General features: G+C 26.4%; 109 protein-coding genes. 98 read left to right on the top strand and 11 right to left on the bottom strand.

Annotated features, from left to right (window positions below; translation table 11 throughout):
- Window positions 1–213 precede the first annotated feature (213 nt).
- Genes NG904_RS01120 through NG904_RS01095 form a run of 6 tightly spaced genes read left to right on the top strand, consistent with a single transcriptional unit; the run spans window position 214 to window position 6,811 of the window.
- Window positions 214–927 (top strand): WecB/TagA/CpsF family glycosyltransferase, encoded by a 714-nt coding sequence (locus tag NG904_RS01120; protein ID WP_252229218.1) that lies wholly within the window; start codon window positions 214–216, stop codon window positions 925–927.
- Window positions 928–932: 5 nt separating this feature from the next.
- Window positions 933–2,465, top strand: a complete 1,533-nt coding sequence (gene murJ, locus NG904_RS01115; protein ID WP_252229216.1) for a murein biosynthesis integral membrane protein MurJ — start codon at window positions 933–935, stop codon at window positions 2,463–2,465.
- Window positions 2,466–2,476: 11 nt separating this feature from the next.
- Window positions 2,477–3,760 (top strand): glycosyltransferase family protein, encoded by a 1,284-nt coding sequence (locus NG904_RS01110; protein WP_252229214.1) that lies wholly within the window; start codon window positions 2,477–2,479, stop codon window positions 3,758–3,760.
- Window positions 3,761–3,765: 5 nt separating this feature from the next.
- Window positions 3,766–4,929, top strand: a complete 1,164-nt coding sequence (locus NG904_RS01105) for a glycosyltransferase (RefSeq protein WP_252229212.1) — start codon at window positions 3,766–3,768, stop codon at window positions 4,927–4,929.
- Window positions 4,910–6,148, top strand: a complete 1,239-nt coding sequence (locus tag NG904_RS01100; protein WP_252229210.1) for an O-antigen ligase family protein — start codon at window positions 4,910–4,912, stop codon at window positions 6,146–6,148. Before NG904_RS01105 ends, NG904_RS01100 begins: the two co-directional genes overlap by 20 nt.
- A 12-nt stretch (window positions 6,149–6,160) precedes the next feature.
- Window positions 6,161–6,811 (top strand): cyclodeaminase/cyclohydrolase family protein, encoded by a 651-nt coding sequence (locus tag NG904_RS01095; RefSeq protein ID WP_252229208.1) that lies wholly within the window; start codon window positions 6,161–6,163, stop codon window positions 6,809–6,811.
- Window positions 6,812–6,957: 146 nt separating this feature from the next.
- On the opposite strand, the gene pdaA is transcribed toward NG904_RS01095, so the two are convergent.
- Entirely contained in the window at window positions 6,958–7,881 is a 924-nt protein-coding gene (gene pdaA, locus NG904_RS01090) for a delta-lactam-biosynthetic de-N-acetylase (RefSeq protein WP_252229206.1), read from the bottom strand.
- Between the two features lie 363 nt (window positions 7,882–8,244).
- Between pdaA and ychF the strand changes: the two genes are divergently transcribed.
- The 3 genes from ychF to NG904_RS01075 all read left to right on the top strand — a co-directional run bounded on the left by ychF (window position 8,245) and on the right by NG904_RS01075 (window position 11,820).
- Window positions 8,245–9,342 (top strand): redox-regulated ATPase YchF, encoded by a 1,098-nt coding sequence (gene ychF / locus NG904_RS01085; protein WP_252229204.1) that lies wholly within the window; start codon window positions 8,245–8,247, stop codon window positions 9,340–9,342.
- A 151-nt stretch (window positions 9,343–9,493) separates the two neighbouring features.
- The gene (locus NG904_RS01080; RefSeq protein WP_252229202.1) at window positions 9,494–10,330 is read left to right on the top strand and encodes a TerC/Alx family metal homeostasis membrane protein; all 837 of its coding nucleotides are present in this window, start codon (window positions 9,494–9,496) and stop codon (window positions 10,328–10,330) included.
- A 152-nt stretch (window positions 10,331–10,482) separates the two neighbouring features.
- Window positions 10,483–11,820: an FAD-dependent oxidoreductase gene (locus NG904_RS01075; protein ID WP_252229200.1), complete on the top strand. Its 1,338-nt coding sequence runs from the start codon at window positions 10,483–10,485 to the stop codon at window positions 11,818–11,820.
- Window positions 11,821–11,938: 118 nt separating this feature from the next.
- Here NG904_RS01075 and NG904_RS01070 read toward each other — a convergent pair whose 3' ends face one another.
- Both NG904_RS01070 and NG904_RS01065 read right to left on the bottom strand, forming a co-directional pair.
- A complete protein-coding gene (locus NG904_RS01070; protein WP_252213244.1) occupies window positions 11,939–12,238 on the bottom strand; it encodes an AzlD domain-containing protein in 300 nt (99 codons plus the stop codon).
- Window positions 12,239–12,985 carry an AzlC family ABC transporter permease gene (locus NG904_RS01065; RefSeq protein WP_252229198.1) on the bottom strand — a complete coding sequence of 249 codons (747 nt, stop codon included), beginning with the start codon at window positions 12,983–12,985 and terminating at the stop codon, window positions 12,239–12,241. It abuts the gene before it with no gap.
- Between the two features lie 194 nt (window positions 12,986–13,179).
- Here NG904_RS01065 and NG904_RS01060 point away from each other — a divergent pair, with 194 nt between their 5' ends.
- From NG904_RS01060 to NG904_RS00960, 21 genes are all read left to right on the top strand, one after another.
- On the top strand, window positions 13,180–13,461 hold the full coding sequence (locus NG904_RS01060) for a hypothetical protein (RefSeq protein ID WP_252229196.1): 282 nt from the start codon (window positions 13,180–13,182) through the stop codon (window positions 13,459–13,461).
- Window positions 13,462–13,630: 169 nt separating this feature from the next.
- Window positions 13,631–14,059, top strand: coding sequence for a division/cell wall cluster transcriptional repressor MraZ (gene mraZ / locus NG904_RS01055; protein ID WP_252229194.1), 429 nt, complete (start codon window positions 13,631–13,633; stop codon window positions 14,057–14,059).
- 12 nt (window positions 14,060–14,071) lie between these two features.
- Complete coding sequence (gene rsmH, locus NG904_RS01050; RefSeq protein ID WP_252229192.1) at window positions 14,072–15,004, top strand: 16S rRNA (cytosine(1402)-N(4))-methyltransferase RsmH; 933 nt, start codon at window positions 14,072–14,074, stop codon at window positions 15,002–15,004.
- A gap of 37 nt (window positions 15,005–15,041) precedes the next feature.
- Complete coding sequence (locus NG904_RS01045) at window positions 15,042–15,554, top strand: cell division protein FtsL (RefSeq protein ID WP_252226048.1); 513 nt, start codon at window positions 15,042–15,044, stop codon at window positions 15,552–15,554.
- Between the two features lie 165 nt (window positions 15,555–15,719).
- Window positions 15,720–17,978, top strand: a complete 2,259-nt coding sequence (locus NG904_RS01040; protein ID WP_252213262.1) for a stage V sporulation protein D — start codon at window positions 15,720–15,722, stop codon at window positions 17,976–17,978.
- A gap of 123 nt (window positions 17,979–18,101) precedes the next feature.
- On the top strand, window positions 18,102–19,556 hold the full coding sequence (locus NG904_RS01035; protein ID WP_252229190.1) for a UDP-N-acetylmuramoyl-L-alanyl-D-glutamate--2,6-diaminopimelate ligase: 1,455 nt from the start codon (window positions 18,102–18,104) through the stop codon (window positions 19,554–19,556).
- Between the two features lie 19 nt (window positions 19,557–19,575).
- On the top strand, window positions 19,576–20,937 hold the full coding sequence (locus NG904_RS01030; protein ID WP_252229188.1) for a UDP-N-acetylmuramoyl-tripeptide--D-alanyl-D-alanine ligase: 1,362 nt from the start codon (window positions 19,576–19,578) through the stop codon (window positions 20,935–20,937).
- A 40-nt stretch (window positions 20,938–20,977) separates the two neighbouring features.
- A complete protein-coding gene (gene mraY / locus NG904_RS01025) occupies window positions 20,978–21,952 on the top strand; it encodes a phospho-N-acetylmuramoyl-pentapeptide-transferase (protein WP_252229186.1) in 975 nt (324 codons plus the stop codon).
- A gap of 142 nt (window positions 21,953–22,094) precedes the next feature.
- The gene (gene spoVE / locus NG904_RS01020; RefSeq protein WP_252226042.1) at window positions 22,095–23,219 is read left to right on the top strand and encodes a stage V sporulation protein E; all 1,125 of its coding nucleotides are present in this window, start codon (window positions 22,095–22,097) and stop codon (window positions 23,217–23,219) included.
- 439 nt (window positions 23,220–23,658) lie between these two features.
- Entirely contained in the window at window positions 23,659–24,324 is a 666-nt protein-coding gene (locus NG904_RS01015) for a cell division protein FtsQ/DivIB (protein WP_252229184.1), read from the top strand.
- A 15-nt stretch (window positions 24,325–24,339) separates the two neighbouring features.
- Entirely contained in the window at window positions 24,340–25,068 is a 729-nt protein-coding gene (locus tag NG904_RS01010; protein WP_252229182.1) for a DUF881 domain-containing protein, read from the top strand.
- A gap of 20 nt (window positions 25,069–25,088) precedes the next feature.
- Entirely contained in the window at window positions 25,089–25,427 is a 339-nt protein-coding gene (locus NG904_RS01005) for a small basic family protein (RefSeq protein ID WP_003371191.1), read from the top strand.
- Window positions 25,428–25,440: 13 nt separating this feature from the next.
- Window positions 25,441–26,172 (top strand): DUF881 domain-containing protein, encoded by a 732-nt coding sequence (locus tag NG904_RS01000; RefSeq protein ID WP_252213283.1) that lies wholly within the window; start codon window positions 25,441–25,443, stop codon window positions 26,170–26,172.
- Between the two features lie 104 nt (window positions 26,173–26,276).
- Window positions 26,277–26,951: a YggS family pyridoxal phosphate-dependent enzyme gene (locus NG904_RS00995; protein ID WP_252213286.1), complete on the top strand. Its 675-nt coding sequence runs from the start codon at window positions 26,277–26,279 to the stop codon at window positions 26,949–26,951.
- Entirely contained in the window at window positions 26,951–27,412 is a 462-nt protein-coding gene (locus tag NG904_RS00990) for a cell division protein SepF (RefSeq protein ID WP_252213289.1), read from the top strand. The genes NG904_RS00995 and NG904_RS00990 overlap by 1 nt, the downstream gene beginning before the upstream one ends.
- Before the next feature lie 8 nt (window positions 27,413–27,420).
- On the top strand, window positions 27,421–27,687 hold the full coding sequence (locus tag NG904_RS00985; RefSeq protein ID WP_252213292.1) for a YggT family protein: 267 nt from the start codon (window positions 27,421–27,423) through the stop codon (window positions 27,685–27,687).
- Window positions 27,688–27,689: 2 nt separating this feature from the next.
- The gene (locus tag NG904_RS00980; RefSeq protein ID WP_252229180.1) at window positions 27,690–28,454 is read left to right on the top strand and encodes a YlmH family RNA-binding protein; all 765 of its coding nucleotides are present in this window, start codon (window positions 27,690–27,692) and stop codon (window positions 28,452–28,454) included.
- A 13-nt stretch (window positions 28,455–28,467) separates the two neighbouring features.
- Window positions 28,468–29,088, top strand: a complete 621-nt coding sequence (locus NG904_RS00975) for a DivIVA domain-containing protein (RefSeq protein ID WP_252229178.1) — start codon at window positions 28,468–28,470, stop codon at window positions 29,086–29,088.
- 278 nt (window positions 29,089–29,366) lie between these two features.
- Window positions 29,367–30,275 carry an RluA family pseudouridine synthase gene (locus NG904_RS00970; protein WP_252226036.1) on the top strand — a complete coding sequence of 303 codons (909 nt, stop codon included), beginning with the start codon at window positions 29,367–29,369 and terminating at the stop codon, window positions 30,273–30,275.
- A gap of 28 nt (window positions 30,276–30,303) precedes the next feature.
- Window positions 30,304–30,846 (top strand): bifunctional pyr operon transcriptional regulator/uracil phosphoribosyltransferase PyrR, encoded by a 543-nt coding sequence (gene pyrR, locus NG904_RS00965; RefSeq protein WP_252213304.1) that lies wholly within the window; start codon window positions 30,304–30,306, stop codon window positions 30,844–30,846.
- Between the two features lie 33 nt (window positions 30,847–30,879).
- Window positions 30,880–32,040, top strand: a complete 1,161-nt coding sequence (locus tag NG904_RS00960) for a THUMP domain-containing class I SAM-dependent RNA methyltransferase (protein WP_252213307.1) — start codon at window positions 30,880–30,882, stop codon at window positions 32,038–32,040.
- A 454-nt stretch (window positions 32,041–32,494) separates the two neighbouring features.
- Here the strand turns inward: NG904_RS00960 and NG904_RS00955 are convergent, their stop codons facing one another.
- Window positions 32,495–34,228: an Rqc2 family fibronectin-binding protein gene (locus NG904_RS00955; RefSeq protein ID WP_252229176.1), complete on the bottom strand. Its 1,734-nt coding sequence runs from the start codon at window positions 34,226–34,228 to the stop codon at window positions 32,495–32,497.
- Between the two features lie 263 nt (window positions 34,229–34,491).
- On the opposite strand from NG904_RS00955, the gene dapF reads away from it, so the two are divergent.
- The 39 genes from dapF (at window position 34,492) to NG904_RS17215 (ending at window position 63,526) form a co-directional block, all read left to right on the top strand.
- Window positions 34,492–35,313: a diaminopimelate epimerase gene (gene dapF, locus NG904_RS00950; RefSeq protein WP_252229174.1), complete on the top strand. Its 822-nt coding sequence runs from the start codon at window positions 34,492–34,494 to the stop codon at window positions 35,311–35,313.
- Between the two features lie 25 nt (window positions 35,314–35,338).
- Entirely contained in the window at window positions 35,339–36,343 is a 1,005-nt protein-coding gene (locus NG904_RS00945; protein ID WP_252229172.1) for a hypothetical protein, read from the top strand.
- 95 nt (window positions 36,344–36,438) lie between these two features.
- The gene (locus NG904_RS00940) at window positions 36,439–37,815 is read left to right on the top strand and encodes a GspE/PulE family protein (RefSeq protein WP_252229170.1); all 1,377 of its coding nucleotides are present in this window, start codon (window positions 36,439–36,441) and stop codon (window positions 37,813–37,815) included.
- The gene (locus NG904_RS00935) at window positions 37,802–38,878 is read left to right on the top strand and encodes a type II secretion system F family protein (protein ID WP_252229168.1); all 1,077 of its coding nucleotides are present in this window, start codon (window positions 37,802–37,804) and stop codon (window positions 38,876–38,878) included. Before NG904_RS00940 ends, NG904_RS00935 begins: the two co-directional genes overlap by 14 nt.
- Window positions 38,875–39,312, top strand: a complete 438-nt coding sequence (locus tag NG904_RS00930; protein WP_252229166.1) for a prepilin-type N-terminal cleavage/methylation domain-containing protein — start codon at window positions 38,875–38,877, stop codon at window positions 39,310–39,312. Before NG904_RS00935 ends, NG904_RS00930 begins: the two co-directional genes overlap by 4 nt.
- 31 nt (window positions 39,313–39,343) lie before the next feature.
- A complete protein-coding gene (locus NG904_RS00925) occupies window positions 39,344–39,772 on the top strand; it encodes a hypothetical protein (RefSeq protein WP_252229165.1) in 429 nt (142 codons plus the stop codon).
- Window positions 39,765–40,220 carry a competence type IV pilus minor pilin ComGF gene (locus NG904_RS00920; protein ID WP_252213331.1) on the top strand — a complete coding sequence of 152 codons (456 nt, stop codon included), beginning with the start codon at window positions 39,765–39,767 and terminating at the stop codon, window positions 40,218–40,220. The genes NG904_RS00925 and NG904_RS00920 overlap by 8 nt, the downstream gene beginning before the upstream one ends.
- Entirely contained in the window at window positions 40,211–40,609 is a 399-nt protein-coding gene (locus NG904_RS00915) for a hypothetical protein (RefSeq protein ID WP_252229163.1), read from the top strand. Before NG904_RS00920 ends, NG904_RS00915 begins: the two co-directional genes overlap by 10 nt.
- A 47-nt stretch (window positions 40,610–40,656) precedes the next feature.
- On the top strand, window positions 40,657–41,358 hold the full coding sequence (locus NG904_RS00910) for a hypothetical protein (RefSeq protein WP_252229161.1): 702 nt from the start codon (window positions 40,657–40,659) through the stop codon (window positions 41,356–41,358).
- A complete protein-coding gene (locus NG904_RS00905; RefSeq protein WP_252229159.1) occupies window positions 41,309–41,737 on the top strand; it encodes a hypothetical protein in 429 nt (142 codons plus the stop codon). Before NG904_RS00910 ends, NG904_RS00905 begins: the two co-directional genes overlap by 50 nt.
- Window positions 41,724–42,104, top strand: a complete 381-nt coding sequence (locus tag NG904_RS00900) for a hypothetical protein (protein ID WP_252213343.1) — start codon at window positions 41,724–41,726, stop codon at window positions 42,102–42,104. The genes NG904_RS00905 and NG904_RS00900 overlap by 14 nt, the downstream gene beginning before the upstream one ends.
- Window positions 42,105–42,295: 191 nt before the next feature.
- Entirely contained in the window at window positions 42,296–42,853 is a 558-nt protein-coding gene (gene efp, locus NG904_RS00895) for an elongation factor P (protein ID WP_252213346.1), read from the top strand.
- An 86-nt stretch (window positions 42,854–42,939) separates the two neighbouring features.
- A complete protein-coding gene (locus NG904_RS00890) occupies window positions 42,940–43,305 on the top strand; it encodes a CD1247 N-terminal domain-containing protein (protein WP_252213349.1) in 366 nt (121 codons plus the stop codon).
- A 343-nt stretch (window positions 43,306–43,648) separates the two neighbouring features.
- On the top strand, window positions 43,649–44,569 hold the full coding sequence (spoIIIAA, locus tag NG904_RS00885) for a stage III sporulation protein AA (protein ID WP_252213351.1): 921 nt from the start codon (window positions 43,649–43,651) through the stop codon (window positions 44,567–44,569).
- Complete coding sequence (gene spoIIIAB, locus NG904_RS00880) at window positions 44,557–45,075, top strand: stage III sporulation protein SpoIIIAB (RefSeq protein ID WP_252229156.1); 519 nt, start codon at window positions 44,557–44,559, stop codon at window positions 45,073–45,075. The genes spoIIIAA and spoIIIAB overlap by 13 nt, the downstream gene beginning before the upstream one ends.
- 14 nt (window positions 45,076–45,089) lie before the next feature.
- Window positions 45,090–45,287: a stage III sporulation protein AC gene (gene spoIIIAC, locus NG904_RS00875; protein WP_003374374.1), complete on the top strand. Its 198-nt coding sequence runs from the start codon at window positions 45,090–45,092 to the stop codon at window positions 45,285–45,287.
- An 8-nt stretch (window positions 45,288–45,295) separates the two neighbouring features.
- Window positions 45,296–45,679, top strand: coding sequence for a stage III sporulation protein AD (gene spoIIIAD / locus NG904_RS00870; protein ID WP_252213357.1), 384 nt, complete (start codon window positions 45,296–45,298; stop codon window positions 45,677–45,679).
- An 11-nt stretch (window positions 45,680–45,690) separates the two neighbouring features.
- Window positions 45,691–46,947 carry a stage III sporulation protein AE gene (spoIIIAE, locus tag NG904_RS00865; RefSeq protein WP_252213360.1) on the top strand — a complete coding sequence of 419 codons (1,257 nt, stop codon included), beginning with the start codon at window positions 45,691–45,693 and terminating at the stop codon, window positions 46,945–46,947.
- Window positions 46,948–46,950: 3 nt separating this feature from the next.
- A complete protein-coding gene (gene spoIIIAF / locus NG904_RS00860) occupies window positions 46,951–47,538 on the top strand; it encodes a stage III sporulation protein AF (protein WP_252213363.1) in 588 nt (195 codons plus the stop codon).
- An 11-nt stretch (window positions 47,539–47,549) separates the two neighbouring features.
- Window positions 47,550–48,179 carry a stage III sporulation protein AG gene (gene spoIIIAG / locus NG904_RS00855; RefSeq protein ID WP_252226007.1) on the top strand — a complete coding sequence of 210 codons (630 nt, stop codon included), beginning with the start codon at window positions 47,550–47,552 and terminating at the stop codon, window positions 48,177–48,179.
- Window positions 48,180–48,219: 40 nt separating this feature from the next.
- A complete protein-coding gene (locus tag NG904_RS00850) occupies window positions 48,220–48,765 on the top strand; it encodes a SpoIIIAH-like family protein (protein WP_252213369.1) in 546 nt (181 codons plus the stop codon).
- 116 nt (window positions 48,766–48,881) lie between these two features.
- Entirely contained in the window at window positions 48,882–49,262 is a 381-nt protein-coding gene (locus NG904_RS00845; RefSeq protein WP_252213372.1) for an Asp23/Gls24 family envelope stress response protein, read from the top strand.
- 118 nt (window positions 49,263–49,380) lie between these two features.
- On the top strand, window positions 49,381–49,782 hold the full coding sequence (gene nusB, locus NG904_RS00840) for a transcription antitermination factor NusB (RefSeq protein ID WP_252213375.1): 402 nt from the start codon (window positions 49,381–49,383) through the stop codon (window positions 49,780–49,782).
- A 22-nt stretch (window positions 49,783–49,804) separates the two neighbouring features.
- Entirely contained in the window at window positions 49,805–50,653 is an 849-nt protein-coding gene (locus NG904_RS00835) for a bifunctional methylenetetrahydrofolate dehydrogenase/methenyltetrahydrofolate cyclohydrolase (protein WP_252229153.1), read from the top strand.
- Window positions 50,643–51,842, top strand: a complete 1,200-nt coding sequence (gene xseA / locus NG904_RS00830) for an exodeoxyribonuclease VII large subunit (protein ID WP_252229151.1) — start codon at window positions 50,643–50,645, stop codon at window positions 51,840–51,842. The genes NG904_RS00835 and xseA overlap by 11 nt, the downstream gene beginning before the upstream one ends.
- Window positions 51,843–51,854: 12 nt before the next feature.
- Window positions 51,855–52,079 carry an exodeoxyribonuclease VII small subunit gene (xseB, locus tag NG904_RS00825; RefSeq protein WP_252213384.1) on the top strand — a complete coding sequence of 75 codons (225 nt, stop codon included), beginning with the start codon at window positions 51,855–51,857 and terminating at the stop codon, window positions 52,077–52,079.
- The gene (locus NG904_RS00820) at window positions 52,066–52,935 is read left to right on the top strand and encodes a polyprenyl synthetase family protein (RefSeq protein ID WP_252213387.1); all 870 of its coding nucleotides are present in this window, start codon (window positions 52,066–52,068) and stop codon (window positions 52,933–52,935) included. The genes xseB and NG904_RS00820 overlap by 14 nt, the downstream gene beginning before the upstream one ends.
- 17 nt (window positions 52,936–52,952) lie before the next feature.
- A complete protein-coding gene (gene dxs / locus NG904_RS00815; protein WP_252229149.1) occupies window positions 52,953–54,812 on the top strand; it encodes a 1-deoxy-D-xylulose-5-phosphate synthase in 1,860 nt (619 codons plus the stop codon).
- A gap of 16 nt (window positions 54,813–54,828) precedes the next feature.
- On the top strand, window positions 54,829–55,638 hold the full coding sequence (locus tag NG904_RS00810) for a TlyA family RNA methyltransferase (protein ID WP_252229147.1): 810 nt from the start codon (window positions 54,829–54,831) through the stop codon (window positions 55,636–55,638).
- 17 nt (window positions 55,639–55,655) lie between these two features.
- A complete protein-coding gene (locus NG904_RS00805) occupies window positions 55,656–56,510 on the top strand; it encodes an NAD(+)/NADH kinase (RefSeq protein ID WP_252229145.1) in 855 nt (284 codons plus the stop codon).
- Window positions 56,507–56,959 (top strand): arginine repressor, encoded by a 453-nt coding sequence (locus NG904_RS00800; RefSeq protein WP_252213399.1) that lies wholly within the window; start codon window positions 56,507–56,509, stop codon window positions 56,957–56,959. The genes NG904_RS00805 and NG904_RS00800 overlap by 4 nt, the downstream gene beginning before the upstream one ends.
- An 18-nt stretch (window positions 56,960–56,977) precedes the next feature.
- The gene (gene recN, locus NG904_RS00795; protein ID WP_252229143.1) at window positions 56,978–58,666 is read left to right on the top strand and encodes a DNA repair protein RecN; all 1,689 of its coding nucleotides are present in this window, start codon (window positions 56,978–56,980) and stop codon (window positions 58,664–58,666) included.
- Between the two features lie 291 nt (window positions 58,667–58,957).
- A complete protein-coding gene (gene spoIVB / locus NG904_RS00790) occupies window positions 58,958–60,148 on the top strand; it encodes a SpoIVB peptidase (protein ID WP_252213403.1) in 1,191 nt (396 codons plus the stop codon).
- Between the two features lie 379 nt (window positions 60,149–60,527).
- Window positions 60,528–61,346: a sporulation transcription factor Spo0A gene (gene spo0A, locus NG904_RS00785; RefSeq protein ID WP_252213405.1), complete on the top strand. Its 819-nt coding sequence runs from the start codon at window positions 60,528–60,530 to the stop codon at window positions 61,344–61,346.
- 145 nt (window positions 61,347–61,491) lie between these two features.
- Window positions 61,492–61,620 carry a hypothetical protein gene (locus NG904_RS17220; protein WP_286674257.1) on the top strand — a complete coding sequence of 43 codons (129 nt, stop codon included), beginning with the start codon at window positions 61,492–61,494 and terminating at the stop codon, window positions 61,618–61,620.
- Between the two features lie 67 nt (window positions 61,621–61,687).
- Complete coding sequence (locus NG904_RS00780; protein WP_252229141.1) at window positions 61,688–61,855, top strand: hypothetical protein; 168 nt, start codon at window positions 61,688–61,690, stop codon at window positions 61,853–61,855.
- A gap of 164 nt (window positions 61,856–62,019) precedes the next feature.
- Window positions 62,020–62,460, top strand: coding sequence for an RDD family protein (locus NG904_RS00775; protein ID WP_252229139.1), 441 nt, complete (start codon window positions 62,020–62,022; stop codon window positions 62,458–62,460).
- A 433-nt stretch (window positions 62,461–62,893) separates the two neighbouring features.
- Window positions 62,894–63,328 carry a hypothetical protein gene (locus tag NG904_RS00770; protein ID WP_252213411.1) on the top strand — a complete coding sequence of 145 codons (435 nt, stop codon included), beginning with the start codon at window positions 62,894–62,896 and terminating at the stop codon, window positions 63,326–63,328.
- A gap of 72 nt (window positions 63,329–63,400) precedes the next feature.
- A complete protein-coding gene (locus tag NG904_RS17215) occupies window positions 63,401–63,526 on the top strand; it encodes a hypothetical protein (protein ID WP_286674256.1) in 126 nt (41 codons plus the stop codon).
- Window positions 63,527–63,578: 52 nt separating this feature from the next.
- On the opposite strand, the gene NG904_RS00765 is transcribed toward NG904_RS17215, so the two are convergent.
- On the bottom strand, window positions 63,579–63,719 hold the full coding sequence (locus tag NG904_RS00765; protein ID WP_252213413.1) for a hypothetical protein: 141 nt from the start codon (window positions 63,717–63,719) through the stop codon (window positions 63,579–63,581).
- A 279-nt stretch (window positions 63,720–63,998) separates the two neighbouring features.
- Between NG904_RS00765 and NG904_RS00760 the strand changes: the two genes are divergently transcribed.
- The 3 genes from NG904_RS00760 to NG904_RS00750 all read left to right on the top strand — a co-directional run bounded on the left by NG904_RS00760 (window position 63,999) and on the right by NG904_RS00750 (window position 65,926).
- Entirely contained in the window at window positions 63,999–64,175 is a 177-nt protein-coding gene (locus NG904_RS00760; RefSeq protein WP_252213415.1) for a hypothetical protein, read from the top strand.
- Window positions 64,176–64,620: 445 nt separating this feature from the next.
- Window positions 64,621–65,271, top strand: a complete 651-nt coding sequence (locus NG904_RS00755; RefSeq protein WP_252229136.1) for a hypothetical protein — start codon at window positions 64,621–64,623, stop codon at window positions 65,269–65,271.
- 106 nt (window positions 65,272–65,377) lie between these two features.
- Window positions 65,378–65,926 carry a hypothetical protein gene (locus NG904_RS00750; protein WP_252213422.1) on the top strand — a complete coding sequence of 183 codons (549 nt, stop codon included), beginning with the start codon at window positions 65,378–65,380 and terminating at the stop codon, window positions 65,924–65,926.
- Window positions 65,927–66,051: 125 nt separating this feature from the next.
- Here NG904_RS00750 and NG904_RS00745 read toward each other — a convergent pair whose 3' ends face one another.
- Complete coding sequence (locus NG904_RS00745; protein WP_252229134.1) at window positions 66,052–66,603, bottom strand: hypothetical protein; 552 nt, start codon at window positions 66,601–66,603, stop codon at window positions 66,052–66,054.
- A 271-nt stretch (window positions 66,604–66,874) separates the two neighbouring features.
- Here NG904_RS00745 and NG904_RS00740 point away from each other — a divergent pair, with 271 nt between their 5' ends.
- From NG904_RS00740 to scpB, 7 genes are all read left to right on the top strand, one after another.
- Complete coding sequence (locus NG904_RS00740; RefSeq protein WP_252225979.1) at window positions 66,875–67,297, top strand: hypothetical protein; 423 nt, start codon at window positions 66,875–66,877, stop codon at window positions 67,295–67,297.
- 107 nt (window positions 67,298–67,404) lie between these two features.
- Window positions 67,405–68,976, top strand: a complete 1,572-nt coding sequence (locus tag NG904_RS00735) for an alpha-amylase (RefSeq protein WP_252213430.1) — start codon at window positions 67,405–67,407, stop codon at window positions 68,974–68,976.
- A gap of 200 nt (window positions 68,977–69,176) precedes the next feature.
- Window positions 69,177–69,809, top strand: coding sequence for a stage II sporulation protein M (gene spoIIM / locus NG904_RS00730; RefSeq protein ID WP_252213433.1), 633 nt, complete (start codon window positions 69,177–69,179; stop codon window positions 69,807–69,809).
- A 119-nt stretch (window positions 69,810–69,928) separates the two neighbouring features.
- Window positions 69,929–70,807: a tyrosine-type recombinase/integrase gene (locus NG904_RS00725; RefSeq protein WP_252213436.1), complete on the top strand. Its 879-nt coding sequence runs from the start codon at window positions 69,929–69,931 to the stop codon at window positions 70,805–70,807.
- A gap of 292 nt (window positions 70,808–71,099) precedes the next feature.
- A complete protein-coding gene (locus NG904_RS00720; protein ID WP_252225966.1) occupies window positions 71,100–72,290 on the top strand; it encodes a D-alanyl-D-alanine carboxypeptidase family protein in 1,191 nt (396 codons plus the stop codon).
- A 217-nt stretch (window positions 72,291–72,507) separates the two neighbouring features.
- Window positions 72,508–73,266, top strand: coding sequence for a segregation/condensation protein A (locus NG904_RS00715; protein ID WP_252229132.1), 759 nt, complete (start codon window positions 72,508–72,510; stop codon window positions 73,264–73,266).
- The gene (gene scpB / locus NG904_RS00710; protein ID WP_252229130.1) at window positions 73,247–73,840 is read left to right on the top strand and encodes an SMC-Scp complex subunit ScpB; all 594 of its coding nucleotides are present in this window, start codon (window positions 73,247–73,249) and stop codon (window positions 73,838–73,840) included. The genes NG904_RS00715 and scpB overlap by 20 nt, the downstream gene beginning before the upstream one ends.
- Before the next feature lie 196 nt (window positions 73,841–74,036).
- Here scpB and ytfJ read toward each other — a convergent pair whose 3' ends face one another.
- Together ytfJ and NG904_RS00700 are read right to left on the bottom strand one after the other, a co-directional pair.
- On the bottom strand, window positions 74,037–74,519 hold the full coding sequence (gene ytfJ, locus NG904_RS00705) for a GerW family sporulation protein (protein ID WP_252225960.1): 483 nt from the start codon (window positions 74,517–74,519) through the stop codon (window positions 74,037–74,039).
- Window positions 74,509–75,051: a DUF2953 domain-containing protein gene (locus NG904_RS00700; protein WP_252229281.1), complete on the bottom strand. Its 543-nt coding sequence runs from the start codon at window positions 75,049–75,051 to the stop codon at window positions 74,509–74,511. The genes ytfJ and NG904_RS00700 overlap by 11 nt, the downstream gene beginning before the upstream one ends.
- A gap of 164 nt (window positions 75,052–75,215) precedes the next feature.
- Here NG904_RS00700 and NG904_RS00695 point away from each other — a divergent pair, with 164 nt between their 5' ends.
- Entirely contained in the window at window positions 75,216–76,085 is an 870-nt protein-coding gene (locus NG904_RS00695) for a D-alanyl-D-alanine carboxypeptidase family protein (protein WP_252213453.1), read from the top strand.
- A gap of 74 nt (window positions 76,086–76,159) precedes the next feature.
- Here NG904_RS00695 and NG904_RS00690 read toward each other — a convergent pair whose 3' ends face one another.
- Together NG904_RS00690 and NG904_RS00685 are read right to left on the bottom strand one after the other, a co-directional pair.
- Window positions 76,160–77,437: an FAD-dependent oxidoreductase gene (locus NG904_RS00690; RefSeq protein ID WP_252229128.1), complete on the bottom strand. Its 1,278-nt coding sequence runs from the start codon at window positions 77,435–77,437 to the stop codon at window positions 76,160–76,162.
- On the bottom strand, window positions 77,434–78,423 hold the full coding sequence (locus NG904_RS00685) for a sulfide/dihydroorotate dehydrogenase-like FAD/NAD-binding protein (RefSeq protein ID WP_035786536.1): 990 nt from the start codon (window positions 78,421–78,423) through the stop codon (window positions 77,434–77,436). The genes NG904_RS00690 and NG904_RS00685 overlap by 4 nt, the downstream gene beginning before the upstream one ends.
- A 299-nt stretch (window positions 78,424–78,722) precedes the next feature.
- On the opposite strand from NG904_RS00685, the gene yaaA reads away from it, so the two are divergent.
- The 5 genes from yaaA (at window position 78,723) to NG904_RS00660 (ending at window position 84,125) form a co-directional block, all read left to right on the top strand.
- The gene (gene yaaA, locus NG904_RS00680; protein WP_252229126.1) at window positions 78,723–79,496 is read left to right on the top strand and encodes a peroxide stress protein YaaA; all 774 of its coding nucleotides are present in this window, start codon (window positions 78,723–78,725) and stop codon (window positions 79,494–79,496) included.
- A 238-nt stretch (window positions 79,497–79,734) separates the two neighbouring features.
- Window positions 79,735–79,890: a zinc-ribbon domain-containing protein gene (locus NG904_RS00675; protein WP_003372027.1), complete on the top strand. Its 156-nt coding sequence runs from the start codon at window positions 79,735–79,737 to the stop codon at window positions 79,888–79,890.
- A gap of 568 nt (window positions 79,891–80,458) precedes the next feature.
- Window positions 80,459–81,523: a CdaR family transcriptional regulator gene (locus tag NG904_RS00670; protein WP_252229124.1), complete on the top strand. Its 1,065-nt coding sequence runs from the start codon at window positions 80,459–80,461 to the stop codon at window positions 81,521–81,523.
- A 167-nt stretch (window positions 81,524–81,690) separates the two neighbouring features.
- Entirely contained in the window at window positions 81,691–82,947 is a 1,257-nt protein-coding gene (locus NG904_RS00665) for a GntP family permease (RefSeq protein ID WP_252229122.1), read from the top strand.
- 50 nt (window positions 82,948–82,997) lie between these two features.
- Window positions 82,998–84,125 carry a glycerate kinase family protein gene (locus NG904_RS00660; protein WP_252229120.1) on the top strand — a complete coding sequence of 376 codons (1,128 nt, stop codon included), beginning with the start codon at window positions 82,998–83,000 and terminating at the stop codon, window positions 84,123–84,125.
- Between the two features lie 142 nt (window positions 84,126–84,267).
- Here the strand turns inward: NG904_RS00660 and NG904_RS00655 are convergent, their stop codons facing one another.
- Window positions 84,268–84,357 carry a YjbQ family protein gene (locus tag NG904_RS00655; RefSeq protein ID WP_502801450.1) on the bottom strand — a complete coding sequence of 30 codons (90 nt, stop codon included), beginning with the start codon at window positions 84,355–84,357 and terminating at the stop codon, window positions 84,268–84,270.
- Between the two features lie 200 nt (window positions 84,358–84,557).
- On the opposite strand from NG904_RS00655, the gene nifJ reads away from it, so the two are divergent.
- From nifJ to NG904_RS00590, 13 genes are all read left to right on the top strand, one after another.
- The gene (nifJ, locus tag NG904_RS00650) at window positions 84,558–88,073 is read left to right on the top strand and encodes a pyruvate:ferredoxin (flavodoxin) oxidoreductase (RefSeq protein ID WP_252229118.1); all 3,516 of its coding nucleotides are present in this window, start codon (window positions 84,558–84,560) and stop codon (window positions 88,071–88,073) included.
- A gap of 382 nt (window positions 88,074–88,455) precedes the next feature.
- Entirely contained in the window at window positions 88,456–89,454 is a 999-nt protein-coding gene (locus tag NG904_RS00645; protein ID WP_252229116.1) for a CAP domain-containing protein, read from the top strand.
- Between the two features lie 328 nt (window positions 89,455–89,782).
- Window positions 89,783–89,950: a hypothetical protein gene (locus NG904_RS00640; RefSeq protein WP_252229114.1), complete on the top strand. Its 168-nt coding sequence runs from the start codon at window positions 89,783–89,785 to the stop codon at window positions 89,948–89,950.
- A 267-nt stretch (window positions 89,951–90,217) separates the two neighbouring features.
- The gene (locus NG904_RS00635; RefSeq protein ID WP_252213473.1) at window positions 90,218–90,469 is read left to right on the top strand and encodes a phage holin family protein; all 252 of its coding nucleotides are present in this window, start codon (window positions 90,218–90,220) and stop codon (window positions 90,467–90,469) included.
- Between the two features lie 58 nt (window positions 90,470–90,527).
- The gene (locus tag NG904_RS00630) at window positions 90,528–90,794 is read left to right on the top strand and encodes a hypothetical protein (protein WP_252213475.1); all 267 of its coding nucleotides are present in this window, start codon (window positions 90,528–90,530) and stop codon (window positions 90,792–90,794) included.
- A gap of 301 nt (window positions 90,795–91,095) precedes the next feature.
- Entirely contained in the window at window positions 91,096–93,534 is a 2,439-nt protein-coding gene (recQ, locus tag NG904_RS00625) for a DNA helicase RecQ (protein WP_252229112.1), read from the top strand.
- Between the two features lie 187 nt (window positions 93,535–93,721).
- Window positions 93,722–94,231, top strand: coding sequence for a tetratricopeptide repeat protein (locus NG904_RS00620; RefSeq protein ID WP_252213479.1), 510 nt, complete (start codon window positions 93,722–93,724; stop codon window positions 94,229–94,231).
- Window positions 94,232–94,437: 206 nt separating this feature from the next.
- Window positions 94,438–97,587 (top strand): DEAD/DEAH box helicase, encoded by a 3,150-nt coding sequence (locus NG904_RS00615; protein WP_252229111.1) that lies wholly within the window; start codon window positions 94,438–94,440, stop codon window positions 97,585–97,587.
- Between the two features lie 200 nt (window positions 97,588–97,787).
- Entirely contained in the window at window positions 97,788–98,837 is a 1,050-nt protein-coding gene (locus tag NG904_RS00610) for a hypothetical protein (RefSeq protein WP_252229109.1), read from the top strand.
- A 228-nt stretch (window positions 98,838–99,065) separates the two neighbouring features.
- Window positions 99,066–100,118, top strand: coding sequence for a hypothetical protein (locus tag NG904_RS00605; protein WP_252229107.1), 1,053 nt, complete (start codon window positions 99,066–99,068; stop codon window positions 100,116–100,118).
- A gap of 32 nt (window positions 100,119–100,150) precedes the next feature.
- Window positions 100,151–100,696 carry a ribonuclease gene (locus NG904_RS00600; RefSeq protein WP_252229105.1) on the top strand — a complete coding sequence of 182 codons (546 nt, stop codon included), beginning with the start codon at window positions 100,151–100,153 and terminating at the stop codon, window positions 100,694–100,696.
- A gap of 382 nt (window positions 100,697–101,078) precedes the next feature.
- Complete coding sequence (gene sigI, locus NG904_RS00595) at window positions 101,079–101,741, top strand: RNA polymerase sigma factor SigI (RefSeq protein WP_252213489.1); 663 nt, start codon at window positions 101,079–101,081, stop codon at window positions 101,739–101,741.
- A gap of 9 nt (window positions 101,742–101,750) precedes the next feature.
- On the top strand, window positions 101,751–102,869 hold the full coding sequence (locus NG904_RS00590) for an anti-sigma factor domain-containing protein (protein ID WP_252229103.1): 1,119 nt from the start codon (window positions 101,751–101,753) through the stop codon (window positions 102,867–102,869).
- Window positions 102,870–103,048: the final 179 nt, after the last annotated feature.

Below are 103,048 nucleotides of genomic sequence, written 5' to 3'. Positions count from 1 at the left end.
ATGCCACTTTACCTATTGCATATATCAACACGTTGCTAAAACATAGCAATTTTAAAAAATTATTATTTTAATACATAAAAAGGGATTTATTATATGATATAATAGTCTAATCAATAATAAGTATTATATTTATGAAAATACTACATAATGAAAGGAGAAACTACTTTAAATTATATCTAAATTTTTAACTTTGTAATTTAAGTAGCGAATTTTATGTTTACAGATATACTTAATTTTAAAATATTTAATGGCAGCAAAAAAGAACTGATGAAATACATAGAGAAATTTGAAAAGATAAATATTATATCAGGAAATCCAGAGATATTATTTAATGGATTAAATGATAAAATACTTAATAGATGTTTTAAAGAAGACAACTCAGTAATTATTCCTGATGGGGTAGGGACAGTTCTTGCTTCTAAATTGTTAAAAAATCCAGTAAAAGAAAAAATAGCTGGAATAGAGGTTATGAAAGATCTTTTATCAAAAGCTAATTTAGAAAATAAATCTATTTATTTATTAGGAGCAAAAGAAGAAGTAATTCAAAAATGTGCGGAAAATATTAAAAATGAATTTAATAATTTAGATATATGCGGTTTACATAATGGATATTTTGATTTAGATAGTTGTGCTGAAATAATAGATGAAATAAAAGAGAAAAAGCCTTGGGCTATTTTTATTGCTATGGGATGCCCAAGACAAGAATATTTTATTGAAAAATATATGGATATATTACCTTGTAATATATTTATGGGTGTTGGAGGAAGTTTTGATATATTTTCAGGAATTTCTAAAAGAGCACCTAAATGGATGATAAATTTAGGACTTGAATGGCTTTACAGGGTGACAAAGGAACCTTGGAGAATAACAAGACTTACTTCTATACCTAAGTTTTTAATAAAAGTATTAAAGTATAATAAAAGGTGATAAATATGAAGAAGAATACTTTATTAAAATCTACTTTAATAATAATGATAGTATCGTGTATAAGCAGAGTTATAGGTTTTGTTAGAGATATGCTTATTGCAAATAATTTTGGAGCTGGTATGTATACAGATGCATATAATATTGCTGTTACTGTACCGGAAACTATATTTATGCTTATAGGCCTTGCAATCTCTACATCATTTTTACCAGTGCTAAGTAAGATAAAAGCGAAAAAAGGCAAAAATGAAATGTATTATTTTGCTAATAATGTGATTAATATATTATTTATTATTTCAGTTATATTTTTTGCTATAACTAGTATTTTCTCAAAAGAAATAGTTATGGCTTTGGGAAAAGGGTTTGATACAGAAACAACTATTTTAGCAATTAGATTAACTAGAATTACACTGATTAATTTATTATTTATGTCAATTAACGCATGTTTTACATCATTATTACAAGTTAATGAAGATTTTGTTATACCATCAATATTAGGTTTGTTTTTTAACTTACCTATGATAGTGTATTTACTATTTTTTAGAAGTTATGATATTATTGGATTAACTATAGCTAATGTTATAGGAAACTTTTTTAGAGTAGTAGTTCAAGTACCATCGTTAGTATCACATGGGTATAAATATAAATTTTTTGTTAACTTAAAAGATGAAGGATTAAGATCCATTTTATTCTTAATAATTCCAGTGGTTATAGCAGCGGGTGCAAATTCTCTAAATATGATAGTTGACAAAAGAATTGCATCATCATTAGAGATAGGATCTATTTCAGCATTAGGTTATGCAGAAAAGCTTATATTTTTTATAAATAGTATAATAACAACATCTATATCCAGTGTTGCATATCCTATGATGGCTAATGCTAGGAATGCAAAAAAAATAGATGAGTTTGTAGAATTATTAAAAAAATCTCTTATATATTTAGCTCTAATTTTAATACCAATTACAGTTGGAGTTATAATATTTAAAGAAGATATTGTAAGTATTATATATGAAAGAGGAAAATTCACAGAATATGCAGTAAAATTAACAAGTTTAGCTTTACTTGGATATACAGTTGGAATATTTTTTACTGGAATGAGAGATATATTAAATTCTACTTTATTTTCTATGGGAAAAACTAAGATTACAACTGTAAATGGAATTATAGGAGTAATCATAAATATATGTTTAAGCATAATATTATCAAAAACTATAGGAATATATGGAGTAGCATTAGCATCTTCTATAGCTATGATGATAACTTCGATTTTATTATTTATTAGTATTACAAAATTAGAACGTAATTTTACTTATAAAGATTTATTTGTTAAAATATTCAAGATAATTATTAATTCAATTTTAATGGGATTAGTCATTATTACATTTATAAATTTTATGGATGAAATAATACCAAAAATAATGATTATTATTTTTGGAACTATTATTGGTATCATAAGCTATTTTATATTATGTAATTTATTTAATATAAAAGAGGTACAGGAGATAAAAAATTTATTTTTAAACAAAGTAAAGAAGAAATAATAGGAGGACATATGAAAATATTATTTATAGCTTGTTATTCTCCATTAATAAATAATTCAGCTGCAATAGAAACTTTGCAGTATTTAAATAAATTAAGCGAAATTCCAGGAAATGAGATACATTTATTAACTGTTAATTTTCCTAAAAATTCAATATATTATGATGAATATTTATTTTCTATGATGGATAGCAAAATAAAATATCATTTAATTGATGGTGGAGTAATATTTAAAAAATTTATTCCTAGAAAGCAAAGTGTATCTAAGATAAATAAAGAATCTATAAAAAATAGAAAAATTTTAAGAAGGATTAAAAATGCACTTGTAATACCTGATATGTATTATGGATGGGCTAAAAAAGCAGCGAAGTATGGAATTCAACTTATGCAACAAGAAAAATTTGATGTTATATTTTCAATGCATGAGCCGCCATCTTCTCATTTGTGTGCATACTATATAAAAAGAAAATTCAAAAATATACCATGGATTACATATTGGAGTGATCCTTGGCTTAAGGATTCAACACGTCAAAATTCTTTTATATTAAAAAAACTAATCGAAAAGAATATGGAAAAGAAGGTTGTTGAATTATCAGATAAATTTATTTTTGTAACTGAAGAAAATAGAAAAGATTACTTAAATCAATACAAAGTTGTTGAAGCTAAAAGCGATTTTACTTATATATTAAATAGAGGATTTGATAAAGAATTATATAATAAATTATCATTAGAAAATACTCCATCACTTATACAAAACAATAAAATTAACATGGTTTATACAGGAGAAATATTTACTAAATTAAGAAATATAAATCCTTTCATTGAAGCGTTAGAAGAGATTAAAAATGAAAATAAAGATGACTATGAATTACTTAATATTTTATTTTTTGGCAACATAGATGATATTGAAGTTAAAAGAAAATTAAGTAATCTAGAAATAGCAAAAGTTTCATCTAGAATACCTTTTGATGAAGCACTTAAGTATATATTAAATTCAGAAATATTACTTTTATTTGGTAATAAAAATTCTAAACAAATACCTGCAAAAATATATGATTATTTTGGAACGGATGCAAGAATTTTTGTTATTTATGGTGATGATAATGATCCAATTAAAGATATAGTTGAGAATAATGAAAAGTGCATTAATGCTAGTAATTCTGTTAAAGAAATAAAAGATAATATATATAGGTTAATAGGCTTATATAAAAGTAATAATATAAAGTCAGAACCAGATTATAGATATGAATGGAATAGCATAGTTAAGAAGCTAAATACTATATTAGAAGAGAAGTGATAAAAATGCATATTATGGTAATACCATCGTGGTATTCATCACCAAGAAATAAAGTTCATGGAAGCTTTTTTAAAGAACAGTTTAAAGCATTATCTAATAGTGGTGAAAAAATTACGGTGGCTTATAATGAAATTTGGCCACTTACGTTAATTGGTAAAACAAAAGAAAAAAGAAAAATTAATTTTAGTATAGAAGATAACCTTAGAACTTATAGATATAAAGATTTTAATTATTTTCCTAAGAATCCATTAATGTTTAAAAGCTTTAATAAGAGAATGGATAAATTATATAAAGAAATAGTTAAAAAAGAAGGTAAAGTTGATATAATACATGCCCATTCTGCAATGTGGGGTGGAATTTCTGCAGCTTATATAAGTAAAAAATATAATATACCATTAGTTATAACAGAGCATTCATCACTAAAGTATGCAAAATATTTAAAATATAGTTATAGAAAACATATTTATAAAGCTTATGAAAGTTGTGACTCATTAATAGCAGTAGGTAATGGCTTAAAAAAGGAACTTAACACATATGTAAATAGAGATATAGAAGTTATTCATAATATGGTTGATTTATCTTTATTTAATACGGAAGCAGAGTGCAATAAAGACGCAAAAAATAATACGCTTACTTTTTTCTCATGTGCTTTTCTTGAAGAGGGAAAAGGTATGGAATTATTAATAAAATCTTTTAAAGAAGTGTTTATTAATGAAGATGTGGTACTTAAAATAGGGGGAGACGGGTCTCTAAAATCTTTATTAGAAGAATTAGTTAAAAGTATAGGTATGGAAAAACAGATATTTTTTTTAGGGGCGTTATCAAGGCAAGAGGTAGCTAATGAAATGAAAAATTGTGATATATTTGCATTACCATCAGAACATGAAACCTTTGGCGTTGTATATATAGAGGCTTTAGCTTGTGGCAAACCTGTTATAGGTGCTAAAAATGGTGGCGCTGAAGATATAATAACTAAAAAAAATGGAATTATTATTGAAAAAAACAATGAAGAGCAATTAATATCTGCATTGAAATATATGAAAGAAAATTATAAAAATTATGATGAAAGCAATATTAGAGATATGACAGTTAAAAATTATTCAGAAGATTTATTGGTAAAGAATTTGAAGGGAGTGTATAAAAAAGTAAATGAAAGAGGTATTAAATAAAATTTACAATTTTATAGGTAACAGATTATATTTTAGATTACTATATATATTAGTCAGCTTAGGTTTTGCAACTATTTTTTTATATGTTCCAGCAATAAAAAAATTAAATACTATTGTTTTAGCATGGGGTATTTTACTAATATTAATTATGATATTTAAAGATTATAAAACAAGAAAGATATATAAATTTGATATTCCAATAATTTTATTTATAATTTTTACTTTAGCACTTAACATATTTTCTTATAGGACTACGGAAAACATCAAAATATGGATAGTTAATTTAATGATATTTACATCTTTATATACAATAGATGTATTTAAAAGCAAAAGGCAAAATATAAAAGAAATGAATATTATATCATATTTTTATATTGCTTTAATGTTACCATTATCAATAGTATCATTATATGTGGACTATAAGAAGATAACTATACAAGCAACCGATATGGTATTTGGAACAGGTCGATCATTTGGAATTTTTGTAAATCAAAATGCTTTATCTATAGCAGCAGGATTAGCAGTTGTATTAAGTATATATTTAATGTTAAAAAATAATAATATTAAGATGAAAATATTATTATTTCTAAATGTTATTATACAGGGTATTACAATGGTAAAAGCAAATGGGAGAAGTTCATATTTGCTTATAATTGCTGTAATATATTTATTTATATTTGTATATTTAAAAAGTAAACATTTAAGAATAGCGTTATTAATAATTCCATTATTATGTTCAAGTGTATTATTAACTTTTGATGAAGACAGACTACATAGCTTTACAAGTGGAAGAAATATTTTATGGAAATCAGCTAGTTTTGTTATAAAAGACAATCTGTTGCTTGGAGTAGGAAATTCAGATTTAATAGAAGCAGTAAGAAATGCTAGAATAGTTGAATATTTACCAGGAATAGAATATGGTGGACTTCATAATATTTATCTTCAAATAGCAACTGTAAATGGAATTATTTCATTAGCATTAATTTTAATTTTTCTAATAAGTATTATGGTATTTATAATAAAGAGATTAGATAAGCTGAAGGGGAAAGAAAAGCTTCAAATGACTACAATATCTTCCATGTTACTTGGAATATTAGCAGTAAATGCATTTGAAAGTAATTTAGTTTATATAATAAGTTTTATATCTATTATGTTCTGGATATATCTTGGATATATAATATCTATATTAGATAATAAAAATATAAGCAATAATAAATAAGGGGGATTTTTAATGGAATTTTATAAACAAACAATTAAAGAATTTATTGGGGATGTAGAAAGTGATAAAGCATCACCAGGTGGCGGAAGTGTAGCAGGGCTAATAGGTGCATTATCAGGTGCACTGAATTCAATGGTATATTCTTTAACAGTAGGTAAGAAAAAATACCAACAATTAGATGAAGAAATTAAAACTATGATAGATGATTTTAGAGAAAAATCTAAAGGATTTACATATAGAAGCCTAGAGCTTATGGAAGAAGATCGAAATGGATTTTTAAAGTTAATGGATTGCTACAAACTTCCTAAAGATACAGAAGAAGAAAAAAGCAATAGAAATAATGCTATAAAAGAAGGTACAAAAGAAGCTATGTTACCACCATTAAAATTAGCAAGAGAATCTTTTGAGTTTTATAAAAATTTAGATGTTATGAGCCAATATGGCAACAAAATGCTTTTATCAGACTTAGGCATGTCAGCAATATTATTACACTGCACTATAGAGAGTGCAATAATGAATGTCAAAGTTAATTTAAATGGCTTAAGAGATGATGAAATATTCTTTAATGAAATAAAAGAAGAATTAGATGATTTATTTAATAAATCTAAAGATAAAAAAGAAGAAATTGTAGCACAAGTAAATTCAGTTATATTTCAAGAATAATAATTTGCAATTAAATCTATGCATATATAAACATCTTTAAAAATTATAGTCTTAAATAGAAAAGGGACTATGCATAGTTTTTATTCATTATGCATAGTTCCTTTTTATATATTTAAAAGCATTGTTTAAGAATAGTCTAAATATCTTTATTCTGTTGGAAGTTCATTTAAGGATTTAAATTCATATCCATCATCTTGTAATTTTTTTATAACAGTATCTAATATTTTAGCATTAGTATCAGATACAGCATGAAGAAGCATTATACATCCGGGATGAGCACCATTAGTTATCTTATTTATTGCAAAACTTTCAGCAGGTTGATTTTTTACTAACCAATCTTTATAAGCAAAACTCCAAAATACAGATTTATATCCTAAGTCTTTTGTCATTTTTAAAGAATCTTTTGAATATTTACCCATTGGTGGTCTAAAATATTTTGGCATATCTTTCCCTACAACCTTTTTATAAGCTTCCTCTACTTCAGTAAATTCTGATTCAAATTTAGCTTTATCATGAATTGATGCCATTGAAGGATGATGAGATGAATGATTACACACTAAATGTCCCTCATCAACCATTCTTTTAATTAAGTCAGGCTCAGTATCAATATAAGGTTTAACAACAAAAAAGGCAGCAGGTACATTTAATTTTTTTAATGTATCTAATATTTTACCTGTATTACCATTTTCATATCCTTCATCAAAAGTAAGATATATTACTTTTTTAGATGTATCTCCTAGATAACAAGCATCATTTTCTTTTAGGAAATCTACTGACTCTTTTGGTCCTTCAGCTACAATATCCTTACCTTTACCTACATAATACCAATTTAGTTCTCCTTGATCAGAAAACAATGAAAATATATCTTTAACTTTATTTTCTTCAAATTCTATAAATTGTTCCATTTCATCTTCCTTGGGCTTTTTGGATTTGGCATTAATAGGTGTAGCAAGAGAATTTATAGTTAATACTGAAACTAATAAAGCTAAAATTGATTTTTTATAATATTTTTTCAAATTTCCACCTTCTATCTTAAAATTATTTATTTTAGCTATATTTAAAAATAGCATTGATGTTGTAGTATAAAACAAACTCCAATTTTATTTAGCATATATACTAAAACACCAATAGTGGCTTAAAATATAGCTTATTTTACATAACGTTTTCTAAATATTATATAGAATAATAAATTTCTACAGATTTAGAATATGTTCATATAAAATATTGTTTGTATTTTATCAAACTATTAATCATGGTAATTTCTATTAAATATAGATTTTTATTTAAGTAACTATTTATTTTAGATGTGTTAAAGCAAAATTCTCTGCCTACAAGCTTCATACTATAACATCAAACATATTTAGTTGAAAAGAAAGACGTTCTAGAGTATAATTTTTAAAGGTGTATTAAATGTTAGAAAGGACTGTACATAAATGAAGTTAGGAATTGTAGGATTGCCGAATGTAGGTAAAAGTACATTATTTAATGCGATAACAAAAGCTGGAGCAGAATCAGCTAATTACCCATTCTGTACCATTGAACCAAATGTGGGAGTAGTTAGTGTTCCAGATAAGAGATTAGATGTCTTAGAAAAGATGTATAACACAAAGAAAAAAATATATACAGCAATAGAATTCTATGATATAGCAGGATTAGTTAAAGGAGCTTCAAAAGGTGAAGGTTTAGGAAATAAATTTTTAGCCAATATTAGAGAAGTTGAATCAATAGTTCACGTTGTAAGATGTTTTGATGATGAAAATGTTGTTCATGTTGAAGGTACTGTTGATCCAATAAGAGATATTGAAACTATAAACTTAGAATTAATTTTTTCAGATTTAGAAGTTTTAGAAAGAAGAATGGAAAAAGGTATAAAACTTGTAAGATCTGGTGATAAAACTGCTAAGTTTGAATATGGAATTATGGAAAAAATTAAAGAACAATTAGAATCTAATAAACCAGCAAGAACTTTAGAATTTACAGATGAAGAGCAAGCTTTTGTAAAAGGATTATTCTTAATTACTTCAAAGCCTGTTTTATATGCTTGTAATATTTCCGAAGATGATGTTATGGAAGGAAACTTCGAAAATAAATATGTGAAAACAGTAAAAGAATATGCAGCATCTGAAAATTCAGAAGTAATAGTTGTAAGTGCTAAAATAGAAGAAGAATTATCTGGATTAGAAGATGATGAAAAAAATGAAATGTTAAGAGAATATGGATTGGAAGAATCTGGTCTTGATAAGTTAATTGAAGCAAGTTATAAATTATTAGGACTTATGAGTTTCTTAACAGCTGGAGTTCAAGAAGTTAGAGCTTGGACTATTAAAAGAGGGACTAAAGCTCCACAAGCTGCTGGTAAAATTCATACTGATATTGAAAGAGGATTTATCAGAGCTGAAGTTGTTGGATATGATGATCTAGTTGAATGTGGATCAGAAGCGGCAGCAAAAGAAAAAGGTAAGTTCAGACTTGAAGGAAAAGATTACATAATGGAAGATGGAGATGTAGTTAACTTCAGATTCAATGTATAACATATTTTTTAATACTAAGAGGAACCTTTGATTGAAGGTTCCTTTTTTCTTTAAAAAATTATATTTTTAAAATTAAACTTTTATTATGTAAGGATATATTTAGAAGAAAAATAATATATATACTTTAAGAATGTTAATAAGGAGTTATTTTATGGAAACAAAAAAATCATTACGTAATTTAAGTTTTTGGATAATTTTATCTATAATATTTAATCTATTTATTTTTCATTTTAAGGGAGAAAGTGCTGCAATTGAATATTTTGGAGGCTACATAATAGAAATGTCTTTAAGCTTGGATAATTTATTCTTATTCTTAATGATATTTTCAAGCTTTGGAATAAGAGAAGAATATCAAGAAAGAGTTTTATTATATGGAGTTATTGGAGCTATGGTACTACGTCTTATATTTATTTTACTTGGTGTTACGATAGTAAATAAATTCCATTGGATTCTTTATATTTTTGGAGTGATATTATTATTCAGTGGATTTAAAATGTTGTTTTCTAAAGAAGATAATATACAATTTCATGATAATTTTGCTGTTAAATTATTAAGGAAGGTTATGCCCGTAAGTAATACGATTAATAATAAGAAGTTTTTTGAAAGAAAAAATAAAATTCTTTATGCAACTCCATTATTTGTTGCTTTATTAGTTATAGAATTTTCAGATGTAATATTTGCTTTGGATTCAATACCAGCAATATTCTCAATAACTACAGACACATTTATAGTGTATACATCTAATATATTTGCAATACTTGGATTAAGAAGTATGTATTATGTACTAGCTAAAATGAATAGCATGTTTAGATTTATGAAATATGGAGTTGGATTTATATTAATGTCTACAGGAATAAAGCTTATAATACTTCACTTTGGAATTGAGATATCAGTTGTAAATTCAGTACTAATAATAATGATAATATTACTTACAAGCATTTTATTATCATTATTATTTGATGGTACAAAGAAAGAAAATAGATGCTAAATTATAAGTATATACCTTGTAGTAAAAGGGTGAAATTAATTAAAAATATTTAAATGGTATTTACCTTTTTAAATATAAGGTGTATTATATATTAAAAGATAATTATTATTTTTTAATAAAGAATATTTATAGTTAAAAGGGGAAATATATATATGAAAATTGTTGTAATAGGATGTACTCATGCAGGAACAGCTACCATTGTTAATTTAAAGGAACGCTATCCAGAAAGTGAAATAACAGTTTATGAAAGAAATGATAACATATCGTTTTTATCATGCGGTATTGCTTTAAGTATAGGAGGGGTTGTTACTGAAACAGAAAAGCTTTTCTATAATTCACCAGAAAATTTAAAATCTCTTGGAATTTTAACTAATATGAAACATGATGTTTTAGATATAGATTTTGATAATAAAAAAATTAAAGTTAAAAATTTAGATTCAGAAGAAATTTTTGAAGATAATTATGATAAATTAGTTCTTACTCTAGGATCTTGGCCAATAGTACCTAAATTTGAAGGTGGAGAATTAGAAAATATTATTTTATGCAAAAATTATAATCATGCAAAAGTTATTGAAGAAAAATGTAAAGATGCAAAAAATGTAGTTATAATAGGGGCAGGATATATTGGTGTTGAACTTGCAGAAGCTTTTCAAATGAAAAATAAAAATGTTACTTTAATTGATGCAGAAAAAAGGATAATGGCTAAATATTTAGATGAAGAATTTACTGATATAGCAGAAACAGAATTTAAAAATCATAATGTAAATCTAGTTTTAGGTGAAAAGGTAAAATGTTTTAAAGGTGAAAATGGTAAAGTAACACATGTAGTAACTGATAGTGGAACTTATGAAGGGGATTTAGTTATATTATGTATTGGCTTTGCACCTAGCGCAGCATTAGTAAAAGGAAAATTAGAAACATTACCTAATGGTGCAATCATAATAGATGAGTATATGAGAACAAGCAAAGAAGATGTTTTTGCAGCTGGAGATTGTTGTGTAGTAAAATATAATCCAGCAGGTGATACAAGATATATTCCACTTGCAACAAATGCTGTTAGAATGGGAACATTAGTTGCAATGAATATAGAAAAGCCAACATTAAAGTATATGGGTACTCAAGGAACATCAGGTATTAAGATATACGAAAAGTGTATAGCTTCAACTGGACTAACAGAAGAAGTTGCAAAAAGTACAACTTCATTTAATGTAGAATCAGTAGTAGTTAAAGATAATTATAGACCAGAATTTATGCCAACTTTTGAAGAAGCATGCTTAAAATTAGTTTTTGATAAAGAAACAAGAAGAGTTCTTGGTGGCCAAATAATATCTAATTTAGATTTAACACAATTTATGAATACACTTTCAGTAGTTATTCAAAATAATATGACTGTTGAAGAACTCGCAATGACAGATTTCTTCTTCCAACCACATTTTAATAAACCTTGGAGCTTATTAAATATAGTAGCTTTAGAAGCTATGAAAAAATAATTTAAAAAAGTATAGTTAATATTGAAAAATATTAACTATACTTTTTTTATGTAGGAAATTGTGGAATTTTTTATTTCCACTTTCAACTAATAAAATATGGTACAACTATTTTGTTCTTCTATACAAAGATATTTAAACAATAAATAACTAAGACTGAAGAAACTGCAACAATAAGCAAATCTTTTTCAAAATATGCTAAAACTATAGCAGCTAAAGTTCCTACAGTTGAATATAACATGTTTTCTGTACTATAAAATATACTAGGAAATGTCATAGCACCTAAAACAGCATATGGAATATAATTCAAGAGAGATTTAATAAATATTGAGTTTATTTTTTTGTTAAATATAGTTAATGGAATTACTCTAGGTATGTAAGTAACTACAGCCATAATTATTACACAAACAATTATATACATTTATAAATCCTCCTTTATAGGAAAAAGATAAGCACCAATTGCAGAAGAGACTATTGATGCAACAATAACAACAAATCCAGAAGAAACTTTATTTAAACAAGGAATATATCTAAAGATACAACTAATTGTAACAGCAATAATAACCACTACTAATATAGGCTTGGACTTTTTAATTTGTGGTATTATTAAAGCAATAAACATAGCGTATAAGGCTATACCTAAAGAATCTTGTAAAGAAGCAGGTAATATTTTAGTAGTTACAGCACCTATAAAAGTTCCTAATGCCCAACCTAAATATGGAAGAGTCATTAATCCTAACATAAATTCAGAACTTAATTCATCTTTTTCAAGTGATGCAAGTGTAAATGTTTCATCTGTTACACCAAAGGATATTATAAAACGTTTAAACAAAGGTATTTTATATTGCATTTTTTGAGATAGAGATAATGACATAAGCATATACCTAATATTTATAACAAATATAGTTAAAGCTATTTCCAAATAAGAGGCAGAAATAAATATTAGGTTAATACCAGCAAATTGACCTGCTGATGTTAAGTTAGTCATTGATATTAATATTGCAATCCATGGACTAAGGCCTCCCCGTACAGCCATCATTCCAAAGGTAATAGAAACAGATAGATATCCAAGTGCAATTGGAATCCCTTTCTTTAAACCATATTTATAATCATCTAAATTATAAATTCTTCTTGTGTTTATAGTTTTTAATTCAATGTTTTTTTTCAAGAATAAGCCCTCCGCAAAAATAAGCAAAAATTTTTATAAATAAAATTATATCAAAAATATATTTGAAAATATATACATTAAAGTAATAGTACTGTAAATTAAAATTTTATTTTAATTTTTTTTATTTATTTAAGATACTTTTAACTAAATTTAAATAAGTATATATTAAGAAGAATTAAATCAGGAGAAATTTTATGAATTTAGTATTAATGTTTTTAATTACAGCAATAATTGTTTGGAAAAGTATATATACAGTTAAGTTAATTGTAAAATTTACGATAGAAAAAAATAAAAAGGAAAAATGTATTAATATAGTTTTATTCAATGGTTATGTCATATATTTTTATTTTTTATACAAAGCTGCTACAAATTCATTAGAATCTCCAATTGAAGGTCCAATTTGGTTAATATTAATTTTTATATTTCTTATATTTGGGAATTTACTCTATGATTTTAGAAATGGAAAAAAAAGATAAAAATTTTATTATTTGTTTAAAAAATTTAATTAAATTTCAAAAAAACTAAGTATATGGAAGGAAATATAATATTTATATAGAATAAATATTATAAAGTGGTTTAAAGTGGTTTAAAGTGGATTGAAATAGAGCTTAAATTGCTGTAAATTATTAAGGTGAGGGTAAATTAATGTTTATTGGAGAATATCAACATTCATTAGATTCTAAAAACAGAATGATTGTTCCAGCAAAGCTAAGAGAAGACTTAGGAGATAAGTTTGTAATAACCAAAGGTCTTGATGGATGTATTTATGCTTATACAATTAATGAATGGGGAATTTTGGAGAATAATCTTAAAACCTTACCTTTGACAAATAGAGATGCAAGAGCATTTGTAAGATTCTTTTTTTCTGGTGCATGTATAGTAGAATTAGATAAGCAAGGAAGAGGATTAATTCCACAAAATTTAAAAGAATATGCAGGCATAGAAAAGGACATAGTAAGTATAGGGGTATTATCTAGAGTTGAGATTTGGAGCAGGGAAAAGTGGATTAATTACAATGAATCAGATATAGATTATGATCTGATTGCAGAAAAAATGAATGATTTAGGAATATAAGGAGTTTTTAATATGGAATTTAAACATATTTCAGTTTTACTAAACGAGTGCTTAGATGCATTAGATATAAAGGAGAATGGGATTTATGTTGACTGTACACTAGGTGGAGCAGGACATTCATCTCATATATTAGAGCGTTTATCAAAGGACGGGGTATTAATAGGAATAGATCAAGACAGAGATGCTTTAAAAGCAGCAAAAGAAAGATTGAAAAGGTTTGAAAATGTAAAATATGTTCATAGTAATTTTTATGACATAGATAATATTCTTCAAAATTTAGATATACCTAAAGTGGATGGAATATTGATGGATCTTGGAGTATCTTCTTACCAATTAGACGAAGGAGAAAGAGGCTTTAGCTATATGAAAGATGCTCCTTTAGATATGAGAATGAATAGAGATAATGATTTTTCAGCTTATGAAATTGTAAATGAATATAGCGAAGATGAATTATACAAAATAATAAAAAATTATGGTGAAGAAAGATTTGCAAAAAGAATTTCAAACTGCATAGTAAATAGAAGAAGCGAAAATCCTATAAAAACTACTATGGAGCTAGTTGACATAATTAAAGCAGCTATTCCAGCAAAAGCGAGAAGAGAAGGCCCACACCCAGCAAAGAGAACTTTTCAAGCTATAAGAATAGAAGTAAATTCAGAACTTAAAATACTTAACCAAACTATTGAAGATGGTGTAAATAGATTAAACCCAGGTGGAAGAATGGCAATAATAACTTTCCATTCTTTAGAAGATAGAATAGTTAAGCTTAAATTTAGAGAACTTAATGATCCATGCACATGTCCAAAGGAATTTCCAATGTGTATTTGCGGTAAAAAACCTAGTGTTAAGTTAGTATCTAGAAAAGGAATAGAACCTACTAAAGAAGAGGTTGAAGAAAATCCAAGAAGTAGGAGTGCGAAACTTAGAATAATTGAAAAGTTATAAAATTTAATTTTTATTATGTTATAAATTAAGCGGGGATGTGAATAAATTGGAAGGAAAAGAATATGATTATATTAAAGGTAGTACAGCAGTAAAACCATCGAGAAAAAGAATAGTAAGTAGACCCAAGAAAAGTAAACAAAATTTACGAAAAGTTAAAAAGAACAAGAGCATTAAGATAAAAAATGAAAAAATAGAAGCAAGAAAAAGTACTCTTATAATATCTATATTAATAGTTTCATTAGGACTTATGACTATTGCAGGAGATGCTAAGGTTTATAATATGCAAAAGAATTTAGGGAAAATAAATAGTGAAATTAATAATGCTGAGGAAACAAATGAAGCATTAAGAGTTAAACTTTTAAAATTTGGATCTTTACAAAATATACAAGAAACTTCAGAAAAGCAGTTATCAATGATGTTACCTACTAAAGATGACATAGTAAAGATAGATTTTTCTGAAAATTATTTTGCAAATTTAGAAACAAATACTGATACTGAAGTTAACAAAAAACAGAGCTTTATATCTAAGTTTATAAGCAAATTCAGATAGTAACTTTTTATTAATTTAAAATAAGTAGTAAAGTTTAAGTGCTTAATAGCTTCATATTCTTAGATAAGTATTTTTTAGACTAATTATAAGGGGATTTTTAATTACATTACAGTTTAAAAAAGAGACACTTAATCTAATAGAAATTATATGGAGGAGTTATAAGTAGTGAAAAAACTAAATTATAAAGATAGAGCAAAAATGCGCAAAAGAATGACTGTAATTATTGCAGGATTGAGTTGTGTGTTTTTAGTGCTAAGTATTAGACTATCTTACATAATGATAGCTAAAAGGCAAGAATATGCAGCAAGAGCGGAAGAACAATGGACAAGCGAAGTAAAAATAGATGCAAGAAGAGGAAGAATATTAGACAGAAATGGCAAAGAATTAGCTGTATCTGCTAATGTGTATAGAGTTGACTTTGATTTAAATTCTATAAGATCTTTTTTAAGGCAAGATTTAACTGAAAAAAGACGAGAAAAGCTTAGTAGTGTTGGAATTAATGTAAAACCAGGACAGGAAGCCTTAACAACTGCTGATATTGCTCCTGTTATTGCAAACGCTCTAGATTTAGATTCAGAAAAGGTAAAAGAAAAATTAGAAACTAAGCTTCCAAGTGGAGCAGATGCTGGTTCAGCAACGCTTATAAGAAGAATTGAAAAAGATGCTGCTGATAAGGTAAGGGATTTAAACATTAGTGGTGTTTTGGTATCACCAGATACTAAAAGATATTATCCGAATAATAATTTTTTATCACATGTTCTCGGAAGCACTAATATTGATGGTCAAGGGTTAACTGGAGTAGAAGTACAATATAATAGTTATTTGTCCGGAGTACCTGGAATGAAAATTTCAGAATTAGATAGAAATAGTGGAGAATTACCTTATACAATATCACAATTCACACCTCCAGTAGATGGAAAGGATATAACTTTAACAATTGATGAGAATATTCAATTCTTTGCTGAAAAAGCAGCACAGCAAACATATGAAGACAATAAAGCTAAAGCAGTATCTATATTAGTTATGGATCCTAAAAGTGGAGAGGTTTTAGCTATGGTTAATAAACCTGATTTTAATCCTAATGTTCCATATGAAGGCACAGAAGATTTTGAAGGTGCAAATGAATCAGAAAAATTACAAAAGATGTGGAGAAATAGACTTGTAAATGATATGTTTGAACCAGGCTCAATTTTTAAAGTTATAACAGCAATTACTGCATTAGAAGAAAATATTGCAAATGCAAATACTGATTTTACATGTGGTGGTGGCTTACATTTTGGAAATAGATATATAAAGTGTTGGAGAACACAAGGCCATGGAGCTCAAAAGTTTCCAGATATAATTCAAAATTCATGTAATGTTGGATTTATGAAGCTTGGAGAAATGATAGGAAAAGAAAAGTTATGTGAATACATTGAAAAGTTTGGATTTGGAAAAGTAAGCGGTATTGATTTACCAGGAGAAACAAGAGGCATTGTTAAAAAGGTTGATAAAATCTCAGAAACAGACTTAGCAACTATAGCTTTCGGGCAAACTAATACTGTAAATTCAGTTCAATATATGACAGCTTTTAATGCTGTTGCAAATGGTGGTCAATTAATACAACCACATGTTATGAAGGAAATTACTCATAGTGGTGAAAATGGAGTTAAAATAGTTGATGAATCATTTAATTCTAAAGTAACGGATGTAGCAACTAAGGAAAAAACAGCAGAACTTAGAAGTTATCTTGAAAGAGTTGTAACTGGTGGATCTGGTGCAGGAACCTTTATGGAAGGGTATCATATTGGTGGTAAAACAGGAACAGCTCAAAAGGTGAATCCGGAAAATGGTACTTATGGTTCAGGACAATATATATCATCTTTTGTTGGTATGGCACCAGTAGATGATCCTAAGATAACTGTAATGGTAACAGTAGATGAACCAAGCAATGGTTCATATTATGCAGGTCAAGTATGTACACCAGCAGCTAAAATGCTATTCTCTGATATATTTAATTATTTAGATAGTAAGTTTTCTGATGAAAATTTAAGTCAAATATCTAGAGATATTATTATTCCAGAGGTTAGAGGAATGAAAGTTGATGAAGCAAAGAAAGTGTTAAAAGAATCTAAGTTAAATTTTTCTATAGATGAATCAGGTGATACTGTTATAGATATGAAGCCATATCCAGGATATGCAGTAAAGGAAGAATCTGAAATAAATCTTTACACAGGTAACAGTGGGTCTTATAATAAAAATGTTGTGATGCCTGATGTAAGAGGATATTCTAAAGATGATGCTAATCAATTATTAACTAGTATTGGAATAACACCAATCTTCCAAGGTGGAGGTATGGTAATAGAACAAAATGTTAATCCGGGAGAAGTTATAACCAAGGGCACATCGGTTAAATTAACTTTAAATTCAGATTATAAAGACTAATTAGAATACTTAAGTTAAAATTTAGCATGTGGGTTTTGCTCACATGCTAAATTATTGTAAAATAATCTTTTATAGAGTATTTAAATAACATAATAAGCATATTATTTAAGGAGATGGTTAAAAATGAACCTTAAAGATATTTTAAAGGGAATAGACTATAAACTTGTACAAGGAAGTTTAGACAAGGAAATATCTTCAATTAATTATGATAGTAGAAAGGTTAATAAGTCCGATATTTTTATTTGTATAAAAGGATATGCTACAGATGGACATAAATATATTCAAAAAGCAATTGAAAATGGCGCGTCTGTTATTATAATACAAGATGATATAGAAATATTAAATAAGAATATATCTGTTATTAAGGTAAAAGACACTAGAAAAGCTTTGGCTCTTATTGGAATAAATTATTACGATAATCCAAGTAAAAAAATGAAGATTATTGGTATAACAGGTACTAATGGCAAAACAACAACTGCATTTATGATAAAATCAATTCTAGAATCCAATGGTAAAAAGGTAGGGCTTATAGGAACTATAGCTAATTACATTGGAAATGAAAAGCTTCATACGGAAAGAACTACACCAGAATCATTAGAATTACAAGAATTATTTAATAATATGGTCAATAAGGGTGTAGAATATTGCGTTATGGAAGTATCTTCTCATTCTCTTGAATTAGATAGAGTATATGGAGTTGATTTTGAGGTTGGAATTTTTACGAATTTAACAAGGGATCATTTAGATTTTCATAAGACTTTTGAAAATTACTATAATTCTAAATTTAAATTATTTAAGAGAAGCAATATAAGAATAATTAATAATGATGATAATTATGGAAAACAAGTAATAAAAGATTTAAATAAACTAAAAGCAAAAAATATATATGATTATTCTATAAAGGAAGACTCTAATTTTAAAGCCTTTTCTGAAAAATTGGGAAGTAAGAACATAAGATTTAAAGTTAATTTAGAAAAAGATGAAGAATTTATATTATCAATACCAGGAGAATACAATATATATAATGCTTTAGGTGCTATAGGAGCATGTTATAAGTTAAATATACCAATGGAATCTATAAAAGATGGAATTAACAAAGTTATAGTTCCAGGTAGATGTGAAAGAACAGCTACTAATTATAATTTACCTTATGACATAATAATAGATTACGCTCATACTCCAGATGGATTACAAAACATCTTAGAAACTGCAAGAGGATTTACGCAAGGAAGATTAATTGCTATCTTTGGATGTGGAGGGGATAGAGATAAGGTAAAACGTCCTCAAATGGGTAAAATAGGAACTGAGATAGCAGATATAGCTATAGTAACTTCAGATAACCCAAGAAGCGAAGAGCCTATGAGAATAATAGAGGATATACTAGTAGGAATAGAAAAAGAGAATTATGAAGTTATAGAAAATAGAAAAGATGCTATAAAAAAAGCAATGGATATAGCTAAAGAAAATGATGTGATAGTAATAGCTGGTAAGGGACATGAAACATATCAAATTTTAAAAGATAAAACAATACATTTTGATGAAAGAGAAGTTGTTAAACAAATATTAGATGATAAATAATAAGAGGTGAGATTGTATTATGGATTTAACTCTAAATGAAGTACTAAAAGCAATTAATGGTGAATTGCTAATAAAAAATAATGAAGGAAATTTTGAAAAAATTTCAACTGATACAAGAAAAATTGATAAAAATAGTTTATTTATAGCATTAAAGGGTAATAATTTTAATGGAAATAATTATGTGGTTGAAGCAATAAAAGGTGGATCAACTGTTGCAATAATAGATGAAGTGAATTTTAAGTTAGAAGAGTTAAATGACAAAGGAACAGTTATTAAAGTAAATGATACAAAATCAGCATTAGGAGCTTTAGCAAAATACTATAGAGAAAAATTAGGGATAAAGGTAGTAGGTATAACAGGATCTACAGGTAAAACATCTACTAAAGATTTAGTAGCAGCCTTTTTAAGTGGAAAATATTCTGTATTTAAGACAAAAGGAAATTTTAATAATGAAATAGGGTTACCACTTATGATTTTTGAATTAGATTCAAGTTATGATATTGCAGTTCTTGAAATGGGAACAAGTAACTTTAATGAAATTCATAGATTAACTAATATTGCAAGACCTGATATGGCTATAATTACTAATGTAGGAGTATCTCATATAGAATATTTAAAGACAAGGGAAAATATTCTTAAAGAAAAATTTAGCATAACAGACTTTTTTAAAGAAAATAATACTTTAGTAATAAACTATGAAAATGATATGCTTCAAAAAGTAAATGAAGATCATAAATTTAAAATTGAAAAAATTGGATATGATAAAGAATATGATTTATATGCAGAAAACATAGAGTTAACTGAAGAAAGTACTTCTTTTGATGCAGTTAATAGTAATGGAGAGCGTCATAGATTTAAATTAAATATGGTGGGAGAACATAACATATTAAATGCGCTTTTAGGAATAAGAATATCAGAAAACTTTGGTATTACATTTGAAGAAATGGAACTAGGACTAAATAACTTTGAAGCTACTTCTATGAGATTAGAGTTTATAAAGAAAAATAATTTTACAATAATAAATGACTGCTATAATGCTAGTCCAGATTCAATGAAATCTGCTTTAAGTGTTTTGAAAACATATAGTGGAAGTAGAAAAATTGCTGTGTTAGGAGATATGGGAGAGCTTGGAGATCATGCTAAGTCATCTCATGAAATGGTAGGTCAAGATGCAATAGGAAAAGCAGATATTGTTTTAACAACAGGTGAGTTTAGAGAAGATTATAAAAGTGGTTTTGGAAAAGATGCAGTGACTTTTAACTGTAAAGAGGAATTACAAAATTATTTATGTAATTTAATAAAAGATGGAGATGTTATTTTAGTTAAAGCATCAAGATCAGCAAAATTTGAAGATATAGTAAAAAATATAGAAGCTTTATAGTATAACAAAGGAGGTGAACTGCCAAAAAAGGCAGTATAAGATGGGGGATACAATAAAAGAATTATTAAATCCAACAGTTTTATCAGCATTATTAATGGGATTTGTGTTTTCAATGGTTTTAGGACCAATATTTATACCTATGCTGCATAAATTAAAATTTGGTCAAAACATAAGAAGTGATGGTCCTAAAAGCCATCTGAAAAAATCAGGTACTCCAACTATGGGAGGTCTTATATTCTTTATCTCAGTGAGCGTAACAATGCTTATTATAGGATATAAACCAACTGATGAAGGTATGATAATATTATACTCATTGATTGCATTTGGTGTAATTGGGTTTTTAGATGATATATTAAAAATAATTCATAAAGATAATTTAGGGCTAAGAGCTTATCAAAAGATGATTTTATTATTACTATTTTCTATTGCGTTAGCTTATTATGGATATACTAATATAGGAACAGATATTATAATTCCATTTATGAATTCTAAATTGAATTTAGGAATTTTCTATATACCATTAGTAGTTGTATATTATGCAGCAACAACTAATGCAGTAAATCTTACAGATGGAATAGATGGCCTTGCGTCATCAGTAACCGTTATAGTTTTAACTTTCTTTGCAATAGTAGGTTTTAAAACAGGACATTATCAAGTTGGAGTGTTTTCAATTGCTCTTGCAGGTGCGTTATTAGGATTTCTTAAGTTTAATGCTTTCCCAGCGAAAATATTTATGGGGGATACTGGATCATTAGCTCTTGGAGGTGCAATAGGAACAATAGCTTTAATACTAAAAATGCCATTATTCATAATAATAGTTGGTGGAATATATGTAATAGAAACATTGTCTGTTATAATACAAGTAACATCTTTTAAGACGACAGGTAAAAGAGTATTTAAAATGGCTCCTATCCATCATCATTTTGAACAATGTGGATGGAGTGAGGTTAAATTAGTTACAGTCTTTTCAATAATAACATTAATACTATGCATCATAGGCTTTATTGCACTTTAATTAATTGAAAGTAAATAATTGAAAGGTTATGTTTTAAATGAATGCTGATATTTTAGTATAATATCAACATTGCCTTAAAACAAAGCTTAATACGATAATATTATTTTAATTAACTTAGTAATTAAGTTTGGAGGATTTGTGTATGAGAGTTAGTAAACTCAAAAAAAAGAATATAGGTCAAATAGACTATGGGATATTCTATAGTGTAGTTTTACTATTGGCAGTTGGAGTTGTTATGGTATACTCTGCAAGTTCTTATTATGCTATGTTTAAAAACAATGATAGTATGTACTTTTTAAAAAGGCAACTTGTTTGGGCTGTTTTAGGAATGATAGTTTTAGGGACAACGATGTCAATTGATTACCATAAAATCAAAAGATATACATTATGGCTTATGATAGGGTGTATACCCCTGTTGCTAGTTGTGTTTTTATTTCCAGGAGTAAATGGAGCTCAAAGATGGATTCAGATAGGTCCATTATCATTTCAACCATCTGAACTAGCTAAATATGTAGTAGTTCTATTTTTAGCTAAGAGCATAGAAATGAAAGGTGATGGAATAAAGAATTTTTCAACTGGTATAGTACCATATTTATTTGTTTCAGGAATATATGCGGCTTTAGTATTAGCAGAGAAAAACTTAAGTATAGCATCCGTAATAATGATAGTTACATTTATTGTTCTTTTTTCAGCTGGTGGAAGAATAAAACATCTATTTGGAATAGTTGCTCCACTCATGGTAGCGGCAGCGACTATATTTACTTTAGGAGAAGGCTATAGAAGAGCAAGAATGTTAAACTTTATAGATCCATGGAAAGATCCAACAGGAAATGGATATCAATTAATTCAATCTTTTTATGCATTAGGTGCAGGAGGCATTACAGGTCTTGGGTTAGGGCAATCAAGACAAAAAACATTATATATGCCAGAACCACATAATGATTTTATATTTGCAATAATAGGAGAAGAATTAGGACTCATTGGTTGTTTGTGTATAATAATGCTTTTTGTAGTTTTTATATGGAGAGGTATAAAAGTTGCTATGAGCGCAAAAGATACTTATGGAACTTTATTAGCAATTGGTATAACATCTGTTGTCGCAGTACAATCGTTAATAAATATTGCAGTTGTAACTGGTTCAATGCCTGTTACAGGAGTACCATTGCCGTTTATAAGTTATGGAGGAACGTCCCTCGTAATAAATATGGCAGCTATGGGAGTCCTCTTAAATATATCGCGTCAGACAGAAGGAAAAAAGGATAAGTAAATTAGGTTATTCTTTAAAATTATATGTTGATATATGCAATAGGTGAAGTGGAATTGTAATTGGACTTTGAGAATATTTAATTAGTATTTATAAGTTTAATTACTAAACTCACCTTTACTTATACATATATCAACACACTCCTAAAACATAGCCTTAAATAAAAATAAGAGTCATAATTATTTTAAAATTATGACTCTTATTTTATTAAGTTTTTCTTATTATGTAAAATCTATTAAAAAGTTGATGAAAATTTTCAAACAAAGTGGTATTATTATATAAGAAATTTATTAAAAAATTTTATTTTAAGATAAATTTTAAATATATATTATTAAGTAGAGAAATAGGGATGGGCATGGTAAAAAAAACAAATAAATATATTATAAAGTCTAAGCGTAAAAGATTCATAAAGAAAATAATAATAACGCTTCTTTTTTTAATTATGGGAATAATAATATTTATTACTAAATCAAATATTTTTATAGTAAAAAAGGTAGCAGTTACAAATAATCCAATAATAACTGGTGAAGATGTAAAAGAGAGATGTGAAAAGGTACTTGGAGAAAATATTTTTTTTGTAAGTAAGTCTGATTTGACAAATGAAGCTAAAAAAAATCCTTATGTTGAGTCTGTGACAGTAACAAAAAAATTTCCTAAACAAATAAATATAAATATAGTGGAAAAAGAGGGAATTTACTATATAGATGAAGGTAAAAATAAATTAATTTTAAGTAATAGATTAGTTTTACTTGAAAGAACTGATGACTTAAAAGGAAGAAATTTAGTAGAAATAAAAGGTATTGAATATAAAGAAGGGAAAGTTGGAGAAAAAGTCTTAGATGATGATAGAATTAGTGAAATATTAACTACTTTCTATGATATAGTGAGAAACAATCCAACAGAATATAATATTAAATCTATTGATCTCCAGGATTTAACTAATATTAAAGTATATATAGGGGAAGTAGAAGGAAGACTAGGAAATGATGAAAATTTATTAGATAAAATGAATAAAGTAATCCATATTGTGTCAAGTCCAGAAGTATCAATGACTAAAGGATACATAGATGTTAGTTTTGAAGGTGCACCTGTATATTATCATGAATAGGAAAGGTAGGTAAAAATGAAGATATCTAAATCACAAATTTTTGTAGCACTGGTATGCGCACTTTTAGGTTTTTTATTGGCATATCAATTTAAGATGTTATCAAATAAAAATGGTCCAACGGAAATAAGCAATTATGATAAAAATAATATTATTGCAGAACTAGAAAACTTAAGAAAAGAAAAAGAGGAATTACAAAAGTCAAATAGTGAATTATCAGAAGAACTTAAGGTACTAGAAGAATCAGCTGCTAAAGAAGGCGATTTAGGAAAAGAAATTAAAAATAAGTTAGATACTTCAAGAATGAATTTGGGTATAATTGACGTTAAAGGACCAGGAGTAGTAATTACAATAACTCCTAAAACATCAATATTTGAATCTAACACTGGAGTAAGTGGGGTAAGTTTAGGTGAAGAAGAACTTGTTCATATTGTAAATTTACTTTGGTATTCAGGAGCAGAGGCAATTTCTATAAATGATATACGAATAACACCACAAACAGGAATAAAAATAGCCGGTAATGGTATATCTATAGGTTCATCAGGCAGAATATATCCTAATGATAAAATAACTATAAATGTTATTGGAGATAAAGGAAGATTAAATGTAGGTATATCCTTTCCAGGGTCTTTAGATTATGGAGCACTTCCTAATTATAATTGTGAAGTTAAAACAAGTGATGATATATTGATTTTAAAAACAACTCAATCTATAAAGAATGAGTTTATAAAAGCAATTAAAGAATAGAATTATAAGGAGGAAAAAAGTTGATTGCAATAATTGGTCTATTAATAGGAGTCATATTAGGTTTTGTATTTGATGTTAATATTTCTGAAAGTTTTTCACCATATATGTCGGTTGCAATACTTGCATGTTTAGATTCAGTCTTTGGTGCAGTAAGAGCAAATTTATCTAAGAATTTTCAAACAGATATATTTATATCAGGATTTTTTGGTAATGCATTGCTTGCAGCAGGTTTAGCATATCTTGGAGATAAACTTGGAATTCCTATATACATAGCGGCGGTAATAGTATTTGGTGGAAGAATTTTTAATAACTTTGCAATAATAAGAAGACTCCTATTGGAAAAATTAAAATCGCGCTAAAGTAGGTGAGATTGTGAATAAAAGTAAGCAGACATTCCTTATTTTTCTTACAACTTTAATTTTAGGAATTTTAATTTCAACAAATATTAATCTTGGAGAAATACAGTCATTTGTAGAGTTAAATGCTAAACAATATAAAGATGCTATAGAAGAAAGAGCTAATTTGTATAAAGAAATAGGAAATCTAAAAGAAAATAATAGTGAAATTAAAGATAAAATTAATGACTATATGAAAGAAGATGAAAAGAACGATAAAATTCTTGAAGATATGAAAGCTCAAATTTTAGATTATGAATTATTTGTAGGCTCAAGTCAAGTTGAAGGTCCTGGAATAGTATTAAAAATAAATGATGCAAGCATTAATTTAGAACAAGACTCACAGTTTGAAGTGACGGATAAAATATTTCATGATAATGATATGGCATTAGTTTTAAATGAGCTGCGAAAAGCAGGAGCAGAAGCTATTAGTGTTAATAATCATAGGGTAGTCCCATGTACAGGAGTAATATGTAATTGGGCTTTTATAGGATTTGATGATAATACTATGGAGTCAGCTCCATTTAGTATATATGCAATTGGAGATCCAGAAAAGCTAAAGACTGCATTGTTAGAAGATGGAAGTCACGTAAAAGAACTTATAATTAGAAATCTTTATGTAGAAATAGAAGAAAAAGATAAAATAACATTGCTCCCAAGTAGAGCTGCTAATGAGATTGAATTTATGAAAAGATACGAAAATAATTAAAAAAAATTAAAAAATTTTAATTTTAATATACTTTATTAAAGGAAATTTAATTTTTATAGAGAATAATATTAAAGATAGAGAATAATAAGTAAAAGGAGTAGACTATGAGCATTAAGGAAAATATAGAAAAGCTAAAATTAGAAATTCCTAAAAATGTAGAGCTCCTGGCTGTTTCTAAAACCAAACCTATAGAGGATTTAAAAGAAGCATACGAAGCAGGAATTAGAGATTTTGGTGAAAATAAAGTACAAGAACTTGTTAATAAGGAAGAAAATCTTCCAAAGGATATAAGATGGCATTTAATAGGTAAACTTCAAACTAATAAAGTAAAATATTTAGTGAATAAAGTTCACTTAATACATTCTTTGTCTAGTATAAAACTTTTAAATGAAATTGAAAAAGTTTTTGAAAAAAATGATACAGTGGCAAATGTATTAATTCAAATAAATATTGGTAGAGAAGAAAGTAAGAGTGGAATATTAAAAGAAGAACTACCAGACATAATAGAAGCTATTGAAAATTGTAATCATGTATTAGTTAAAGGCATTATGGTTATTATTCCTAAAGGTGATGAAAAAAATAATAGAAAATACTTTAAGGAAACGAAGGAAATATTCGATTATTTAAAGGTAAGGGAATATAAGAATATAAAAATGGAAGTACTTTCTATGGGAATGACTCATGATTTTAATGAGGCAATAGAAGAAGGTTCTACCTTGGTGAGAATTGGACAGGGGATATTTGGAGAAAGAAATTATAATACAGGAGGAGAAAAATAATGAGTAATGTATTAACAAAAATGAAGTCATTTTTAGGATTAGGGGACGAAGAATATGATGAATATGATGAATATGATGAAAATTATGAAGATTCAGAAGATGATGATGTAGAAGACATGATAGAACCTGTTATTACAAATAAAAAAAATAGCAAGGTTGTAAATATTCATACATCGCCAACAACAAAAGTGACAATAACAAAGCCGGTTGATTACGAAGAAGCAACAGAAATTTGTGATGCTTTAAAAAATAGAAGAATAGTTTTAGTAAATACCACTTTGTTAGAATTAAAAATAGCACAAAGATTATTAGATTTTATAAGTGGTTCTTGTTATGCTTTAGGCGGGGAACTTCAACAAATAGAAAAAGGTGTTTATATCCTTTCTCCATCAAATGTAGAAGTAACTAATGAGTTAAAGAATGAATTAAGTTCAAAAGCTTTATTTAATTGGTCAAAATAGGAGGAGACATGGCATTTATTATTGGGAATTTTATTAGTATACTTTTTAGAATAATAGAATTAGCTATACTAATAGAATGTATATCTTCTTGGATTTCTCCAGGAAAGCAAAATGAATTTCTTAATATAATAAGTAGCTTCACTTATCCGGTACTAGAACCATTTAGAAAGCTTCAATATAAGTTTATGCCAAATATGATGATAGATTTTTCACCTATCTTTGCAATCTTTGCATTAGATATAATTAAGGCTGTTATATTATCTATAATTTATTAATTATGAAAGAAAAAATAATTAATTATTTCTCGGAAGAGGATAAAATTGAAGCATTAAACTTATATGAAAAATATATGCTAGCAGTAGATAAAGATATACCTGTTTTTGGGAATTGTTTTTATTCACCAAAGGTATGGAAATGGTTTAAGAAAAATTGTGAAACTAGCAAATTTAAAGTTACTTGTGAAGGTATTTTTAAGGATTCAGAAAGAAAAATGATTTCATTTAATAATATTTATGATAGTCCTTTTCCTATAAGGTTACTTAAGGTTGAAGGAAAATCTAAGTTTTCCAATTTAGAGCATAAGGATTTTTTAGGTGGAATCTTATCACTAGGAATAGAAAGAAATAAAATTGGAGATTTAATAGTTGAAGATAATGTATGTTATTTGCCTATACATGAAGACGTATTAAATTTTCTATTATCTAATGTTGATAAAATTGGAAAGACTCCCTGCCGTATTACTGAAATACAAAATGAGGGAGACTTTCCTGAAATAAGATTTAAAGAGGATGTTATTTTAGTTTCATCTTTAAGAATTGATGGGATTGTTTCAAAAATATCGAAGTTATCTAGGGCAAAAGCTCAAATGTTAATAGATCAAGGTCAAGTTTTAATTGAGTATAATAAGATTAAAGATAAAAGTTATGAAGTTAAAAGTGATGAGAGAATTGTTATAAGAGGAATTGGAAAATTCATTGTAGGAGAAGTTATTGGAAGCAGTAAAAGCGGAAAATATAAACTGATTATAAAAAAATATACATAGTTGAGGTGAGTTTATGAAGTTAACACCAATGGATATAACAAATAAAGAATTTAAAAAAGGATTAAGAGGATATAACGTAGAAGAAGTTGATGAATTTTTAGATGAAATAGTAGAAAATTATGAAGAGCTATATAAAGAAAATTCTAATTTAAAAGAAAAGTTAACAAATATGCAAGAAAAAGTTGACCATTATTCACAAATTGAAACAACAATTCAAAATACATTAGTTTTAGCACAAAATGCAGCAGAACAAGCTAAGAGTAGTGCACAAAAAGAAGCCGAATTAGTACTTAAAAATGCAAATGAAACTGCTCAAAAAGTTCTTGATAAATCTCATAATGATGTTATTGGCATTAATGATGAATATGAAAGAGTTAAACAAGAATTTATTAAATTTAGAGTAAAATACAGAAATTTCATGAATACTCAACTTGAAACTTTTGATGATTTAGAAAAAGATTTTATAAAAAATTATAATGTTTCAGAACCTATTGATGATGGAGACATGAAAGAAAAAGATATTGTTGATCAAGAAGTAGAAGTAGAAATTTCAGATGATGATTTGATTGATTACGATAAAAATTCACTTACTGAGGATTTAAGTGAAATAAAAAGCTTTTTTGCTAAGGAGTAAAATTTATATTATGTAAGTTTATTTACCTTTAAATTGTTATGCATAATTACAGTTTAAAGGTATTTTTATTTATTTGATTAAAACATAATTTAATGATAAAAAGGAAAAAGTATTTAAATGATAAGGGATAATATATTACAATGAAAAATTTTTATTGTATGGGTAAAAAATCGACAATCATTATAGTACATTTAGTGATTTATATATATATTTGTTGAGTAATATATAGGATTATATTATAATATTGAGAGAATATTTACAGAAAGGCTATTATTTTTATGGAAGAAAATATTTTAACAGTAAGCAAAGAGAATGAGGGAACTAGAATAGATAAATATTTAAGCGAAATGTTAAATGGAAAATCTCGTTCTTTTGTTCAAGGCCTTATTGAAAAAGAAAACATTAAGGTAAATAGTGAATTAATTAAAAGCAATTATAAATTAAAAGCTTGGGATGAAATATCAATAACAATACCAGAAGCTGAAACTTTAAAAGTTGAATCTGAAAATATAGATTTAGATATATTATATGAAGATAAGGATATAATAGTAGTTAATAAAGAACAAGGAATGGTTGTTCATCCAGCACCAGGTAATTACAATGGAACGCTGGTAAATGCATTATTATTTCATTGTACTGACTTATCTAGTATAAATGGAGTTATAAGACCAGGAATAGTACATAGAATAGATAAAGATACTTCAGGTGTATTAGTAATAGCTAAAAATGATGAATCTCATAATAAATTGGCTTCTCAATTAAAAGATCATTCAATGAATAGAGAGTATTATGCCTTAGTAGAAGGCAGATTTAAGAATGATTCTGGAATCATAGATAAGCCTTTAGGAAGAGACAAGAAAAATAGGCTAAAAATTGCAATAACTCAAGAGGGAAGAAGAGCGGTAACTCATTATGAAGTTTTAGAAAGATATGATTTAGGATATACACTTATAAAATGTAAACTTGAAACAGGTAGAACACATCAAATAAGAGTACATATGGCATCACTTAATCATCCTTTAGTTGGAGACCCTCTTTATGGATTTAAAAAACAAAGATTTAAATTAAAGGGACAAATGTTACATGCTAAAAAATTAGGATTTATACATCCAACTAAAAATGAATACATGGAATTTTCAACAGAATTACCACAATATTTTGAAGAAGTATTACAAAAATTAAGATAAAATATAGTATTAATAGGGGGAAGAAATTATGGAATTAAAATCAACTTTATTAGATGATAAAGCGATAAAAAGAACATTAATTAGAATTTCTCATGAAATAATTGAAAGAAATAAAGGTGTAGAAGATATAGTCCTTATTGGTATAAAAAGAAGGGGATATCCATTAGCAGAAAGAATAGCAGAGCAAATTGAAGGCATTGAAGGTAGGAAAGTAGATGTAGGATATGTTGATATAACTTTATATAGAGATGATCTTACTATAGTTGAAAAAGATCCAAAAGTTAAGAGTATTGATATAGAAACAACTATAAAGGATAAAAAAGTAATATTAGTTGATGATGTATTATATACATGCAGAACAGTTAGAGCAGCTATTGATGCAGTTATGGACTTAGATAGGCCAGAAGGAATACAATTAGCTGTTTTAATAGATAGAGGTCATAAGGAATTACCTATAAGAGCAGATTATGTTGGTAAAAATATACCTACATCTAAAAATGAAGTTATAAAAGTTATGTTAAATGAAATTGATGGAGAAGATTCTGTAAAAATATATGATTCTATTAATTAGTATAATAGATGAATTTTATAAAAGGAGCAAAATATGTATAATTTAATTGCAACAAGTACTTTTGGTATAGAAAGCATAACAGCAAAAGAATTGAGAGCGCTTGGTTATGAAGATCTAGAAATTGAAAATGGGAAAGTAACATTTGAAGGAGATGAAATGGATATAGCTATAGCCAATGTCCATTTAAGAACTGCTGATAGAGTATTAATTAAAATGGCTGAGTTTGAAGCAAAATCTTTTGAGGAACTTTTTCAAGGAACTAAGAATGTGAAATGGCATGAGATAATACCTAAAGATGGAATTATGCATGTTGTAGGGAAATCTGTAAAATCAACACTACATAGTGTACCTGATTGCCAATCTATAGTAAAAAAAGCTGTAGTTAGCAGTATGAGTGAACATTATGGAATTGAAACTTTTAGTGAAAGTGGTTCTACATATAAAATAGAAGTTGCTATTTTAAAAGACAAAGTAACATTAACAATAGATACTACTGGTCCTGGATTACACAAAAGAGGATATAGAGAACTAGCAGGAATAGCACCATTAAAAGAAACATTAGCAGCATCAATGCTTTTACTTTCAAGATGGAATGATAACTTTGAACTTGTAGATCCATTTTGTGGATCAGGAACTATACTTATAGAAGCTGCTATGATAGCATTGAATATAGCACCAGGATGTAATAGAAACTTCGTGGCAGAAGAGTGGTCTGATGATATAAGAAACACATTTGCCATGGTTAAAGATGGAGCTAAAAAAGCAGTTAAAGATAAAGAAATAAATTTAATAGGATATGATATAGATTATAGAGTTTTAAAAGTTGCTATGGATAATGCTGAAAAAGCAGGAGTTTCTAAGTATATAAAATTCCAAAAGAGAGATTTCATGAGCTTTTCAAGTTCTAAAAAGCATGGGTTCATAATATCAAATCCACCATATGGTGAAAGAATTGGTGAAAGAGAAACATTAGAGCCTCTTTATAATTATATGGGCCAAATGAAGAGAAAACTTAATGAGTGGGACTTTAATATTTTAACATCTATTGAAGGATTTGAAAAATTGTTAGGAATAAAATCTACTAAAAATAGAAAGTTATATAATGGAACAATCAGATGTTATTATTATCAATATTTTGATAATATAAAAATTAAAAATCCAGGAGATACATTAATAAATGAATTGATGGATTAAACATAAACTTTAAATAAAGGTTATATCAACACTTTGCTAAAATACAGCATAAGTAAAAAACGATAACTCAAAGTTAATTTTGGGTTATCGTTTTTTTGTTTATGAAATTGTAGAATTTTTGAAGACTTTTAATTAAAAGGCTATGCTTTAAAACAGTGTTGATATTGTAGTATAAAGCTCATGGACAGAGGAATTTACTTTAAGAACTCTAAAATAAAGCTTAGTCCAATTAATGCATGCTCCCAATCAAAGATTGCTGACAAGCAATTAATTGTACAAATCTTCATTAAGAGTTCTAAAAAGCAAATTCCAATGCCAGTTCGCCCTTATACTAAAATATCAACATTCACTTAAAACATAGCCAATTAAAAAAGTATTACACATACATTCTGTTCTTTAAATAGTATACAGAAAATTATATGATTATAAGAATTCAATCCATGAATAACTTAACTTATAATTCTAAATTTAGATTATCAAAATCTTTTGGATCTACTATCAATGTTTTATTTGTATGGTAGATTACCATTCCAGGTTTTGCTCCATTTGGTTTTTTAAGTTCCTTAACTTTTGTATAGTCAACTGGAACTTTTGAAGAATTTTTAGCTTTACTATAATAAGCAGCTATTATTGCAGCTTCTTCTAAAGTTTTATCTGGTATTTCATATTCAGCAATAATAACATGAGAACCAGGAATATCTTTTGTATGTAACCAAAGATAATTTTTATTAGCAAACTTTAAACTTAAATAATCATTTTGCAAGTTATTTTTACCAACATAGATATCTATACCATCACTAGATTTAAAGTGGTGTGGTTTAGAGGTTTTCTTCTTTTTATTGTTTTTATCAGATTTTTTAAATCTTATATAACCAGTTTCAACAAGTTCATTTTTTATATCGCCTATTTCATCGTAGCTTTCTACATTTTGAATATTAGTAAGAACTGAATTTAAATACTCTTCTTCTTTGAGACTTTTATCAAGCTGAGATTTAGCGTATTCTTCTGAAACTTTTAGTTTATTATATTTCTTATAATAAGCCTGAACATTTTCTGAAGGAGTCTTAAAAGGATCTAATCTTATTTCTAGATACTCCTCTTTTTCACTATAATAATTTAATAGAGAAGCTTTAGTAGCACCTTTTTTTATACTATATATATAAGACGTTAGTAAATCACCTTTAATTCTCAATTTTTCTTTTTCATCACATTCTTTTAAAGTTTCATGTAAAATTTTTGATTTCTTTTTACATCTATCTATGTTTGTAACAACTAATTTTTGTAAATCTATAGATTTATTATGAAGTCTATCTTGCTTATCTTTTTTATAAAAGAAATCATCCATAAGTATATTAGGATTATCATATTCTATAGTAGAAAAATTATTTTCTAAAGAAGATAATTTTAAGAAATAAAAGTCCTTATAAACTCCACTATCATTAGTGTAGATATTATATGAAAGATTTTTATCAAGATTTAATATAAAATTCTTAAAAATTTCATAAATTTCTTCTCTAATGGGTGATGAATTGGATTTTATAATGTTATAATATAAATCTGAAGACAATAATTTACTAATACCTGTAAAAGTTTTTGAAAAGAAGTTCTCATCAAAAATTATTGAATTAGTAGATATAAAATTATTAAAATCTTCATATTCAAATAGTAAAGGATTTAATTTATTAGATTCTGGTGGATAAACATAATTAACACCAGGATAGAGAACTCTAAAAGTATTAATATCTGGGGTTATGTGCTTTATTGATTCCATAACCTTATTATCTCTATTTCTAACTAATGTGATATTAGAATGTCGGCCCATAATTTCAATTATAAGTGAATAAATGCTATTGAAGCCTAATTCATCACGATTTTCTATATCAATTACTAAAACTCTATCATTATTTTTTTGAGTCAATTTAGTAATTCTACCACCTAATAAGTATTTACGTAACACCATTAAGTACATTGGTGCTTTTATAGGATTGCTTTTAGTTGAATTAGTTAAATGAATTCTAGCAAATCTTGGAGATGCTGATATTAAAAGCTTTAAATTTTTACGTTCTTTTCTTAATGTTAAGATTATTTCATCTTTTTCAGGTTGATTTATTTTATCTATTTTAGAATCTAATATTGATTTTTTTAAATCATTAACTAAACTATATAAGTAGATACCGTCTAGTGCCATTGTAATTCGTCCTTTCTTAGTGCGACTAGGCAAAAAATAATGCCTTTAAGATAGTATAACATTATAATTGCTTTATTATCAAATATTGATATTACATAGCAAAGCAATTATATTTTATTCATAAAAATTAAAAAATTTAACGTTATATTTTAAGATATTATTAATAATTTAGTATAAGTCAAGTTCAAATTCTATTGGGGCATTAAGTTAAATTGTTAATATTTATTTAAGTAAAATGAAAATAGATTGGGGGAGATACTAAAATGGAATTTTATAAAATGCATGGAGCAGGAAATGATTTTATTTTTATTGAAGACTTTAATTATGAAATTAAAGATGAATGTGATTTAGCACAAAAAGTTTGTAATAGACATTTTGGAATTGGAGCTGATGGTTTAATTATTGTTAGAAAATCAAAAAATTCAACAGCTAAAATGGTTATTATAAATTCTGATGGTTCTAGAGCAAATATGTGTGGAAATGCAATAAGATGTTTTGGAAAGTATATTTATGAAAATAAAATCATAGATAGTATTAAGTTTCCGGTTGAAACAGGAGATGGCATTAAGGAAATAGAATTAATATTAAGAGATGATAAAGTAGAATATGTAAAAGTGTATATGGGAAAACCATCTTTTGATGGAAAAGATATACCATTAAATAATTTAGAAGAATTAATTGATGAAGAAGTTGTTATAGATAAAGAAAAATATAATCTGACAACTTTACTAATGGGTGTCCCCCATACTGTTATTTTTGAAAAGAATCAGGAATATGAGGTTGAAAATGGAGAAAAGATAGAAAAATTCTCTTTATTTAAAGAAGGAACTAATGTTAATTTTGTAAAGGTTAATGATAAAAATCATATACGTGTAAATACATGGGAAAGAGGTGCTGGAGCAACGCTTGCTTGTGGTACTGGATGTTGTGCTTCAGCTGTAGTTGCAAAGAAATTAGGCTATGTAAATGGAGAAAAGATATTTGTAAAAGCTCCAGGTGGAAATCTTATAATAGAAGTTCTAGAAGATGGAGTATATATGAGTGGACCAGCAGAATTTATTTGTAAAGGAAATATTATTTTATAGTGATAAATTAATTGAGGGGATAAAAATGAACGTGTTAAAAAAGAAAAAAATGAGTATTTTAGTATTGATTGTTGTACCTCTGCTGATGCTAGGATGTTCATCTAAGAATGATGAACCTATTAGCGTAGCAGAGGAATTACAAATTAACCAAGGTACAATATTAAAATATGAAGAAGATAAGTATAACTTATATAATTACAAAGAAGATGAATATAAATTATACGAACCAAATAAAGCAGTAGTAGCTTATGACAAATCAAGTTCTAATTATATATACAGTGAAGATAAAAAATATTATATTGTACATAACGGAGAAAAAAATGAAGTAAAAGATAGAGAATTTACAGATATAAAAATATCCCCTAATGGAAAATATATATCATACTTTATAGAAGATGAAGGTTTACATTTAAAAGTATTTGAAACAGATAAAAACAAAGAAATGAAAATTAATTCTAAAGTATCTGTATCAGGTGTTTTATATGACTGGTATGATGAAAATATCATTCTCTATTATGGAATCAGTAGTGATGGTATAAATGGAATTTTCACATATGATTTAGATAACAATAAAGAAAATCTTATTTATAAAATAGATGAAGGATATCTAGGATTTATAAAATCTTCAAAAGAAAATATTATCTTTTTACAAATAGATTTTGATAATAATAAAGAGCTGATGATACTTAATAAATCTAATAATGAAGTAGTATTATTAACTGATAAAATTGAGTTATTACAGGATGTTATAATTAAGAATGATGAAATATATTTTGTTGGAAAAGCTTATAATGATAAGGAGTCTCTTTATAAAGTGAATGGAAATAAGGTGCAAAGAGTAGTATTTGACTTTCCTTCAATAGTAGAAGTAGGTAAGGGATTAAGCATTGGTGAAAATGGAGAGATTTTATTTATAGGTAAAGATAATAGTTCAAAAAAGAAAGCTGTATACAGTTGCTCTGAGGATAAGACAATAAGCTTAGTATCAGATAAAGCTAATGATTATGATTTTATAAAATTTAATGAATAAATTAAAACGCTGAAATTAGAGAGTAACCTCTTTGATTTTAGCGTTTTTACTATTTTTTTGAATATATTTACATTAAGAGGGTATAGTACTTAATAATGATGAAGGGAGGTATAAATATAATTGAATATAAAATTAGAGATGTAGATGTGAGCATTTCAAGAAGGATAAGTAAAAAGATATCTGACAAATATAAAGTTATTCCTATAAAACAAGAAAAAAGTACAACTATTGTATTGGGACATGAAATCAAAGATGAAGCAGAAGAATACCTAAGGTTTATTTATAATAATAAAATTGTCTTAAAAGAAATAAGTAAACAAAATTATGACTATTTAAGAGATATTATATATAAAGTAGAAGATGAAGATATAGAAAATACTTTGATTTATAATGCTATTTTAAGGAATGCTAGTGATATACATTTTGAACCATGCGAAAAAGAAGTAGATATAAGATATAGAATTAATGGTGGATTAATTTTAGTTCACAAAATGCTTTTATCTGAATACCTAACTTTAGCTTCAAAAATAAAACTTAAAGCTAATATGGATATATCAGAAAGGAGAAAACCACAAGATGGAAAAATACTTATAAATTATAACAATAATAATTATGATTTAAGAGTTTCATCTATTCCTGTAGTTTATGGTGAAAAAATAGTTATAAGAATACTATATAGCGAAAATTTTAATTATAAATTAGAAGATCTATATTTTTCAAAAGAAAAAATAGAATTAATAAGAAAGATTATGTCATTAAAGAAAGGTCTAGTTTTAGTTAATGGACCAACTGGAAGCGGGAAATCGACAACTCTGTATACTATATTGAAAGAAATCAATAAAGAAGATATTAATATAACAACTCTAGAAGACCCAGTGGAAGCAATCATTCCAAATATCAATCAAATGAGCTTAAATAAGAAATTAGATATAAATTTTTCAAATGGTTTAAAAAACATATTAAGGCAAGATCCAGACGTTATTATGGTTGGAGAGGTTAGAGATGAAGAGACAGCATCTATGTCTGTAAGAGCATCGATAACAGGGCATAAAGTGTACACCACTATTCATACATCAACACCAAGAGAAGTCTTTTTTAGACTTGAGGATATGGGGGTAAAACCTTACTTACTTAGAGATTCAATTGTGGGAATAATATCTCAAAGATTAATAAAAATACTATGTGAAAATTGTAAAAAGGAAGATATTAAAAATGATTATAAAGGAATTAAATTATATAAAAAAACTGGTTGTTCAAAATGTAATTATTCTGGATATGAATCAAGAAAACTTATAAGTGCTGTATATTTTTTAGATAAGGAATATGATGAAGTCGATATTTATAAAGACAAGTACTGTTTATCTAATATTGGAATGAAAGATGATTTAGAAAAGTTATTAAAGAGAGGACAAATATCCTATGAAGATTATGTAAGATTTATGAAAGGAGAAGGATTAAATGAGTATCTTTAAGAAAATAAATTGTTTTCTTAACAAAAGGTACAAGAAAATAAACTACAATGAATTAAGTTTGATATCTGGAAGCTTAGCACAATTATATAAAGATGGAATAAAAATAAATGAATCTTTAAATTTAATAAAAGAAGTTACATTAACTAAAGAGTACAAAAGAAGTATTAGTGATATTGTTAAAAACATAGAAAATGGAATGACATTATCTAACGCTTTCGATGAAAAAAGAGAATTATATCCTAAGTTTTTTATAGGAATAATATCTATAGGAGAAAATTCAGGAAAGCTATATGAAGCTTTAAAAACGCTAAAAAATTACTATGGAAAAAGAGCTTTTATAAATAAATATATTATAAGTTCATTAACATATCCAATGATATTAATGATAAGCATATTAGCACTAATGGTATTTTTAACTTTAGTAGTTATACCTAATTTTCATAGTATTTATTTATCAATAGGAATAAAACCACCTTTTAGTTGTGAAAAAATATATGAATTAAGTAATTATATAAAAGAAAATCCACTTTTAAATTTTATATCTTTTCTATGCTGGGGAGTTTTTATACCATTCATAAGTATAAGGAAATTAATAGACAAAAGATATGTAAGTTTATTAAGTAATTTCAAGATTTTTAACAAGTTTTTAGAGTATGTAATTGTATTTATATTATCTATTATTGTTAATAGTGGAATGAATATTTCGTATGGACTCAGGTATTGTTCAGATAGTATGAATTTTAATTATATAAGTGACAAACTTAATAAAATTAATGAAGATATATTAAAAGGAAGTACATTAAGTGAAGCAATAACTGACACAAATATATTTTCTAAATATACAATTGCTGTAATAAAGGTAAGGGAAGAAAGTGGATCTATAGGAGAAGCTTTAAAAGAACTAAGTTTAACGTTAGAAGAATCTTTAATTAGAACAATTAATAAATACTTAAGTTTATTACAACCATTTCTTATAATATTTATATCAATAGTTATTACAGTATTTTTTATGATTTTTATTCTTCCTTTATTTGATAGCTTAAAAATAGGAGCGATTAAATGAAGAAAAAGGGATTTACCTTAATAGAAGTCGTAGCAAGTTTATCAATAATTTTAATAATATTTTCTTTAACTTTATCAGTAAAAGATATACATTCTACCATTTCAAATGATATAGAAAGCAAATCAGCTCTTTATGATGTAGAAAATTTATTATCTTATAGTAAAGCTTATTGTAAGAAGAATAGAAAAAGTGGTGAAATTCAAATAGATAATATACGAAATAGAATTTTATTTGGAAAAGATGGCCTAACAACAGTAAAACAAGTTGTTTTACCAAGAAAAATAAGAATCATTAGTAAAAATGATTGTATACAAGTAAGATCCAATGGTCACATAAAGCAAGGAAAAACTATAGTGTTTCAAGATAATAAAAATAATATATATAAGGTTACTATAGCAACAGGCATTGATCCTATCAATATTAGTGGCTTTTAAAAGTATATAAATTTTTAGAAAGGAAATAAGATTGAAAAGTAAAGGAAGTATTTTAATAGAAGCTATTGCAGCATTATTTATGTTGAGTTTAATTATAATCTTCTCAATAAGTACTTATATTCATAATAATCGTATATTAAAAGAAAGAATGTTAAGAGAAGAGCTAAATAGAGCAATATATAATATTACCAATGAATTAAAATATAATAATAAAATGAATAAACTAAAAGACACACTAAATAAAGAACCGTTAACATTAAGTTTTGATGAAAACTTTTTTGAAGAGTTAACTAATACAGAAATTTTGGATTTAACAAAAGGAAATGATATTAAAATCTCTAAACTTAAAGAAGATGATTATAAAATTGAAATTTTAATTAAAGGACTTATTAATAAAGACAATATTCAAGTTGATATAGAAGAAAGTTTTATAAAAATGTGGTGGATGGAGTATGTTTAGAAATAAAAGAATGATAAGTAAAAATTCAAATGGATTTACCATTATAGAATCAATGGTGTATATTTTTTTTACAACAATAATATTTCTTATATCAACTAACTTAATTTTTGATAGTTATAAAGTATATATACAAAATCAAGAAATCAGTAGAGTATATAATAAAATGCAAAACTTTTATATAAATCTAGATTCAATATTGCAAAAAGACATAATAAGAGATATAGAATTTGGTGAAACATATTTAATCCTTTATAGGGATAAAGATAATGTTTTGATAAGTAAGAATATTAGAAGTGATAAAGAATCATTAGGTGCAAAGTACCCAGGAAGAATATCCCCTAATATATTACTTAAAGAAGTTAAAGATTTTAAGGTCATACAAAAAGATAAATTAATCTATTTAAAGATAATTGACAAAAGTGGAAGGGAATTTATTAGATGTATATAAAAAGTAAAGGAAATATTATTATAAGTACACTTTTAGCATTTTCAATAGTTATGCTTATAAGTAGCTGTAGTTTTATAGTTATGAAAAATAATAATGAGATGTCATATCTATACAATAATGATGGAGACAGATATAGCTTATTACAAAATGAAGAGAAAGCATTACTAAACTTTAATAAAGAATTAAACAAAATGAAGAATGAAGAAATCTTTATTGAAAATTTTAATATAAAAAATGATACTAATGAATTAAAGTACAAAATAGAAAAAGATAAATTTTATTTATTAACAGAAAAGAAGATATGTAGAGAATTAAAATATATATTTGATGGAAATAAAATATTTTTAATTCCAATATATAGAAATATAGATATGAATAGTGAAAAATAAAAAAGTTAATAATTTAAAAAAGATTTAAAGTATTAAGGAAGTGAATTATGAAAAAATCAGTTTTAATTATGAAAAAACATGGCTTTATATATAGAGACAAAGAATACTTATTTGAACAGTTTGAAGAAATTGAAAAATTAATGAGTAAAAATAGAGAATTCATAATAATTGAAGAAGAATTATATTCAAGACACTTTACTGAAAATATAAAAAAATCACACATATATGAATATGTTGAATTTAAGTTAAATAAAGAATTCCACAAGAATGAGGATATATTATACCATTATGATTATGATAAGAAAAATGGATTAGTATCAATTTATTCTATAAAAGGTGGAAAGAGATTAGAAATATTATCTAAAGGGTCCAGCAACATAAAGGTTATTCCAGTTCAATTTATTATTAAAGATATAATTGTAAATTTATTAGGAAAAAATGCATTAAATTCTAATTGTATAGTTTATTTTTATGGATTTTATTATTACATCGAATTGGTAAATGGAAAGTTTAATCGTGCCTTTGTTGAAAATGAACTTGATAATCTAATTAATAGAATAAATAATTTTGAGAGTTTATGCGAAAATAAAGAAAGTATTTTTTATATAGATAAAAACATAAAAAACAAAGATATAATTACCTTTGATAATGCCAATAAAGAAATAAAAATAATGAATGTTAATTGCGAGGATGTATTATATGAAAAAATATATAAGAAACGAGAACTTCATTCCAAGAAAATTTTATGATTTGAAAATTCAAAAAGAAGTAGAAAGCATAAAAAGAATAAAATTTTTATTTATAATAGTAAACCTTATTCTGTTACCAATGACATTTAAAAATATATATATTTTTAGAGAAAATAAATCAAATTTAATAAATAATGCTGATAATAATAAAATTGAAGTTGAAGAAAGTAGTGTTGATTGTGATGATATAGTAAGTTGGATTAATAATATATTTTTAGATGAGATTGAAAGCGCATGCGTAGATAAAGATGGTGGACAATTTAAAATAAATGAAATGGATGCAATAGAAAAAATAGATAGTGATATTAATATAAAAAATATAAATAATGACAATACTAATTATATATTAGGAGTAGAATTGAACAATGAAAGGAAATAAAGTATTAGCTATAATTCTAATTATTATGTCTTGTTTTCAGAGTATGATTTTATATACTACAAACAAATTTAATTTAACTATAAAAAAAGAAGAGTCATATAAAGAAAGTGTAACTATAAACGACTATAAAAATATATCTAATATAAGTTCTGAGTTTAAAGATTTTGATAATATTGAACTTTTAGAAGGAGCAAAGCAACAAGATGGCAATTGGATTGTATCTTTAAAAATAGAAGGTGAAAAAGAGGAGATTTTAGAAAGCCTATCTAAGTTAAGAAATTATGCTATAAAGAATTATAAAATTGAGCATAATAAAGACAGTGGTTCATTGATAATAGAATTAAGTAAAAACAATATAAAGATGTGATTTAAAATATTTTTATGCTATTTATGATTATTTTGTAGACTTTTTTTATTTAAAGTAGAGAGAAATAATTGCAATTATTTCTTTCTTTTGATAAAATATCATTGTTATGTCGAAGTTTACAACAATTGAACTTTAGTATATAAATATTAATTTAGATTGTAATTATTTTATAAATTTTGGAGGGATATTTAATGATATCAGCAGGAGACTTAAGAAAAGGTGTAACTTTTGAATTCGATGGACAAGTGTTTACAGTTACAGATTTTTTACATGTAAAACCAGGTAAAGGAGCTGCCTTCGTAAGAACTAAGCTTAGAAACGTAATTTCAGGAGGAGTTGTAGATAGAACATTTAATCCAACTGAAAAATTACAAGAAGCTGTAATAGAAAGAAAAGAAATGCAATATCTTTATTCAGATGGAGAATTATATTACTTCATGGATCAAGAAACTTTTGAACAAATTCCTTTAAATGCTGAAAAGGTTGAAGATGCAATAAAATTCTTAAAAGAAAATATGTTTGCAGTTATAAAATTCTTTAAAGGAAGTGCTTTCTCAGTAGAAGCACCAAATTTTGTTGAATTACAAATAACATATACTGAACCAGGTGTTAAAGGTAATACAGCTACAAACTCATTAAAGCCAGCTACAGTTGAAACAGGAGCAATAGTTAATGTTCCAATGTTTGTTAACGATGGCGATGTTATAAGAATAGATACTAGAACAGGAGAATACATGGAAAGAGTTTAAGCTCTGTATGTATTTAAGGTTTTAATACTAAATAAAGTTGCTAAGTTATTTCTTAGCAACTTTATTTATAAAAGGAAGTGGGAAACATGGAAAAACTAAGGAATCAAATTAATGAGTTAAAGTTAAATTTATCTAATATTGAAAGTGAAGAATATAAAAACTATTTTTCATCAATAGTATCAATTTTAGAAACTATGGATAGTAAAATTGAAGAATTAACTGTAAATCAAGAAACTATAGAAGAAAACATTAGATTTATGGATGATGACTTAAGTGGTCTTCAAGAGGAACTTTTTGAAGAAGTATCAATAGATGAACTAAATGAATTAGAAGATGAATATGTAGAAGCTACTTGTTGCCATTGTGGCAATACAGTTTTTGCAGAACAATCAACTTTAAAAAATAATAATGAAATTCCATGTCCATATTGCAATAAGAATATTAAAGGCTAAATATTTAATGTCCATAGTTTTACTATGGCTTTTTTTATTTTTTAGGAAATTATAAAAATCTTATGCCACACCATTATTACATCATTGTGTTTGGAAAGGGTACATGGCTAAAAGAATCTGCGTTACAAAAGTCGCCTTGGCGATTTTTTTTATAAAGAAATATATATCTAAATTTAAAGTTTATGTATATATAATACGATGCATATAGTATTTTAAACACAATTTTTCATATGATTTTAAAGGTATGTAATTTAATTTTACATATCTTTTTTTATTTAACAGTAATATTTTAATTTTTATATAAATATTAATAACTAAGAAAAACATTAGAGGAGGAAGTGAGATGAAAGATGATAGTGATTTCTTAAATATATTTCCAAGTAATATATTTAATGTACTTAAAGATAAATGTAAACTAGAACAACTTTATGAAATAAGGATAAAAATAGATAAACCTATTATAGTTTATTCTAATAAAGGAGAATCAATTGTAAATTATAATCCATCAAAGGAAGAGATGAAATCAATAATACAAAAAATATCTAATTATTCACTATATGCTTATGAAGAAGATATAAAACAAGGTTTTATAACAATTAAAGGTGGACATAGAATAGGTATTGCTGGCGAATGTGTTATGTGCAATGGTGAAGTAAAAACTATTAGGAATATATCATCTATAAATGTTAGATTTTGCAGAGAAGTTATAGGATGTTCCAATAAAATTATGAAATATATAGTTAGTGGAGATAGGATTTACAATACAATAATTATTTCTCCACCTAAATGTGGAAAGACAACAATTTTAAGAGATATATCTAGAAACATATCAAATGGAATGAAATTATTAGGTTTAAATGGTAAAAAGGTTTCTGTAATTGATGAAAGAAGTGAAATTGGAGCTTGTTACTTTGGAGTTCCTCAAAGTGATTTAGGAATTAGAACAGATATTTTAGATAATTGTTTGAAAAAAGAAGGAATGATTATGTCAATAAGAAGTTTATCACCAGAGGTATTAATTTGTGATGAAATTGGCACTAAAGGAGATATTGAAGCATTAATTATGGCATTTAATTCTGGAGTAAATATAATTACAAGTATTCATGGATTTACAATTGAGGATATTTATAAACGTAAAGTATTTAAGGAACTTATTGATAATCAAATACTTGAAAGAGCTATTATTTTAAGTTCAAGACAAGGGGTAGGCACTATAGAAAAAGTTTATAAATTAAGAGGAGAAGAAAAAATATGCTTAAATTAGTACTCATCTTTATGCTATTTTTAACTATTTCTTATATTGGCTTTTTATATGGTGAAACTTTTAGAAAAAGATACATTCAACTTAAGGAAATTTTAAAAAATTTAATAATATTGCAAAATGAAATTTTATATGGAAGTACGCCTTTGCCAGAAGCATTAATCAATATTCAGAAAAAGACAATTAAACCATTAAATACTCTAATAGGTAATGTAAATGAAAAGTTATGTGAAGGTGAAGCAGAAAGTGTATATAGTGCTTTTAGTAGTGAATATATTTTTTTAGAAGAAGAGTTTTATTTATCAGATAGTGATAAAAACTTTTTAATAGATTTCATAAAGTCTTTAGGAGAATCAGGACTTTATGGCCAAGAAAAAATTTTTAATTTAGTAATAGAAAATATAAGGAGCAATTTAAAAGAGGCAGAAGAGGAATCTAAAAAAAATATAAAAGTATATAGATATTTAGGGATATGCATTGGTGCTATGATTACAATATTTTTAATTTAGGTGGTGAATTTATTATGCACGATATAAGCATTCTTTTTAAAATTGGAGGGGCAGGAATATTACTTGTTATACTCGATAAGGTATTAACAAGTAGTGGAAAAGGTGATGTTGCAGCTATAACTAATATTGCAGGTACTGTAATACTCTTATTAATGATAGTTTCTCTTATTGGAGACTTGTTTAACACAGTAAAAACTATGTTCGTAATGTAGGTGATTTTATGTTGATAGTAAAAGTTGTGGCCTTAGCCTTTGTTGGTTTGTTTCTAACTTTAATTTTTAAAAATAGCAAATCTGAAATGACTACATTTATTTCTTTAACAGTTGGTACTTTAATATTACTTTTCATGATAGGTCAAGTACAAGAAATAATTACATTTTTAAAAACTGTAGCAGATAGAGCTAATATAGATACATTTTATATTGGAGTTATCCTAAAAATTTTAGCAATTGCTTATTTAGCTTCATTTACAAGTGAATTATGTAAAGATGCTGGAGCTTCAAGTATAGCAACTAAAGTAGAGTTTTCAGGAAAAATAATGATTTTAGTATTAGCAATTCCAATTCTTATGGCTGTATTAAATTCTATACTACAGATAATGTAGGTGAAATAGATATGAAGATAATAAAAAGATGTACAATATTTTTTTTGATAAGTATTATTGTTATTTCTGTATTAAATTGTATCTTTATACCAGAAAAATCAGTATATGCTTTTGAACAAAATAACTTAAGTACAAGCAGTAATTCTCATGCTAATAAAAGTGAATCTATAATGGATGAAATCACAATAGATAGTTTAGATGATAGTACACAAAAACAAATAAATAATTTATATGAGTATATAAATAAAATGAAAAATAATGTAGAGCTCATGAATGATCTAGATCCAATTCAATATATCAAGGAATATATTAAAAATGGTGAAGGTGATTTTAATATAAAATCCTTGAGCAAGGCATTAACGAGTATATTATTTAAGGAAGTTAGAAGTGTATTAAAACTTATAATATCAATAGTTACAATAGTTATAATCTGTTCACTAATTAAAAATTTACAAGATGCATTTTCAAATGACAATGTATCGGAAATAGCTTTTTATGCATGCTATGCGTTGATAATAATGATTCTTTCAAAGAGTTTTATTATATCTATAGGTGTTGCAAAAGAAGTTATATTAAATATTTCTGATTTTATGGCTGCATTATTACCGGTGCTTATAACAATGATAGCTATGGTAGGAGGATTAACTCAGGCAGCAACATTAGACCCTATTATTTTAGCAGCTGTAGTGTTTATACCGAGAATTTATTCTAATATTATAATTCCACTTATATTAATGGGGTTTGTATTAGAGTTTGCAAATAATTTATCTAATGATCATAAGATTACGAATCTTTGTAAACTTTTAAAACAGTGCACTTTATGGATGCAAGGAATAATAATAACTGTTTTTATTGGTGTTTTAACAGTAAGAGGAATTACATCAAAAACAATAGATGCAGTTACGTTAAAAACTACTAAATTTGCGGTTGATAATTTCATACCTATAGTAGGAAAGACATTTTCTGATGCTATTGCTTCTATTGCAGGATATTCATTAATAATTAAAAATGCAATAAGTTCAGTAGGACTATTAATTATAGTATTAATGCTTTTATACCCAATAATAAAATTAGTACTTATGACAGTGATATATAAATTAGCTGCAGCGTTAATAGAACCAATAAGTGATTCTAGAATAACTAATTCAGTGGCGGCAGCAGGAAATTCAATGACGTTAATTATATCATGTGTTTTAAGCGTAAGTTTAATGTTTTTTATTTTAATAGCTCTTGTTGCATCCTCAGGGCTGTTTATAGTGGGAGGATAAGACATGAATTTGTTAAAGGAACTCGTAACAACCTTAGTTACTGCACTTATATTTATAACGGCAATAGAACTTATAAGCCCTAATAATGGTATGAAAAAATATCTAAAGTTTATATTAGGGTTAGTTTTAATAACCATAATATTAAATCCAATAGTGAAAATTATTTCAAATGGAGAAGACAGTATATATGAGTCTATAAGTAATTATGAAGACGTATTCTCTAATTATAAAAATGAAATTAAAAGTAGTGATGAGGATAAGTTAAAGGATGGAGATTTAAGAAAACAAGCTTTTGAAGAAAATTTTAATAAGAATTGTGAAAGTTTACTTAAATCTGAATATCCAAATAAAAACTTTAAAAGTGATGTTGAATGTATAGTTAATTTTAATAACATGATTTTTGATATAAAAAAAATAAAAATAGGTATAAGCGAAAAGTCAGTAAGTAAAATTAAAAAGGTGATAATTAATAAAAGTGATAAATATTATGAAGAGAATCAAAATAGCCAGTATAAAGAAATAGTGACATTTATAAGTGAACAGCTAGATATTCCTAAAGAGAAAATAGAAGTATATAAAATAGAGGAATAGGAGATGAGTTTATGGATAAAAAAAAATTTTCTAATAATCTAAAGAAAATACTAGGCGAAAAAAAATTAAGCAATCTTATTTCTATTTGCTTAGTATTAGCATTTATATTTGTGACCATGAATGTATTATTACCAAAGAATAAATATATAAATAAGAGTAATGACATTATTTATAAAGAAGACAAAAAAGAAAGTCCAAAAGAAAATGAAGTAAGCACTTCAACGACTATTTCAGGTGATCAAAAAACATATGAAGAAAATCAAAAGGTGGAATTAAAAAATATATTAAAAAAGATGGAGGGGGTAGGAGAAGTTGACGTAATGATTTCATTTGAAAGTGGAGAAGAAAAAATTCCAGCATATGATACTAATGCTCAAGTATCAACTACGGAAGAAACGGATACTGAAGGAGGAAAGAGAACTAATAATCAAAAAAATGATGGCGCAACAGTTGTTATGACAAGTAAAGACGGTGGAAATGAACCATTTATTTTAAGAACATATAAACCAAAAATAACAGGTGCTGTTGTTGTTGCAGAAGGTGCAGAAAATAGTAAAACAAAATATAACATTGAGCAAGCAATTTCAAAATTATATAACTTAACTTTGGATAAGGTTAATGTATATCCGATGAAGAAGTAGCATATAATTTAAAAGATAAAAAGGATGGGAGGAAAATATTATGAAAAGGAAACAATTAGGTATAATCTTTACTTTGTTAGCATTAATATTATGTGTAGGGGTGTTAGCAGCAAAGTTAAATAAGGGAGGACTAAACGATCCGACTGATTTAAGTGCAGTATTATCAACAGAAAATGTAGGGGTAAGTGAGGAAAAAGGAGAAGTAGCTAAAGCAGATGATGATAAAGCTACATTAAGTCAAAATGAATACTTCTTTCAATCTAGAAGTGAAAGAGAACAACAAGAAAGTGCAACAATTCAAAGCTTAAAAGCGTTAGTAGCAGATGAAAATACATCTAAGGAAAAGAAGGAAGATGCAAATAAGGAATTGACAGAAAGAATTTTAAGAAAAGATAATGAAGGAAGAGTTGAATTAAACATAAAAAATAAAGGATATGAAGATGCATTATGTATGATTGATGACAAGAAAGCAACAGTAATAGTAAAGTCAGCAAATACTCTTGAAGAGAAAGATAGCATTGCCATTCAAGAAATAGTACAAAATGTATCAAAGATAAAAGATGTAGTAATACAAGTTCAAAAATAACATAATTATAGCTTTGAAAAATAATATAAGTTTAATTGTAATGTTAAATCATATTTGTTATAATAAACGTAAGATTAACATGTTTTGTTATTACAAAACCTAGGAGGGTGAAAAGCATGGAAAGTTTGAATAAAGAAGATAACGTTGGTATCGTAAAAATATCAGACGAAGTAGTAAGCGTTATTGCAGGCATTGCCGCACAAGAAATTGATGGCGTTAGTGATTACCAAATAGGGGGCTCAAATAACTTATCAAGCATTTTAAAGGGTAAAAAGTCATTAGGGAAGTCAACGAAGGTTACTTTGCTTGATGATAAAGCAACTATAGATATAAATTTAAGCGTCGAGTATGGTGTAAAAATAATGGAGGTAGTTTCACAAGTTCAAGATAATGTAAAAAGAACGGTTGAAGCTATGACTGGATTAGTAGTAGAAGCAGTAAATGTGTATGTTCAAAACATTTATATGCCGAAAAAAGAAGAAGTTGAATCTAAGTAGTATCTAAATTTCACCCTCTGAATTTCAGAGGGTGTTTCCATGCTAGATATTATTTAGAGAATAAATTTCAACAAAAATGACAAGAATTAAGAAGAATTTAAAGTACGTGGAGGATCAGATGAATAGAAAACTATCAAGAGAAAAAGCAATGGAATTATTATTTGGGATGACATTAAACACTGATAATTATGAGGAAACATTAGAAAACTTTATAGACAATTATGAAAGTGATATAAAAGAATTAGATATAACATACATAAAGAGAATATTAATAGGGGTAGAAAATAATAAAGATAACATAGATGAGGCTATATCAAAGAATTTATGTAATTGGAAAATAGATAGAATATCAAAGGTTAACTTATGTATATTAAGATTAGCTGTATATGAATTATTATATGATGAAGAAATTCCAAACAGAGTTGCAATAAATGAAGCATTAGAAATAACAAAGAAATATTCAGATGAAAAAAGCGTTTCATTTATAAATGGAGTTTTAGATAATATCTTAAAAAAATAAAATATAAGGGGCGAAAATAAAAATGGGGCAAATTATAAACGGAAAAGAAGTAGCATTAAAGATAAAAGAAGAAATAAAAACTTTTGTTGAAGAAAGAAAAAATAATAAACTTAGGATTCCAAAGATTGCATCTATATTAGTTGGAAATGATGGGGGATCAATTTATTATATGTCAAGTCAAGAAAAGGTGGCTAATTCTTTAGGTGTAGATTTTTTAAAGATTATATTAGAAGAAGATGTTACTGATGAAGATGTTATAAATGAGATTCATAAATTAAATGAAGATGTTAATATTCAAGGCATAATGCTTCAATTACCATTACCTAAGCATTTAAACGAAAAAAAGATAATAAAAGAGATATCTGTTAAAAAGGATATAGATTGTCTTACATTTGAAAGTCAAGGTAAATTGTATATGGGGGAAAAAGGATTTTTACCATGTACACCTAATTCAGTTGTAACTTTAATTAAGAGTCTTAATATTGATATAACGGGTAAGGAAGTAGTTGTTCTTGGAAGAAGTAATATAGTAGGAAAGCCAGTAGCACAACTTTTATTAAATGAGAATGCAACAGTTACTATATGTCATTCTAAAACAAAGAATTTAAAAGAAGTATGTAGTAAAGCAGACATATTAGTTGTAGCAATTGGTAAACCTAAGTTTATAGATGAAGAATACATAAAAGAAAATGCAATAGTTATTGACGTAGGTACTTCATCTTTTGAAGGTAAAATAACAGGCGATGTTAATTTTGACAAGGTAATAGATAAAGCTTCTTTCGTAACACCAGTACCAGGTGGAGTTGGAGCTTTAACTACTACTCTTTTAATAAAAAATTCATGTGAGGCTTTAAAGGAATATGAAGATTAAAACTTTAACTGTTTCAGATCTAACAAACTATATAAAAAAAGTAATTGATAATGACTTTATTTTAAATAATCTCTCTGTAAAAGGGGAGATTTCTAATTTAAAGTTCCATAGCAGTGGGCATATTTATTTTTCTTTAAAAGATAACAATAGTAAAGTAAATTGTGTTATGTTTAAAAGCAAAGCAAGTCTTTTAAATATTGCCTTAGAAGATGGTATGGAAGTGATGGTAAAGGGAAGAGCATCTATTTATACAGCTACAGGGAGTTTTCAACTTTATTGTGATGAGATAAAAAAAGAAGGGCAAGGAGAATTATTTATAAAATTCGAAGCTCTTAAAGAAAAATTATCAAAGTCTGGATATTTTGATGAAATATATAAAAAGAATATCCCTATGTACGCTAAAAGAATAGGTGTTATAACCTCATCAACAGGTGCAGTAATAAGAGATATAATAAATGTAACTAAAAGAAGAAACTCATTAGTAGACATAATATTATATCCAGCTAAGGTTCAAGGTGACGGTGCATATAAAGAAATAATTGCAGGAATTGAATATTTTAATAAGAAGAAAAATATAGATCTAATAATAGTTGGAAGAGGTGGAGGTTCTATAGAAGAATTATGGAACTTTAATGAAGAAGAACTTGCAAAAGTTATATTTAATTCTAAGCTTCCTATTATTTCAGCAGTAGGTCATGAAGTCGATTTTACAATTTCAGATTTTGTTTCTGATGTAAGAGCAGCAACACCGTCACAAGCAGCTGAAATAGCAGTTCCGCTATTAAGTGATATAAACACAAGAATTTATGATATAGCAAAATCATTAGATTATGAAATACAAAAGAAATTAAAAGATTGCAAAAGTAGATTAGAGTCAAATGAGAAAATTCTAAAATTACATTCTCCAATGTCAAAAATAGTAAACTCATATTTAGAAATTGATAAATTAAAAGATAGATTATATTTTGCAATAGATATAAAAATAAAAAGAGAAAAGCAAAAGATAGAATCATTAAATAATTTATTAAGCGCTAATAATCCTATAAAGGTACTTAATAAAGGATATGCTATAATAGAGGATGAAAATAATAAGATCATTAAAGAAATATCACAATTAGATGAAAAAAAAGAAATAAGTATTTCTTTAAGTGATGGAAAAATTAAAGGGAATTTTATACCTATTAAGTAAGGAGAGTATTATATGGCAAAGAAAGAAAGCTATGAAGATATGCTTGGTAAACTTCAAGATATTTTGAGTACTTTAGAAGATGATAATTTAAACCTTGAAGAGGGTATGAAATCTTATGAAGATGGAGTAAAATTAGTAAATAAACTTTATAAAACTTTAAATTCATATGAAGGAAAAATATCTGTAATTAAGGAAGAGAAAGAAGTGGAGTTTGAAAGTCAAGATGGAGATAGATAATTTAAAAAATGCAATAGATAATTATTTAAAAAATTATTTTACAAATAGAAGTTCTTATAATAAAGCTGTTTATGAATCAGCAGGATATAGTGTAAATATAGGTGGAAAAAGAATACGTCCAACATTACTTATATTAACTTATTCTTTATATAAAGATAATATAGAAAAAATAATGCCAATGGCAGCTGCAATTGAAATGATACATACTTATTCTTTAATACATGATGATCTTCCATGCATGGATGATGATGATTTAAGAAGAGGTAAACCAACAAATCATAAGATTTTCGGTGAAAATATTGCAGTTTTAGCAGGTGATGCATTATTAAATGAAGCTATGACTTTACTTATGAAAAGTTCATTAGAATTAGGAGAAAGTGCTTTAAAAGCTTCTTATGAAATTTCAAAAGCAGCAGGCGCAGAAGGAATGATAGGCGGTCAAGTTGTTGATGTATTAAGTGAAGGAAGCGAAATATCAAAAGAAGAATTAGAATATATGCACGAAAAAAAGACAGGGGAACTTATAAGAGTATCAATAGTAGCTGGTGGTATTTTAGCAAAAGTTCCAAGTGGTGATATAGAAGCTTTAAATGAATATGGTAAAAAATTAGGCTTAGCTTTTCAAATAAAAGATGATATATTAGATATAGTAGGAACAGAAGAAACATTAGGCAAAGCAACTAATAGAGATAAAGAATTAAACAAAACTAATTTTATAACTGTTTATGGATTAGAAAAATGTGAAGAGCTTTGTAAAATGTTAACTGATGAATGTATAAAAATTTTAGATAACTTAAGTGTAGACGCTAGTTTATTAAAAGAATTAACTTATAATCTTTTAAATAGACTAAATTAAAAAAGGGAATGGTTATTATGAAATCATTATTAGATAGTTTAAATTTTCCAAAAGATTTAAATAATTTGAGTGATAGTGATACAGAGAGATTAAGCAAAGAAATAAGGCGATTTTTAATAGAAAGTGTTTCCAAAACAGGGGGACATTTATCATCTAACTTAGGTGTTGTAGAGCTTACTTTAAGTCTTATGAAATCTTTTGATTTTGAAAAAGATAAAATAGTATGGGATGTAGGACACCAAAGTTATGTGTATAAGATTTTAACTGGTAGAAAAGGTGAGTTTAAAAATCTTAGACAGTTTGATGGTCTAAGTGGATTTCCAAAGAGAAATGAAAGCAAGTATGATTATTTTGACACAGGTCATAGTAGTACTTCAATATCAGCTGGACTTGGAATGGCAAGAGCTAGGGATTTAAAGAAAGAAAAGTACACTGTAGTTTCTGTAATCGGAGATGGAGCTTTAACAGGTGGAATGGCATTAGAAGCTTTAAATGATGTTGGTTTTAGAAAAACTAAAATGGTGATAATTTTAAACGATAACCAAATGTCTATTTCACTTAATGTTGGGGGACTTTCTAGATATTTAAATAAATTAAGAATGGGCCAAACATATAATAAATTAAAAGCTAATATAAATACATCTCTTGGTTCATCTGATTTAGGAAAAGATCTTATTTCTAAAATGTCAAAAGTAAAAGATAGTATAAAGCAATTAGTTGTGCCTTCAATGTTTTTTGAAAATATGGGAGTAAAATATATAGGTCCTATTGATGGTCATGATATAAAAGCAATGAACGAAGTTTTCAGTAAAGTTAAAGATATAGAAGGTCCTGTTATAATACACACAGTAACTCAAAAAGGTAGAGGATATTCATTAGCAGAAAAAAGTCCATCTAAGTATCATGGAATTCCACCTAGTAATGATAAAAAGGAAGAACCAAACAAAGCTTGCAAGGAAACATATTCTAAAGCTTTTGGTAATGCATTAATGGATATAGCAAAAGAAGAAAAAGAACTAGTTGCTATAACAGCAGCTATGCCAGACGGAACTGGACTAAAAGATTTTTCTACTACTTATCCAGAAAGATTTTTTGATGTTGGAATAGCAGAACAACATGCAGTAACATTAGCAGCAGGAATGGCAGCTAATGGATTAAAGCCTGTATTTGCAGTATATTCTACTTTTTTACAAAGAGGATTTGATCAGGTAATACATGATGTGTGTATTCAAAACTTACCTGTAATATTTGCTATAGATAGAGCAGGAATAGTAGGAGAAGATGGAGAAACTCATCAAGGAATTATGGATGTAAGTTATTTGTCAATGATGCCTAATATGACAATAGTAGCTCCTAAATGTACAGAAGAAATTTTAAGTTTATTAAAATGGGCAATAAAAAAGAATTCACCTGTAGCCATAAGATATCCAAGAGGTAAAGATGTTGTTTGTAATTTAGATGCTTTAAAAGAGATAAGTTATGGAAAATGGGAAATTGCAAGTGAAGGAAATAAGATATGCATTATAGCTAGCGGAAGAATGCTTCAACATGCACTTTTAGCAAAGGAAATACTAAAAGAAAAAGGAATAAATCCTAAGATAATAAATGCAACTTTTATAAAGCCAATAGATGAACATTTATTAAAGAATTTAAAAGAAGAAGGATATGATATTTTAACTATTGAGGATAATATTATATGTGGAGGCCTCGGAATAGCTATTCTAGAATATTTAAATTGTATAAATTATAAGGGAAATATGAAATTATTAGGATATGATGATGAATTTATCCCACAAGGAAATGTAGAAATACTTTATAAAACATATGGATTAGATCCTGTAAGTATAAGTAATACAATCCTTAAACTTTATAATTAAAAGGAGAATATAATATATGGCAGAAAAAAAGGAAAGACTTGATATACTTTTAGTAGAAAAGGGTATAATTACTTCTAGGGATAGAGCTAAGGCTTGTATTATGGAAGGTAAAGTATTTGTTGATGGTCAAAGAGTTGATAAAGCAGGAGAAAAAGTAAGTATAAATGCTAACATAGAATATAAAGGCGCAAAACTTAAATACGTGAGTAGAGGTGGACTTAAGCTAGAAAAAGCTATGAAGTCCTATGATATATCTTTAGAAGATAAGGTATGTATGGATATAGGGGCATCTACTGGTGGATTTACTGATTGTATGCTTCAAAATGGAGCAAAGAAAGTGTATTCAGTAGATGTAGGATATGGTCAGTTTGCATGGAAATTAAGAACTGATGAAAGAGTAGTATGCATGGAAAGAACTAATATTAGATATGTTACATTAGAAGATATTGGTGAACCTTTAGATTTTGCATCAATAGATGTATCTTTTATATCTTTAAAAAAGATAATGCCAGCAACATTAGGACTTTTAAAAAATACTGGTGAAGTGGTAGCTTTAATAAAGCCACAATTTGAAGCGGGTCGTGAAAAAGTTGGTAAAAAAGGCGTTGTTAGAGAAATTAGTACACATAAAGAAGTAGTGTATGGAATAATTGAATTCCTTAAAAATGAAAACTTAAATATCCTAGGGGTAGGATATTCTCCAATAAAAGGCCCAGAGGGAAACCGAGAATACTTAGTCTATTTTACAAAAGATAATGAAAAAGAAAGTAATTTTCAAATTGATGATGTAGAAAGGGTTATAGAGGAATCTCATAAAGAACTTTAGAGATTTTCGGAGGGGTTATGAAGAATATAGGTATTGCGATAAATCCATCAAAAGACTGTAAAAATACTATTTTAAATATGGTGAAAGAAAAAATTGAAAATATTTGCAATATTACTAATATTGAAGTATACAATAGTTTTGATATAAAAGATTTAAATTTAGGTTCATTAGATTTACTTATTGTTTTAGGAGGAGATGGAACACTTCTTGGGGTAGCAAGGGAATTGGATGATGATTTTAAGGCACCTATATTAGGAATAAATATAGGTAACTTAGGAGTTTTATCTAGTATAGAAATATCCGATTTAGATTTGGCATTAAAAAAATTGATGACTAAAGATTGTAAAGTACACAAGAGAATGATGTTAAACTGTGAAGTAGATATAAATGAGTCAATAAAGAATATCAAGGCCTTAAATGAAGTTGCAGTAGCAAGAGGAACTTTGTCAAGAATGGTAAAATTCAAGATATTTGTTGATGAAAAATTATATGCTATATTTAAAGGCGATGGACTTATTGTTTCAACTCCTACGGGATCAACAGCGTATTCTTTTTCAGCAGGAGGACCATTTATATATCCTGACTTAGAAGTTATTAGTATAGTGCCTATATGTGGTCATACAAAGAGTATGCATCCAATTGTACTAAAAGGTGATAGTACTATAAAGATAATAGCACAAAATGGCGGAGATCAAATATACTTGACAATAGATGGACAAAGAGCAATAGAAATGAAAGACAATTCTGTTATAACTGTAAAAAAGAATCCAAAGTCATTAAAATTACTGTTATTTAACGATTATGATTATTTTAAAGTAATAAGAAATAAGGTATTAAATAATTCTAAGGAATGTGATGGTGAAGAAATTTGAAATCAAAAAGACATACTAAGATATTAGAAATTATATCATCTAAAGAAATAGAAACTCAGGAAGACTTAGCGGAAGAATTAAAATCACAAGGTTTTGATGTAACTCAAGCAACTGTTTCAAGAGATATCAAAAATTTAAAACTTATTAAAATACAAGGTGCTTCTGGAAATTATAAATATGTTGTATCTTCTGGTGAAGAAAAAAACATAATAGACAGATTAAGTAATATATTATCTAATACGGTTATAAGTGCAGAAAACGTAGATAAGATGGTAGTAATAAAAACTATAAGTGGTTCCGGATCAGCAGCAGCAGAGGCTATAGATAATTTAGAAGGATCCGATATAGCAGGAACAGTAGCGGGAGACAATACAATATTTATACTTCTTAGAAGTTTAGAAAAAGCAGAAGAATTAGTAGCTAAAATAAGAAAAAGAATATCACTATAAATATAAGGATGGGTATATATGTTAATTCAATTAAACATTAAAAATTTTGCATTGATACAAGAAATAACTATGAATTTCAATGAAGGATTTAATATTCTTTCAGGTGAAACAGGAGCAGGTAAATCTATTTTAATTGATGCAATAGATTATGTATTAGGTGGAAAATTTTCGAAAAGTTTAATAAGAACTGGAGAAGATAAAACTTATGTTGAAGCTATATTTACTATTGAAAATAGCTTATTAAAAAATGTATTGATTGAATTGGATATTGAAAGTGACGATGATATGCTAATTGTCTCTAGAGAAACTCATCAAAGTGGGAGAAGTTTAATTAAAGTTAACGGAAAAACTTTTTTAGCATCTCAATTAAAAAAAATAAGAGAAAGATTATTAGATATACATGGTCAACATCAAAATCAAACTCTTCTTCAAAGAAATAGTCATATATTGTACTTAGATGAATTTATAGGAGAAGAAATTCTTAATCACTTAGAAGAATTTACTTCTTTAAAAGATAGTTTATTACAAATCGAAAACAAAATTCAACAAATATGTGGAAATGATGATAGAGATAAACTTTTAGACTATCTTAAATTTCAAATTGAGGATATAGAAAAAGGAAAATTAAAAGAAAAAGAAGAAGAAAATTTAAAAGAAGAATTTAATTTACTATCAAATGCTGAAAAAATAAGCAAGAGTTTAAATTTATCATATGCTTTATTAAATGGTGTTGATGGAGAAAATAGTATTATAAATTCAATATCAAAGGTAATTCAAGAATTATCGAATATTGAAAATAATTTTGAAAAAGTTAAAAAAAATAGAGAACTAATAGAAGAGGCTTTTTATACAATAGAAGAAGTATCTAGAGATATAAGAAATATAGCTGAAGAAGTTGTATATGATGATGACGCTTTAGAAAAAATAAATGCAAGAATATATGAAATTAATCAATATAAGAAAAAATATGGAGCTACTATAACAGAAGTTTTAGAGTATTATAATAAAATAAAAATACAATATAATGATCTTATAAATTCTGAAAAAATCATTGAAGAATTGAATTTGAAAAAGCAAGAAATTATGAAAGAAATGGAAAAAGTATCACTAAAACTTCATGAATTAAGAGTTGATAAAAGCATTGAATTAAAAGAAAAAATTTTAAATGAACTTAGTTTTGTAGGTCTTGAAAAATCAACTATGAAAATAAGTATAATAAGAGAAGAAAAGTTTAATTCTAGAGGTTTTGATGATGTATGCTTTATGATTTCTACAAATCCTGGAGAACCACTTATGCCATTAGAAAAAATATTATCTGGTGGAGAACTTTCAAGAATAATGCTTGCATTAAAATGTGTTTTTGCAGATAAAGATGAAATAGCAACTTTAATTTTTGATGAAATAGATACTGGTATTAGTGGTGTTGTGGCAAAAAGAGTTGGCGAAAAAATGTATCAAGTCTCTAAAAATCACCAAGTTCTATGCATAACACATCTTCCACAAATAGCAATTTTATCAGATTATCATTACTTTGTATCAAAAGTAGTAAAAGAAAATAAGACATTTACTAATATAAGAGTGTTAACAAAAGAAGAAAAAGAGTATCAAATTGGTAGAATGCTTGGTGGCGATGAAGTTACAGAAGCAACATTAAATAATGTGAAAGAAATGATAAAAATTGCCGAGTTAAAAAAATTAGAAATTTAAAAATTAATACATATAGTAATATATTTTGGTAAAAATAAAATCATGTAATGCGTGGTTTTATTTTTTTTTTATTGTCCCAAATTTCTTGCAGGCGAGTTCTAAAAGGCAAAAAATTAGAAAAATCCATAATTTTAAGAATGGATTTTATATTTTTTCAAATAACAATAAAAATATATTTATAAAAAATTTAACATGAACTAAAAATTTTTGACTTTTATAACAATGTTAATACAGCATAAGAGGCTTGTCTCATGGGGAAATTAAAATCAGAAGCAAAGGAGGAGGGAAATTATGAAGAAGAAAATATTAAAAACTATTAGTTTAATTACAGCTCCAATCTTGATTCTGGTTTTAATAACTAGTATATATTTAAAAGGTATTCCAAACACAATATATACAAATAAAGATATACCAGTATCTTCGATGATTCCGATAGGAAGTACAATAAATAAAATTGAAGATTACGGGAATAAATACGAGGTTAAGTTATTAGGGTTGATACCAGTAAAGTCATTAGAGGTTCAAAAAGTAAAAAATCTAGAAATTTATCCAGGTGGAAATAGCGTAGGTGTTAGAGTATCTACACAAGGTGTTTTAGTTGTAGGATATTCTGATATAGTAATTAATAATGTAACAGAAGAAAGCCCCGGTAAATTAGGTGGAGTTCAATTAGGAGATATAATATTAAAGATTAATGGTGAAGAAGTTGAAAATTGCAAAGATTTAGTAGGTATAATTAAAGATTGCAAAGAATGCAAAATAAAAGTTGACTTATTGAGACATAATGAAAAATTGAGTAGAGAAATAGAACTAAAAAAAGAAGAAAACTCAGATTATAAACTAGGACTATGGATTAGAGATTCTACAGCAGGTGTAGGAACAATGACTTTTATAGATAGTGAATCAAAAAAATTTGGTGCATTAGGTCATCCTATTACCGACTGTGATACAAATGAAGCATTTTTAATTAAAAAAGGTGATTTATTAGAATCATCAATAATAAGCTTAAGAAGAGGTGAAAAAGGATCTCCAGGAGAACTTAAAGGTGTATTTATAAACGAAAATAATGTAAGTGGTAAAATAAAAAGTAATACTGAAAGTGGTATTTTTGGAACAGTTGAAAATATGAATATTATAAAAAGTAATGTAAAACCTATGAAAGTTGGATTTAGAAATGAGATATGTGAGGGTAAGGCAAGTATAATAACGACTATTGACGAATCTGGACCTAAAGAATATGAGATAGAAATAGTTAAACTTTTGGAACAAAATACTCCGGGACCTAAAAGTATGGTGATAAAAGTTACTGATTCTAAGTTATTAGAAAAAACAGGAGGAATAGTTCAAGGAATGAGTGGAAGTCCTATTATTCAAAATAATAAAATTGTAGGAGCAGTAACTCACGTGTTAATAAATAAGCCAGATACAGGTTATGGAATATATATAGAGTGGATGTTAAAAGATGCAGAAATAATAAAATAACATGTAGTATTAAAAGCACTAATTTTTATAATTAGTGCTTTTACAATAAAAAAATAATGAGTTTTACAAACTATTTTCTACAAAACTATTTACTTATATTAAAAATAAGGTTATAATTTACAAATAGTGGAATATAAATTAAATATAACAATTAATGTTATATTTGATTAATTAGTGTTATAATTTAGTTATTAACTGTTATTTTTAATGTAAAGTAATACATATCACTATAACGTAATAAAGCAAAAAGAGGATTTTTATTAAAGAGTATAGAATTATTTAATGTGATAAGTTTGGCTATTAAGAGTAGTTTATGATGTTATAGAGAGTATGATTCAAATAGTAATATAATTAGGTTTATGAAGGAGAGGAAAAAAGCATGGAAGATAAAAAGATATCTGTACTTATTGCTGATGATAATAAGGAATTTTGCAGTATTTTAAACGATTATTTATTAAATCAAAGGAATATAATAGTAACTGGAATAGCAAAAGACGGTAGGGAAGCTTTAGACTTAATAATTGAAAAGAAACCAGATTTATTAATTCTAGATATAATAATGCCACATTTAGATGGTTTAGGTGTTTTAGAAAGATTAAATACTATGAACTTAGAAAAGATGCCTAAAATTATAATATTATCTGCAGTAGGTCAAGATAAAATTACTCAACAAGCAATAACATTAGGAGCAGATTATTATACTGTTAAGCCATTTGATATGGAAGTGTTTACAAAAAGAATAAGAGAAATGTTCAATAATGAAACAGATAACCAAAGTATAAGAAGAACATCATCACAATCTATGATTTCTTATACTAGTGAATGCCAAGAAAATAAAGGAACTTTAGATTTAGAAACAGAAATAACAAATATTATACACGAAATTGGTGTACCAGCTCATATAAAAGGATATATGTATTTAAGAGAAGCAATAACTATGGTTGTAAATGACATAGAGTTATTATCAGCTGTAACAAAAGAATTATATCCATCAATAGCTAAGAAGTACAATACAACAGCTTCAAGAGTGGAAAGAGCAATAAGACATGCTATAGAAGTAGCGTGGGGCAGAGGTCAAATAGAAGCTATTAATAAGCTATTCGGATACACAATCCATAATGACAAAGGCAAGCCAACAAATTCAGAATTTATAGCAATTATTGCTGATAAATTAAGACTTAAGAATAAAGTATCATAGTAATATTTTACTAGGCTAAGTATATATAACTTTTATAAAGTATAGCCAACAAATATTATTTTATACCTATAAATATATGAACTTTCAATAAGACATCATTTAATCAGTTTAGGATAAAAATTGGTTAGGAGGTGTCTTATTTTTTATGCCTAGACTTAAGAAAAGAATTTATGATTTTGATGAAAGTATTAATGACTTTATGATTTACTGTACCAATAAGGATTTGACTAAAAAGATGAGAAAATCCTATGAAGGAACATTGAAGCTATGCTAAATATTTGGCTGATGAAGTCAATATCTCTACTCCTCTAGAGGTTACAACAAAACAGATTAAATATTATTTGGAACTTATAAAAACAAAGGGGAAATATTCATATGTTGCAGATATTAATTCTTTAAAGTCTAATAATCCATCTGGAAGAAGTGATTTTGAAAAGCCAGTATTGATGTATACTGTCAATAACTATTTAAGAAATATTATATTAAGAGTTAACTCAAAAAGAAATTGAGTATATAAATATATTTAAAAAAATTACTATAAATGATAAAAATTATTCAACTAATGATGTTTTATACAATATAAACGAATAGATTATTGAATTTAATTTATATGAAAGCATATAAACAAATAATATAATTATGATATTAACAAAGTTTGGGGAAGATATTATAAATGTATGCAGGATTTTTGAATCGATATTTAGCGTATTTTATTGACAGATTAGCTATTTTTTTAGTGTATATTTTATTTTGGTTAGTTTGGATATTATTTGACAGGATATTAAATGAAATTGGTATTGAACAAAAAATCAAAAAAATAATATTAGGTAATTTAGGGGTAATTATTTATTTAGTTATACCTTGGTTATATTATTCTTTTTTTGAATCATCTAATGGAAAAGCAACGCTTGGTAAAAAGGCATTAGGTATAATAGTTGTAGATGCAAATAATAATAAAATTTCATTTTTAAGAGCCACTGTTAGATATTGGAGCAAATATATTTCTTTGATAATTTTTTTTATTGGTTATATTATGGCAGGTTTTACCAAGAAGAAACAAGCTCTTCATGATATTATATCAGTTACATATGTAATAAAGAATAATACAAAGTAAATGCTACCTAGAATTCATTTAAAAGGATTCTCAAATTTGATGGTTAGTAATTTTTTAATACAAAATAAAACAATTATATAAAGAAAAATAAATAAGATATAGATAATTAGAGAAACAGGGTGAAATTCAGTAAAATAAGAAAATTAGATTAAAAAAATGAGGTGGAGCATGTGCGTAAAATAGGAGATATCATTTTATAAATATACAGAAAATAATTAAATATAAATAGCAAATAATGAACTTAGTACAAATAATTGCATTAGGTTCTTTTTTATGTTGAAAAATAGAACCTAGAAAGAACGGTAAGTCTAAGTTACATATTCTAAAGTTAAAGGAACATATAGAAAAAACAATATATTTATGTATTTTATGATATAATATGGAATAAGTAAAATGTGTATATATTGAAAAACATAATAGGGGGAATAAGTAAGTGCTATTAATGCAAAAAGATGAAATATTTCTAAATGATAATTATAATCTAAATAATAATTATAGTCTAATAAGACAGTTAGATATTAGAGAGTTAAAATTGTTGAAATATAAATATGAAATGAAAGCTAAACAACTTAGAAACAGAACAACTACAATGACTACTGTTAGTACTATAATATCAATTGTATTAGCGCTAATAAGTACAAGTACTAAGGTTGTTGAAAAGTTTGATATTATTAGTTTATTAAATATTATCGAAGTTTTTGTGTTATACATAATAGCAATTACAAGTGTTGGAGTGTACGTAAAAGCCAGTTTAGATATGGCTTCTGAATATGAAACATTAGTTGTTATGATAATAGAAAGAATAGCTGAAATAAAAGCTAGTGATTGGAACAAAGCACAATTAGTTAAAGTACAAATTTTTGATTAAGAAAATAATCAAAAATATAAATAAAACATTGAGAATTTGATAAGAATCGTATATCATTAAGCCGATAAACATATGGCTAATAATACAAAAAAACTGTATAGATATATGTATTTAAGAGAAGCAATAACTATGGTTGTTAATGATATAGAATTATTTTATTCTCTTATAAGTAATGAAATCTGTTCTAATTTTGTATGAGAAAATTAGAACAGATTTGTATTTTTTATTAAATGAATAGTTATTTATAATTTTAAAGTTTATTAAACGTAATATCCTTACCTCTAGATACAACATTGTTTGTATTATCTAGTTTCTCTTCATATGACTTGACTTTAACTTTTGATATATCATTTGACTTTTCAATGAAATCTTCTTTTTTATTTTTTGACAACTCTAGATCATCTCCTTTTTTATATTATTAGTATCTAAATAATAGTTATACTTATAATTTGCTCTATTATTAAGATGAACTAGGTAATTTTATTATAGTTAGTAATGATACAATGGAATTATATGAAAAATATTTCCAAGAAACCAACAATAAAACTTATGTGAAAATGTTAAAAGATATTCTTTTAAATAATAAAAAGTAATAAAATGTCGAAATTTATCAACAAATATCTTGGAAATATGTTATAATATTTATAGATATAAACCAAGGAGGAAAAAAATGATAAAAGAATGTAAAAAAGGCTATGATGTAAATATAAGAAAATTTGGCGTTCAAACAAATGTAATTTTACCATTTTCATTTGTTAATAGTGATGGCACAAGTTCTGTAAGATGCAAAACTGATAATTGTGAATTCATTAATGTATGCGAATATAAAGATTATATAAAAGATTAAGATAAGACCTTTTCTTTTTATTTGAAATAAAAATGTTTTTAAGTGTCTTTTAGTGTATATAGAGTGTTATATAGTATATTTAAATGTGATATGATGTTTGAATCGATTAAAACTAAAATAAAGTTAAAATATTAAGCTATTAAAGTGAAGTGAATTTAATAAATAGTATGTAGAAATTTAAGGAGATGAACCTAAGATAAGGAAACATCTTCTTTTTCGTTGCTATAAAATAGATATTTGGAATTAAAAATAACATTTTTCCATTACTTCAGGGTATACCAAAGAGTATAACTCAGTTGATAGATGTGGTGAAAGTACTAAAAAAATGCAACATCTTGTTAAATGGTATAAATATAATAAAGAAAAATTGCACCCAATAGAATTAGTATCAGATATCTAAATTTTGTGTAATCTAATATTAGAGTTATTAATTATAAGGTGAAATATGGATTTAAATAATTTTAGTGGAATTGAAGAACTTTTGAATTATTTAGGGTATGAAAAAATCACTGAAGAAGATGATGAATCAACAGAATCCAATGAATCAAGCAATGAAAGCAATACAAGCGATTGTAAGTGTAAAATAGATCCAACAGCAGGGGCAAGTACAAACTGGTGTTCAAAGTTAAATTTAGATATACCAGGGGGATTTCAAGATATAAATCCAATATTATTTGTAACTTTAGGAGAAGTTATAGGAAATGTTATTTCTGGACAATTACCGTACAATGTTGCTAATACTATATCTAATCTTATTATTCTTGTTGGTCAAATAATAGAAACTTATGGTACGCAGCAGCAATATTATGAGATAGGACCTGGAAGATACTTCAATTATGCATATAAAAATGTTGAAAATCCTTTTTGCAATTTTGATACAAAGAAAGAAGAGGGTTTAAATAATGCTAATGATTTAATTAAAGATGAAAATTTTAAAAAAGGTAATTTAAATGAAGATAAAGGTTTAAGGCAAAAATATAATAACATAAATGATATATGTTTTAAATTAGAAAATTTAGAATGTGAATTTAATAGAATGGCAACTAAAATGTATGAATTAGAGAAAAGAATAAAAAAGATAGAAAATAGTAAATAGACTAACAGAGAAAATTATTTCTAGATTAATATAATATTAGATCCCCATTTGGATAGATAAAACATATATTGTAATAATTTTTTATAATTTTAGATATAGGTGAGATATGGATAACAATAGTTTTTATGATTTAGATGAGATATTAAAGCATCTTGGCTATAAAAAATGTGAAAAGAATAATTCTGATGATAAATGCAAAGAAAAAGATGAAGAAAGAAAGTGTAAAATTGATCCAAGTGCTGGGGCAAGTACAAATGAGTGTCAAAATTTAAACTTAGATATGCCATGTGGATTTCAAGATTTAGACCCTATGTTAATGTTAGTTATTGGAGAATTGATAGCTAATGCAATATCTAGTAAATTACCATCTAGCTTATTAAATGCTTATGGAAACTGGCTACAATTAGTAGGACAAGTAATTGAAACATTTAATGCACAGCAACAGTATCAACAAGGTGGTCCGGGACGGTATTATAATCCAGAGTATAAGAATGTAGATAATCCATTTTGTTCAAATGAAGATGTGAAACTTGATAAAGAGTACAAGTACAAAAAAAGAAATAAAAAAGATAATTGTGATAAGATAAAAAAATTAACTTTTAGGGTAAATCAATTAGAAAAAGAAATAGAAGAATTAAAGAAAAACTTTAAATGAATACCTCTAATGAGTATTTTTCATTAGAGGTATTTTAGCTTTGAATTATTCAGTGAAATTTTTATTTATATCTATAGCTTCTAATTGAAGAAAAAAATTGAAGTCTAATAAGATTAGCATAAATTTTATTCAATATCATCAAAATAGTTCATATAGCTTTGATCATCATATATATTTTCAGCTTTATCTTTTCCAAGTTGAATTTTTTCTTCTATATATAATGCTTTATCTGTAAATAAATAATCAAGATCCATATCCTCACACCAAAGATACTTAGCATAGGTAATTAATTCATCTATAGGTATAGATGCACATCTTAGTATATTCTCATCTAAATTTTCTAATTTAATTTCTGCATTAAGATAACCGTGATGTATTCTTCCATCAAATCTAGAATTACCTTTAATAATTAATTCATCAGATAATTCAATACCTCTAGTAGAAAATCTTATTATAGGTTTTTCACACCAAGAATAAGGATATGAAAGTAAATTAAATTCTTCAGGCTTTATGGCTACAAATTCAATATCATTTGTTTCTTCATTAGAATATGTATATATTGAAGCTGAAGTTCTATCCATAAGGTCTAAAAGATTTTCTTTTTCATCTCCTTTATTAAAACAAAACCAAGTTTCATAAAAATGTTCATTTGTAATGTAAATATTCAATATTTTCACCTCATTAAATATATTTATATAAATTAAAAATGTGTTAATTTTAAAAATTAAGCTTTACTTTAAAGTAATAATTTTTTATAAAATAAAGTCCACCTTATTTTAGTGTACATAAAATAATATTGACATGCAATATAGAAACCTTTACCATATGAGTATAAGGCTTCTAATTATACTTTTATAAAGTATAATTATTTAAATTCAACTTGTCAATTATTAAAAATAAAATCGTTTACAGTATGTAGGGAAATAATATAAGAGAGGGGATTTAATTATGAATTCAAAAAAATATGGTCAAGATGTATTTATTGAAAAAATAAATGAATTAAAGAATAAGGAAAGTTTCACTTTAGATGATGGGATTAAATCTATAAAAACTTTATACGATATGAAGGATGAATGTGAGTTACTTTCTATAAGAGATACAATAGATATTGTTATTCTTAAAATAGCAGAAAAAATATCTTTTAGTAAAATAGCAGTAAAGGTATTTAAATATAAAAAATTTAGAAGTAAATTGTCTGTAGATCAAAATAGAATAATCTGGTATGAAGGTGTTGAACGTGTAGGATCAGCAGATGGAATAAAGCAAGTTATTTTTAGAGAAGTAGATAATATGGAAGAAATTCTAATAGAAAAATTTAATGGAAGATCAATAAGAATTAATGAGAAAGCTTTTGTTTTAGGATGGGAATAAATTAAAACTTATATGACTTAAGATAGGAATTAATCCTATCTTAATATTTAAAAACAAACTGGTATCGTTACCAAAGCATAATTTTGTGAATTAAGGAGAGGATAATAATGACAATAGAATTTTTAATAATAATAGTATTTGCAATAATAGGAGGAGTAATGTATTTGAATTTAGAACAGGACAAAGCTAATGACGTAGAAAAAAATGAAGACAAAGTTTACATAGAAGATAAAAAAGTGACAAACAAAACTATGATGCAATATTTTGAATGGTATTATCCTAATGATGGTTCTCTTTGGAGTAAAGTAAAAGAAAATTCTAAAAAGTTAAGCAAAAAAGGGATTACTGCACTGTGGCTTCCGCCTGCTTATAAGGGGGTAGAAGGCATTAATGATGTTGGGTATGGAGCGTATGACTTATATGATTTAGGAGAATTTAATCAAAAAGGAACCATAAGGACTAAATATGGTACAAAGGAACAATATTTAGATGCTATAAATGAAGCACATGATAATAATATAGAAGTATATGGAGATACTGTATTTAATCATAAAGCAGGTGCAGATGAAAGTGAGATAGTAAAAGCTCAATTAGTAGATAGTAATAATAGAAATAATATTATAGGAGAAGAAAAAGAAATAAAGTCGTTTACTGTATTTAATTTTCTTGGTAGAAATAATAAGTACTCTTCTTATAAATGGAGTGCAAAAGATTTTGATGGGGTAGATTTTGATGATTTAACAAAACAAAATGGAATATTTAAATTTGTAGGGAAAGAATGGGAACAAGATGTAGATAATGAAAATGGAAACTTTGATTTTTTAATGTGTGCGGATTTGGATATAGATAGCAGAGATGTTGTAGAAGAACTTAAAACATGGGGAAATTGGTATGTAAATGAATGCAAGTTAGATGGTTTTAGATTAGATGCAATAAAACATATAAAATTTGATTTTTTTACAGAATGGTTAAATGATATTAGGAATAAGAAAGGTGACAATGTATTTGCTGTTGGTGAATATTGGTCTGGAGATATAAACAAATTAAAATACTATATTAGTAAATCACAAAATGTTATGTCGTTATTTGATGTTCCTCTTCATTATAAATTTTATGAAGCAAGCAATTTAGAAGAAAACTTTGATATGAGAACATTAATTCAAAATACCTTATTAGAACATGATGAAAAAATTTCAGTTACTTTTGTTGATAATCACGATACTGAACCTGGTCAGGCGCTTGAATCTTGGGTGAAACCGTGGTTTAAATTAATAGCATACACATTTATATTAACAAGGCAAGAAGGATATCCTTGTGTATTTTATGGAGATTATTATGGAATTCCTGAAAAGGGGTTTGATGGTTTTAAGAGTCAGCTGGATGTGATTTTAAATGTAAGAAAAAAATATGCTTACGGTGATCAATGTGATTATTTTGATGATAAAAATATAATTGGGTGGACTAGACAAGGCGATTTGGTGCATGACAATTCAGGTGTTGCGGTATTAATAAGTAATGGAAATGAAGGTAGTAAAAAGATGTTTATGGAGACTAAAAATATAAATACTGTTTTTATAGATATAACAGGAAATGTACAAGAAGAAATACTAATAGACAATGAAGGAAATGGGACTTTTAAAGTAAATAATAAATCATATTCAATATGGGTTAAAAAATAATAAAAAAATTTTAGATGACTTAATAAGGGTCATCTATTTTTTATGTAATTAAAAAGTTTATAAAGCAAGCATTCATCACGTTTTAGTGGATTTTATAAAAGGAATTCTAGTATTTTAATTAACATATATTTTGTTAAGTACTATGAATAATATGGAAAAATTAAACATAGTATAAAGTAGAGTAACTTAAGGAGGAATAAGTGGTGAATTATATGGTGAATAAGCTTGGTCAAACCTTTAAAGATAAAAAAGTATATTTTTTCATGGTATTAATAATGTTTTGCATCGGAATATCTTTTGGACTTTATGTAGTAAAGTACATGAGCGAATCCAACAGAAATGATTTGTTAAGTTATTTTTCAAGTTTTACATCTTCGATAGGGGACACGCCTATTAATTATGAAAATTTGTTAATTAATGTTATAAAAAAGAATATGTTGCTAATTATACCTATATTCATGTTTGGTTTTACTTTTTTTGGAATGCCGTTCATATTAGTTTTAGATATGTTTAAAGGATTTACGTTAGGATATACATTTTCGTTTATACTAACAACTTTTCAGGGCAAAGGTATTGGACTAGCATTAGTATCTGTAATTCCTCAAAATTTAATTTATATTCCTTGTTTTATAGCATTAAGTGTTATAGCATTAGCTATGTCAACTCAAAAATTTAAAAGTAAGTTTTTTAAAAGAGCGAATTTAAATGATCCATTTTTTAATTCTTTAGGAAATAAACTGATTATAATCTTAGGATTTTTTATATTTGCAGCTATTATAGAAACTTATGTGTCACCTAATTTTATAAAATTTGTGGTTACTAAATTTTATTAGCTTTATAATTAAAAAACATATATAGAAAATTATAAACTTAAGATATAAATCTTAATTAAAGAGGAAAAATGATAATTTTGTCGAATATTAATTCATAATCAATGGTATAGGAGAGAATAATGGTAGATAGTATAAATAACTATAAAGAATATTTATTTGATAGTGGAAAAAGTGAAAATACTATATATGCTTATGTAACAGATGTGACATTATATCTTAAGTTTTTGGATAAGAAAGGTATAGATGTATATAAGAGTGATAAATTAACAGTTATGGCATATATTCAATATTTATTAGAGTCAGGAAAATCCGAAAGATCTATAAATAGAATAGTTATAAGTCTTAGGAGTTTTTACTCTTATTTAAAGAGTCAGTCATTAATAAATGAGGTACCAAAGATAGAGTATAAAAGTTCTAAAAATAATAGAAAGTTACCGCAAATTTTAACAGTAGATGAAGTAGATAAAATAATTAGAACAGTAGAGAAAGATTGTCCAAAAGGAATTAGAGATAACGCATTGCTAGAGCTTATGTATGCTACTGGAATGAAAGTATCTGAACTAATATCTTTAAATGTAGATGATATTAACTTGGAATTACACTTTGTAAGATGTACCGATAGTAGAAATTTTGAAAGATTAATACCTATAGGTAGAAGTGCTTGTAAAGCATTAAATGAATATCTTAGCATAAGATATAAAATAGCCGAATGTGGAGTTCCTAACTTATTTGTTAATCTAAATGGAAATAAATTAACAAGACAAGGGATTTGGAGAATAGTAAAAGAGTATTCTAAAAAAGCGCAGATAGACAAAGATGTAAATTTAAATACATTTAGACATTCATTTGCGGTACATTTACTTCAAAATGGTGCAAATGTAAGAGCTGTACAAAAGTTACTTGGAAATCAAGTATTAACATATATGGATACTTATTATGAAATAATAAATAATGATAAAATTAATTTTATATATATGAATACACATCCAAGAGCTTGATTTCACTAGCTTTAAGTAAAATTAAATATTTTTTTAATTACAAACTTCCACCCAGTTGCCACCGAAAAAACTATATTTCGGTGGCAAATTTAATTTTCGATTTAATTAAATAGTTATTCACTTAAAAACTGATACCTAAATTGGTGTCAGTTTTTATTTTTCATTGAGTTTGTTTAGACTAGATATAAATAAAAATAAACTAAAAATTTTGTCACATAATAAGGAGTTTTATAGTTTTATAATAATATTATTTATTATTTTGGTAACACTAATTTTGAAGGGAGGAAGATTGATGAAAAATAATATAAAAAGAATAATATCTTTTACATTGGTTTTTGTTTTGACTGTTATATTAATACCAATAGGAGCTGTAAATGCATCTATGCTAGAGGATGAAGTTAAAGCTGAGGGGATGAATGTAGAAGCAAAATCAGCATTATTAATTGAACCAACAACAGGAAAAGTTGTGTATGAAAAAAATCCAGATGAAAAGTTTGCACCAGCATCTGTAACCAAAATCATGACAATGCTTCTTACCATGGAAGCAATAGATAATGGTAAAATTAAATTAGATGATAAAGTAACTTGTAGTGAAAATGCAAAAAAAATGGGTGGAAGTACAATGTTACTAGATACAGGTGAAATAAGAAGTGTTGAGGAATTATTAAAGGGTGTAGCTATAGCGTCTGGAAATGATGCAGCAGTTGCTTTAGCCGAATATTTAGGTGGAACAGAATCAGACTTCGTTGTATTAATGAATAAAAGAGCTCAAGAGCTAGGAATGACAAATACAGTATTCAAAAATTGTAATGGACTTCCTGCAGATGGACATTTATCAACAGCACGTGATATTTCGTTAATGTCTATTGAGTTATTAAAACATCCAACTGTATTAAAATACACAGGAACTTATATGGATTCTATTTCAGAAGGAAGAAAGTCACCAATTGAACTAGTAAATCATAATAAATTAGTTAGATTCTTTGAAGGTTGTGATGGATTAAAAACAGGTTTTACAAATGAAGCAAAATATTGTATTTCTGCAACAGCAACTAGAAATGGAGTAAGAATGCTTACTGTTATTATGGGGGCACCAACTTATAAAATAAGAAATAGAGATGCAGGAATATTATTAAATCATGGATTTTCAAAATATGAAGGTAAAAAAATAGTAGCAAAAGATGAAGATGTAGAAAAAATTCTTATGGATAAACAAACAGATAGATTTTTTATGGCAAAAGCAAAAGAAGATTTAACAGCAGTATTACCTAAAGGAAACAATGGTGAAATTTCTAAGAAAATAGTTATTGAAGAATTAAAACCTGAATATAAAATGGGTGATATAGTAGGAAAATGTGAAGTTTATCTAGGTGAAGAAAAAGTAGGAGAAGTATATATATATTCTGATAGAGATATAAAGAAAGGAAATCTATTTGATAATATAAAATATAATATAAAAAACTTATTTGAAAAAGGAGTATAGAAGAAACTTTTAAGAGAACAATTTTAAATAGCACTCATAAAAAGATAGATTGTTAAGGGAAGTTATTTTGACTTCCCTTAATTAAGTTTTCTATTTATTTTAAGAATTAATATATATTCTTATAAAGGTAATAAGCTTGTTTAAAATATATTTAATTGATATTATTTAAATAAGATAGTAAAATACTAATATCCATGCTAAAAAGGTGAGTGAATATATGGATTTTCCAAGTATTAAGATAAAAGATTTTGAAGGCCCATTTGATTTATTACTTCATTTAATTAAAAAGAATCAAATGGATATTTATAATGTAGAAATATCAAAAATAACAAATCAATACTTAAAATATATTGATGATATGAAGGTTATGGATTTAGAAATAACATCAGAATTTATAGTCGTTGCAGCTACATTAATAGAAATAAAATCTAAACATTTATTGCCTAAAATTAAGAAAGATGAAGATGAGGACGAAGAAGATCAAGAAAAAGATCTTATTGAAAAACTTATTTTATATAAGAAAATAAAGAAGGCAGCTGAATTTTTTAAAGAAAGATATATTAATTCAGGTGAATTGTATACTAAAAAGCCAGAAATAATAGAAGAAATAAATTCACCTCATAATAATGAAGATATATTTAAAAATTTAACTCTTTTGGAATTATATAATATGTATAACAACCTTTTAGAAATATATAATAATAAACAAAATAAAGCTAATGTAATTCAAAAAAGAATATATGTTGATAAATATAAAATTGAGGACAAGCTTGAGTATCTTTTAGGGCTTATAGAAAATAATAAAGTTAGTAAATTTTCAGAAATTATTAATAAATGTGAATGTAAATTAGAATGTATTGTTAGTTTTTTAGCTTTACTTGAAATGGTAAAGCTAAGAAAGATAAGAGTATATCAAAGTGATAATTTTAATAATATATTAATTGAAAGGAGAGAAGATGATGGGGAAGAGTGGTAGACTACAAATTCAATTTTTAGAAGAATTTCAAAAAAAATCTTTAAAATCAGGAATTGAAGCATTGCTTTTTGCAAGTGGTGAGCCATTGACAGCTAAGGATTTATCAATTTATCTTGAAGAAGAACTTAAAATTGTTGAAAATACTATACAAGAAATGATAGAAGAGTATGATATGCAAGAACGAGGAATAAAGCTTATTTCTATTAAGGGATCTTATCAATTAGTTACAAAACCAGAAAATAGCAACTTTATACAAAAGTTATTAAAGAAAAGTAAGCGCCAATCATTATCACAAGCTTCTTTAGAAAGTTTATCAATAATAGCATATCAACAACCTATAACTAGAATAGATATTGATGAAATAAGAGGAGTAAAATCTGAAAGTGCCCTTCAAAGATTGTTAGAAAGAGATCTTATTAAAGAGGTAGGACGATTAGAAGTACCAGGAAGGCCAATATTATATGGCACAACTGAAGAATTTTTAAGACAATTTGGGATTAAAGATTTAAATCAACTTCCATCACTAGATTTTTTTGAAGAGGATAAATCTTATGATTTAGAAACAGAATTTTAGTAGTACATAATTTATTTAAAATTAACTTAATATTATAACCTAAGATCTAAAGTATGAATTTAAAATTGAAAAAATAATGATTAATTTAATTTTTTATATAAAATAAAATTAACATTAAAAATAGGTGTATTAAAGTATTTATTAATACACCCATTTAAATTAATGTGTATGAAATTAAAAAAATTAGGAGTTATTTTTAATCGTCTGTAGTATCACTAGAAGATGTATTTAAATTTTCAGTGATATCAAGATCGATATTAGTATTATTACCATGTTTAGCACTTTTATTCTTATTTTTCATTTCTTTTATTAAATCTTTTGCCATATCTATGACCTGGGGGACTGAATCAACAATTCTATCATAAGTAGAATCTTGATCAACTGGAATCATTCTTATACCATCGTCTTTAACCACTAAAAATGCGACTGGTTTAACAGAAACACCAGCACCTGATCCACCACCAAAAGGAAAATTTGATTCACCATTAAAGTTTTTATCTAATGTAGAGTATTCAGCTCCTCCGGAGGCAAAACCAAAACTTAATTTTGAAACAGGAATGATATAAGTACCATCTCGTGTTTCAACGGCATCGCCTATTACTGTATTTACATCGATCATACTTCTGAGATTTTCCATTGTGCTTCTCATCAATTTTTCAACAGGTTGTTCATTTGTCATAATTATTCCCTATATAGGGGTCCACCTCCTCAGAATAAAGTACTGATTTAAATATAATAATCAGTACATATATAATTTTTACAATAGAAATGAATATTATACTTGAAATTTCAAATTTTACTAAAAATTTATCTTCAAATAGTGGATTTATATTAAATTTAAACTTATTTATTTTGTAAGGGATACTTAAAACAAAATAAAATATAGGTGTAAATTGAGATAATAGTCCATAAGTTATTGCAGTATGCGCAGAATCATTAAGACTATAATCCAAATTACCTTTTAAATTAATTTTGGGCTTAAATTTTGAATTATATAATTTTTGTATTAAATATTTTTTATGTATAATATCAAAAATATTTAAAGAATCTTTCTTTTTTTTGTGTGATTTTGATTTTGTATTTGAGCTTTGTTTTTTCTTTTTAATTTTTTCTTTTGATATTATAGTAAATTTATATAACTTTATATAATAATTATCAAATGAATAGTAAATACTAATTTTTAATGGAATAGGTGCAAGGATAATTATCATTAATATGAGTAAAAACAATTTCATAAATATATCTCCAATTTCTAAAGGTATTTTAATTATTGACATATTATCCAAAAATAAAACTGATTTTTTTTGAAATATAGGTTTAAAATTAAAATTTCAAGGAAAAATAGAAGTAAGTAGTAATTAAGAAGGTGAGTATTATGAGAAAAACTATTAAAAATAATATAGTAATAATAATATTACTAAGTATTATGCTTTTTCAAATTTTCTCAAAAACTGTTTTAGCAGATAGCAAATTAAAAGATAATTTTAGGGTAAATGCAAGATGTGCAATAGCACTTGATAGAGAATCTAAGGAAGTACTTTTTGAACAAAATGCGTATGAAATAGTACCGATGGCAAGTACAACAAAGATAATTACAGCAATAATTGCCATTGAACAAGGTGATTTAGATAAAAAAGTAGTTATAAGTAAGAATGCTGCTTCAATAAGAGGGTCAAAAGTTGGGTACAAAGCAGGAGAAGAAATAAGTTTGAAGGAACTTGCATTTGGTTTAATGTTTAAATCAGGAAATGATGCAGCAATAGCGATAGCTGAATCATTAGGAGGTTCTGTGGAAGGATTTGCACAAATAATGAATCACTATGCTACAGGAATTGGAATATTAGATTCACATTTTGAGTCTCCTCATGGATTAGATAGCAATTCACATTACTCTTCAGCATATGATTTAGCTATTTTAACTGCAAAAGGTATGGAATATGACTTATTTAGAGAGATAGTTGGTTCAAAACAAATTAGTAAAGAAAAATATAATTTTACAAGAGACTATAATAATATAAATAAAATACTTTGGCTTATTCCAGAAGCAAATGGTGTAAAAACAGGTTATACTGGTGGAGCAGGTAAATGCTTAGTTTCATCTGTAAATCATCAAGGTAAAGATATAATTATAGTTGTATTGAATTGTCCTGATAGATGGGCACAAACACAAAAAATATATAATCATATTTTAGAAACGGTGGCATTCGAAAATCATAATATTAAGGAATTAGTTTATAAAAATTAAATATTAAAGCAAAAATAGTCTGTTTAATTTAAGTTTTTTTAATTAAACAGACTATTATTGTCAGCTATTAACTTTTAACATAATCTTTGCCCAAATATATTATCTAAATTAACCTTTTTAACACGTTCATTTATTTCATCAATATTAGTTGTATACAGACCTAATTCTTGCATTCTCTTAAAATATCCTGCTCCTGCAAAAGTATATCTATTCTTTCTTCCTTCCCTTGTATTAGCTTTTTCATTTGCAAAACTTATAATATCACCTACTGCAATAGAAGAAGGTAATATTAGAAGAGGCATACCCATAATAAGCCTAACTGCATTATGCCCAGATAATGTTCCAGTACATATAGCTTCTGTATGGCCAACAAAAAGACCACTCTTTTCTCCAGCACAGAATAAATTGTCTACTCCTACAACTTTTAAATCATTTGTTCTAGGTGCTACTGATAAATATCTAATTGAATTTCCCTTACTACCTGCATATGGATCAACATATTTAGCATATTCTAATCCCTTTATTTTTCTCAATTTTTCTAGTGGATAATAGGTAGTCATAAGTTTGGCATGACCTGTATCAAGAAGAACTACATTCTCAGCAAATTCTTTTAACGCATATTGTTGACAAACTTTAGTGCTAAGCTTTCCATAATTAACGTCTTCTTTAGGAATTTGTAATACTACGACACCGTCCTTATCTAATTTATTTTTAATATCTTCAGATAAACTTTCTTTCGCTAATTTACAAGAGCCTGAAAATGCACCTAGCACATCATCATCTCTTTCTCCTTGAATATCAGCAACTCCGCATCTTTCACTAATACTAATTCTAGGACCAAATGCTGGGCATCTTAAAATGCACATTGAACAACCATTTCCGTAACGCAAACAATTTCCCATAGGTCCTGTTGTTCCTGTTGTCTCTATAAATACATCACCTTTAATATAGGTTCCATCACTTAAATAAACACCATGAATTTTATTTCCATCAAATTTAATATCGTTAACTCTACTTTCTATTAATATTTCTATTCCTAATGAAATTAAATATTTTCTTACTTCTCCTTCTATAAGATTTACATTATATAAAGTAGCATGTTTATGGCCTGGAAAATCTATATTTCTATGAGTTGATACCCTATCAGTAATTTTTATTAAATCTCCGCCACCTAAAGCAATAAGTTCTTCAGATGCAGTATATCTTCCATTGTTTCTCATTATTCCACCAACGTTACCTAAGCCGAGTAGAAGATCTGTTTTCTCTATTATAACAACATCAGCTCCTGCTTTTTTACTACTGATTGCTGCAGCACATCCAGACCAACCTCCTCCAATAATAACAACCTTCATATAAATCTTCTCCCTTCAAATATACTTCTTGGATCAGCTTGCTCCTTACAAAATCTTCTTACTCTATGACCAGAGAATCTTGCTGTACATGCTCCACAAATTCCTTCACCACAACACATTTTAAAATTATTACAACAAGACAATAAAACATCTTTTCTATCTAATTTATCTAAATATTCAATAACCTCGTAGGTAAAAATGTCAGCTCCAGCGATATGAATATAATTAACCCCATCTTTTAAGGCTTCTTTTATGATAACCTTACAATGATCAGAAAGTTTTCCTTTATCAAGTAATTCATTCTCACTTGCCTCTACAGAATATTTTAATAATAATTCATTAGAAAAATCATCTGTAAATGGTGTTTTATCTATAACAACTTTCACCTCATTATCTTGAGAAAGTAATTTTCTTATAACTGGCATCATTGGAGCTACACCTATACCTCGTGCTAGTACTAATGATTTACCTCCTTTTTGAGAAGTTATATTTTTAATACCAAAAATTCCATTCCAATAAGGGCCTCTAATAATTATGTTTTCTTCTGCTTTCAAATTTAAAATGCTTTTAGTTTTTATTCCTCTAACTTCTATTAATATTGTTATAATGTTTGTTTCTATATCAGATTCCATAATGGAAATAGGTACATCAAAATATTTATTTTCATTTTGACTTACAAATATATAACTTCCTGGCTTAACTAAATCTAATGCTAATTTATGTGGCGCTTCAAATTTAATCATTACAACTTCATCATTAAAATTGGTTATATCTTTAATTAGACAGCTGTAACTTTTTCGTCCCTCTTTTGCCTTATTACCATTATTAAATAATTCTTGATATATACAAACTCCTTTCCAATTTAAACAATCACAAAAACATTCCCCTTGTAGCTGAGAACATATTAAACATTCACCAGTTTCTGCTAACTTGCAAGGGCAATATTCAGTACCAGCATCTATGCAATCTCTTGGTTCTTTTATCATCGTCTCTCCTTTAGATAAAATTACTCCTCTTAATAATTTATAATTTTAATTTTAATTTGATACAAATAAATTGTGACAAAATTTTTACTTACTAATTATAATGAGTTATGCTCCAAACGTTTCAAAGTATAATTAAATGTTTATATACTTCTAACTAGGTATTATTAAAGAATTGATTGTATTTGCAAAGAAAATTATTGTTAGTTGATAGTTAATATCAAAACATTTATAATTAAAAATATATTTAATAAAAATGACTTAACAAGTGGCTTATAATTACTTATAAGGAGGAAAAAAATATGTTAGTAGTTATTTCTCCAGCTAAAACGCTGGATTTTAATAAGACAAATGAAACTTTACCAATGACAAGTCCAAAGTTTTTAAAAGAAGCTAGAACCTTAGTAGACGAATTAAAAAAATATGATTCTTATTCATTAGGGAATCTAATGAAAACAAGTGACAAATTATCATTATTAAGTAAAGATAGATTTGAAGTTTGGAATGAATCTTTTGATAATGCAAGACAATGTTTGATAGCTTTTAAAGGGGAAGTTTTTAGAGGAATAGATGTTGGAAGTTTTAATATTGAAGACTTATTTTATACTAATGAGCATTTAAGGATTTTATCTGGTTTATATGGTGTTTTAAGTCCATTCGATGGAGTAAATCCCTATAGATTAGAAATGGGAACAAAACTTTCTTTTGATAATTATAAAAACTTATATGATTATTGGGAGGATAAATTAAAACATAAAATAATAGAAGATATAAAATCTACTGGTAATAATATATTAGTAAATCTAGCGTCTTACGAATACTTTAAATCTATAGAAGGAATAGATATATTAGATACATCAGTAAATATTGTGACTCCTATATTTAAAGAGTATAGAAATGGTGAATATAAAATAATAACTATGAAAGCTAAAAAAGCTCGTGGACTTATGACTTCATTTATAATGAAAAATAAAATTAATAATATAAATGATTTAAAGAAATTTGATTTAGAAGGATATTTATATAATGAACAACTTTCAAATAATAATGACTTAGTTTTTACTTTAGAAAATTAATTTTTAGGGATTTATAAGTTTTTAGAGTATGCTTTTTGAGATACTGAAGGGGATAAGAATGGTTATGATTATGTTAATTTATAAAAAATATTAAATTTAAAATAAAGCTTGCAATTAAACTAAAAATCTGTTATCATAAATATATTGTTAAAAAAGATTTTTTATAGATATGTAGATTTCTCCTTTTAGAGAATTATATAAATCAATATTAGTCTTTAAAATTAAGGAGGAATTTAATATGGAAGATAAAATATTAGTATGTAAAGATTGTGGAGAAGAATTCGTATTTTCAGTAGGAGAACAAGAATTCTACAAAGAAAAAGGATTCGATAATGAACCTGTAAGATGTGCAGCTTGTAGAAGAGCTAAGAAAGCACAAAATAATAGAAGATAATTTATGATTTAAAAGGTTATAAGATTTTCTTATAACCTTTTTTTTATGTAGCAATTTAAGAAAAGGTGAATAAAGTGATTAAAGAATTATAGCTATTTTATAGTAAGTTATAAAATAGAGGGTTCTTAGTAGTTGATCCCTAAAAGCTACTTGCCAATAATTATATAAGTTAAAAGAAAAAAATAACTAAGAAGCTATAAAAATGTTTTAATTTTTATAGCTTCTTAGTTTTACAAAAAAATAGTGAATTCCCTCTTAAAATGTGCTTATTATTAGTTAATAGTTAAATTATGATATAATTATTACAAATAAGTAAAAATAATATACTTAAAAATAGTGATGAAAGAGGAATATATGTATATTGATTTATTAGAAAGAAAGTATCTAATATTGAGATGCTTTCTTTTCTATAATGCATTATTTTACCATAGTATAATTTATTGATATTATCACCGTAATTATATATAATGAGATAATTAATTCAGTGCTTAATAAAGCTGAGATTATACACAAGTTATAAATTACAGAAAACTTTATATTTCAAGCACTTTAGTTCGGAGAGATGTTTATGTTAAGTAAAGAATTAGCACAGAATATAGTAAATAAAGTTATGGGAGTTATTCCTTATAATGTGAATATAATGAATGAAAAAGGTGTTATCATTGGTAGTGGTGATGTATCTAGAATAGGAAGTTTGCATGAGGGTGCTTTAGAAGCTTTAAAAAATAAAAAAGCAGTTGAGGTTTTTAAAGATTATGAATATACAAAAGCAGGAGTTAATATACCAATACTTTTTAGAAATAAAATTATGGGAGTAATAGGTATAACTGGATCACCTAAAATAGTTAGTCCATTTGGAAGAATAGTAAGCGTAACAGCTGAATTATTAATATCTCAAGAATATACTTTAAATCAGCATATAATAAAGCAAAAGTTAACTGAAGAATTTATTTATGAATGGCTAAATATCAATGAAGAGTATACTGAGGAATTCATTCAAAGAGGAATGTCATTAGAAATAGATATTAGAATAAAAAGATTTGTTATAGTAGTTCAATACGATAAATCTAAATTAAAGGAAGTTAATAAATTTATAGATAAGAATTTAAAAGAAAATGAATATAGTATAAATATATCTTCAAATAAGATAGCTTTGTTATTAAAAAGTGAAAGAATAACTAGCAATAAAATAATAAAATTTCAGGATAAAATACAGGAATTATCAATAAAGATTGGAATCGGAAGAATTCATAGTATCATAATAAATTCATTAATTGATAGTGTAAATGCTCTTAATATTGGAAATAAATTATATGAAGATAAGAATATATATCTTTACGATGAAGTTAAGTTTTTTCATAAAATGAGTTTGATTATAAATAAGGACTATGAAAAGGAAGTTATAGGTAATATATTACAGGAAATAATGGGAAAAGAACTATTAGAAACGTTCTTAATTTATATGAAAAACAATGGTGAAAGAGCTAAAACAGCTAATGAAATACATATACATAGAAATACACTTAACTATAGGTTAGAAAAAATAGAAGAAGTTACTGGATTGAAATTTAATGATTATTTAGATTTATTTCAGCTAATAACATCATATATAGGATATAAATTAAACTCTTAGAGTTTGATTTGTATCCTATTTTGCTTTAAATAGGACTATTTTTGTGCGTTTGCATAATAATAATGAATATAAATTCGTTTACATTACAATAGATAAAAAAAATACATGCCTATACAATATTAAATAGAGTATATAAACATTTACATTGAAAGAAAGAGGGAATAAAAATGGAAGTTACAGTTACAGCTTTGGGAGCAGTAATAGCATTAATTATTGCAATTATATTAATTATAAAAAAAGTACATCCAGCATATGGACTAATAATTGGGGCCTTAGTGGGAGGGCTTGTAGGAGGAGCTGGTTTAACAGGCACTGTAGATTTAATGATTACAGGTGCTAAAAATATGATGCCAGCTATATTAAGAATACTTACTGCAGGGGTATTAGCAGGGGTATTAATAAAATCTGGCGCAGCAACTAAAATTGCAGAATCCATTGTAGAGAAAATGGGAGAGTCAAAAGCTTTAATTTCTTTAACAATAGCAACTATGGTTTTAACTATGGTTGGTGTATTTATAGACGTAGCAGTTATAACAGTAGCGCCAATAGCTTTAGCTATTGCAAAAAGAGCAAACTTAAGTAAAACATCAATTTTATTAGCTATGGTAGGTGGTGGTAAGGCTGGTAATATAATGTCTCCAAACCCTAACACTATAGCAGTATCGGATAATTTAGGAGTATCATTAACTAACGTAATGATGGCAGGAATAATACCAGCTATATTTGGTGTTATTATTACATGCATAATAGCTAAAAAATTAAAGAATAAAGGAAGTTTTGTAAAACAAGACGAATTAATACAAGAGTCAGAAGAAAAACCTAATTTTTTACCAGCAATAGTTGGACCGTTAGTAACTATATTATTACTTATGCTAAGACCAATAGCTGGTATAAGTATAGATCCATTAATAGCACTTCCAGTTGGAGGAATATGTGGAGCTTTAGCAATGGGAAAAGCCAAGAAAGTGAATGAATATGCTATATTTGGGATTGGAAAAATGAGCGGAGTTGCTATACTTTTAATAGGAACAGGAACTTTAGCCGGAATAATTTCTAATTCAGGATTAAAAGATGTAATAATTCAAGGCATAAACATTTTAGGATTACCAAGCTTTGCATTAGCACCAGTATCAGGAATACTTATGGCGGCAGCAACAGCGTCTACAACTTCAGGTGCAGCAGTAGCTAGTTCTGTATTTGGAGCAACAGCTTTAGAATTAGGTGTATCAGGTTTAGCAACAGCAGCTATGATGCATGCTGGAGCAACAGTTTTAGATAGTTTACCTCACGGAAGCTTTTTCCATTCAACAGGTGGAAGTATAAATATGGATATGAATGAAAGATTGAAACTTATTCCATATGAAGCTATGGTTGGATTTACTATGACATTGGTATCAACTATAATATTTGGAATAATACTTTAGGTACATATCATTAAATATGAGAGCTAACATAATTTATGGAGGAATTAAATATGAAATTTGTATTAGCACCAGATTCATTTAAAGAAAGCATGACTTCTAAAGAAGCATGTGAAGCTATGGAAAGAGGAATAAAGAAAGTTATACCAAATGCAGAATGTATAAAGGTTCCTATGGCAGATGGCGGAGAAGGAACTGTAGAAGCTCTAGTTGAGTCAACAAATGGAGAAATACATAAAGTAGAAGTATTAAATCCATTAGGCAAAAAAATAAATGCTTGTTTTGGAGTACTTGGAAATAAAACTACAGCTGTAATAGAAATGGCAACTGCTAGTGGTATACAATTAATAAAAAGAGAAGAACGTAATCCACTTATAACAACAACTTATGGGACAGGTGAGCTTATAAAAGCAGCTTTAGATAAAGGAATTAAGCATATCATTATAGGAATTGGCGGAAGTGCTACTAATGATGGTGGAGCAGGAATGATTCAAGCATTAGGTGGAAAACTTTTAGATAGCAATGGAAATGAGATTTCTTTTGGTGGTGGTGCATTAAATAATCTTGAAAATATAGATTTATCAAATTTAGATGGTAGATTAAAGGATACTACTATTGAAGTTGCTTGTGATGTTACTAATCCTCTAATAGGAGAAAAAGGAGCTTCAGCTATTTTTGGACCACAAAAAGGTGCAACTCTAGAAGTGGTTAAGGAATTAGATAATAATTTATCACATTACGCAGATGTGATAAAAAGATGCTTAGGAAAAGATATTGCATATGCTGAAGGTGCAGGTGCAGCAGGCGGTCTTGGCGCAGCATTACTAGCATTTTTAAATGGAAAACTAAAAAGAGGGATTGACTTAGTTATAAAACACACAGACTTAAGTGAAAAAGTAAAAGGTGCACATTTTATATTTACAGGAGAAGGAAGTATTGATTCTCAAACAATCTTTGGAAAAACTCCCATAGGCGTAGCAAAAGTTGCTAAAAAAGAAAATGTTAAAACTATAGCTTTTGCAGGAAGAATAGGTAAAGGTGTAGAAAATTTATATCCTGAAGGAATAGATGCTATATTTGGTATTTTAACAAGTGTTACTGATATAGATAAAGCATTAGCTTTAGGAAAAGAAAATTTAGAAAGATGCACTGAAAATGTAGTTAGGGTTTTAGTATTATAATTTTAATAATTTAATAATAGACTATATTTTGGCATGGTGTTGATATATGCATAAATAAAGCTAGACTAAGTAATTTAAAATAAAATCTAATAAAATAAAAAGGTATTTAAAACAGAACAACTATTTTAAATACCTTTTCATATTATCCTTCTAAAATTTTAACATAAAATAATCTATTTCTAGGTTCGTCAAATTCACAAAAATAAATATATTGCCACTGACCTAATAGCATAAATTAATTTAAGAATAGAAAAGAAACTGTAGTTGTCAGTGATTCAAAGTTTTGCTTTGATGATTTTTTATAAGTTGAAAAATGTACATAATACTTAATTTTTTTCAAATACTATAAAAGAATATAGAGGTTAAAATTAAGTTTTTAAGAAAATACATTTTTCATATTTAATAAATAATTAAGCAAAAGAGGTAGATAAGATGAGAAGAACTAAAACTATGGATGGAAATACTGCTGCAGCACATATATCATATGGATTTACAGAAGTAGCAGCTATTTATCCTATAACACCTTCATCACCAATGGCAGAACATGTTGATGAATGGGCATCTCAAGGAAGAAAAAACATATTTGGAGAGTCTGTTAAAATAGTTGAAATGCAATCAGAAGCAGGAGCGGCTGGTGCTATGCATGGTTCACTTCAAGCAGGTGCATTAACAACAACATATACAGCATCACAAGGATTATTACTTATGATACCTAACATGTATAAAATAGCTGGAGAAAAATTACCTTGTGTTATGCATGTATCAGCCAGAGCACTTACTACATCTTCATTAAATATTTTTGGAGATCATCAAGATGTTATGGCAGCAAGACAAACAGGTTTTGCTATGCTTGCAGAAACTTCTGTACAAGAAGTTATGGATTTATCAGGAGTTGCACATTTAGCAGCTATAAAAGGAAAAATACCATTTGTAAATTTTTTTGATGGATTTAGAACATCTCATGAAATTCAAAAAATTGAAGTTATTGAGCAAGATGAATTAGCTAAACTCGTTGATTACAATGCAATTGATGAATTTAGAAAGAACGCATTAAACCCTAATCATCCAGTAACTAGGGGTACAGCTCAAAATCCAGATATATATTTTCAAACAAGAGAAGCAGTAAACAAATCTTATGATGATATTCCATATATAGTAGAGGAGTATATGAATGAAATAACTAAGCTTACAGGTAGAGAATATCATTGTTTTGATTATTATGGTGCAAAAGATGCTGATAGAATAATAATATCAATGGGATGTGTAAATGATGTAATAGAAGAAACAGTTGATTATTTAAATAATAATAAACAAAAAGTAGGTTTAGTAAAGGTTAGATTATATAGACCATTTTCAGTAGAGAAATTATTAAAATCAATACCAGAAAGTGTTAAGAAAATTGCTGTTTTAGATAAAACTAAAGAACCAGGATCAATAGGAGAACCTTTATATTTAGATGTAGTTAGAAGTTTGTATGGTAAAAAAGACGCTCCTATTGTTGTTGGAGGTAGATTTGGATTAGGATCTAAAGACCCTACACCTGAACATATCGCTGCTGTTTTTGATAACTTACTTAATGATGAACCAAAAAATGACTTTACAATAGGAATAACTGATGATTTAACAAATAAATCATTGAAGCCACATAAGGGAATAGATGCTATACCAGAAGGAACTACTTCTTGTAAGTTTTGGGGATTAGGATCAGATGGTACTGTAGGTGCAAATAAAAGTGCTATAAAAATTATAGGAGATCATACTGATATGTATGCTCAAGGATATTTTGATTATGATTCTAAAAAATCTGGTGGTATTACAGTATCTCATTTAAGATTTGGTAAAGAACCTATAAAATCAAGATATTTAATAGATAAAGCAGATTTTATTGCTTGTCATAATCAATCATATGTGTATAAATACAATGTATTAAAAGGATTGAAGAAAAATTCTAGATTCCTATTAAATACAATATGGAATAAGGAAGAATTAGAGGAAAAATTACCTGCAAGTATGAAAAAATTTATAGCAGAAAATGATATAGAATTCTATACAATAAATGCAATTAAGATAGCTCAAGATATCGGACTTGGTGGAAGAATAAACATGATAATGCAATCTGCATTTTTTAAAATAACAAACATTATACCTGTTGAAGATGCAGTTAAGTATTTAAAAGAAGCTGTTGTAAATACATATGGTAAAAAAGGCGAAAAAGTAGTTAGAATGAATCATGATGCTATTGATGCTGGCGTTGAAGGTGTAATAAAAATTGAAATACCATTTGGATGGAAAAATGTTATAGATGATAAAAAAGAACATAATGAAGAGTTACCTGATTTTATAAGGGAAATAGTAAATCCTATGAATAGATTAGAAGGTGATTCTTTACCAGTATCAACTTTTGTAAAGCATAATATTGAAGATGGTACATTTATGGCAGGAACTACTGCTTATGAAAAAAGAGGAATTGCAGTGAATGTTCCAGAATGGCTACCAGAAAAATGTATACAATGTAATCAATGTTCATATGTGTGTCCACATGCTACAATAAGACCATTTTTATTAAATGATGAAGAAAAATTAAAAGCACCATCATCTATTAAACTTGTTGAGCCAAAAGCTTTAAAGAGTGATGAAAAATTATATTATTCAATAGGAGTAACCCCTCTTGATTGTACAGGATGTGGAAATTGTGCTGAAGTATGTCCAGCACCAGGAAAAGCATTAGTTATGAAACCTCAAGCTTCTCAACATGAACAAATAGAAGTTTGGAATTATACAGTCGAAAAAGTAACTAATAAAAATCCTATGAATAAAAATACTGTAAAAGGAAGTCAATTTGAAACACCACTTCTTGAATACTCAGGAGCTTGTGCAGGTTGTGGAGAAACCTCATATGCTAAACTTGTAACTCAATTGTTTGGTGATAGGATGATGATAGCAAATGCTACAGGATGTTCATCAATTTGGGCTGCAGGAGCACCTGCTACAGCTTATACAAAAAATCAACAAGGACATGGTCCGGCATGGGCAAATTCATTATTTGAAGATAATGCTGAGTTTGGATATGGTATGTATTTAGGAGTTAAAGCTATAAGAGAAAGAATAGCTAATAATATTGAACTTGCTTTGAAATCTGATATGCCTCATAATGCAAAAGAAGTATTAAAAGATTGGTTAGAACATAAAGATTGTGGTGAAGGAAGTAGAGATAGGTCTAATAAAGTTATAGAAGTACTTGAAAAAGAAAATAATGAATTTGCAAAAGTTATATTAAAGGATAAGGAATTCTTAGTTAAGAGATCTCAATGGATATTTGGTGGAGATGGTTGGGCTTATGATATAGGCTTTGGAGGACTTGATCATGTTATTGCATCAGGAGAAAATATAAATATATTAGTATTTGATACAGAAATATACTCAAATACAGGAGGTCAATCTTCTAAATCTACACCAACAGCTGCAATAGCTAAATTTGCAGCATCAGGAAAGAGAACTAAGAAAAAAGATTTAGGCATGATTGCTATGACTTATGGTTATGTATATGTTGCACAAATATCTATGGGCGCAGATAAAAATCAAACACTTAAAGCAATAACAGAAGCAGAGGCATATGATGGACCGTCATTAATAATTGCTTATGCACCTTGCATAAGTCATGGAATAAAAATCGGAATGTCAAATTCTCAAGAGGAAGAAAAGAAAGCAGTTGAATGTGGATATTGGAGTCTTTATAGATATAATCCTACATTAAAAGGAGTTAAGAATCCATTTTCACTAGATTCAAAAGAACCAAAAGAAAACTTTAGGGAATTTTTAATGGGTGAAGTTAGATATTCTTCACTTGCCAAAGTATTCCCAGAAATATCAGAAGATTTATTTAAAAAGACAGAAGAAGATGCTTTAGAAAGATATAATAATTATAAAAAATTAGCATCTCAAGAATAAGAAAGTTAACATCTCAAAAATAAAATATATAAAAAATACAATGGCTATATTACTATAATGATATAAGTAATATAGCCATTTCTTTATATGTAAGATATTTTAAAATACAAAATTTTCAAATATTTTTATATAAAATTTAGTACAATGTATGCTTTGCACTAAAATAAAGGAGCATTCTTTAGAATTTTTGAAGAATTTTATAATAAAAAGAAGATAAATCATTCTAAAGCTTGTCTTCATTGGTTGAAAAATGTCATGGATATGTTAGTATTGAACACAAGGATGTTGTAATAAATTTGAATATATGAAAAAGAGTTAATTAAAAAGGATTATATTGAAATTTACACATATATCCAAAAAAAATAGCGAGGGAGAGAAACTAATGAAGAAAGCTTTTTTAAGAAGAATACTAGGAGGGGTTGTAGCGATAGCAACAATTACTAGCCTAAGTCCATTAGGGGTATCCGCAGCAGGGAAAAATAATACTACTAATAATTATGCTACAACTAAATGTTGGAGTAAAGTTTATGGTACTTGGTTCTGTTTAGGTTCAAATGGACAAATACAAATAAGTGATTATATAAAAAATAATAATACAAGCTGTAATTTGAAATTTGGATGGGTGACATGCAATAGTAAGCCAGGAACAGATACTAATACATCAAATGGTGATGTTACGGTTCCAAATGTACCAGGAAGTAACAATGGATCAAATGGTGATGTTAAAGTTCCAAATGTACCAGAAAGTGACAATGGATCAAACGGTGATGTTAAAGTTCCAGATGTATCAGGAAATGACAATGGATCAAATAATGATGTTACAGTTCCGAATGTACCAGGAAAAGATACAACAAATCCGGACAATAATGGAGATGGCGGCACAGTTAAGCCTGAACAACCAGGAAATACACAAGAAAATTTACCATCTACAAATGGAGATTCTGTAAATGTTAATGGATTAAGCAAATTACCAGAAAAGTATTCTATAAGCATACAAAGTAGTGCTGAAAATAAAATTCTTCAATTAATGAACGAAAAAAGAGTACAAGCTGGTTTACAACCATTAACTATGGATAATACTTTATTACAAGTTGCTAGATATAAAAGTAACCATATGATTCAATATAATTATTTTGACCACACAAATCCAGATGGAACTAAGTGGATAAACTGGTTACAAACAATAGGATATAAATATAATACAACAGGTGAAAATATTGCATATAATACATACGATCCAGTAGAATTATTTAATCAATGGTGGAATTCACAAGGTCATAGAGAAAATATGATGAATCCTTCTTATAATAAGGTTGGAGTAGGTGTTATTTACGATAAAGATAACAATAAATATATGGGAACTCAAACATTTTCAAATTAATAATTTTGATATAAAATAAAGCGATTTTTAAAGATATTTTTTAGGCTTTTAATTATGACTTAAGTATAGATTGAAAATTGAGAATTCTTAAAGTAACTTTATTTGAAAAATATTATTGTTCAAATAATATTTAAGATAAGTTTATATAAAGTCATTAATTTATTTTTCCTTAATCAAAAGATTGAGAGATTTAAATTAATGACTTTTATTTTAGTTAAAATTTAAAATATACTTATATAATAAGTTAAAATTGATTAAAATATAATGAAAGAGTAAATGTATAAATATATTATATGTTTATAAATATATTGTAAGTGGAAGTGATAATATGAAAAAGCAGTGTTTTTATTGCAAAAAAGGATTAAATAATGAACTTTTAGAAAATAAAGTAGGTTGTTTTTGTAACGAAGTTCATTATGATAAATATCTAAAAAATTTAAACTGGCATGAATATATAGAATTGCAACATAGTTTCTGTGTATGTAGTGACGACTAAATTAATATTCTTAAAGATAGTTATATAGTAAAAGCAATAAAACAATAAACAAATTATTATTATAAATAGGAATATTGTTAAGCCAAATTAAAAAAATTATAATCTTTTTAATTTGGTTTTTTGTTGTGTACAAAGAGAAAGGCTTATTCATATTATATTAAAGAAATAAAATTTTAGATTAGAAAAGTAATTAAAGGAGAAATTAAAATTTATTATAGGCTTACTATAACTAGAAAAATTTAATTAAGAACATTAGGAGGAATTTTTATGGATTTTATGACCTATATATCACAAAATGCATTAATACTAATACCTGCATTGTATATAGTAGGCATGATAATTAGGGGGACAGAGAGTATTCCTAATAAATTTATACCATTTATTTTATTGATTATTGGAATTGTAGGGGGAATGCTTTTATTAGGATTTAATATAAATGCAGCGATACAGGGAATTTTAGTTACAGGGGCTACAGTGTATACTAATCAGCTATTTAAACAATATAATAAGAAAGAATAAATTATGTGCAAAAATACAATATTTTTTTATAAAGGTAATATAATATGGAGGTGTGAAGATGGAGAAGTGTTTAAATGAATGGAATGTTCATAGGTATGTAAGAAAGCAAGATAGAGAAGTTCTTAAAACCGCTCTTAAAGAAAATATAGATAGAATATTTACACCTATAACAGTCTGTAGTCAAGTTGTAGATGGAACAAACTATATGTTTATATGTGGATCAACAAGTGACATTTCAAAACTAAAAGTTGAACTTGTAAAAGTATATATTTATGTTCCTGTTGAAGGAAAACCAAAACTAAAAAGTATAGAGAAAATGCAATGATATAAATAAACTTTAGGGTCTTGATTTTATGATATAAGGCAATAATAAAAATAAGTAGAGGAATCAACTAAAAATACTTTTTAGTTGATTCCTTATAAAATTTTACTAAAATTTATATGTTAATAGATTTTATAATGTGGGAATAGATATTAATATATAATATAAAAGGCTATAATTAATATTGGTAAGTTAAAATTAATTATATGTCGCACTATTATTCCTGCACTGTGTTTTAAATATATCAATAATCTAATAAAACATGGCAAAATAAGAAAGTAGTATTTTAAGGAGATTTATTTAAATGAAAAGCAAAGAATTAGAATTTTTAGAAAAGTATTATGGATATAAGTCTTTTAGAAAAGGGCAAGAAAATATAATTTCAAATATTATAGATGGAAATGATGTATTAGCCATAATGCCAACAGGTGGTGGTAAATCAATTTGTTATCAAATTCCAGCACTTATATTTGAAGGACTTACAATAGTTATTTCACCTCTTATTTCTTTAATGAAGGATCAGGTAGATGCATTAAAAGATATGGGGATAGATGGTGAGTTTATTAATAGCTCAATAAGCAGTAGTGAAGAAAATCAAGTTATAGAAAATATTAAAAGTGGTCAATGTAAAATATTATATATAGCGCCAGAAAGATTAGAATCACTTAATTTTTTAAATGTTATTTCAGAATGTAGTATATCTCAAATTGCTATAGATGAAGCGCATTGTATTTCTCAATGGGGACATGATTTTAGAACAAGCTATATAAAAGTGTCTGGTTTTATTAAGTTACTTAAAAAAAGACCTATAATTACAGCATTTACAGCGACAGCATCAGAAGAGGTAAGAGAAGATATTATAAGACTTCTTAACTTAAATAAACCTAAAATTTTTATTACAGGATTTGATAGAGAAAATTTACTTATAAATGTAATAAAATCTGGAGATAAAAAATTATACTTGCATAATTATATAAATAATAATAAGGAATCTTCAGGAGTAATTTATGCAGCAACTAGAAAAGAAGTTGATAAAATACATGAAGAACTAAATCATAATGGATTCTCAGTTACTAAATATCATGCAGGATTATCAGAAAATGATAGAAAGCAAAATCAAGAAGATTTTATATATGACAGAAGTAATATTATGGTAGCAACTAATGCTTTTGGAATGGGAATAGATAAGCCAAATATAAGATTTGTAGTACATTATAATATGCCTAAAAATATAGAAGGTTATTATCAGGAAATAGGTAGAGGAGGAAGAGATGGAGAAAAAAGCGAGTGTATTTTATTATTTTCACCTCAAGATGTTCAAATACAAAAGTATTTAATAGAGCAATCTATTGAAAATATTGATAGAAAAAATAATCAATATAAAAAACTTAATGAAATGACTGATTTTGTATACAGCAATGAATGTTACAGGAAATATATACTAGACTATTTTGGAGAAATTTATGATCATAATTGTAACAACTGTAGTAATTGTTTAAATGAAGGAGAATTAGTAGACAAAACTATAGATGCGCAAAAGGTTCTTTCATGTATATATAGAATGAAAAATAAATTTGGTTCTGGTATGTTAGTTGATGTTCTTAGAGGCTCTAAGAATAAAAAAGTTATACAATTTAACTTTAATGAATTATCAACTTATGGAATAATGAAAGATTATTCAAATGATGAACTTAAAAATTTTATTAATACTTTAATATCACATAGATACATATCTGTCGTTAATGGAACGTATCCTGTTTTAGGATTGAACCAAAGATCAATGAATGTATTAAAGTCAGAAGAAAAAGTTGTATTCAAAGAATTTAAAATTGAAAAGAAAGCTAGAGAAGACAATGAATTATATGCAATACTTAAAGAAATAAGAAAAGAAATTTCTGTAGAAAATGGGGTACCTCCATACGTTATATTTGGAGATGCTACATTAAAAGAAATGACAGTAAAATATCCAGTTAATAAGGAACAAATGTTAAATATATCAGGTGTTGGAGAAATAAAGTATAAAAAATATGGTGAAATATTTGAAAATGAAATAAAGAAATTTGTAAAAGAAAATAATATTGAAATATCAAATGAAATAAAGGAAAAAGAAGAAGTTAAAATGGAAAGTGTTCATTTAGATATTAATACAAATGAAGAGTTATTTAATAAGCTAGATGAAATTAGATGTGAAGAAGCTAAAAAGGAAAATACACTTCCTAAAATGATAATTTCTAAAAATTCACTTAAAGAGATAAGTGGAAGATATCCTATTAATATTGATGAGTTAAAAGATATAAGCGGAATTGGTCCAAAGAAAATTTCTTTATATGGAGAAAAGCTAGTGTCAATAGTTAGTGAATATGTTTTAGAGAATAATATAGAAATAAAATGGGTGGATAGGAAAAGAAGAAAAGTAATTATTGATGGGGAAAATAGAGAAGACAATGAAATTGCAATTGACATGTTAAAAGAAGGAAGAAAATTAAATGAAATATGTGATGAAATAGAGGTTTCAATATCAACTATTTTAGGATATGCAACAGATTATATTAAAGAATTTGGAGAAAGTAAGTTTAATTTGGAGTTAGAAGAATTTTATAATGAAGAAGAAGAAAATTTAATTAGTGATGTATGTGAAAAAATTGGATATGAAAAAATAAGCGCAATAAAAAAACAGCTTCCACCATATATAAAATATGAAACTATACGTGCAGTGATATTAAAAAAATACTTTTTAATATAAGACTCTGTATTAAATGTATAAAAACTCTACTAAAATATAGCCTAATATAAAAAAACATATATTAATAACTTTTTTAAATTAATTAAGAACTAACTCATAAATAAAAATAAGGGATGTAATAATATTAAATATGAAAAATATATTTAATATTAAGGAATAAAGAAATTTTTAGAGGAGTGTTATTAATTTGGATCCATATAAAGTATTAGGTTTGAATGAAGGTGCAAGTAAAGATGATATTAAAGAAAAATACCAACAGATAGTAGAAAGTTACAATGAAAATGAGCAAAATGAAAATAATCAATCTATATTAAAAGACGTGAACATAGCTTATGATGTACTTATTAATGGGAACTTGTACAAGGAAGTTAGGTCTTTAATAGAAAAAAATAATTTTCTAGAAGCAGAGGCTAAGCTTAATGTTGCAGATGATAAAACTTCAGCAGAATGGAATTATTTGCAAGGCTTTATAGCTGTACAAAAAGGATGGTTTGATACAGCTTTAGTATATTTAAAAACAGCAACAGAAATAGAACCTAACAATATAGAATATTTAGATAGCTTAAATAAACTTCAAGCTAAAGTAATGGAATTTGCATCTAATTATGCAAGAAAAAATGCTAATAATAACAATATGAACAATAATAACAATATGAATGCCTGTGGAGGTGGTGGAGGAAATGGAGGAATGTGTTAATCTAAAGCATAGTTTAAATAAAAAATATATTGCTATTAAATAAGAATTATGTTATTCTAAATGGGCAGTTGGTACGTAAAGTGCTAATTATGGAGCTTAGAGTGTCCTTCGCCGGTCTCTAAGCTCCTTTTAATATTTATAACTTGCTTAAGTAAACCAATATTGGATTATTTAGGCTTATTTAGGATTTTTGAGGTGGTGATAATTTGAAGTTATTAGATTTGGAATCACAGTTATTAAAAAGTATATCTAAAATAAGTTTAACAAAGGGAAAAGATATTATAACTGATAAGAAATTGGTTAGACTTAATGGAAAAAAGATTGAAAGTTTATATAACATATATGGAAAAATAAAAGATGATAAACTTAAAGAATATAATCCACATTTAAGATTAGATTTGAAAAATGGAAAAGTTACTTTAGCTAAATGTGAATGTCATAAAGAAAAATATGATGAAGATTTAGATGGGATAGTAATTTGCGAACATTTAGTAGCTATAATATTAACATTTTTTGATCAAGTTAAAAAACAAAGCAATAAAAATAAAATAGAGAATGTTAAAAAAGAAAATGTTAAATATATATTAGATGAAAAAAATAATAAAGAACTTTTAGCGATAGATGTAGTATTAAATGAAGTAAAGGATAAAAATGAAGATTATTTTGAAGCAAGTTTTTTAATAGGAAGTAAAACAAAGTATTTAGTTAATATGAAGGAATTTATTTCTAGCTATATAAAAAAAGAAAATTTTTATATAGCAAAAGGACTCATATATAGCCATAAGAAATATTACTTTAATGAAGATGATGAAGAATTAATAGAATTTCTAGAAGAGTATTTAAGTATTTGTAGATTAGAACTCAATACTGGGAATATAAAAATATTTCCTCAAAATATAAGAAGATTTTTAAATCTTATAAATAAAAAGAAAATAAAGTTTAAATATAATTACCAAAACTATTTGTGTGATATAAAAACTACTAATTTGCCAATTAGTTTCACTTTTAAAAAGTTAAAAGAAGATTATGTATTGAAAACAAAAAAAGTTTTTCCTATACCATTAAATAAAAAAATGAATGCTTTTTTATATGATAGAAATATATACATATCTCCTATAAAGCACTTACAGAGTTATATTAAATTTTATGAAGATTTAAAGGAATATGGAAAGATTATTTTATCTAAAGATACTTATATAGAAGATATAAATAAAATAATAGAAGTCTTAAATGAGATTTCTGATGATATAAATATTGAACAAGATATTATCGATGATTTGGATAAATTAATAAGTTTCAAATTTAATTTAATAAATAGGAATAATGATAGAATTATTAAAGTTAAAATAATTAGAGAAAATTTAGAATTAGATTATAATCATGATAATATAAACTCTAACTTTATAATTAAAAGATCTAGAAAAGTTAGAAATATTGAAAGTGAAATGAATAAATTTAGATTTTTTTATAGTTCTGGTGATTTTATATTTCAAGGAAATGATGATGAATATTATGAGTTTTTAAAAAATGGAATAAACAAAATTAAAAAAATTGGAAAAGTAAGTGATTTAAAAGATGAAAAATTATTTACTTTATTTAATGGATCATTTATTAATTATGATTTAAACAAAAACAAAGAAGGTATCGATTTTTCTTTTTCCTTAAGTGATTTTAGTAATAATGATTTAAATGCAATATATTTAGCATGGAAAGAGAAGAAAAGTTATATTAAATTAAATGATGAGAGTTTTGTTAATTTAGAAGATGGAGACATGATAAACTTTTTACGAATTATAGAAAATTTAAATATAGATATAATGAGTGAAAACAATTCTTATATAGTTGATAATAATAAATTATATTATTTAAATGAAAAATTAAATAGTAAAAAATATAATGTTAATGGAGTAGAGGTATTTAAAGAAGCCTTAAATACGCTAGGGAATTTGGATGACGAGAAAATATTTATTCCAAGTAATCTTAATGCTACTTTAAGAGGATATCAAGTTAAAGGATATAGATGGCTTAAAAATTTAAGTAAACTAGGTTTTGGAGGAATACTTGCTGATGAAATGGGACTTGGTAAAACTATTCAAATAATTTCATTTTTACTTTCAGAACCAAATAGGAAAGCATTTGTTATAACTCCAACATCATTAATATATAATTGGGATGAAGAATTTAAAAAGTTTGCCCCTGGTTTAAAAGTAGGAATTATACATGGAGATTTAAAAGCTAGAAACAAAGTATTAGATGATATTGAAAAATATGATTTGATAATTACAACTTATGGAACTTTAAGAAATGATTATTTAAAATATGAAAGTATGAAATTTGATTATTTAATAATAGATGAAGCACAAAATATAAATAATCCTAAGGCAAAAGTAACAGAAGTAGTTAAGGGAATAAAGGCCAAGGTTAGATTTGCATTAACAGGAACACCAGTTGAAAATAATTTGCTTGATTTATGGTCTTTGTTTGATTTTATAATGCCAGGATATCTTTTTAGTAAAGATGAATTTTCGAAGAAATTTACAAATAATGATGAGAAATCAAAAGAAGAATTAAGAATAATGATAAATCCATATATATTAAGAAGATTAAAAAAAGATGTTATAAAAGAATTGCCTAATAAGATAGAAGATAAATTTTTTGTAGAGATGACAAAGAATCAAAAGAAAATATATAAAATGTATGTTAAAGATACACAGGATAAGTTAAAACAAATTGATAGCAGAAATAATAGAATGGCTATATTTGCTTATTTAACAAGACTTAGACAGCTCTGTTTAGATCCATCCATAATTGTTGAGGATTATGATGGTGGAAGTGGAAAAATCAATGTAGCAAAAGAATTAATAAAAAAATCTATAAAGAATAACCACAAAATACTTCTTTTTTCTCAATTTACATCTGTATTACATAAAGTTTGTGATGAACTTAAAGGCGAACAAATTTCTTATTTATATTTAGATGGAAGTACTCCTTCAAAAGAAAGAATTAGGCTTACACATGAATTTAATAATAATGAAGATATAAAAATATTTTTAATTTCTTTAAAAGCTGGAGGAACTGGATTAAATTTAACTTCAGCGGACATGGTAATACATTTTGATCCATGGTGGAATCCAGCAATAGAAGATCAAGCGACAGATAGAGCTCATAGAATTGGACAAAAAAATGTAGTTCAAGTAATTAAATTAATAACGAAAGAAAGCATAGAAGAAAAGATACTATTGCTTCAAGATGATAAAAAAGCCTTAATAGAAGATGTAATAACTGGAGAGCTAAAAGAGGAAGGATTATTTAATAAATTAAATAAGTATGAGTTACTGGATCTATTTAAAATATAGCGAAAATATAAATTATAAAATTATGAAATATAAGTAAATAATTAAAGAATATCTAAAGTAAAAAGATTATATCAATTACTTTAGATATTTTTTTATGAACAAGATTCAATAAAAGAGTAACAAATCTACCTATTTCGACATAAATTAAAGTAGCAAATAAATAATGCTAAAAAAGTTATGTATTAAAGGAGAATATAAGTATGGCAAAAGTAAATTATCTTAATCAAGCTAGTTTTTATGATACCAGTTCAAATTGTTTTAAAATAAATGAAGTCCCTATAATTATAAAAAGTGAAACAAAGGTATTTTCATATAAATATGTATATTCAGAAGCAGACTGTGATTGTCGAGAAAACTGCTATCCAGGAAAAGGTGACGATATTGGATTTACATTAGTATTTGGAAACTATGGAGAAGAGACTTATTCTCCACTTAATCCAACAGATTCAACAGTAATAGATATTTTAGATCTTTCAAATATCTACAATGCATCTTTAAAAGTAATGAGCATTTGTGCAGATTGTCATTTTAAAATTTTTGATATTACAGGTGTAACACCAGGAACAGGTGGCGGAACAGAAATTATTCCAGGAGTAACTGAATTTGTAGGTGGAAATGTTTATACTCTTGAAATAAGAGAATGTGATGAAAATGACGAAAATTGTACTGCAGCATTCTGTTTACCTTGTCATTCAGTATTTTGTGCATCAATTTTATTCCAAGTTGATTTTGAACCTTGTACTAGGTTAGATTTAGAAAATGGTAGCTTCTGTGAAGGAGAAGAACCAAGTTTAGATGGTTGGATTGCAATACCAGCAAGTGGAGGGGGATCTGTACAAGCAGTATCATCTTACACTAGTAGTACTGGTTTTAATTTAACACCTCAAGATGGTGATTGTGGATTCGCTTTGTTGAAAGGTGGAGATGCAGGGGTTAAGAGCATATTAAAACAAACATTTGACGTTAAGCAAGGTGATAGCATAGATTTTTATGCATTTTTCGATTTATCAGATTTCCCAGGTTGGCCTGATGAAGCTCAAGTAATAGTTGTTAAAAACTCTAGTGGAGATGTAATAGATACTATAGTAACCCAAAATGCACATTATGTTAGTACAAATTGGGAGCCTTATCATTATGATGTTACAGTATGTGGAAGAATTACTTTAGAAGCAAGTGTTGAAGAGGCTCCTACTATTGAACCACCATATGGATATTTAGCTATAGATGCAGTGACAGTAACACATCCATAACTTTAAGTATAAATATAAGAAGTAAGCTTATTGATTTAAATATTACGAGGAACTTAATTATGTATTAATTCTGGTAATATTTTTATGTATTGTCTAGAGCCCTTATATGAAAATTTTAGGAGAATTCATATAAGGGCTTATTAATGTAACAATTCTATTCTTATTAACATATAGTGTAGTAATAAATTTTACCATAATTTCACTGAAAAAAAGATAAGGAGAATAATTATGCCTACAGATGCAAAAATAAATTATAGAAATATAGCTAACTTTTATAATAAGGATTTAAATTGCTTTAAGCAAAATGTAAAACCTATAACCATAAAAAAAGAAATTAAAGTGTTTTCATATAAATACGTATATTCTGAAGGAGATTGTGGATGTTCGATAGAACCATGTAATCCAGGTAAAGGTGACGATCTTGGATTTTTGTTAGTATTCGGAAATTACGGAGAAGAAACGTATCATCCAATTGACTCACAACCAACTGTGAATGATACTTTAGATCTTACTCTTATTGAAAAAGCATCTTTAAAAGTGATGGATATTTGTACAAATTGTGACTTTATAATATATAATATTACAGATGATAAAGTAGTTGAAAAGGGAGATAGTTTTGACGGTGGAGTTGAGTATATCCTAGAAATAAGAAAATGTTGTGATGATTCAGAAGAGTACTATGGAGATTTCTGTTTACCTTGCCATTCAGTATTTTGTGCATCAATTTTATTCCAAGTTGAATTTGAAGATTGTAATGAACCAGGTCCAGAACCAGAACCAGGAGACGATTTTGTCAATGGAGGATTTGAAGTTGAAGGAAAATGTAGTCTTGATGGATGGACTAAAATAGATATACCTGCTGGATTTGTTGAAGCCACAGATGAATTTAAATATAAAAAGGATGGTGAAAATAAAGAATTAAAAGGTAAAGATAGTGAATGTTTTGCTTTATTAAGATCAGGTAAGGTTAATGAAAGCGCTATACTAAAACAAAGTGTTAATGTAGTAGCTGGACAGGTAATAGATTATTATGCATTCTTCCATTTGACAGAAGGACCACAGTCTGATCCGGCTGTAGCTAAAGTAGTTATAAAAAATACAGATGGAATTGTAAGAGATACTTTTACACATTCAGTACCATATATTAGTGATGATTGGGAACATCATCAATATACAATTACAGTAACTGAAACAATTGTTTTTGAAGCTTCCATTTCAAAACCAACTAGTCCCGTAGCTATGCATGGCTATTTAGCTATAGATGAAGTAAATTTGTCATAACTATATATTAATGGATTAAGGGGGCAGCCTTTATGGCACTAATAACTTTTTCAACTGCGGTAAATGATAATAGAAATGAAATGCATTATAAATCAATATCAATAAGAAAAGAAACCGATAAACAAGAAAAAGATATACAACAAAAGGGTAGACAAGAAAAAGAAATGCAACAGGAATCTTATAAAGATTCATCTTATGACTTTATGAGTAAAGTAAAAGAAAAAGAGTTAGAAATAAAAGAAAGAGAATTAAATATAAAAGAGGAAAAAATCAATATAAAAGAAAGAGAAATTTATATTAATGAAAAAGAAATTAAACTTAAAGAAAAACAAGAAAATTTGAATCGTTTTTTAATGGAAATTAATAAAAAAGAAAATAATATAAAAGAAAAAGAAATTAAACTTAAAGAAAAAGAAATTAAACTTAAAGAAAAAGAAAATGAGTTAAATCAAAAAGAACAGTATTTTAATAGGATAGAAATGAATCTAAAACAAATAGAAAATAGAAATAATATTTATAAACAAGGAAGATATAATAGAAGAGAATATTATGGTGATAATTATTATGACAATATTTAGATCATACTAATTTTAAAGATATTTGAGATGGTAGACATGTTTATATATTATAGTTTTTAATAATATTGCTAGGATTTTAATTAGTCCTAGCAGTATTTTTATATTAAAAAAAATAAATACATAAATTTAGTAAGAATTTATCATAAATAAAAGATTTTTATTTATAAAGAATTAAATAAAAGATTGAATTTTAATTTAATTAAAATTAGTGCATATAAAATATGTTTGTTACTTGTTACTTTATTAAAAAATATATGGTAATATATAAGCATGAAGTAATACAATGTATTATATTTTAGAAAATTTTATTCATTGGAAATAAAAAGTACCGAAAATACTAATATTTTTTGTATATAATAATGAACAGGAAGGGAGCTTAAATATGCTCGAATGTGTTTTAGAAGATTTAAATATTGGACAAGACCTTGATGTAAACCAATTAATAGAACAACATATGCCTTTTATAATTAAAAGCATATCTGATGTTACTGGAAAATATGTGTCTTGTGAAAATGATGAAGAACTAAGTATTGCATTACTTGCATTTTGTGAGGCTATTGAAAGATATGAGAAAAATAAAGGTTATTTCTTACCATTCGCAAAGCTTGTTATATCAAGTAGAATTAAAAATTATTTAAAAAGCCAAAATAAACATTCATGTTCATCTATTGAAGAACTGGTTGAAAAGGGAATAGAAATTCAAGATGAATATTTAGAAGAAGAAGATAATGGATTATTAGTTGATGATATAAATATATTAAAATCAGAAATAATGTTATATGGCTTTACATTTGAAGATTTAGTGGAAGAAGCGCCTAAGCAAAGAGCAACACGAGAAAATGCTATGAATTTAGCAAAGCAAATAAGTGAAGTAGAAGAACTAACAACTTTTATGGAGGTTAAAAAAAGATTACCAATTAAGAAAATTGTACTTAGATTTTCTGTTACTGAAAAAGTAGTGAAACGAAGCAAAAAATTTATAATTTCAGTAGTAATTATATTTAAGAAAAATCTTAAGACACTAAAAAATTGGATCAGAAAGTAGGTGATAATCATGAGTAAGGGAATAATAATGGAAATAAAAAAAGAATATGCAATAGTAATGAATGATACGGGTAGCATAGAGAGCATCAAAGTAAAAGATGGTATGAAATTAGGACAAAAGATATTTTACTTTGAAGAAGATTTAGTTAATATTAATCAAAATAGAAGTGTTAATAAAATTAGCTTATTCAAAACATTTGGAACATTTGCAGCATTATTCTTACTTATATTTACGTTCTTTCAACCATTAGCATTTAACAAAGCATATGCTGTAGTAAGCTTAGATATAAATCCAAGTATTCAAATACAGGTTAATAATAAGAAGAAAATAGTAGCTGTTGAAGGTGTTAATGAGGACGGCAAAAATATTGATTTTTCAAGTATAAATGGTCTAGAAATAGACAAAGGAATAGAAGGTATAAAGGCTATTCTAGTTGAAAAAGAATATTTAGGTGAAACGGGAGAAGTATTAGTTGCTTTTGCATTATTAGATAAGCATGAAGATGAAAATTACGAAAATCAAATACAAGATGCTATTAAAACAACTTTTAAAACTGAAAATGTAACTTATGTAAAAGGTAGTAAAGAAGCGGTGGAAGAAGCAAAAACTAAAGGTATAAGTTTAGGAAGATATGAAGTTTCTCTTTCAGCTGATGAAACTGTAAAATCTAAAATTGAAAATATTCCTGTTAAAGAAATTACTTCTTTAATAAAAGATAAAGAAAATTGTATTTACTGGAAAGCTGATAATGCACAAAATTCAGAAAAATCAGAAATAAATAATAATTTATCAGATGATAAATATAGTGATAAACCAGAAAATACTTTAGAAAATAATACAATACCTAAAAAAGATAAAATTGAAGAAACAATAAAAGAAATTACTCCAGAAGTGCAAAAGCCAATAGAAGATAATAAAGAGTCTGAAATAAAGAAGGATCCTGAAGAAGTTCCAGAAACAAAGCCAGAAATAGTATTACCTCCAATAGAGGAAATTAAGCCAGGGGATAATACAACAAACAATGAAGAAACAGAAGATAAAAATAATGAAACTTCAAAAGATAAGGATAATGGTTCCGTAAGCAATATTACAGATACTGAGAAAGAAGAACAAAATCTAAAAAAATGATTAAAAAAGTACTCAAAAATAAAAAGCTAAGTGTATTGTATTATGTATAAACTAATTAAATTTTATATTATTTTGTATAAAATCTAATGAAAAAACAAAATAACTCAAATACTTAGTGTAATCTATATGTTTGTTATATGGCAAAGAACAAACATATAGATTTTTTTATTCTTTAGGAA

Origin of the sequence: Clostridium sp. ZBS15, assembly GCF_023845705.1 — a bacterium.
GTDB lineage: Bacteria > Bacillota > Clostridia > Clostridiales > Clostridiaceae > Clostridium > Clostridium aquiflavi.
The sequence above is the reverse complement of the archived record's forward strand: the minus strand, read 5'-3'. Positions and strand labels throughout refer to the sequence as shown.

What these genes read in the sequence shown, in the direction of transcription:
- NG904_RS00690 (WP_252229128.1), bottom strand. Translation starts at nt 77,437, where the DNA reads ATGAAGGTTGTTATTATTGGAGGAGGTTGGTCTGGATGTGCTGCAGCA.
- NG904_RS00635 (WP_252213473.1), top strand. Translation starts at nt 90,218, where the DNA reads ATGGATTTTATGACCTATATATCACAAAATGCATTAATACTAATACCT.
- NG904_RS00720 (WP_252225966.1), top strand. Translation starts at nt 71,100, where the DNA reads ATGAAAAATAATATAAAAAGAATAATATCTTTTACATTGGTTTTTGTT.
- dapF (WP_252229174.1), top strand. Translation starts at nt 34,492, where the DNA reads ATGGAATTTTATAAAATGCATGGAGCAGGAAATGATTTTATTTTTATT.
- spoIIIAE (WP_252213360.1), top strand. Translation starts at nt 45,691, where the DNA reads ATGAAGATAATAAAAAGATGTACAATATTTTTTTTGATAAGTATTATT.
- spoVE (WP_252226042.1), top strand. Translation starts at nt 22,095, where the DNA reads ATGAGAGTTAGTAAACTCAAAAAAAAGAATATAGGTCAAATAGACTAT.
- NG904_RS00685 (WP_035786536.1), bottom strand. Translation starts at nt 78,423, where the DNA reads ATGATAAAAGAACCAAGAGATTGCATAGATGCTGGTACTGAATATTGC.
- NG904_RS00970 (WP_252226036.1), top strand. Translation starts at nt 29,367, where the DNA reads ATGGAAGAAAATATTTTAACAGTAAGCAAAGAGAATGAGGGAACTAGA.
- NG904_RS00760 (WP_252213415.1), top strand. Translation starts at nt 63,999, where the DNA reads ATGATAAAAGAATGTAAAAAAGGCTATGATGTAAATATAAGAAAATTT.
- NG904_RS00810 (WP_252229147.1), top strand. Translation starts at nt 54,829, where the DNA reads ATGGCAGAAAAAAAGGAAAGACTTGATATACTTTTAGTAGAAAAGGGT.
- NG904_RS00670 (WP_252229124.1), top strand. Translation starts at nt 80,459, where the DNA reads ATGTTAAGTAAAGAATTAGCACAGAATATAGTAAATAAAGTTATGGGA.
- efp (WP_252213346.1), top strand. Translation starts at nt 42,296, where the DNA reads ATGATATCAGCAGGAGACTTAAGAAAAGGTGTAACTTTTGAATTCGAT.
- NG904_RS00655 (WP_502801450.1), bottom strand. Translation starts at nt 84,357, where the DNA reads ATGCTATTAGGTCAGTGGCAATATATTTATTTTTGTGAATTTGACGAA.
- NG904_RS01035 (WP_252229190.1), top strand. Translation starts at nt 18,102, where the DNA reads ATGAACCTTAAAGATATTTTAAAGGGAATAGACTATAAACTTGTACAA.
- pdaA (WP_252229206.1), bottom strand. Translation starts at nt 7,881, where the DNA reads ATGCTATTTTTAAATATAGCTAAAATAAATAATTTTAAGATAGAAGGT.
- NG904_RS00980 (WP_252229180.1), top strand. Translation starts at nt 27,690, where the DNA reads ATGAAAGAAAAAATAATTAATTATTTCTCGGAAGAGGATAAAATTGAA.
- recQ (WP_252229112.1), top strand. Translation starts at nt 91,096, where the DNA reads ATGAAAAGCAAAGAATTAGAATTTTTAGAAAAGTATTATGGATATAAG.
- mraZ (WP_252229194.1), top strand. Translation starts at nt 13,631, where the DNA reads ATGTTTATTGGAGAATATCAACATTCATTAGATTCTAAAAACAGAATG.
- yaaA (WP_252229126.1), top strand. Translation starts at nt 78,723, where the DNA reads ATGTTAGTAGTTATTTCTCCAGCTAAAACGCTGGATTTTAATAAGACA.
- NG904_RS00755 (WP_252229136.1), top strand. Translation starts at nt 64,621, where the DNA reads ATGGATTTAAATAATTTTAGTGGAATTGAAGAACTTTTGAATTATTTA.
- spoIIIAG (WP_252226007.1), top strand. Translation starts at nt 47,550, where the DNA reads ATGGATAAAAAAAAATTTTCTAATAATCTAAAGAAAATACTAGGCGAA.
- ychF (WP_252229204.1), top strand. Translation starts at nt 8,245, where the DNA reads ATGAAGTTAGGAATTGTAGGATTGCCGAATGTAGGTAAAAGTACATTA.
- NG904_RS00750 (WP_252213422.1), top strand. Translation starts at nt 65,378, where the DNA reads ATGGATAACAATAGTTTTTATGATTTAGATGAGATATTAAAGCATCTT.
- sigI (WP_252213489.1), top strand. Translation starts at nt 101,079, where the DNA reads ATGCTCGAATGTGTTTTAGAAGATTTAAATATTGGACAAGACCTTGAT.
- NG904_RS00630 (WP_252213475.1), top strand. Translation starts at nt 90,528, where the DNA reads ATGGAGAAGTGTTTAAATGAATGGAATGTTCATAGGTATGTAAGAAAG.
- NG904_RS01060 (WP_252229196.1), top strand. Translation starts at nt 13,180, where the DNA reads ATGAATTTAGTATTAATGTTTTTAATTACAGCAATAATTGTTTGGAAA.
- NG904_RS00835 (WP_252229153.1), top strand. Translation starts at nt 49,805, where the DNA reads ATGGGGCAAATTATAAACGGAAAAGAAGTAGCATTAAAGATAAAAGAA.
- NG904_RS00920 (WP_252213331.1), top strand. Translation starts at nt 39,765, where the DNA reads ATGTTTAGAAATAAAAGAATGATAAGTAAAAATTCAAATGGATTTACC.
- NG904_RS00805 (WP_252229145.1), top strand. Translation starts at nt 55,656, where the DNA reads ATGAAGAATATAGGTATTGCGATAAATCCATCAAAAGACTGTAAAAAT.
- NG904_RS00640 (WP_252229114.1), top strand. Translation starts at nt 89,783, where the DNA reads ATGAAAAAGCAGTGTTTTTATTGCAAAAAAGGATTAAATAATGAACTT.
- NG904_RS00905 (WP_252229159.1), top strand. Translation starts at nt 41,309, where the DNA reads ATGAAAAAATATATAAGAAACGAGAACTTCATTCCAAGAAAATTTTAT.
- NG904_RS00695 (WP_252213453.1), top strand. Translation starts at nt 75,216, where the DNA reads ATGAGAAAAACTATTAAAAATAATATAGTAATAATAATATTACTAAGT.
- NG904_RS00960 (WP_252213307.1), top strand. Translation starts at nt 30,880, where the DNA reads ATGTATAATTTAATTGCAACAAGTACTTTTGGTATAGAAAGCATAACA.
- NG904_RS00945 (WP_252229172.1), top strand. Translation starts at nt 35,339, where the DNA reads ATGAACGTGTTAAAAAAGAAAAAAATGAGTATTTTAGTATTGATTGTT.
- spoIVB (WP_252213403.1), top strand. Translation starts at nt 58,958, where the DNA reads ATGAAGAAGAAAATATTAAAAACTATTAGTTTAATTACAGCTCCAATC.
- NG904_RS00660 (WP_252229120.1), top strand. Translation starts at nt 82,998, where the DNA reads ATGAAATTTGTATTAGCACCAGATTCATTTAAAGAAAGCATGACTTCT.
- NG904_RS01110 (WP_252229214.1), top strand. Translation starts at nt 2,477, where the DNA reads ATGAAAATATTATTTATAGCTTGTTATTCTCCATTAATAAATAATTCA.
- pyrR (WP_252213304.1), top strand. Translation starts at nt 30,304, where the DNA reads ATGGAATTAAAATCAACTTTATTAGATGATAAAGCGATAAAAAGAACA.
- NG904_RS00645 (WP_252229116.1), top strand. Translation starts at nt 88,456, where the DNA reads ATGAAGAAAGCTTTTTTAAGAAGAATACTAGGAGGGGTTGTAGCGATA.
- spoIIIAC (WP_003374374.1), top strand. Translation starts at nt 45,090, where the DNA reads ATGCACGATATAAGCATTCTTTTTAAAATTGGAGGGGCAGGAATATTA.
- NG904_RS00675 (WP_003372027.1), top strand. Translation starts at nt 79,735, where the DNA reads ATGGAAGATAAAATATTAGTATGTAAAGATTGTGGAGAAGAATTCGTA.
- NG904_RS00935 (WP_252229168.1), top strand. Translation starts at nt 37,802, where the DNA reads ATGAGTATCTTTAAGAAAATAAATTGTTTTCTTAACAAAAGGTACAAG.
- ytfJ (WP_252225960.1), bottom strand. Translation starts at nt 74,519, where the DNA reads ATGACAAATGAACAACCTGTTGAAAAATTGATGAGAAGCACAATGGAA.
- NG904_RS00590 (WP_252229103.1), top strand. Translation starts at nt 101,751, where the DNA reads ATGAGTAAGGGAATAATAATGGAAATAAAAAAAGAATATGCAATAGTA.
- xseA (WP_252229151.1), top strand. Translation starts at nt 50,643, where the DNA reads ATGAAGATTAAAACTTTAACTGTTTCAGATCTAACAAACTATATAAAA.
- NG904_RS01095 (WP_252229208.1), top strand. Translation starts at nt 6,161, where the DNA reads ATGGAATTTTATAAACAAACAATTAAAGAATTTATTGGGGATGTAGAA.
- spo0A (WP_252213405.1), top strand. Translation starts at nt 60,528, where the DNA reads ATGGAAGATAAAAAGATATCTGTACTTATTGCTGATGATAATAAGGAA.
- NG904_RS00665 (WP_252229122.1), top strand. Translation starts at nt 81,691, where the DNA reads ATGGAAGTTACAGTTACAGCTTTGGGAGCAGTAATAGCATTAATTATT.
- NG904_RS01030 (WP_252229188.1), top strand. Translation starts at nt 19,576, where the DNA reads ATGGATTTAACTCTAAATGAAGTACTAAAAGCAATTAATGGTGAATTG.
- mraY (WP_252229186.1), top strand. Translation starts at nt 20,978, where the DNA reads ATGGGGGATACAATAAAAGAATTATTAAATCCAACAGTTTTATCAGCA.
- NG904_RS01080 (WP_252229202.1), top strand. Translation starts at nt 9,494, where the DNA reads ATGGAAACAAAAAAATCATTACGTAATTTAAGTTTTTGGATAATTTTA.
- NG904_RS17215 (WP_286674256.1), top strand. Translation starts at nt 63,401, where the DNA reads ATGGCTAATAATACAAAAAAACTGTATAGATATATGTATTTAAGAGAA.
- NG904_RS00990 (WP_252213289.1), top strand. Translation starts at nt 26,951, where the DNA reads ATGAGTAATGTATTAACAAAAATGAAGTCATTTTTAGGATTAGGGGAC.
- spoIIIAB (WP_252229156.1), top strand. Translation starts at nt 44,557, where the DNA reads ATGCTTAAATTAGTACTCATCTTTATGCTATTTTTAACTATTTCTTAT.
- NG904_RS01070 (WP_252213244.1), bottom strand. Translation starts at nt 12,238, where the DNA reads ATGTATATAATTGTTTGTGTAATAATTATGGCTGTAGTTACTTACATA.
- NG904_RS00915 (WP_252229163.1), top strand. Translation starts at nt 40,211, where the DNA reads ATGTATATAAAAAGTAAAGGAAATATTATTATAAGTACACTTTTAGCA.
- rsmH (WP_252229192.1), top strand. Translation starts at nt 14,072, where the DNA reads ATGGAATTTAAACATATTTCAGTTTTACTAAACGAGTGCTTAGATGCA.
- NG904_RS00975 (WP_252229178.1), top strand. Translation starts at nt 28,468, where the DNA reads ATGAAGTTAACACCAATGGATATAACAAATAAAGAATTTAAAAAAGGA.
- NG904_RS00775 (WP_252229139.1), top strand. Translation starts at nt 62,020, where the DNA reads ATGTATGCAGGATTTTTGAATCGATATTTAGCGTATTTTATTGACAGA.
- nusB (WP_252213375.1), top strand. Translation starts at nt 49,381, where the DNA reads ATGAATAGAAAACTATCAAGAGAAAAAGCAATGGAATTATTATTTGGG.
- NG904_RS00985 (WP_252213292.1), top strand. Translation starts at nt 27,421, where the DNA reads ATGGCATTTATTATTGGGAATTTTATTAGTATACTTTTTAGAATAATA.
- NG904_RS01120 (WP_252229218.1), top strand. Translation starts at nt 214, where the DNA reads ATGTTTACAGATATACTTAATTTTAAAATATTTAATGGCAGCAAAAAA.
- NG904_RS00890 (WP_252213349.1), top strand. Translation starts at nt 42,940, where the DNA reads ATGGAAAAACTAAGGAATCAAATTAATGAGTTAAAGTTAAATTTATCT.
- NG904_RS00610 (WP_252229109.1), top strand. Translation starts at nt 97,788, where the DNA reads ATGGCAAAAGTAAATTATCTTAATCAAGCTAGTTTTTATGATACCAGT.
- NG904_RS00820 (WP_252213387.1), top strand. Translation starts at nt 52,066, where the DNA reads ATGGAGATAGATAATTTAAAAAATGCAATAGATAATTATTTAAAAAAT.
- spoIIIAF (WP_252213363.1), top strand. Translation starts at nt 46,951, where the DNA reads ATGAATTTGTTAAAGGAACTCGTAACAACCTTAGTTACTGCACTTATA.
- NG904_RS00900 (WP_252213343.1), top strand. Translation starts at nt 41,724, where the DNA reads ATGAAAGGAAATAAAGTATTAGCTATAATTCTAATTATTATGTCTTGT.
- xseB (WP_252213384.1), top strand. Translation starts at nt 51,855, where the DNA reads ATGGCAAAGAAAGAAAGCTATGAAGATATGCTTGGTAAACTTCAAGAT.
- NG904_RS00740 (WP_252225979.1), top strand. Translation starts at nt 66,875, where the DNA reads ATGAATTCAAAAAAATATGGTCAAGATGTATTTATTGAAAAAATAAAT.
- NG904_RS00735 (WP_252213430.1), top strand. Translation starts at nt 67,405, where the DNA reads ATGACAATAGAATTTTTAATAATAATAGTATTTGCAATAATAGGAGGA.
- spoIIIAA (WP_252213351.1), top strand. Translation starts at nt 43,649, where the DNA reads ATGAAAGATGATAGTGATTTCTTAAATATATTTCCAAGTAATATATTT.
- NG904_RS00910 (WP_252229161.1), top strand. Translation starts at nt 40,657, where the DNA reads ATGAAAAAATCAGTTTTAATTATGAAAAAACATGGCTTTATATATAGA.
- NG904_RS00940 (WP_252229170.1), top strand. Translation starts at nt 36,439, where the DNA reads ATGATGAAGGGAGGTATAAATATAATTGAATATAAAATTAGAGATGTA.
- NG904_RS01010 (WP_252229182.1), top strand. Translation starts at nt 24,340, where the DNA reads ATGAAGATATCTAAATCACAAATTTTTGTAGCACTGGTATGCGCACTT.
- NG904_RS00995 (WP_252213286.1), top strand. Translation starts at nt 26,277, where the DNA reads ATGAGCATTAAGGAAAATATAGAAAAGCTAAAATTAGAAATTCCTAAA.
- spoIIIAD (WP_252213357.1), top strand. Translation starts at nt 45,296, where the DNA reads ATGTTGATAGTAAAAGTTGTGGCCTTAGCCTTTGTTGGTTTGTTTCTA.
- NG904_RS00715 (WP_252229132.1), top strand. Translation starts at nt 72,508, where the DNA reads ATGGATTTTCCAAGTATTAAGATAAAAGATTTTGAAGGCCCATTTGAT.
- NG904_RS00700 (WP_252229281.1), bottom strand. Translation starts at nt 75,051, where the DNA reads ATGATAATTATCCTTGCACCTATTCCATTAAAAATTAGTATTTACTAT.
- dxs (WP_252229149.1), top strand. Translation starts at nt 52,953, where the DNA reads ATGAAATCATTATTAGATAGTTTAAATTTTCCAAAAGATTTAAATAAT.
- NG904_RS17220 (WP_286674257.1), top strand. Translation starts at nt 61,492, where the DNA reads ATGCCTAGACTTAAGAAAAGAATTTATGATTTTGATGAAAGTATTAAT.
- recN (WP_252229143.1), top strand. Translation starts at nt 56,978, where the DNA reads ATGTTAATTCAATTAAACATTAAAAATTTTGCATTGATACAAGAAATA.
- NG904_RS00845 (WP_252213372.1), top strand. Translation starts at nt 48,882, where the DNA reads ATGGAAAGTTTGAATAAAGAAGATAACGTTGGTATCGTAAAAATATCA.
- NG904_RS00725 (WP_252213436.1), top strand. Translation starts at nt 69,929, where the DNA reads ATGGTAGATAGTATAAATAACTATAAAGAATATTTATTTGATAGTGGA.
- NG904_RS01015 (WP_252229184.1), top strand. Translation starts at nt 23,659, where the DNA reads ATGGGAATAATAATATTTATTACTAAATCAAATATTTTTATAGTAAAA.
- murJ (WP_252229216.1), top strand. Translation starts at nt 933, where the DNA reads ATGAAGAAGAATACTTTATTAAAATCTACTTTAATAATAATGATAGTA.
- NG904_RS01100 (WP_252229210.1), top strand. Translation starts at nt 4,910, where the DNA reads ATGAAAGAGGTATTAAATAAAATTTACAATTTTATAGGTAACAGATTA.
- NG904_RS00955 (WP_252229176.1), bottom strand. Translation starts at nt 34,228, where the DNA reads ATGGCACTAGACGGTATCTACTTATATAGTTTAGTTAATGATTTAAAA.
- NG904_RS00850 (WP_252213369.1), top strand. Translation starts at nt 48,220, where the DNA reads ATGAAAAGGAAACAATTAGGTATAATCTTTACTTTGTTAGCATTAATA.
- NG904_RS01075 (WP_252229200.1), top strand. Translation starts at nt 10,483, where the DNA reads ATGAAAATTGTTGTAATAGGATGTACTCATGCAGGAACAGCTACCATT.
- NG904_RS00605 (WP_252229107.1), top strand. Translation starts at nt 99,066, where the DNA reads ATGCCTACAGATGCAAAAATAAATTATAGAAATATAGCTAACTTTTAT.
- NG904_RS00600 (WP_252229105.1), top strand. Translation starts at nt 100,151, where the DNA reads ATGGCACTAATAACTTTTTCAACTGCGGTAAATGATAATAGAAATGAA.
- scpB (WP_252229130.1), top strand. Translation starts at nt 73,247, where the DNA reads ATGATGGGGAAGAGTGGTAGACTACAAATTCAATTTTTAGAAGAATTT.
- NG904_RS00930 (WP_252229166.1), top strand. Translation starts at nt 38,875, where the DNA reads ATGAAGAAAAAGGGATTTACCTTAATAGAAGTCGTAGCAAGTTTATCA.
- nifJ (WP_252229118.1), top strand. Translation starts at nt 84,558, where the DNA reads ATGAGAAGAACTAAAACTATGGATGGAAATACTGCTGCAGCACATATA.
- NG904_RS01105 (WP_252229212.1), top strand. Translation starts at nt 3,766, where the DNA reads ATGCATATTATGGTAATACCATCGTGGTATTCATCACCAAGAAATAAA.